This is a genomic window from Actinomadura physcomitrii, assembly GCF_008923205.2.
GTDB lineage: Bacteria > Actinomycetota > Actinomycetes > Streptosporangiales > Streptosporangiaceae > Spirillospora > Spirillospora physcomitrii.
Window position 1 is genome coordinate 56,082 of record NZ_WBMS02000013.1, and the last position, 111,574, is coordinate 167,655.

The 111,574-nt window shown below is 71.4% G+C and carries 106 protein-coding genes, 1 tRNA gene, 3 pseudogenes and 1 riboswitch (1 of these 111 running past the window's edge); of the genes and pseudogenes, 50 read left to right on the forward strand and 60 right to left on the reverse strand.

Annotated features, from left to right (window positions below; genetic code table 11):
- The first annotated feature begins 257 nt into the window (after window positions 1-257).
- Complete coding sequence (locus F8568_RS18050) at window positions 258-983, forward strand: hypothetical protein (RefSeq protein WP_151594720.1); 726 nt, start codon at window positions 258-260, stop codon at window positions 981-983.
- 98 nt (window positions 984-1,081) lie between these two features.
- Here the strand turns inward: F8568_RS18050 and F8568_RS18055 are convergent, their stop codons facing one another.
- The 3 genes from F8568_RS18055 to F8568_RS18065 all read right to left on the reverse strand — a co-directional run bounded on the left by F8568_RS18055 (window position 1,082) and on the right by F8568_RS18065 (window position 4,474).
- Window positions 1,082-1,867: a hypothetical protein gene (locus tag F8568_RS18055; protein WP_151594721.1), complete on the reverse strand. Its 786-nt coding sequence runs from the start codon at window positions 1,865-1,867 to the stop codon at window positions 1,082-1,084.
- A 129-nt stretch (window positions 1,868-1,996) separates the two neighbouring features.
- Entirely contained in the window at window positions 1,997-2,998 is a 1,002-nt protein-coding gene (locus tag F8568_RS50445) for a cytochrome P450 (RefSeq protein ID WP_151594722.1), read from the reverse strand.
- Between the two features lie 192 nt (window positions 2,999-3,190).
- Window positions 3,191-4,474: a citrate synthase gene (locus tag F8568_RS18065; protein ID WP_151594723.1), complete on the reverse strand. Its 1,284-nt coding sequence runs from the start codon at window positions 4,472-4,474 to the stop codon at window positions 3,191-3,193.
- Between the two features lie 129 nt (window positions 4,475-4,603).
- Between F8568_RS18065 and F8568_RS18070 the strand changes: the two genes are divergently transcribed.
- Window positions 4,604-5,266: a thiaminase II/PqqC family protein gene (locus tag F8568_RS18070; RefSeq protein WP_151594724.1), complete on the forward strand. Its 663-nt coding sequence runs from the start codon at window positions 4,604-4,606 to the stop codon at window positions 5,264-5,266.
- Between the two features lie 40 nt (window positions 5,267-5,306).
- Here F8568_RS18070 and F8568_RS18075 read toward each other — a convergent pair whose 3' ends face one another.
- Window positions 5,307-6,215 carry a serine/threonine-protein kinase gene (locus tag F8568_RS18075; RefSeq protein WP_151594725.1) on the reverse strand — a complete coding sequence of 303 codons (909 nt, stop codon included), beginning with the start codon at window positions 6,213-6,215 and terminating at the stop codon, window positions 5,307-5,309.
- Window positions 6,216-6,282: 67 nt separating this feature from the next.
- Window positions 6,283-7,221, reverse strand: coding sequence for an aldo/keto reductase (locus F8568_RS18080; protein WP_151594726.1), 939 nt, complete (start codon window positions 7,219-7,221; stop codon window positions 6,283-6,285).
- A gap of 189 nt (window positions 7,222-7,410) precedes the next feature.
- Here F8568_RS18080 and F8568_RS18085 point away from each other — a divergent pair, with 189 nt between their 5' ends.
- Complete coding sequence (locus F8568_RS18085; protein ID WP_151594727.1) at window positions 7,411-8,313, forward strand: hypothetical protein; 903 nt, start codon at window positions 7,411-7,413, stop codon at window positions 8,311-8,313.
- Between the two features lie 343 nt (window positions 8,314-8,656).
- Here the strand turns inward: F8568_RS18085 and F8568_RS18090 are convergent, their stop codons facing one another.
- The gene (locus F8568_RS18090) at window positions 8,657-8,893 is read right to left on the reverse strand and encodes a hypothetical protein (RefSeq protein WP_151594728.1); all 237 of its coding nucleotides are present in this window, start codon (window positions 8,891-8,893) and stop codon (window positions 8,657-8,659) included.
- A 128-nt stretch (window positions 8,894-9,021) separates the two neighbouring features.
- Here F8568_RS18090 and F8568_RS18095 point away from each other — a divergent pair, with 128 nt between their 5' ends.
- Window positions 9,022-9,717, forward strand: a complete 696-nt coding sequence (locus tag F8568_RS18095; protein ID WP_151594729.1) for an alpha/beta fold hydrolase — start codon at window positions 9,022-9,024, stop codon at window positions 9,715-9,717.
- 164 nt (window positions 9,718-9,881) lie between these two features.
- On the opposite strand, the gene F8568_RS18100 is transcribed toward F8568_RS18095, so the two are convergent.
- Window positions 9,882-10,631 (reverse strand): TetR/AcrR family transcriptional regulator, encoded by a 750-nt coding sequence (locus F8568_RS18100; protein WP_328600938.1) that lies wholly within the window; start codon window positions 10,629-10,631, stop codon window positions 9,882-9,884.
- A gap of 93 nt (window positions 10,632-10,724) precedes the next feature.
- Between F8568_RS18100 and F8568_RS18105 the strand changes: the two genes are divergently transcribed.
- Complete coding sequence (locus tag F8568_RS18105) at window positions 10,725-11,633, forward strand: TIGR03620 family F420-dependent LLM class oxidoreductase (RefSeq protein WP_151594730.1); 909 nt, start codon at window positions 10,725-10,727, stop codon at window positions 11,631-11,633.
- A 35-nt stretch (window positions 11,634-11,668) separates the two neighbouring features.
- On the opposite strand, the gene F8568_RS18110 is transcribed toward F8568_RS18105, so the two are convergent.
- Entirely contained in the window at window positions 11,669-12,325 is a 657-nt protein-coding gene (locus tag F8568_RS18110; RefSeq protein WP_202125109.1) for a response regulator transcription factor, read from the reverse strand.
- Window positions 12,326-12,404: 79 nt separating this feature from the next.
- Window positions 12,405-13,361: pseudogene (locus F8568_RS51475) on the reverse strand (sensor histidine kinase); the annotation flags it as partial.
- A 262-nt stretch (window positions 13,362-13,623) separates the two neighbouring features.
- Here F8568_RS51475 and F8568_RS18120 point away from each other — a divergent pair.
- Window positions 13,624-13,854: pseudogene (locus F8568_RS18120) on the forward strand (ATP-binding cassette domain-containing protein); the annotation flags it as partial.
- A gap of 256 nt (window positions 13,855-14,110) precedes the next feature.
- On the opposite strand, the gene F8568_RS18125 reads toward F8568_RS18120, so the two are convergent.
- Entirely contained in the window at window positions 14,111-14,416 is a 306-nt protein-coding gene (locus F8568_RS18125; protein WP_151594860.1) for a hypothetical protein, read from the reverse strand.
- A 193-nt stretch (window positions 14,417-14,609) separates the two neighbouring features.
- Window positions 14,610-14,813: a pyridoxamine 5'-phosphate oxidase family protein gene (locus tag F8568_RS18130; RefSeq protein WP_236008880.1), complete on the reverse strand. Its 204-nt coding sequence runs from the start codon at window positions 14,811-14,813 to the stop codon at window positions 14,610-14,612.
- 600 nt (window positions 14,814-15,413) lie between these two features.
- Here F8568_RS18130 and F8568_RS18135 point away from each other — a divergent pair.
- The gene (locus F8568_RS18135; RefSeq protein ID WP_151594861.1) at window positions 15,414-16,280 is read left to right on the forward strand and encodes a helix-turn-helix domain-containing protein; all 867 of its coding nucleotides are present in this window, start codon (window positions 15,414-15,416) and stop codon (window positions 16,278-16,280) included.
- Between the two features lie 11 nt (window positions 16,281-16,291).
- On the opposite strand, the gene paaI is transcribed toward F8568_RS18135, so the two are convergent.
- On the reverse strand, window positions 16,292-16,708 hold the full coding sequence (paaI, locus tag F8568_RS18140) for a hydroxyphenylacetyl-CoA thioesterase PaaI (protein WP_151594862.1): 417 nt from the start codon (window positions 16,706-16,708) through the stop codon (window positions 16,292-16,294).
- 159 nt (window positions 16,709-16,867) lie between these two features.
- Between paaI and F8568_RS18145 the strand changes: the two genes are divergently transcribed.
- From F8568_RS18145 to F8568_RS18185, 9 genes are all read left to right on the forward strand, one after another.
- Window positions 16,868-17,269 carry a nitroreductase family deazaflavin-dependent oxidoreductase gene (locus F8568_RS18145; RefSeq protein ID WP_151594863.1) on the forward strand — a complete coding sequence of 134 codons (402 nt, stop codon included), beginning with the start codon at window positions 16,868-16,870 and terminating at the stop codon, window positions 17,267-17,269.
- A 133-nt stretch (window positions 17,270-17,402) separates the two neighbouring features.
- Window positions 17,403-18,551, forward strand: a complete 1,149-nt coding sequence (locus tag F8568_RS18150) for a phosphotransferase enzyme family protein (protein ID WP_328600939.1) — start codon at window positions 17,403-17,405, stop codon at window positions 18,549-18,551.
- A 149-nt stretch (window positions 18,552-18,700) separates the two neighbouring features.
- The gene (locus F8568_RS18155) at window positions 18,701-19,564 is read left to right on the forward strand and encodes an NAD(P)-dependent oxidoreductase (protein WP_151594731.1); all 864 of its coding nucleotides are present in this window, start codon (window positions 18,701-18,703) and stop codon (window positions 19,562-19,564) included.
- A gap of 63 nt (window positions 19,565-19,627) precedes the next feature.
- Window positions 19,628-20,017 carry a VOC family protein gene (locus F8568_RS18160; RefSeq protein ID WP_151594732.1) on the forward strand — a complete coding sequence of 130 codons (390 nt, stop codon included), beginning with the start codon at window positions 19,628-19,630 and terminating at the stop codon, window positions 20,015-20,017.
- A gap of 11 nt (window positions 20,018-20,028) precedes the next feature.
- Window positions 20,029-20,643 (forward strand): class I SAM-dependent methyltransferase, encoded by a 615-nt coding sequence (locus tag F8568_RS18165; RefSeq protein ID WP_151594733.1) that lies wholly within the window; start codon window positions 20,029-20,031, stop codon window positions 20,641-20,643.
- A 68-nt stretch (window positions 20,644-20,711) separates the two neighbouring features.
- A complete protein-coding gene (locus F8568_RS18170; RefSeq protein WP_151594734.1) occupies window positions 20,712-21,581 on the forward strand; it encodes a hypothetical protein in 870 nt (289 codons plus the stop codon).
- A complete protein-coding gene (locus F8568_RS18175; protein WP_151594735.1) occupies window positions 21,578-22,684 on the forward strand; it encodes a hypothetical protein in 1,107 nt (368 codons plus the stop codon). The genes F8568_RS18170 and F8568_RS18175 overlap by 4 nt, the downstream gene beginning before the upstream one ends.
- Before the next feature lie 7 nt (window positions 22,685-22,691).
- Window positions 22,692-24,164 (forward strand): hypothetical protein, encoded by a 1,473-nt coding sequence (locus F8568_RS18180; RefSeq protein WP_151594736.1) that lies wholly within the window; start codon window positions 22,692-22,694, stop codon window positions 24,162-24,164.
- Window positions 24,161-25,513 (forward strand): AAA family ATPase, encoded by a 1,353-nt coding sequence (locus tag F8568_RS18185; protein WP_151594737.1) that lies wholly within the window; start codon window positions 24,161-24,163, stop codon window positions 25,511-25,513. Before F8568_RS18180 ends, F8568_RS18185 begins: the two co-directional genes overlap by 4 nt.
- A gap of 7 nt (window positions 25,514-25,520) precedes the next feature.
- Here F8568_RS18185 and F8568_RS18190 read toward each other — a convergent pair whose 3' ends face one another.
- Complete coding sequence (locus F8568_RS18190; protein ID WP_151594738.1) at window positions 25,521-26,324, reverse strand: ABC transporter ATP-binding protein; 804 nt, start codon at window positions 26,322-26,324, stop codon at window positions 25,521-25,523.
- A 214-nt stretch (window positions 26,325-26,538) separates the two neighbouring features.
- Here F8568_RS18190 and F8568_RS18195 point away from each other — a divergent pair, with 214 nt between their 5' ends.
- From F8568_RS18195 to F8568_RS18205, 3 genes are all read left to right on the forward strand, one after another.
- Window positions 26,539-27,054 (forward strand): hypothetical protein, encoded by a 516-nt coding sequence (locus F8568_RS18195; protein WP_151594739.1) that lies wholly within the window; start codon window positions 26,539-26,541, stop codon window positions 27,052-27,054.
- 85 nt (window positions 27,055-27,139) lie between these two features.
- Entirely contained in the window at window positions 27,140-27,829 is a 690-nt protein-coding gene (locus F8568_RS18200; RefSeq protein WP_151594740.1) for a hypothetical protein, read from the forward strand.
- 144 nt (window positions 27,830-27,973) lie between these two features.
- Window positions 27,974-28,189 (forward strand): hypothetical protein, encoded by a 216-nt coding sequence (locus F8568_RS18205; protein WP_151594741.1) that lies wholly within the window; start codon window positions 27,974-27,976, stop codon window positions 28,187-28,189.
- 18 nt (window positions 28,190-28,207) lie between these two features.
- Here the strand turns inward: F8568_RS18205 and F8568_RS18210 are convergent, their stop codons facing one another.
- The 7 genes and pseudogenes from F8568_RS18210 to F8568_RS18240 all read right to left on the reverse strand — a co-directional run bounded on the left by F8568_RS18210 (window position 28,208) and on the right by F8568_RS18240 (window position 38,620).
- Window positions 28,208-29,860 carry a coiled-coil domain-containing protein gene (locus F8568_RS18210; protein ID WP_236008881.1) on the reverse strand — a complete coding sequence of 551 codons (1,653 nt, stop codon included), beginning with the start codon at window positions 29,858-29,860 and terminating at the stop codon, window positions 28,208-28,210.
- A gap of 159 nt (window positions 29,861-30,019) precedes the next feature.
- Window positions 30,020-30,310, reverse strand: a pseudogene (locus F8568_RS18215) (prolyl aminopeptidase); the annotation flags it as partial.
- Between the two features lie 85 nt (window positions 30,311-30,395).
- Window positions 30,396-34,334, reverse strand: a complete 3,939-nt coding sequence (hrpA, locus tag F8568_RS18220) for an ATP-dependent RNA helicase HrpA (RefSeq protein WP_151594742.1) — start codon at window positions 34,332-34,334, stop codon at window positions 30,396-30,398.
- Between the two features lie 151 nt (window positions 34,335-34,485).
- Entirely contained in the window at window positions 34,486-35,970 is a 1,485-nt protein-coding gene (locus F8568_RS18225; RefSeq protein ID WP_328600940.1) for an NADH-ubiquinone oxidoreductase-F iron-sulfur binding region domain-containing protein, read from the reverse strand.
- Window positions 35,967-36,749, reverse strand: coding sequence for a hypothetical protein (locus tag F8568_RS18230; protein ID WP_151594744.1), 783 nt, complete (start codon window positions 36,747-36,749; stop codon window positions 35,967-35,969). Before F8568_RS18230 ends, F8568_RS18225 begins: the two co-directional genes overlap by 4 nt.
- A 198-nt stretch (window positions 36,750-36,947) precedes the next feature.
- Window positions 36,948-37,856 carry an SDR family oxidoreductase gene (locus tag F8568_RS18235; RefSeq protein WP_151594745.1) on the reverse strand — a complete coding sequence of 303 codons (909 nt, stop codon included), beginning with the start codon at window positions 37,854-37,856 and terminating at the stop codon, window positions 36,948-36,950.
- Window positions 37,853-38,620, reverse strand: coding sequence for an SDR family oxidoreductase (locus F8568_RS18240; protein ID WP_151594746.1), 768 nt, complete (start codon window positions 38,618-38,620; stop codon window positions 37,853-37,855). The genes F8568_RS18235 and F8568_RS18240 overlap by 4 nt, the downstream gene beginning before the upstream one ends.
- Window positions 38,621-38,684: 64 nt before the next feature.
- Here F8568_RS18240 and F8568_RS18245 point away from each other — a divergent pair, with 64 nt between their 5' ends.
- Genes F8568_RS18245 through F8568_RS18260 form a run of 4 tightly spaced genes read left to right on the forward strand, consistent with a single transcriptional unit; the run spans window position 38,685 to window position 42,077 of the window.
- The gene (locus F8568_RS18245) at window positions 38,685-39,431 is read left to right on the forward strand and encodes an enoyl-CoA hydratase family protein (RefSeq protein WP_151594747.1); all 747 of its coding nucleotides are present in this window, start codon (window positions 38,685-38,687) and stop codon (window positions 39,429-39,431) included.
- Window positions 39,428-40,288, forward strand: coding sequence for a CoA transferase subunit A (locus F8568_RS18250; protein WP_151594748.1), 861 nt, complete (start codon window positions 39,428-39,430; stop codon window positions 40,286-40,288). The genes F8568_RS18245 and F8568_RS18250 overlap by 4 nt, the downstream gene beginning before the upstream one ends.
- Window positions 40,285-41,016 carry a CoA-transferase subunit beta gene (locus tag F8568_RS18255; protein ID WP_151594749.1) on the forward strand — a complete coding sequence of 244 codons (732 nt, stop codon included), beginning with the start codon at window positions 40,285-40,287 and terminating at the stop codon, window positions 41,014-41,016. The genes F8568_RS18250 and F8568_RS18255 overlap by 4 nt, the downstream gene beginning before the upstream one ends.
- Window positions 41,016-42,077, forward strand: coding sequence for an NAD(P)H-dependent flavin oxidoreductase (locus F8568_RS18260; protein ID WP_151594750.1), 1,062 nt, complete (start codon window positions 41,016-41,018; stop codon window positions 42,075-42,077). Before F8568_RS18255 ends, F8568_RS18260 begins: the two co-directional genes overlap by 1 nt.
- Here F8568_RS18260 and F8568_RS18265 read toward each other — a convergent pair.
- Entirely contained in the window at window positions 42,074-42,688 is a 615-nt protein-coding gene (locus F8568_RS18265) for a TetR/AcrR family transcriptional regulator (protein ID WP_151594751.1), read from the reverse strand. The two genes, F8568_RS18260 and F8568_RS18265, sit on opposite strands and share 4 nt — an antisense overlap.
- A 67-nt stretch (window positions 42,689-42,755) precedes the next feature.
- Between F8568_RS18265 and F8568_RS18270 the strand changes: the two genes are divergently transcribed.
- Window positions 42,756-43,331, forward strand: a complete 576-nt coding sequence (locus F8568_RS18270) for a peroxiredoxin-like family protein (protein ID WP_151594752.1) — start codon at window positions 42,756-42,758, stop codon at window positions 43,329-43,331.
- Between the two features lie 46 nt (window positions 43,332-43,377).
- Here F8568_RS18270 and F8568_RS18275 read toward each other — a convergent pair whose 3' ends face one another.
- The 6 genes from F8568_RS18275 to F8568_RS18300 all read right to left on the reverse strand — a co-directional run bounded on the left by F8568_RS18275 (window position 43,378) and on the right by F8568_RS18300 (window position 49,586).
- A complete protein-coding gene (locus F8568_RS18275) occupies window positions 43,378-44,358 on the reverse strand; it encodes a quinone oxidoreductase family protein (protein ID WP_151594753.1) in 981 nt (326 codons plus the stop codon).
- A complete protein-coding gene (locus F8568_RS18280; protein ID WP_151594754.1) occupies window positions 44,358-45,368 on the reverse strand; it encodes an aldo/keto reductase in 1,011 nt (336 codons plus the stop codon). Before F8568_RS18280 ends, F8568_RS18275 begins: the two co-directional genes overlap by 1 nt.
- A gap of 109 nt (window positions 45,369-45,477) precedes the next feature.
- A complete protein-coding gene (locus F8568_RS18285; protein WP_151594755.1) occupies window positions 45,478-46,338 on the reverse strand; it encodes a helix-turn-helix transcriptional regulator in 861 nt (286 codons plus the stop codon).
- 48 nt (window positions 46,339-46,386) lie between these two features.
- Window positions 46,387-47,571 (reverse strand): CaiB/BaiF CoA transferase family protein, encoded by a 1,185-nt coding sequence (locus F8568_RS18290; RefSeq protein ID WP_151594756.1) that lies wholly within the window; start codon window positions 47,569-47,571, stop codon window positions 46,387-46,389.
- Window positions 47,572-47,575: 4 nt separating this feature from the next.
- Window positions 47,576-48,751: an acyl-CoA dehydrogenase family protein gene (locus F8568_RS18295; RefSeq protein ID WP_151594757.1), complete on the reverse strand. Its 1,176-nt coding sequence runs from the start codon at window positions 48,749-48,751 to the stop codon at window positions 47,576-47,578.
- A 139-nt stretch (window positions 48,752-48,890) separates the two neighbouring features.
- Complete coding sequence (locus F8568_RS18300) at window positions 48,891-49,586, reverse strand: GntR family transcriptional regulator (RefSeq protein ID WP_151594758.1); 696 nt, start codon at window positions 49,584-49,586, stop codon at window positions 48,891-48,893.
- 164 nt (window positions 49,587-49,750) lie between these two features.
- Here F8568_RS18300 and F8568_RS18305 point away from each other — a divergent pair, with 164 nt between their 5' ends.
- Window positions 49,751-50,902, forward strand: coding sequence for an acyl-CoA dehydrogenase family protein (locus F8568_RS18305; RefSeq protein WP_328600941.1), 1,152 nt, complete (start codon window positions 49,751-49,753; stop codon window positions 50,900-50,902).
- Window positions 50,903-50,924: 22 nt separating this feature from the next.
- Here the strand turns inward: F8568_RS18305 and glpK (F8568_RS18310) are convergent, their stop codons facing one another.
- Together glpK (F8568_RS18310) and F8568_RS18315 are read right to left on the reverse strand one after the other, a co-directional pair.
- A complete protein-coding gene (gene glpK, locus F8568_RS18310; RefSeq protein WP_151594759.1) occupies window positions 50,925-52,451 on the reverse strand; it encodes a glycerol kinase GlpK in 1,527 nt (508 codons plus the stop codon).
- 54 nt (window positions 52,452-52,505) lie between these two features.
- Window positions 52,506-53,273 (reverse strand): IclR family transcriptional regulator, encoded by a 768-nt coding sequence (locus F8568_RS18315; RefSeq protein ID WP_151594760.1) that lies wholly within the window; start codon window positions 53,271-53,273, stop codon window positions 52,506-52,508.
- A 249-nt stretch (window positions 53,274-53,522) separates the two neighbouring features.
- Here F8568_RS18315 and F8568_RS18320 point away from each other — a divergent pair, with 249 nt between their 5' ends.
- The 3 genes from F8568_RS18320 (at window position 53,523) to F8568_RS18330 (ending at window position 57,724) form a co-directional block, all read left to right on the forward strand.
- Window positions 53,523-54,347 (forward strand): MIP/aquaporin family protein, encoded by an 825-nt coding sequence (locus F8568_RS18320; RefSeq protein ID WP_151594761.1) that lies wholly within the window; start codon window positions 53,523-53,525, stop codon window positions 54,345-54,347.
- Window positions 54,348-54,449: 102 nt separating this feature from the next.
- Complete coding sequence (glpK, locus tag F8568_RS18325; RefSeq protein WP_151594762.1) at window positions 54,450-55,967, forward strand: glycerol kinase GlpK; 1,518 nt, start codon at window positions 54,450-54,452, stop codon at window positions 55,965-55,967.
- Window positions 55,968-56,059: 92 nt separating this feature from the next.
- Window positions 56,060-57,724: a glycerol-3-phosphate dehydrogenase/oxidase gene (locus F8568_RS18330; protein WP_151594763.1), complete on the forward strand. Its 1,665-nt coding sequence runs from the start codon at window positions 56,060-56,062 to the stop codon at window positions 57,722-57,724.
- Window positions 57,725-57,734: 10 nt separating this feature from the next.
- On the opposite strand, the gene F8568_RS18335 is transcribed toward F8568_RS18330, so the two are convergent.
- The 12 genes from F8568_RS18335 to F8568_RS18390 form a co-directional block, all read right to left on the reverse strand.
- Window positions 57,735-58,547, reverse strand: coding sequence for an FAS1-like dehydratase domain-containing protein (locus F8568_RS18335; protein WP_151594764.1), 813 nt, complete (start codon window positions 58,545-58,547; stop codon window positions 57,735-57,737).
- 91 nt (window positions 58,548-58,638) lie between these two features.
- Window positions 58,639-59,625 (reverse strand): SDR family NAD(P)-dependent oxidoreductase, encoded by a 987-nt coding sequence (locus tag F8568_RS18340; protein WP_151594765.1) that lies wholly within the window; start codon window positions 59,623-59,625, stop codon window positions 58,639-58,641.
- A gap of 34 nt (window positions 59,626-59,659) precedes the next feature.
- The gene (locus tag F8568_RS18345) at window positions 59,660-60,883 is read right to left on the reverse strand and encodes an NADH:flavin oxidoreductase (RefSeq protein WP_328600942.1); all 1,224 of its coding nucleotides are present in this window, start codon (window positions 60,881-60,883) and stop codon (window positions 59,660-59,662) included.
- Between the two features lie 83 nt (window positions 60,884-60,966).
- Complete coding sequence (locus F8568_RS18350) at window positions 60,967-62,121, reverse strand: acetyl-CoA C-acetyltransferase (RefSeq protein ID WP_151594766.1); 1,155 nt, start codon at window positions 62,119-62,121, stop codon at window positions 60,967-60,969.
- Between the two features lie 20 nt (window positions 62,122-62,141).
- Entirely contained in the window at window positions 62,142-62,759 is a 618-nt protein-coding gene (locus tag F8568_RS18355; protein ID WP_151594767.1) for a TetR/AcrR family transcriptional regulator, read from the reverse strand.
- A gap of 9 nt (window positions 62,760-62,768) precedes the next feature.
- Window positions 62,769-63,548, reverse strand: coding sequence for an SDR family oxidoreductase (locus F8568_RS18360; RefSeq protein WP_151594768.1), 780 nt, complete (start codon window positions 63,546-63,548; stop codon window positions 62,769-62,771).
- Window positions 63,545-64,726, reverse strand: a complete 1,182-nt coding sequence (locus F8568_RS18365) for an acyl-CoA dehydrogenase family protein (RefSeq protein WP_151594769.1) — start codon at window positions 64,724-64,726, stop codon at window positions 63,545-63,547. Before F8568_RS18365 ends, F8568_RS18360 begins: the two co-directional genes overlap by 4 nt.
- A gap of 24 nt (window positions 64,727-64,750) precedes the next feature.
- On the reverse strand, window positions 64,751-66,055 hold the full coding sequence (locus tag F8568_RS18370) for a glycosyltransferase (RefSeq protein WP_151594770.1): 1,305 nt from the start codon (window positions 66,053-66,055) through the stop codon (window positions 64,751-64,753).
- Window positions 66,033-68,930 (reverse strand): bifunctional glycosyltransferase/CDP-glycerol:glycerophosphate glycerophosphotransferase, encoded by a 2,898-nt coding sequence (locus F8568_RS18375; RefSeq protein ID WP_151594771.1) that lies wholly within the window; start codon window positions 68,928-68,930, stop codon window positions 66,033-66,035. The genes F8568_RS18370 and F8568_RS18375 overlap by 23 nt, the downstream gene beginning before the upstream one ends.
- A 204-nt stretch (window positions 68,931-69,134) precedes the next feature.
- Window positions 69,135-69,920: a CHAP domain-containing protein gene (locus F8568_RS18380; protein WP_236008882.1), complete on the reverse strand. Its 786-nt coding sequence runs from the start codon at window positions 69,918-69,920 to the stop codon at window positions 69,135-69,137.
- Between the two features lie 12 nt (window positions 69,921-69,932).
- A riboswitch (cyclic di-AMP (ydaO/yuaA leader) is annotated at window positions 69,933-70,082 on the reverse strand.
- 481 nt (window positions 70,083-70,563) lie between these two features.
- Entirely contained in the window at window positions 70,564-72,420 is a 1,857-nt protein-coding gene (locus tag F8568_RS18385) for a PP2C family protein-serine/threonine phosphatase (RefSeq protein ID WP_328600943.1), read from the reverse strand.
- A 115-nt stretch (window positions 72,421-72,535) separates the two neighbouring features.
- Window positions 72,536-73,204, reverse strand: coding sequence for a hypothetical protein (locus F8568_RS18390; protein WP_202125112.1), 669 nt, complete (start codon window positions 73,202-73,204; stop codon window positions 72,536-72,538).
- 161 nt (window positions 73,205-73,365) lie between these two features.
- Here F8568_RS18390 and F8568_RS18395 point away from each other — a divergent pair.
- Window positions 73,366-73,439: transfer RNA gene (locus F8568_RS18395), tRNA-Pro, on the forward strand.
- 102 nt (window positions 73,440-73,541) lie between these two features.
- Here F8568_RS18395 and F8568_RS18400 read toward each other — a convergent pair.
- From F8568_RS18400 to F8568_RS18415, 4 genes are all read right to left on the reverse strand, one after another.
- Entirely contained in the window at window positions 73,542-74,720 is a 1,179-nt protein-coding gene (locus F8568_RS18400; protein WP_151594772.1) for a site-specific integrase, read from the reverse strand.
- Window positions 74,698-74,874, reverse strand: a complete 177-nt coding sequence (locus F8568_RS18405; RefSeq protein ID WP_151594773.1) for a CopG family ribbon-helix-helix protein — start codon at window positions 74,872-74,874, stop codon at window positions 74,698-74,700. The genes F8568_RS18400 and F8568_RS18405 overlap by 23 nt, the downstream gene beginning before the upstream one ends.
- 150 nt (window positions 74,875-75,024) lie before the next feature.
- A complete protein-coding gene (locus tag F8568_RS18410; RefSeq protein ID WP_151594774.1) occupies window positions 75,025-75,360 on the reverse strand; it encodes a helix-turn-helix domain-containing protein in 336 nt (111 codons plus the stop codon).
- Window positions 75,357-75,557, reverse strand: a complete 201-nt coding sequence (locus F8568_RS18415) for a hypothetical protein (protein WP_151594775.1) — start codon at window positions 75,555-75,557, stop codon at window positions 75,357-75,359. Before F8568_RS18415 ends, F8568_RS18410 begins: the two co-directional genes overlap by 4 nt.
- A 168-nt stretch (window positions 75,558-75,725) precedes the next feature.
- On the opposite strand from F8568_RS18415, the gene F8568_RS18420 reads away from it, so the two are divergent.
- Complete coding sequence (locus F8568_RS18420) at window positions 75,726-76,085, forward strand: hypothetical protein (protein WP_151594776.1); 360 nt, start codon at window positions 75,726-75,728, stop codon at window positions 76,083-76,085.
- A gap of 31 nt (window positions 76,086-76,116) precedes the next feature.
- Here F8568_RS18420 and F8568_RS48275 read toward each other — a convergent pair whose 3' ends face one another.
- A complete protein-coding gene (locus tag F8568_RS48275) occupies window positions 76,117-77,097 on the reverse strand; it encodes a C40 family peptidase (protein WP_328600944.1) in 981 nt (326 codons plus the stop codon).
- A 27-nt stretch (window positions 77,098-77,124) separates the two neighbouring features.
- Complete coding sequence (locus F8568_RS18430) at window positions 77,125-77,439, reverse strand: helix-turn-helix domain-containing protein (protein WP_151594777.1); 315 nt, start codon at window positions 77,437-77,439, stop codon at window positions 77,125-77,127.
- 186 nt (window positions 77,440-77,625) lie between these two features.
- Between F8568_RS18430 and F8568_RS18435 the strand changes: the two genes are divergently transcribed.
- The 14 genes from F8568_RS18435 (at window position 77,626) to F8568_RS18500 (ending at window position 90,943) form a co-directional block, all read left to right on the forward strand.
- Window positions 77,626-78,189: a hypothetical protein gene (locus tag F8568_RS18435; RefSeq protein ID WP_151594778.1), complete on the forward strand. Its 564-nt coding sequence runs from the start codon at window positions 77,626-77,628 to the stop codon at window positions 78,187-78,189.
- Window positions 78,180-78,524, forward strand: a complete 345-nt coding sequence (locus F8568_RS18440) for a hypothetical protein (protein ID WP_202125113.1) — start codon at window positions 78,180-78,182, stop codon at window positions 78,522-78,524. The genes F8568_RS18435 and F8568_RS18440 overlap by 10 nt, the downstream gene beginning before the upstream one ends.
- Before the next feature lie 230 nt (window positions 78,525-78,754).
- Entirely contained in the window at window positions 78,755-79,291 is a 537-nt protein-coding gene (locus tag F8568_RS18445; RefSeq protein ID WP_151594779.1) for a hypothetical protein, read from the forward strand.
- Window positions 79,288-80,703, forward strand: a complete 1,416-nt coding sequence (locus F8568_RS18450; protein WP_151594780.1) for a hypothetical protein — start codon at window positions 79,288-79,290, stop codon at window positions 80,701-80,703. Before F8568_RS18445 ends, F8568_RS18450 begins: the two co-directional genes overlap by 4 nt.
- A complete protein-coding gene (locus tag F8568_RS18455; RefSeq protein ID WP_328600945.1) occupies window positions 80,693-82,168 on the forward strand; it encodes an SCO6880 family protein in 1,476 nt (491 codons plus the stop codon). The genes F8568_RS18450 and F8568_RS18455 overlap by 11 nt, the downstream gene beginning before the upstream one ends.
- Window positions 82,169-82,209: 41 nt before the next feature.
- Entirely contained in the window at window positions 82,210-83,631 is a 1,422-nt protein-coding gene (locus tag F8568_RS18460; protein ID WP_151594781.1) for a hypothetical protein, read from the forward strand.
- Window positions 83,628-85,442 (forward strand): type IV secretory system conjugative DNA transfer family protein, encoded by a 1,815-nt coding sequence (locus F8568_RS18465; protein ID WP_151594782.1) that lies wholly within the window; start codon window positions 83,628-83,630, stop codon window positions 85,440-85,442. Before F8568_RS18460 ends, F8568_RS18465 begins: the two co-directional genes overlap by 4 nt.
- A gap of 82 nt (window positions 85,443-85,524) precedes the next feature.
- Window positions 85,525-85,929: a DUF4913 domain-containing protein gene (locus F8568_RS18470; RefSeq protein ID WP_151594783.1), complete on the forward strand. Its 405-nt coding sequence runs from the start codon at window positions 85,525-85,527 to the stop codon at window positions 85,927-85,929.
- 34 nt (window positions 85,930-85,963) lie between these two features.
- Complete coding sequence (locus F8568_RS18475; RefSeq protein WP_151594784.1) at window positions 85,964-86,527, forward strand: hypothetical protein; 564 nt, start codon at window positions 85,964-85,966, stop codon at window positions 86,525-86,527.
- A 299-nt stretch (window positions 86,528-86,826) separates the two neighbouring features.
- Window positions 86,827-87,687, forward strand: a complete 861-nt coding sequence (locus tag F8568_RS18480; RefSeq protein WP_151594785.1) for a hypothetical protein — start codon at window positions 86,827-86,829, stop codon at window positions 87,685-87,687.
- Window positions 87,688-87,713: 26 nt separating this feature from the next.
- Window positions 87,714-88,142 (forward strand): hypothetical protein, encoded by a 429-nt coding sequence (locus tag F8568_RS18485; protein ID WP_151594786.1) that lies wholly within the window; start codon window positions 87,714-87,716, stop codon window positions 88,140-88,142.
- A gap of 6 nt (window positions 88,143-88,148) precedes the next feature.
- Window positions 88,149-88,931: a hypothetical protein gene (locus F8568_RS18490; protein WP_151594787.1), complete on the forward strand. Its 783-nt coding sequence runs from the start codon at window positions 88,149-88,151 to the stop codon at window positions 88,929-88,931.
- Between the two features lie 122 nt (window positions 88,932-89,053).
- Window positions 89,054-89,437, forward strand: coding sequence for a hypothetical protein (locus F8568_RS18495; protein WP_151594788.1), 384 nt, complete (start codon window positions 89,054-89,056; stop codon window positions 89,435-89,437).
- Window positions 89,438-89,461: 24 nt separating this feature from the next.
- Complete coding sequence (locus F8568_RS18500; protein ID WP_151594789.1) at window positions 89,462-90,943, forward strand: hypothetical protein; 1,482 nt, start codon at window positions 89,462-89,464, stop codon at window positions 90,941-90,943.
- A 43-nt stretch (window positions 90,944-90,986) separates the two neighbouring features.
- Here F8568_RS18500 and F8568_RS18505 read toward each other — a convergent pair whose 3' ends face one another.
- The 5 genes from F8568_RS18505 to F8568_RS18525 form a co-directional block, all read right to left on the reverse strand.
- Complete coding sequence (locus F8568_RS18505) at window positions 90,987-91,790, reverse strand: phosphotransferase family protein (protein WP_151594790.1); 804 nt, start codon at window positions 91,788-91,790, stop codon at window positions 90,987-90,989.
- Window positions 91,791-91,811: 21 nt separating this feature from the next.
- On the reverse strand, window positions 91,812-92,288 hold the full coding sequence (locus tag F8568_RS18510) for a glycine-rich domain-containing protein (RefSeq protein ID WP_151594791.1): 477 nt from the start codon (window positions 92,286-92,288) through the stop codon (window positions 91,812-91,814).
- 347 nt (window positions 92,289-92,635) lie between these two features.
- The gene (locus tag F8568_RS18515) at window positions 92,636-92,851 is read right to left on the reverse strand and encodes a hypothetical protein (RefSeq protein ID WP_151594792.1); all 216 of its coding nucleotides are present in this window, start codon (window positions 92,849-92,851) and stop codon (window positions 92,636-92,638) included.
- The gene (locus F8568_RS18520) at window positions 92,848-93,069 is read right to left on the reverse strand and encodes a hypothetical protein (protein ID WP_151594793.1); all 222 of its coding nucleotides are present in this window, start codon (window positions 93,067-93,069) and stop codon (window positions 92,848-92,850) included. Before F8568_RS18520 ends, F8568_RS18515 begins: the two co-directional genes overlap by 4 nt.
- Window positions 93,066-93,329 (reverse strand): hypothetical protein, encoded by a 264-nt coding sequence (locus F8568_RS18525; RefSeq protein WP_151594794.1) that lies wholly within the window; start codon window positions 93,327-93,329, stop codon window positions 93,066-93,068. Before F8568_RS18525 ends, F8568_RS18520 begins: the two co-directional genes overlap by 4 nt.
- A 190-nt stretch (window positions 93,330-93,519) precedes the next feature.
- Here F8568_RS18525 and F8568_RS18530 point away from each other — a divergent pair, with 190 nt between their 5' ends.
- From F8568_RS18530 to F8568_RS18540, 3 genes are all read left to right on the forward strand, one after another.
- Window positions 93,520-94,728 carry a helix-turn-helix domain-containing protein gene (locus F8568_RS18530; RefSeq protein WP_151594795.1) on the forward strand — a complete coding sequence of 403 codons (1,209 nt, stop codon included), beginning with the start codon at window positions 93,520-93,522 and terminating at the stop codon, window positions 94,726-94,728.
- Complete coding sequence (locus tag F8568_RS18535) at window positions 94,725-95,351, forward strand: 2'-5' RNA ligase family protein (RefSeq protein ID WP_151594796.1); 627 nt, start codon at window positions 94,725-94,727, stop codon at window positions 95,349-95,351. The genes F8568_RS18530 and F8568_RS18535 overlap by 4 nt, the downstream gene beginning before the upstream one ends.
- Before the next feature lie 123 nt (window positions 95,352-95,474).
- A protein-coding gene (locus tag F8568_RS18540) for an IS5 family transposase (RefSeq protein WP_160573663.1) occupies window positions 95,475-96,262 on the forward strand; the annotation gives its coding sequence in 2 pieces (ribosomal slippage) (window positions 95,475-95,808 and window positions 95,808-96,262; 789 coding nt in all).
- Window positions 96,263-96,324: 62 nt separating this feature from the next.
- Here the strand turns inward: F8568_RS18540 and F8568_RS18545 are convergent.
- Complete coding sequence (locus tag F8568_RS18545) at window positions 96,325-96,912, reverse strand: hypothetical protein (RefSeq protein ID WP_151594798.1); 588 nt, start codon at window positions 96,910-96,912, stop codon at window positions 96,325-96,327.
- A 108-nt stretch (window positions 96,913-97,020) separates the two neighbouring features.
- Window positions 97,021-97,737 (reverse strand): ATP-binding protein, encoded by a 717-nt coding sequence (locus tag F8568_RS18550; protein WP_151594799.1) that lies wholly within the window; start codon window positions 97,735-97,737, stop codon window positions 97,021-97,023.
- Window positions 97,738-98,537: 800 nt separating this feature from the next.
- Here F8568_RS18550 and F8568_RS18555 point away from each other — a divergent pair.
- A complete protein-coding gene (locus F8568_RS18555) occupies window positions 98,538-99,398 on the forward strand; it encodes a helix-turn-helix domain-containing protein (protein WP_160573659.1) in 861 nt (286 codons plus the stop codon).
- Window positions 99,399-99,400: 2 nt separating this feature from the next.
- Window positions 99,401-99,607, forward strand: a complete 207-nt coding sequence (locus F8568_RS18560; RefSeq protein WP_151594801.1) for a DUF397 domain-containing protein — start codon at window positions 99,401-99,403, stop codon at window positions 99,605-99,607.
- 256 nt (window positions 99,608-99,863) lie between these two features.
- On the opposite strand, the gene F8568_RS18565 is transcribed toward F8568_RS18560, so the two are convergent.
- Entirely contained in the window at window positions 99,864-104,585 is a 4,722-nt protein-coding gene (locus F8568_RS18565; protein WP_151594802.1) for an ATP-binding protein, read from the reverse strand.
- A gap of 525 nt (window positions 104,586-105,110) precedes the next feature.
- Window positions 105,111-106,130, reverse strand: a complete 1,020-nt coding sequence (locus F8568_RS18570) for a PIN domain-containing protein (RefSeq protein WP_202125114.1) — start codon at window positions 106,128-106,130, stop codon at window positions 105,111-105,113.
- A gap of 245 nt (window positions 106,131-106,375) precedes the next feature.
- On the opposite strand from F8568_RS18570, the gene F8568_RS18575 reads away from it, so the two are divergent.
- Window positions 106,376-107,035, forward strand: coding sequence for a hypothetical protein (locus F8568_RS18575; protein WP_151594803.1), 660 nt, complete (start codon window positions 106,376-106,378; stop codon window positions 107,033-107,035).
- A gap of 80 nt (window positions 107,036-107,115) precedes the next feature.
- Here the strand turns inward: F8568_RS18575 and F8568_RS18580 are convergent, their stop codons facing one another.
- From F8568_RS18580 to F8568_RS18595, 4 genes are all read right to left on the reverse strand, one after another.
- Window positions 107,116-108,078, reverse strand: a complete 963-nt coding sequence (locus F8568_RS18580; protein ID WP_151594804.1) for a hypothetical protein — start codon at window positions 108,076-108,078, stop codon at window positions 107,116-107,118.
- Between the two features lie 813 nt (window positions 108,079-108,891).
- Window positions 108,892-109,182, reverse strand: coding sequence for a superinfection immunity protein (locus tag F8568_RS18585; protein ID WP_151594805.1), 291 nt, complete (start codon window positions 109,180-109,182; stop codon window positions 108,892-108,894).
- Window positions 109,183-109,196: 14 nt separating this feature from the next.
- Window positions 109,197-110,084, reverse strand: coding sequence for a hypothetical protein (locus tag F8568_RS18590; RefSeq protein ID WP_151594806.1), 888 nt, complete (start codon window positions 110,082-110,084; stop codon window positions 109,197-109,199).
- Window positions 110,081-111,574, reverse strand: partial view of a toprim domain-containing protein gene (locus F8568_RS18595; RefSeq protein WP_151594807.1) — the 3' portion only. 480 nt of this gene lie beyond the right edge of the window; only the last 1,494 of its 1,974 coding nucleotides appear in the window; its start codon lies off the right edge, out of view; the stop codon is at window positions 110,081-110,083. The genes F8568_RS18590 and F8568_RS18595 overlap by 4 nt, the downstream gene beginning before the upstream one ends.

Consider the following 111,574-nt stretch of genomic DNA (forward strand, 5'->3'; position numbering starts at 1 on the left):
CGGGCCCCGGGGACGCCGCCCGTAGGCGGGGACCGTTCGAGAAGGGCCCGAAGGCCGGACGCCGGCGGCCCGCACCGCCGAAACCGCTCGACCGGCCGAGCCCCCGCCCCGCGCTCCGGGCCCCGGACGGCGTTCCCCAGGCGCCGGTTCCGACACCGGTTCCGACGGCGGCCTTCGGGAGCGGAGGCGCCGGCCAGAGCCCGGTGCGCCCGCACGAGCAGGCCGACGATGAGCCGCGGATACATCCGGTCCAACCGGTGCTTCTGCTCGGCCTCCTCCTCCCGGCGGCCGCCGCGATCTGCTATCCGTTCCGGCACCGGATCCTCGCGGCGGCGACCGCGGGGATGCCGGTGCTCGCCTCGCCCACCGGCGGCCCCGACCCGCGGCCCGTTCCGTTCACCTACCGTCCCTCCCTCGACCCGTTCGCGGTGCCCGCGCTGGCGCTCGCGGGAAGCGGCGCGGCCGACAGCGCGCGGGTGCTCGCCCTGTCCGCGCTCGACGAGCACGGCGACAGCTCCCTGGTGGTGATCCCGCGGCCCGACGCGGGCCGGCTCTTCGGGCTCGACGAGGACGAGTTGCTCGACGCGGACGCCGCGGGGCTGTTCATCCCCGGCAACCTCGACGCCGCCCTGGCCTACCTCGAGACCGAACTCGCGATCCGGCGGGACACCGGGGCGCCCGCCGCCCGGCGCCTCCTGCTGGTCGCCGACTGCGCGGAGGAGGCCGGCCGCATCACCGCGCTCCTCGACCGCCACCCGGGCGGGCTGTCCGCGGTGCTCCTCGGTGCCTGGCCGGGGGCTCAGGCCGTCGTGGACGGCGACGGCCTGGTCGACGCTCCCGCCGCGCTGGCGGCCCATCTCCCCCAGCGGCTTCCGGCGATGTCGCGGACCGAGGCCCGTGACCGGCTCCATGCCGCCATTGCCCGCCAGGCCGAGGACAGGCGGCGCCCGCCCGGGCGGCGTCACGGCTCCCGGCGGGCGTGAGCAGGCCCGCCGCCGTGCGGGGGACGCATCGGTCTCTCGCCGCCCGTGCGGGCCGTGGGCGGAGGCGCCCGGCCCCGGTGCCGTGCCGCCGGCGTCTTTCACACGGTCTCCCGTTCGTATCTGGCGCTCTCGGCCCTGGTTCCCACCAGATTGCGGATCGCACGGCCGAGGAGGGCCGGGTCCGGAGGCTGGTCCGCGTCGCGGTCGAGATAGGCGGTGCAGCGCAGCATCCAGCCGCGCACGACGTCCTCGATGTCGGTCTCGGCCCGTCTCGCCTTGGCCAGGGCCCTGCGGAGCCTTTCCTCGCGGACCTCCTGTGCGAGCTCCTCGTCGGCGGCCAGCGCATGGATGTCGGCGAGCGCGTAGCGCCCGAACCGGTCGGTCGCCAGGGCCCGCTCACCGGCGATGCGGTCGAAGGTCTTGCGCGGCCAGCCGAGGATCGTCACCGCCCCGCCGGCGTCGACGCTGTCGAACAGGGGCCCCTTGCGGGCGGAGACGACGTCGCGGACCGCGGCGGCATCGAGGGCGTCGAGGTCGCGCAGGAGGTAGAGCGGGTGCCCGCGGAAGGTGCCGACGACCTCGAGGTCATCCTGGGCCACCAGCACCTCGACGTCGCGGCGCTCGACGTCCAGGCCCGTGCGGACGGCGAGCCGGGCGGCCGCCCGGACCGCTCCGACCGGGGGCTCCTCTCCGAACCGTGCGACCACCTGGTCGCGCCGGCTCGCGCATTCGCCGGCGAGCCGGGCCGACCAGCGCTCGCCGTCGAGGTCGGGGTCGGGGAGCAGTCCGTGCTCCCGGCCGAGGCGCAACTGCCACCGGGTCAATCCGAGCCGGCCCGCGAGCTGGTTCGGTCCGAGATCTGCGGCTGTGGTCTGTGCGGGCATGATCGCGCCTTTCCGTGTACCGGGATGTGACGCGCAACAGCCTCGCTCGTGGTGCGCCGCCGCGATAGTGGAACGCCATTCTGTGGAAAAGGCCCGAAAAGTTGCGGCTAATGTCCTGTTCTGCGGCCTTCAAAAGGCGCAGGGAAGGGACTTGATCCCGTTGATGAAGCTCGTGCGCTGCCGTACCGGAGCGGCTGTGGCGTGCAGTTCGGGAAGGCGCGTGTAGAGCTCCCGCAGCAGGACGGTGACCTCGCGGCGGCCGAGATGGGCGCCGAGGCAGAAGTGCGGTCCGGGCGCGCCGAAGCCGACGTGGGGGTTCGGCGAGCGCGTGATGTCGAACGCGTACGGGTCCTCGAACACGGCCTCGTCGCGGTTGGCCGAGGTGTAGTAGAGGACCACTCTGTCGCCGGCCCGGTACACGTACCCGCAGAGCTCGTAGTCCTGCGAGAGCGTGCGCCGCATCCACGTCACCGGAGTCGCGTATCGGACGGCCTCCTCCACCGCACCGGGAAGGCGGTTCTCCACGTCGGCCATGAGGAGCGCGCGCTGATCGGGGTACGCGGTGAGAAGGGCGATCGCATGCGACAGCGCGTTGCGGGTCGTCTCGTTCTCCGCGACGACCAGCAGCGTGAAGAAGCGTGCGAGCTCGACGGCCGTGAGCGATTCGCCGTCCACGTTCGCGTGCGTGAGCGCCGTGACGAGGTCGTCCGCCGGCTCCTTGCCGCGCAGCCGCCCCAGATCGCCCATGAGCGCGTGCAGGTGGGCGAACTTCTCGCGCAGCATCGTGATGCGGTCCTCGCCGGCCGGGCCGACGTAATCGGGGTCGCCGATGCCAAGGATCATGTTCGTGGCGTCGATGACCCCGTCGTACTCCGAGTCCGGGACGCCCATCATCGAGCAGATGATCCGCAGGGGCATCGGCATCGCGACGTGCTCGACGAAGTCGCACGGGACCCGCTCGGCGAGCTCGTCGACGATCCGGCGGGCGAGGACGGTGACGTCCCCGGCGAACCGCTCGACCATGCGCGGGGTGAACGAGCGGGAGACGATCCGCCGGAGCCGCGCGTGCCGGGGGTCGTCCATGCTGATCATCGAGCCGGAGTACTCGGCGATCTCCGGCGCCGGGTCCACGAGGCTGACCGCCGTGGGCTGCCCCGGAATGCGATCAGTCGAACGTCCTGCGCCTCAGGGGGCAAGTGATGTTTATCGCAAGCGCGCGCGGGCGGGCACTGAGCCCGCCCGCCGCGCACTCGGTCGTCGCTTGGGGCGATGCCGGCCGCCGGGAGAGAAGCCCCCTGGACCGGCGGCCCGGCCGGGGCCCGATCAGCGCGCGGAAGGCTCCACGTAGTGGCGCTCGCCCGGTCCCACGTACACCTGCCGCGGGCGGCCGATCTTGGTGGTGGAGTCGTTCATCATCTCGCGCCACTGCGCGATCCAGCCGGGAAGCCGGCCGAGCGCGAACAGCACCGTGAAGGCGTTCGTGGGGAAGCCCATCGCCTTGTAGATGACGCCGGTGTAGAAGTCCACATTCGGGTAGAGCTTCCGCTCGACGAAGTAGTCGTCGCTGAGCGCGACCTCCTCAAGCCGCATGGCCAGGTCGAGGAGCGGGTCGGACTTGCCGAGCGCCTCCAGCACCTTGCCGGTGGCCTTCTTCACGACCGCGGCGCGCGGGTCGTAGTTGCGGTACACGCGGTGCCCGAAGCCCATCAGCTTGACGCCGGGCTCCTTCTTCTTGACCCGCTCCACGAACGACTCGATGTTGTCGCCGTTCTGGTGGATGCGCTCCAGCATTTCCAGGACGGCCTGGTTCGCGCCGCCGTGGAGCGGCCCGAACAGGGCGTCGACGCCCGCGGATACGGACGAGAACAGGTTGGCCTGGCTGGAGCCCACCAGCCGCACCGTGGAGGTCGAGCAGTTCTGCTCGTGGTCGGCGTGCAGGACGAAGAGCATGTCCAGGACCCGCACGATCTCGGGGTCGATCTCGTACGGCTGCGTGGGCAGCCCGAACGTCATACGCAGGAAGTTCTCCACGTACCCGAGCGAGTTGTCGGGGTACAGCAGCGGCTGCCCGTTGGACGTCTTGTAGGCGTAGGCCGCGATGGTGGGCAGCTTGGCGATGAGCCGGATGCTGGACTGGTCGACCTGCTCGGGGTCGAACGGGTCCAGGCTGTCCTGGTAGAAGGTCGACAGCGCGCTGACCGCCGACGACAGGACCGCCATCGGGTGGGCGCGGCGCGGGAAGGCGGAGAAGAAGGCCCGGAACTTCTCGTCGAGCAGCGTGTGGTTGCGGACGCTGTCGGTGAACTTCTCCAGCTGGGCGGGCGTCGGCAGCTCCCCGTAGATCAGCAGGTACGCCACCTCGAGGAAGGACGATTTCTCCGCCAGCTCCTCGATGGGATAGCCCCGGTAGCGCAGGATGCCCGCCTCACCGTCGATATACGTGATCGCCGATGTGGTGGACGCGGTGTTGGTGAAACCGGGGTCGAGTGTGACGTGCCCCGTCTCCTTCAGGAGGCTCCCCACCCGCAGTCCCGAAGGGCCCTCGGTCGACTCCGTGACCTCGAGGGGCATCCGGCCGCCCGCGTGGTTGAGTTCGAAATCCGACATATGCGCTCGCTCCCAACTCCGTCCACACCTGCGTAGACGTTCCGCTCTTCATCGTATCTAGGTGATCACATGGCCTGATCGGCGGCCGTCTCGTTGACGCCGGGGCCGTGCGGATGTTGCGCTGAGTACATGACCGACAACAGTGCTGCGGAGCTGGTCGCCCAAGCGCGCGCGGACATCGCGGCGAAGGCGGGCGGCAACCGCTACCTGGACCTGCTCGAGGCGGGCGAGGTCCCCCGGGAACGCCTGGTCCGGCTGGCCGCGGAGGAGTACCGGATCGTCAGCAGCGATCAGCGCAGTTTCGCTCTGCTCGCGGCGCGTTTCCCCGTGCCGCCGGCGGGCGGGATGTTCCTGGGGCTGGCCCAGGGCGAGGCGGAGGCTCTGACATTGCTCCTCCGCTTCGCGGCGAGCCTCGGCGAAAGTGAGAAGAGTCTCAAAGCGTACGAGCCGCATCCGCTCGCGCAGGCTTATCCGGCCTACCTGGCGCAGCGTGCCGCCTTCGGCACTTCGACCGAGGTGGCATCGGCCATGCTGGCCAATCTGGAGGAGTGGGGCGCCTACTGCGCCCGTACCGCCACGGCGCTTCGCGAACGCTACGGCTTCGATGAGGAGGCCGTCGGGTTCTTCTCCTTCTTCGCCGAGTCGCCGCCGGGCTTCGAGGAGCAGGCTCTCGCCGTCATCGCCGCGGGGCTGGCCTCCGGTGACGACCCGGCGGAGGCGTCCCGGGCGGCCCGTCTCCTGCACGCCTACGAGACCGCCTTCTGGGACGCACTGGCCGACGGCCTCCCCTGACCGGCCTTCCGGATGGACGGCGTGCCGCCCTCGAAGGGCCTCATGCCCGTCCTGGAGGCTCGAGCAAGGTGGGCTGCTCCCCCATCACATCGATCAGGGTCGGTTCCTGGACGTCGATGAGGTCGCCTATCTCGTCCGTGAACCCGTCCTCTCCGTAGACCGCGTCGAGAAGCGTGGACAGCGCGGTGAGGACCTGCTCGGGCGAGGGCCGTTCCTCCGGGTCCTTGACGAGGCAGCGCGTCACCAGGCCGCGCATGGGGTCCGGCAGGCGTTCGAGGTCGGGACGTCCGTACACGATGCGTCCGCGCACCTTGTGCCCCGTGCCGAACGGCGCGGATCCGGTCGCCGCGTAGACGAGCGTGGCGCCGAGCGAGAACACGTCGCTCTTGGAGGTGACGGGCTCGCCGAGTGCCTGCTCGGGCGACATGTAGGCGGGCGTGCCCAGGATCTCCGAACGCGCGAGCGGCAGCGCGTCCAGCGGCCGGGCGATGCCGAAGTCGATGACGCGCGGGCCGTCCGGCGCCAGCAGGACGTTCGAGGGCTTCAGGTCCCGGTGGACGATCCCCGCGCGGTGGATCGCGATGAGCGCCTCCCCCAGGCCCGCCCCCAGCCTGCACGCCGCCTGCTCGGGCAGCGGTCCCTTCTCCCGGACGACCTCGGCCAGGCTCACACCGCGGATGTACTGCGTCGCGAGCCACGGCCGTTCGGCGTCGGGGTCCGCGTCGACGACGGCCGCGGTGTAGAAGCCGCTGACGGCCTTGGCGGAGACGACCTCCCGGCGGAACCTCGCCCGCCAGCGGGGATCGCCCAGCAGTTCGTCCCTGATGACCTTCACGGCGACCAGCCGCCGGCTCGGTGAGGTGCCGAGGAAGACCTCGCCCATCCCGCCGGAGCCGAGCCGCGCGACCACGCGGTAGGGGCCGATCATCCGGGGGGCTTCAGGCTGCATGGGCACGGGATCCGATCATGGTGGGCGCGGCTTCATCGTGCCATGGGCGGCCCTTCGCTCCGGCCGGTCAGGCCCAGGGGAGCTCACTGCGCTCCCGCCAGTAGCGTTCCGGCGCGACGCTCAGGCCCGCCAGCACCTCGAACTCCCGCTCGTCCAGGGGCAAGTCTGTCGCCGCCAGGTTCGCCTGCAACTGGCCGGGGCTGACGGCTCCGATCAGGACCGTGTCCGCCCAGGGCCGGCTCAGCGCGGCGGCCAGGGACAGCGCGTCGGCGCCGGTGTTCTTCTCCGCCGCCATGGCGGCCAACGCGGGCGGGGGGCTCACGGCCAGCCGGCCGTTCGCGAGCACCTCCTTGAGCAGGACGTGCAGGCCGGCCGCATGTGCCTCCTCGAGGGCCGGCCCGGCGGAGGTGTCCAGGAGATTCCATGTCGATTGCACGGTGCTGAACAGCCGCCTGCCGGAGACCTCGAGGCGCATGGCACGGCGGATGGTGCCCGCCTGCCCGGGTCCGGACGTGGAGAACCCCACCCGAACGCCCTGGGCCGCCGCTTCGGCCAGGGCCTCCTGAAGCCCGACATCGTCGAAGAGCGGGCTGTCCTCGGTAAGCGAATGGACTTGATAGACCGAGAGACGGTCGCCGAGAAGCGCACGCGTCTCCGTGTACTGGGCGCGGTAACGGTCAGGGCTGTGCTCCTTGACCTCGTGCACTGGGGCATCGAGCCGCCAGCCTCCGACGTACGTGTAGCCCCACTTACTGGAGATGGTCAACCCGTCCGGCTTACGCGTGGTGAGCCATTCCCCCAGGAACTCTTCAGCGCGTCCGTACGACCGGGCGGTGTCAACCCATCGGATCCCCGTCGCGTAGGCGTCGTCAAGGAGGCTCCAGGTCGCGCGGCGCATCTGCTTGACGCCGCGGGCTTCGGGCAGCTCTTCTGCCCTGCCCACGTTGATGTAGGCGGGACGCCCCACCGCCGCAAGGCCGATCCCCAGCCGCCCTATCGCATTCATGCTGCCAGCCTCCCACGCCGGGCCCGTGGGCCACTGCCTCCACGAACCCACCTTCGGACATTTCTCCCGTTTTCACCATCAAATGGCGGCCCTTATCCACAGAATCGCGTTCAGGTCACCTTTTCGTCGCGCCTCCTCGAGGCTTGACGACGTCACGCGAAGTCGCCAGGCCCCCGAAGGAGGCTCCCTTTGTCGATCACCATCACCGTTCCCGAGGAGACCACCGCCCGGTTCGTCGTCGCCGCCGACCGGGCTCCCGACGACGTCGCCACCGCCCTCCGGCAGGGCCTGCCGGGGCGGCTGGGCGCCGCGATGTTCCACCGGCTCGGCACGCCGGCCCTGATGGTGGCCGCGCACAAGGCCGAGGTGTCGCCCTGGGACCTGCGGTCGGTGACCGGTACCGACCCGGACGACGTCGAGCGGGTCCGCCGCGGCGACTGGCACGTCGGGGTGACCTCGGTCCTGCCGGTCGCCGATCTGCCCGCCGGCCCGCACATCGCACGCGCCACGGCCGAGGTGCTGGCCGGATCGCTCGGCGGCGTGCCCGTCGACCTCGACATGAACCAGGTCGTGCACCCGCCGCCCGTGCCCCGCCCGGAGGACTTCGTCCTCGCGGACGGCTGGACGGGCGCCGTGCTGCCGCCCTACCGGAACGCCGGCCGGTGCACCGCCGACGAGGACGAGCTCGACGGCTGCTCCTGCGTCGGCATCACCACCCGGGGCCTGCGCCGCTTCGGCCTCCCCGAGCTGGAGATCACCGGCGTGGCATGCCCCCACGACCTCGCCGCCCTGAACCTCGTCCGGACCGCCGCCCAGCGGCTGCTGCCTCTCGGCAGGCATCGCGGCGAGCACGTCCTGCACTCGGAACTCGTCCTGACGAGCGCCGACTTCGCGGCGTTCTGGGGAAGCCGGGACCAGGTGTGGGATGACGGACCCGTCCCCGTGCGACTCGTCCAGACCGGACCCCGCCGCCTTTCGATCCAGGCACCGGAGGACTTCCCGGGCACTCTCAACGAGTGGCTCTGGGACGAGCTGCCGCCCGTCCTGCACCATTACCTGAGCTGCGAGCCCGACGACGCCGCGCCGGACTGAGCGGCCGGGCGCCGACACCGGCGCGCCGGTTAGCGTCAGTCGTCATGCGGAACGAACAGGAGCCGGGCTCCCTGGAGAAGGTCCTTGCGGACATCACTGCCGAACGCGCCGCTCAGGACCGGATGTGGGGCGTCCAGGAGTTTCCCGACGGCACCGGGCCGGCGTTCGCCGGAGAAGCCGACCGAGCCAAGGACGCGTGCGCCGGCGCCTGGTCGCGCGGCGAGCCGAGCCGCTCCGCGAAGCACACCGATCGAGTTGGTCTCTCCCGGCGCATCGTCTTGCGGCTCCAAGCTCAGGCGCCGAGAGCTTCCCCCGGCGGCGAGCACAACGGAACGCCCCCGCGTCAGGGCCAGAACCGGCGAAGCGTCCACGGACCGGCGGCCCCGGCGGCCGGTCCGACCACCTCCGCGATCGCGGGGCCGTCCGGCGTCGTGACCTGGAGCCGGTAGAAACGGGCCTCGCCGGGCTCCTGCCACTGCGCCAGGACCCGGCGGACCCGGAAGCAGCCGCGCGCGCCGGTGATCTGAGAAGGGTGGCCCACCGGGGTCGTCTCCGCGGAGACGGGTTCATCGATCAGCACGAGACCAGACCCTAGCCCGAACAGGTGTTCGAGCAAAGCCCGACGAGCCGTCCTACACGACGGCGCCCTGTCGGTGCCGGCCGGTAGCGTCGGCCCTCGGGTGCGGTGCCGGGGAGAGGAGCACGAGCATGGCAACGTACGTCCTTGTTCCCGGGGCGGGTGGGAGCGCCTGGTTCTGGCATCTTCTCGTCCCTGAACTCCAGGCCCGCGGGCATGAGGTCATCGCCGTCGAGTTGCCGGCGGCCGACGAGTCGGCGGGGCTCGCGGAGTACGCGGACACTGTCGTGGAAGCGATCGGCGACCGCGCCGGGGTCGTCCTGGTGGCGCAGTCGATGGGCGGGCTCACCGCGCCGCTCGTGTGCGCCCGTGTCCCGGTGGCGTTGCTCGTCCTGCTGAACGCGATGGTCCCGCTGCCCGGCGAGACCGGCGGCGCGTGGTGGGCCAACACCGGTCAAGCCGCGGCCATGGCCGAGCAGGCGGCGCGGGAGGGGCGGACTCCGCCCGCCGAGTTCGATCCGGAGGACTGCTTCTTCCATGACGTCGCGCCGGAGGTGACGGCCGAAGCGTTCGCGCGGGGCGAGCAGTCGCAGTCGGGCAAGCCGTTCGAGGACCCCTGGCCTCTGGAGAAGTGGCCGGACACGCCGACCGTGTTCCTGCAGGGCCGGGACGACCGGCTCTTCCCCCTGCCGTTCCAGCGCCGGGTCGTCCGGGAGCGCCTGGACATACCGGTCGACGACATGCCGGGCGGGCATCTCGTCGCGCTCAGCCGCCCCAAGGAGCTCGCCGACCGGCTGGAGGCGTACCGGATCCGGTACGTTTCGTGACAGTGGCGGTCAGCCGGCCCCGATGGCCCGGGCCAGAGCAGGAGGCAGCGGGTAGAGGCGCTCCCTGGGGAGGAGGGCCTGGGCCTGGGCGGTCCGGCCCGCCTGGAGCAGCCCATGGATCCGGCGGACGAGCGGTGTGCCATGCCGCAGGACGCGCGGTGGATTCAACCGGATTCCGGCGCGGCGGACCTGCGGCGGTGGGCCTTCTGGCGGCAGGCGGCGCCGCAGTACCGTGCGGGGCGGCCGGTGCGCGCGGCCGCCAGCGGGGTCCCGCAGACCTCGCACCGGATGTCGTTGCGTGACACCGGCAGACTTTCGTCACGGAGTTTCGTTACAGCAGGGGGGCGAAGCGCGTCGCAGGCGAGCGCGGTCATGCGCCCGGCGGGCCCGTCGGCGCGCCGCAGCCGCTCGGCGACCACGCATCCGGCCATCAGGCCCCGCACGTCCCGCAGGTCGATGTCCGCACGCACGTCCCCCGCCGCCTGGGCCCGGCGGAGCAGTGCGTCGAGGGCCTCGTTGAACTCCTCTTCGACGGCGCCGAAGGCCTCGACCCCGTCCTCCGGGGCCAGCGCGTCGCAGATGGCGTGGTTGAACATCGCGCGCTCGACGACCCACATCAGGAACCCGTAGAACCGCTCCCCCGGGTCGTCGGCGCCGGCCAGCGACCGCGCCTCCTCGATGATGCTCTCGAAGCGCTCGGTGACGACGGCCGTGAACAGGGCCTCCTTGGTCGGGAAGTTGCGGTAGACCGTCCCGGCGCCGACGCCGGCGCGGCGGGCGATGTCGTCGAGCGGGACGAGCCGCCCCTCGGCGGCGAACGCCTCGAGCGCGGCCTGGAGGATCCGGCTCCGGTTGCGCCGCGCGTCCGCGCGGCGCGGCTCGGTCTCGGTCCGGCGGGACGGAGCGTCGGGCACGAGCGCCTTGCCTCCTTTGACAAACGGGGCGAGCGTTCCGGTATTGTCCTAACCGGGTTGATCGTTCCGATTGTACGTCCGAAGGAGACGGCCATGGGCAAGGACCCGGTGCTCGAGGCGAGGCGGCGGCTGGGGCGGATCGGGGTGGGCCTGATGACGCCCCTCGCCCCGGCGGAGGAATGGCGGCGGGCCGCCCGCCGGGTGGAGGACGCCGGCTACGGCGCGATCTGGGTGAACGAGGCGATCGGCGGCCGGGAGGTGTTCACGCAGCTCGGCGTGATGCTCGCGGCGACCGACCGGATCGTGCTCGGGTCGGCGATCGCGAACCTCTGGGCGCGGCACCCGGCCGCGATGCAGGGCGCCGCGTCGGTGCTGGCGGACGCCTACCCGGGACGGCTCGCGCTCGGCATCGGCGTCAGCATGGGCGCGATCGTCGAGCAGAGCGGCCAGACGTGGACCAGCCCGCTCGCCCGCATGCGCGGGTACATCGAGGGAATGGACGTCGCGGTGGAGGCGGCGCCGAAGCCGGAGGTGCCGTTCCCCCGGCTGATCGCGGCGCTGGGGCCGAAGATGCAGCGCCTGGCCGGGGAGCGCGCGGACGGGATGCTTCCCGCGATGATGCCCGTCGAGCACACGCGCCGGGCGCGGGAGATGCTCGGCCCCGACAAGCTGCTGATCGCCGCGCAGCCGGTGATCCTCGAGACCGATCCGGCGAAGGCGCGGGGCATCGCCCGCCAGGCCGGGGCCTTCACCATCCCGGGGTCGCCCTACATCGGGGCGCTCAAGAACCTGGGCTTCTCGGACGCGGACCTCGCGGGCGGCGGCTCCGACGCGGTCATCGACGCCTGTTTCAGCTGGGGCGACGAGGCCGCGGTGGCCAAGGGCGTCAAGGCGTACCTGGACGCGGGGGCCGACCATGTCTGCGTGACGGTGTTCCAGCCGGACCTCGCCTCGTCCGCCGACCAGTTCGAGCGGCTGGCCCCGCACCTGCTGGACGGCTGACCCGCACCTGCCGCAAGGCGACCCGCACGCGGGCGTCAGCGGGGGCGGACCAGGCCGGTCTCGTAGGCGGCGATCACCAGCTGGGCCCGGTCGCGGGCCTGGAGCTTCGCCGGCAGGCGGCCGATGTGGGTCTTCACGGTCGCGGGGCTGAGATGCAGGTGCTCGGCGAGTTCCGTGTTGGACAGGCCGCGGGCGATGAGGGCGAGGACCTCGCGCTCGCGGTCGGTCAGGGCGCCGAGGCCGGCGGGCGGCGGCCCCGCGGGGGCGGGCCGGCGGACGAACTCGGCGATCAGCCGGCGGGTCACGGTCGGGGCGAGCAGCGACTCGCCGGAGGCGACCACGCGGATGGCCGACAGCAGGTCGGCGGGCGGGGTGTCCTTCAGCAGGAACCCGCTGGCACCGGCCCGCAGCGCCGCGTAGACGTAGGAGTCCAGGTCGAACGTCGTGAGGATGAGGACCCGGACGTCCGGCAGGTCGCGGCAGATGCGCCGGGTCGCCTCGATGCCGTCCATCTCCGGCATCCGGACGTCCATGAGGACGACGTCGGGCCGTTCGCGCGCGGCGATCCCGACGGCCTCCGCGCCGGTGCCGGCTTCGCCTACGGCGCGCAGCCCCGGCGCGGTGTCGATCAGGACGCGGAAGCTGCCGCGCACCAGGGTCTGGTCGTCGGCGACGAGGACGCGCAGTTCCAACGTGCTCCCAGGCTTCGTAGGGGAAGGCGGCGGCGACGCCGAAGCCGCCTTCCCGGCGGGGGCCGGCGGTGAAGTCGCCGCCGTACATCATGACGCGTTCGCGCATCCCGATGAGCCCGTGGCCGGGGGCGCCGGGCAGGACGCGGACGCCGGGGCCGTCGTCGTCCACCTCGATGCGGACGCGCCCGCCGGCGGCCTCGACCAGGACGCGGCAGCGGGCGGGCGCGGCGTGCTTGACGACGTTGGTGACGGCCTCCTGGACGATCCGGTAGGCGGCGAGCGCGACGCCGTCCGGCAGGTCGCCCGCGCGGACGTCGAGGTCGACGCGGACGCCGGCCATGGCGGCGCGTTCGACGAGGCCGGGCAGTGATCCGAGGCCGGGCGCGGGGGCGAGGCCGGGCTCGTCGGCGCGCAGGACGCCGAGCAGGTGGCGCATCTCCCCGAGCGTCCCGCGGCTGGTGGACCCGATGACGCGCAGCGCGTCGAGGGCCTCCTGCGGGCGGGCCTCGGCGACGTGGACGGCGACGCCCGCCTTGACGGCGATGAGGCTCATGCTGTGCGCGACGATGTCGTGGAGCTCGCGGGCGATACGGAGCCGTTCCTCGCCGACGGCGGTCTCGGCGAGGCGGCGGGCGGCCCGGGCGGTGTAGGCGCGGCGGTCGCGGACGGCGCGGCCGAGCGCCCAGGACGCGCCGAGGACGGCGATGCCGAGGACCGCGCGGCCGCCCTGTTCGGCCTGCCAGTTCTTCGGCCCGACCAGCGCGCCGCCGAGGATGGGGATCGCGCTCAGCACGCCGATCGCCCGGGTGGGGACGAAGCGCGCGCGGGGCAGTTCCAGCGCGAGCGGGTAGAGCGCGTAGCCGGCGGCGGCGTAGAAGTCCCAGGGCAGTCCGAGGATCAGAGCCAGGGTGGACGCGGCGAGGACGGCGCCGAAGACCGGGACGGGCCGGATCCGCCGGACGGCGAGCGGCAGTCCCATGGCGGCGGCGACGGGCACGGCGAGGAGCGCCGGGGTGTCGCGGCCGCCGGAGAACACCAGCAGGAACAGCGTGTAGAGGACCGCGACCGCGGTGTCCAGGCGATCGGCCGCCTGCCGCGGGCGGGCTGGGCGTGCGGGGAGGCCGGCTCGGATTCGTGCACGTCACGACGGTAGCCGGACGGCGTGCCGGGGCGCGTCGTGCCGGCGGGCGTCAGACCTGGGTCCGATGCGGCGGCGCGGTCTCGGAGCAGGGGCGGACCGACGGGTCCCGACCGGGTTCCGATGCGCCGGGGCGGCGTCCGGCGGGAGCGTTGACGTCATGATCGAAGTAAGGGAGCTGACCAAGCGCTACGGCGGGACCGTCGCCGTGGACGGCCTGTCGTTCCAGGTGCGCCCGGGGACGGTCACCGGGTTCCTCGGCCCGAACGGCGCGGGGAGGTCGACGACGATGCGCGTCCTGCTGGGGCTGGACGCGCCGTCGTCGGGGTGGGACGGCCTCGACCCCGCCCGGCGCGCGCGGTTCCTGCTGCGCCCGCTGCAGGAGCTGGGCGGCTGGGTCGCCCAGCTGTGCCTCGGAGTGCTCGGCGTGCTCGCGGCGACGTCGGAGTACCGCACCGGGATTCTACGGGGACTCGCTGTCACCGCCTGCGGCGGCCGCCGTCCTCCTGGCCTATGCGCTCGTCCCGCTCGCGTTCGCCGGCTTCGTGCTCGCCCGGCGGGACGCATAGGCGGCCGGTGGTGCGCAAACGGGTGGGCGGCGGCGCCCGGTGGGGCGCCGCCGCCCGTTCCGTGCGGACCAGTGCGGGTCAGCCCGCCCGGCGGTAGGACGCGCGGACCGCGAGCCGGTGCCGGAGCAGGCCGATGGCCTCCTCCAGGGTCGGCGCGGCGGCCTGCGCGCGCAGCCGCTGCCCGCCGAGCTCGGCGACGGCCCTGGCGAGGGCCGGCCTGGGCAGCGCCGGGTCGGCCACGATGCTCAGCGTGACCTGCACGGACGCGGCCCCAGTACCGTCCAGCGCCGCGCGGACGGCACGCTCGGCCTCCGTGCGCTGGGCGTCCGTGACCTCGCCCGAGGTGAGAAACCGGACCTCCGGTCGCTCGAGGGTCGCGTTCATGGTTCCCCCAGGATGGATCTCGGTGATGTTCCGGGAAGGGCCGGGCGCCGCGGGCGTCGCCGCGGTGCGCGGCGCCCTCTTGACAAGTGAACGCCGTCCCGGAACCGGAGATCGCCCGCAGCGGACGAGAGCTTGGTCACCCGCCCGCGCTGTAAGGACCTGATCAGGCGTTATGCGGACGGTGAGGCGCACCTCACCCTCCTGGACGGGGTAGGTGGTCGCGTTCGAGGTGCCGCTCCTTGGCGCGCCCGGCGGCGGTGCTGATGAGGACGTCGTCGCCGTCGAGCCCGATCCACACCACCGTGTTGTGCAGCGAGCCGTCCGGACGGACGGTCGTCGCCCATCCCGGCAGCGGGCGGTTCAGCAGGTCCTTGGCCGCGTCGGGCAGCCTGCTCATGACGTCCTCCTCGGGGGATGGCTTCCTGGCTCGCCGGTCGCCGACCCGCGGGCGCGCCGCCTGTTCCCGCCCCCTCGATATTCACCGAACGATGTGACCGCCGTCATTTACGCGTCATACGATAGGCGCCGGAAAGCCGATGCCGATTGGCGGGCGCATGAGCGCGGAACGCCAGGCAATTCATGGGCCAACGGTGACTTCGCCGCCATGGAAATGACCTCCCGGTCAACGAGATCGTCACCCCGTCGCCACGTTCCGCACCCGGACGGCCACCGACGGCACTGGTCACGGGCCGTGGTCACGCTCCAAAACGGTGATCCGCGCCGTGCGGGCGCCGCCCGGTTCGATCCACGGGCCCGGCGGGAGTATCCTCACCCGCGCCGATCGGCGCACGGACCGTCCAGCCCGGGGCGTTTCTCACGCGGATGGGTCGTTTTGCGGAAGACGCGCTTTTTCATACTTCCCAAAAACGTGCTTCGATCCTCTAACATAGGGCGGTGCCGTTCCGCCCGAGAACTGACCCGTCGACTGGCTGGTGACCCCTTGCCCCAGGATTCAGCCGCTTCCCTGCCTCCGGCCGAGGACGATCAGCCCGGCAGGCTGATCGACTACCCGCGGCGCGGCGGGCCCACGGTCCTGCGCATCCTGCTCGGCGCCCAGCTGCGCCGGCTGCGGGAGGAGCGCGGTATCTCCACCGAGCAGGCGGGCTACGAGATCCGCGGCTCGCACTCCAAGATCAGCCGGATGGAGCTGGGGCGCGTCGGGTTCAAGGAGCGCGACGTCTCCGACCTGCTGACGCTGTACGGCGTGAACGACCCGGCGGAGCGCGCGCCGCTGCTGGAGCTGGCCAAGGAGGCCAACACCCCGGGCTGGTGGCACCGCTACGGCGACGTCCTGCCGAGCTGGTTCGAGGTCTACCTCGGGCTGGAGGAGGCCGCGTCGCTGCTGCGCACCTACGAGCTGCAGTTCGTGCCGGGCCTGCTGCAGACCGAGGACTACGCGAAGGCCGTGGTGCGCCTCGGCTACTCCGACGCCTCCGACGAGGAGGTCGAGCGGCGCGTCCAGCTCCGCACGACCCGCCAGCGGCGGTTCACCTCGCCCGGCGCCCCGACGCTGTGGGCCGTGCTGGACGAGGCGGTCGTGCGCCGCCCGCTCGGCGGCCGCGACGTCATGCGCCGGCAGCTCGAGCACCTCATCGCGATGTCGGAGCTGCCGAACGTCACGCTGCAGATCGTGCCGTTCGGGGCGGGCGGGCACGCGGCGGCCGGCGGCCCGTTCACCATCCTGCGGTTCGCCGAGCCCGGCCTGTCCGACGTCGTCTACCTCGAGCAGCTGACCAGCGCCCTGTACCTGGACAAGCCGACCGACGTCGACACCTACATGCGCGCGATGAACAACCTGTGCATCACCGCCGCGCGTCCCGACGACACGGGCCGGCTGCTCACCGGCATCCTGAAGGAGCTGTGAGCGCGCGCTAGCTAGCGCGGCGGCCCGCCCGCGTCCGCCGCCTCGTCCAGGACGCGCTCATCGCGGCTGCGGCTCCCGCCGCGGAACTCCGCGATGACGTCCCCTTCCGGCACGCGCCGGACCGTCACGTCGTAGACGCCGCTGCGCCCGTACCGGGTGCGTTCGACGGCGGTCGCCTCCAGCACGTCGCCGGCCCGGGCCGGGGCGACGAACACGACGTCGGCGGACGCGGCGACCGTCACGGCGCCGTGGGTGTTGCACGCGTAGGCGAACGCCGAGTCGGCCAGCAGGAACAGGTAGCCGCCGTGGGCGATGCCGTGCCCGTTCACCATCGCCGGGGTGAGCGCCATGCGCAGGACGGCCCGTCCCGGCGCGATGCCGGTGACCTCCATCCCGAGGTCCTGGGCGACCTTGTCGCCCGCGTACATCGTCTCGGCGCATCGCCGCGCCAACTCAGCCGGATCGCTCACCGTCCCCAGCGTAATGAGCGACAGGGCTTTGGGCCCCCGTCACGGGGAAGGTCATCCGGGGTTCGGGAGTTCACACAGGTGGCCGTTGCACGGCCGAACCGGATGGAGGAGGACTCGATGCTGTACGGCAAGGAGCACGTCGCCCGCTACCAGGAGACCGACGGTGCGGAGGGGCACGACTGGCAGGGCACGGTCACGCTGCTGCTCACCACGACCGGACGGCGCAGCGGCAAGGAGTACACGACGCCGCTCATCTACCAGCCCGAAGGGGACGCCTACCTCGTCGTGGCGTCCAAGGGCGGCGCGGACGAGCCGCCGGAGTGGTACCTGAACCTGGAGGCGAACCCCGAGGTGAAGGTGCAGGTGAAGGGCGACCGGTTCACCGCGCGGGCGCGCACCGCGACGGCGGCGGAGAAGCCCGCGTTCTGGAAGAAGATGGCGGCGACGTGGCCCGCCTACGACGAGTACCAGCAGAAGACGGACCGCGAGATCCCCGTCGTCGTCCTCGAGCGGGTCTGACGCGGGCGGCGCCGGGCGCGGGCGCGAACCGCCCGGCCCGGCCGGTTCCCTTTCGCCGGGGCGCCGGGGCGTGTAGCGTCTGGTGGGAACATCCGTTCGACCGCCGTCCGTCCGAGGCCGCCGAGGTGCGAAGGTGCCGACGTCCCGCAGCGCCGATGAGCACGGCGCTGAGAAGCCCAGCGTCGCGAAGCGCGGTGTTGCCGAGCACGGCGCCGCCGCGCCCGGCACCGGCGACGGCGCCGCGGGCGAGGGCCCGCCGCCCCGGTTGCTGAAGCGCTGGGAACTCGGCACGGCGCGGACGCCCGAGGCCGTCGGCGCCGCGTCCGGCCGCCGGTGCTGGCGGGTCGGCACGTCCGCCGGCCCGTTCCTCCTGAAGGAGTACGCCCCGGCCGAGCGCGGGCGCGTCCTCTTCCAGCACGAGGTGACGGGCGCGCTCGACGCCGCGGGGCTCCCCGTGCTCGCGCCGCTGCCCGCCCGGTCCGGACGGACGCTCGTCACCGCGTCCGGGCACGCCTACGCGCTGTACCCGTGGGTCGCCGGGCGACGGCGCGGCGGGCTCGAGCTGACCTTCCCGCAGTGCGAGGAGCTCGGCGGGCTGCTCGGCCGGCTGCACGCCGAGATGGACCGGATCACGCCGCCGATGCAGCAGAGCCTGCTCGTGCCGACGCCGCGCGCGGCGGACGCGGCGGCGGCCGTCGAGGCGATGCTGGAGGCCGTGCCCGCCGACGGCGGCGGCACCGACTTCGACGCGCTGACCGCGCGCAGGCTGCGGGAGCGGCGCGCGCTGCTCGCCGAGTTCGCCGGGCATCAGCCGCCGGAGATCGAGGTCAGCACGGTCGGCCACCTGCACGGCGCGTTCCATGCGGAGCATCTGCGGTACGCGGGGGCGGGCAACGTCACGGCGGTGCTCGGCTGGGACGCGCTGACGACCGGGCCCGTCGCGGGCGAGGTCGTGCGGGCGGCGGCGCGGCTGTTCGCCTGCGAGGACGAGCGCGGGCTCGACCTGGACCGGGTGCAGGCGTTCGTGCGCGGGCACCGCGCGGCGTTCCCGCTGGACGCCGGGCAGATCCAGGCGGCGGTGCACCGCGAGTGGTGGGAGCGGCTGTGCGACGTCGCGCCGCTGCGGCACCGCTATCTCGGCGAGGAGGGCGCGGGCGGGCGCGGCGCGGCCGGGCTCGTGTCCTGGTGGTCGGCGCAGCTGGAGCACACGCTCGAGGTGTTCGCGGCGCCGTACACCGACGCCTTCGCCGAGGTGCCGGACGGCAGCCCCGCCTACGGCTGAGACCCACCGCCACCGCCGCGCGAAAGGGCGCGCGGCGCCGCGATGAGCGGCCGCCGGCGGGTAAGGGCATCCCGGGATGCGCGACGCGCGGCCGTGTGCCAGGCTTGTCCCGCACGATTATGTATCGAGCAGTCCAAAAGGAGCCGGAGATGACGCAGATCGCAATGCTCGGCACCGGGATCATGGGCGCCGCGATGGCCCGGAACCTGCTGAAGAACGGCCACGGGGTCGCCGCCTGGAACCGCACCCGGGAACGCGCCGAGCCGCTCGCCGCCGACGGCGCCGCCGTCGCGGGCTCGCCCGCCGAGGCCGTCGCGGGCGCCGACGTCGTCATGACCATGCTGAACGACGGCGACACGGCGCTGGCCGTGATGGCCGAGGCCGCGCCCGCGCTGCGGGACGGGCAGGTCTGGGCGCAGATGGGCACGGTCGGCGTGGACGACGTCCCGCGGCTCGCCGCGTTCGCCGCCGAGCATGGCGCGACGTTCGTGGACTCCCCCGTACAGGGCACCAAGCAGCCCGCCGAGCAGGGCACGCTGATGGTCCTCGCGGCCGGGCCGCAGGACGCCCGCACGGTCCTCGGCCCGGTCTTCGACGCGATCGGCAGCAGGACCGTCTGGCTCGACGAGGACGGCGCGGGCGGCGCCGGAACCCGGCTGAAGCTGGCCGCGGTGAGCTACGCCATCTCGCTCACCTCCGTGATCGCCGAGTCCATCGCGCTGACCAAGGGGCTCGGGCTCGACCCGGCCCTGCTCGGCGAGGTCCTCACCGGCGGCCCGCTCGACAACGCCTACCTGCAGATCAAGATGAAGGCGATGCTCGCCGACGACTTCACGACGAGCTTCGCCGTCCGCAACGCCGAGAAGAACACCCGGCTGATCCACGACGCCGCCGCGTCGGCGGGCGTGCGCGTCGACGTCAACGACGCGGCGGGCGACCGGTTCCGCCGCGTGATCGAGCAGGGGCACGGCGACGAGGACATGGCCGCGACCTACCGGGCGAGCTTCGGCTGATCCGTCCGGGCCCGTGGGCGTGGCGGTGCGCGGCGGCGGCGGGAGCGGGGCGAGGATGGTGGCATGGAGGTACTGAGCAGCCGCATCCTGCTGCGCCCCGCCGACCTCGAGCGCAGTCAGAGGTTCTACCGCGACGTGCTCGGACTGGCGGTGTACCGCGAGTTCGGGCCGCCCGACTCGCCCGGCGTCGTGTTCTTCCTCGGGCCCGGGTTCCTGGAGGTGTCGGGGCACGGGCCGGGCGGCGCCGGCCCGTCCCCGATGGTCTGGCTGCAGGTCCGCGACGTCCGGGCCGAGCACGAGCGGCTCGCGGCGGCGGGGGCGCGGGTCGTCCGCGAACCGCGCGAGGAGCCGTGGGGCCTGGTGGAGATGTGGCTCGAGGACCCGGACGGTGTGAAGATCGTCATCGTGGAGGTGCCGGAGGGGCATCCGCTGCGACGCGACCCGCGATCCTGAGCGAAGGTGCGATGACCGAGACGCCTGCGGAGTACTGGAACCACAACACCCACTACCATCGCGTCGTGCTGCGCAACGTGCCGCGCGGCTGCGGCGAGGCGCTCGACGTCGGCTGCGGCGACGGCCTGCTCGCGCGCCGGCTCGCGCCGCGCGCCGGGCACGTCACCGGGCTCGACCGGTCGGCGGAGATGGTCGTCAGGGCGAAGACGCTGAGCGAGGGCGTCGGCAACGTCGACTTCGTCGAGGCGGGGCTGCTGGAGTACGACCTGCCGGAGCGGCACTACGACTTCGTGTGCTGCGTCGCCGCGATCCACCATATGGACTTCGCGGCCGGGCTGGCGGCGATGCGCGACGCGGTCCGGCCGGGCGGCGCGCTCGTCGTGATCGGCCTGGCGAACAACGCGGGCCTGAAGGACCTCATCTACAGCGCTGCGGGCGTGCCCGGGCACGTCCTGCACCGCCGGGTCCTGAAGCGCGGGTCCGCGGGCGAGCCGGGCGCGCCGCTCGCCGACCCCGACATGACCTGGGGCGAAGTGCGGGACGGGGCGCTGCGGCTGCTGCCGGGAGCGGTGTTCCGCCGGCATCTGCTCTGGCGGTACTCCATCGTCTGGCACCGGGCGCGCTGACCGGGGACCACCGCCGCGAAAACTGGAAAACGCTGGAACTGTCTGGAAGCTCCTGTACCGTCTGCCGCATGCCCCCGTCCCCCGGCGTCCCGGCCCCCGACGCGCTGGAGGCGCGCATCGCCGAACTGCGCGCCGGCGTGCGCCGCGCCATGGCGGCCGGCGACCGGCGGGCGGCCCGCGCGCTGCGCGCCGACCTGCGCCGCGCCGAGCAGGAGTGGGACGCCGCCGTCCTCGGCGACGCCGATGAGCCCGGCGAACCCGACGCGCACGCGCCCGCCGAGGCGCCCGCGCCCGCCGGGAACCAGGGGCTCCGCGGGCTGCTGCCCGTCCGCGACCAGGTCCACCAGGCGCTGACGCTGCTCGGCGTGCCCGCCGCGCCAAAGCTCATCGGCTCGGTGTACGCGGCGTTCTTCCCCGGCGAGATCCCCGGGACACGGCTGACGAGCCTGCGCCGCGACGAGGAGCGCTCGTTCCGCACCGCGCCCTACGCACGGCCCTACTACCTGTGCGCCGCGCTGACCGCCGACCTGCTCGCGCCCGCCCGCGGCCTGCTCACGGTGAGCACCTGGCCGCTGGAGCAGCGGATCGTCGGGCCGCTCAGCCCGCGCACCGACTTCCTCTCCTCCGCGATCCGCCTCGCCGAGCACGCCGGCCGCACGGCGCCCTCGCCGGACGCGCAGCGGCTGCTGTGGCGGTTCGCCTCCAACATTCCCGGTGCGGTCACCGGTACGGTCGGTACAGTCGATCCGGCCGTGCTCGCCGAGGCCGCCCGGGCCGAGCTGGACGTGCACCGGGAGCCCGACCGGCGGCGCCGCGCGTCGGCCGCCGGGCGAGCCCGGGCCCAGCTCGACGACGCGGAACGGCTGTTCGGCAGCCGGCTGCGGGCCCTGCAGGATTCCGCACGGCGACGTGCCAGCTCTGGAGAAACGGACCGATGACCGAGACCGCGCCGGACTTGGACCGGCTGCGCGGAAGCGCTCCGCCGCGCAACCACGACGCCCGCACGATCGCGGCGCTGACCGCCAATCCCGGCTGCGCCCGCCGCGGGCTGATGGACGCGGCGGGCGTCGACAAGGACGCGGTGGCGCGCGCGCTCGGGTTCCCCGCCCCGTTCGGGCAGTCGCAGTTCGCCATCACGCGCGGCAACGCGTTCGAGGCGCAGGTGAAGGCCGACGGGTGCGCGGAGCTGCTGACGCTGCTGCGCGACCGGATGGGCCTGGCGGTGTCCGAGGCCGCCTACGACGACCTGGAGGTCGTCGCCGGGAACGAGGGCCGGGAGCTGCGGCACGCCCGCACCCGGCGGCTGCTCGCCCGGGCGCTCGGCACGGGCGAGGGCACCCTGTTCGACCATCCGCTGCTGCGGCTGGAGATCGGCGGGCAGCTCGCTTACCTGGAGCCGGACGTCATCGCGTTCCAGATCGAGGGCCGGCTGCACGTCATCGAGATCAAGTCGTTCGCGGTGGTGGACGGGCAGGCCGAGCCCGAGCAGGTCGCGGCGGCCGCGCGGCAGTCGGCGGTGTACGTGCTGGCGCTGCGCCGGCTGGTCGCCGAGCTGGGCCACGATCCGCGGCGGGTGTCGCACGAGGTGTTCCTCGTCTGCCCGGAGAACTTCTCCAACCGGCCGACCGCGACGCCGCTGGACGTCCGCCCGCAGCTGGCCGTGCTGGAACGGCAGCTCGCGCGCCTCACCCGCATCGACCGGATCCTCGACGCGCTGCCCGGCGACCTGACGTTCGAGCCCGGCGAGCACCTCGCCGACTCCGTCCGCACGGTCGAGGCGCGCTACGCGCCCGAGTGCATGGCGGGCTGCGAGATGGCGTACTTCTGCCGGGACGAGGCGCGCGCCTGCGGCGCGACGGGCGCGCTCGGCCGGTCGGTGCGCGACGACCTCGGCGGCGTCGACACCATCGGCACGGCGCTGGGCCTCGCGGACGGGTCGCTCAGCCCGTCCGACGACCTCGCAGAGACGGCCGAGCAGCTGCGAGCCGCGGCGCGGCTGCGCGCCGAAGCCCTCGGCACCGGACGCGAGGGCATCGCGTGACGGCCCGATGAGCGCGCTGAGCTCGCTGGCGCGCCTGGAGGCGGTGCGGGCCGGGGTCGCGCAGCCGCTGGCGACGGTCCGGCACGTGCACGTGTCCGACGCGCCGCTGGTGCTGGTGCCGCTGAAGCTCGCGGGCGAGGCGGCGGCACCGCTGGCCGTCATGGTCGGGTCGGTGCCGGACGATCCGTCGCTGCTGGTGGTGCCGCAGCCGCGCAACCGCGACCTGCGGTTCGCGTTCGCGGCGGAGCTGGCCAAGCTCGTGCTCAACCACATCGAGACGAGCCGCGGCGAGGTGGAGGAGCTGCCGCCGGGCAAGGAGGGCGACGAGCGGATCCGGTACGGGAACGCGCCGCAGCTGCTCGTGCCGAACCGGGGCGGCGTCTCGTTCCTGCGGCTGATGGGCCGGTCGACGCGGTTCCGCAGCACCGAGGGCCCGTACGCGGTCGACCCGGCGGTGCCGGTGCTCGGCCGGTGGCTGACGTGGTTCGCCGACCGGCACGACCATCCGGGGTCGTCGCTGCTGCGGGCGATGACGGAGGTGCTGCGGCTGCACTGGGCGACGGGGCAGAGCTCGGTGGAGGACGGCAACCTCGCCGCGCTGATGGGCTGGATCGACCCGCCGGACGGCCTGGACGGCCCCGCCGCCGCGGCCCGCGCCGAGGACCCGGTGACCTGCCCGCCGGCCGGCCCCGCGACGGACCCGACGTTCGACAACGAGGTGCTCGCCCCGGCGATCGCCGCCTACGACCGGTCGGGCGGCGACCCGCGCACCGGGGACCGGCTCCGCGCGCTCATCGCCGGGCAGCTGACCCCGACCTGGGACCTGATGTGGCGGGCGGTCGAGCTGCTGCGCGCGATGCCGGAGGGCGCGAGCGTCGCGCGCCGCTGGGAGCGGGACCGGGACGCCTTCACCTATTACCACCAGACGTTCGGCGAGGCGTATCCTCAGGCGCGCCGCGACCCGCCCGTCCGGGCGGCGCGGCGGCTGCACGATCTCGAACGCGCCCAGGACGCCTACGAGGCGCAGCGCGCGTTCGACGACCCCCTGGTCATGGCCGAGCACCGGCTGGCCGGGCAGGCGTTCGGCGGGCCGGTCACCGAGTGCGACCCGGCCCGGCTGGACGAGACGGGGAAGCGGCCGAAGCTGCGCCCGCTGCTGCGCGTCCGCACCGAGGACCCCGTGCGGCTCGACATCGGGACGACCGTGTACAACGCGGCGCGCCCGGCGCTGAAGGGGAGGATCGTGGAGATCGGCGGCGGCGGGGTGCTGCTGGAGCTGACCGGCGGGATGGGCCGCAAGCTCACCCCCGAACCGGGCGCCGTGCCGCGGGTGGGCGAGCACGTGTGCTTCACCTCCTTGACGGAGGGCTCGTTCGGCGCGGCGAAGTTCCCCGACCGGGAGGACACGCCGTGGACGCACGGCGGGCCGCCCGAGGAGTACGCGCCGACCGACGAGGACGCCGAAGAGGACTGGTCATGACCGAACGCCGCCCGGTCGCGCCGGCCGGACCGGAGCCGTCCGCCGTCCTCGGCCCCGGGGAGGCCGCGTCGCGGGCCGTGGACGGCGTGCTCGCCGACCTCGGCGGCGGCCACCGCGGCGTGGTGGTCGACTCCCCGCCGGGCGCGGGCAAGTCGACGCTGGTGGTCCGTGCGGCCGCGCACCTCGCCGAGGCGGGCGAGCGGCTGATGATCGTGGCGCAGACCAACGAGCAGGTCGACGACCTCATCGAGCGGATCGCGACGAAGCATCCGGGGCTGACGCTGGGCCGGCTGTCCGCGTCGGGCTACCTGCCGTCCGAGCGGGTGCTGGCGCATCCGTCGGTGCGGGTCGCGCAGAAGGCCGACGACCTCGCCGAGCACACGATCGTCATCGCGACCGCCGCGAAGTGGGCGACGCTGCCGGACGGGTCGTGGCCGTGGGCGATCGTCGACGAGGCGTACCAGATGCGCTCCGACATGCTGCTGCGCATCGCCGGGCGGTTCGAGCGGGCGCTGTTCGTGGGCGACCCCGGGCAGCTCGACCCGTTCTCCACCGTCGAGGTCGAACGCTGGGCCGGGCTGGCGTGGGACCCGATGCGCAGCGCCGTGTCGGTCCTGCTCGCGCACAACCCGGACCTGCCCGTCCACCGGCTGCCGGTGTCGTGGCGGCTGCCCGCCTCGGCGGCGCCCGTCGTGTCGGACGCGTTCTACCCGTTCACCGGCTTCCGCGCCGGGACGGACGAGGGCGACCGGCGGCTGGAGTACGGCGCGCGCGGCATGGGCACCAGCTACGACCACGCGCTGGAGGAGGCCGCGGCGACCGGATGGGCGCTGTACGAGCTGCCCGCGCGGCACACGCTGCGCACCGACGCCGAAGCCGTACGCGCGACGGCGGCGCTGGCCGTGCGGCTAATGCAGCGCGGCCCGGTCGCGCACTCCGAGCTCGGCTCGAAGCCGGTCGACGCGACCCGCGTCGCGATCGGCGCCGCGCACCGCGACCAGGTCACCGCGATCCGCGCGGCGCTCGGCGAGCACGGCGAGGGCATCACCGTCGACACCGCGAACCGGCTGCAGGGGCGCGAGTACGACGTCACGGTCATGCTGCACCCGCTGTCGGGCCGCCGCGACGCCACCGCGTTCCACCTGGAGTCGGGGCGGCTGTGCGTCCTGGCGTCCCGGCATCGGCACGCGTGCGTCGTGGTGGCGCGGGCGGGCATCCCCGAACTGCTGGACGCGCACCCGTCCACCGAACCCGTCCACCTCGGCGTGCCGGTCAAGTTCCCGGACGGCTGGGAGGCCAACCAGTCGGTCCTCGCCCACCTCGCGCGCCACCGCGTGGCGGCGCACTAGCGTGCCGTTACGCGGGTCCGGCCGTGGCCGCCCAGCGGCCGCTGTGCCGGGTGATCGTGATCGGGTGGTCGAAGCACGCGCTGACCAGCTCGGTCGTCAGCACCTCGTCCGCCGGACCCGACGCCAGCACCTGCCCCTCGCGCAGCAGCAGCGCGTGGCTCGTGCTGGTCGGCAGCTCCTCCAAGTGGTGCGTGACCAGCACCGTCGTCAGGTCGGGGCGCTCGCTCCGCAGCTGGTCGATGCTCGCCAGCAGCCGCTCCCGCGCGGCGACGTCCAGGCCGGTGGCGGGCTCGTCGAGCAGCAGCAGCGGCGGGTCCGGCATCAGCGCCCGCGCGATCAGTACCCGGCCCCGCTCCCCCTGCGACAGGTTCGGCCACCGGGCGTCGGTGCGCGCCGTCAGCCCCAGCAGCGCGATCAGCTCGTCGGCGCGGCGCAGCTCGTCCTCGCTCGGCGTCCAGCGCGGCACCAGCTCGATGGTGCCGGTCACGCCGGTCAGCACGATCTCCCGGACGGTCCGCGCCGACTGCAGCGGATGCCGCGGGTTGACCTGGCCGATCAGCTTCCGCAGCTCCTGCACGTCCACCCGGCCGAGCCGGCGGCCGAGGATCTCCGCGGTGCCGCGCGTCGGGTGCGTGTAGGCGCCGAGGATGCCGAGCAGCGTGCTCTTCCCGGCCCCGTTCGGGCCGATCAGCGCCCAGTGCTCGCCGCGGAGCACCGTCATGGTGACCCGGTCGAGCAGCGTCCGCCGGTCCCGGACGAGGTCTATCTTGTCGGCGTTGAGCACGATGTCGGTCTGGGCGGGCAGGGACAAGGGAACCTCCCTTTCGAAGGCTCGGCCGGACGGGCTCGCGGAAGGAGCACCGGGACATGCGGGGAGGCGCGCGGGGTATGCGACCGGGACACCGGGCCGGGATCGCCGGAGCGGCGGGAGATCCTCAACGTACCCGAACGATCGCGCCGCCCGGTACGAGGGAGCCCCCCGGCCGGATACTGTGAGACCGGTGCCTCAGCGATCAGGGAGGGACATGGAGGAGATCGGCTTCATGTGCGCCCGCTGCGGCGGCGAGGTGCACGACGTCACCCACAACCGCGAGGGTTCGCTGGACGGGGTGGGATACCGGCACAACCGCCGGGTGGAGCCGTGGGACCACGAGCTGGAACTCGCCGTCGGCGAACCGTCCCCGGGCGAGCCCGCGTGCGACTTCTGCGGCGCCGACGGGCCGAGGTGGCTCTACTACCCCACGCTCGACCCCGAGGACACCGACATGTTCGAGGTCGAGCTGGACACCACGCACCTGTCCGACGACGACACCGCCGTCGCCGTGCTGAACATGCTCTACCCCTGGTACGCCTGCGACACCTGCTCGGTCCTGGTCGCCGACCGCCGAGTCGACGTGCTCATCTCCCGCGCGCTGGAGCGCACCCCCGTCCCCGCGGACGTCGACGTCGACGAGGACACCGTCCGGGCCCGCCTGCGCGGCTCCCTCTCGGTGTTCTTCACCACCCGCCCCGGCCGCCCCCAGCCGTCGAGGGCGGTCTAGAGCAGGGGCGACGGACCGCATTGTCGGTGCCGCTCATTATGATCGGTGCCGTTTTCGTGCGGCGGATGTGATTGCGGGGGACCCAGTGATCATCGACAGGCGGTTCCACGGCCCGGACGGGTCGGGCAACGGGGGGTACACGGCGGGGCTGCTCGCGGGTCGGGTGCCGATCGACACGGTGACCGTGTCGCTGCGGCGGCCGCCGCCGCTCGACACCGAGCTGACGGTCACCGCGGAGGATGAGCGCGGGCACAGCGCGCGGATGTGGGACGGGGAGACGCTGGTCGCGGAGGCGCTCGCGGGGGCGATCGTGGTGCCGCCGGTGCCGCCGGTCCCGTTCGCGCGGGCGCGGGAGGCGGCCGAGAAGTTCCGGGCGATCGAGAACCACCCGTTCCCGCGCTGCTTCGTGTGCGGGCCGGAGCGCGAGCCCGGCGACGGGCTCCGGCTGGAGCCCGGGCAGGTCGCCGACGGCACCGTCGCGGCGCCGTGGGTGCCCGACCGGGTGCCGGAGCGGACGCTGGTGTGGGCGGCGCTGGACTGCCCCGGCGGCTGGTCGTTCGACGTGGCGGGCCGCCCGGCCGTCCTCGGCACGATGACCGCGCAGGTCACCGATGTGCCCGAGGCCGGCGAGGAGTGCGTGGTGATGGGGCTGGCGCGCAGCCGGGAGGGCCGCAAGATGCACGCGGCGACCGCGCTGTACGGCGCCGACGGGCGGCTGCTGGGCCGCGCCGAGCAGATCTGGATCGAGATCGACCCGGAGCTGTTCGGACGGTGACCGGCGGCGGGCGGCGGGCCGGTGATCCGGAACCGCCGCCCGCCAGACCGTTTCCGCTCTGGTGCCGGAAATATGTCAGGCGACATGGTCGGGCACCGCGGTCACGCTGTTCAATCTGACTCTGCGCGACTGGAGGCGGGTCAGATGGGCGGTACGGTCCTACTTCTCCTGGGGGTGGCCGCGCTCGCGGTGTACACCGGCATGCACTGGGAGCGCGCCCGCCGCGCGGCGTCGGACATGAGGCTCAGCCGCCGGCGGGTCGCCGGACTCCGGCGGACGGCGGTGCGCGAGCGCGGCCAGGCCACCATGATCGTCGCGGGGGCGCTGGTCGTCCTCGTGCTCGTCGTCAAGTACGGCTGAGCCGCCGGCGGCGGCACGTCAGGGGCCGGTGAACAGCGGGTCCTCCCGGTCGGCTCCGTTCAGCGGCCGGGTCGGCAGCGGCGGCTCGCCCGCCGGGGGGCCGGTCACGGGGGACGGGGGGCCGCCGGCCGCGGGCGGCGGCAGCATGTGCCCGCCCGACTGCGACGAGCCGGGCGGCGGGCCGCCATGGATTCCGCTCGTCCCCTGCCCGCCGGGCGGAACGGGCGCGCTGAGCGGGGCGCCCGCGCCGGCGACCGGGGTCATCGGCGGCCGCGCGCCGCCCGGGCCGTTCGCGAAACCCGGCGGCGGCACGGGGCTCCCGCCCGACAGCCGCCCTCCCGGCGGGATGCTGGACGACAGGGTGTTGTGGGTGAGCTGGTCTATCTGGCGGCGCGCCCTGTCGGCCTCGGCGCGGGCGGCGTCGCGCTCCTCGGCGAGGGCGGACAGCGCCGCCTGCTGCTCGGCGACCGACTGGGACAGCTGGCGCAGCTGCACCGCCTGGTCGTTGATCTTGGCGGTCAGCTCGTCGCGCTCGCCGGTGGCGGCCTCGGCGCGCGCCTGCGCGGCGTCGCGCTCCTTGGCGGCGTCCTCGGCGCGGGCGTTGGCGCGCACCACCTCCGCCTCGGCCTCCGACTGCGCGCGCAGCGCGGCGGCGCGCTCCGCCTCGGCCTTGCTGGCGGCCTGCATGGCGTGCTGGCGCTGCGCCTCGGTGTCGCGCATGGCGTTGCGCAGATCCTCGGCGCCCTGCTTGGCGACCGCGGCCTCGACCCGCTGCGACTCGGCGGCGCCCTCGGCCTCGGCGAGCTTGGCGTGCAGGCCGACCAGCTCGGCGCGGGCGGCCTCCAGCGCGGCGAGCAGCTCGGTCTCGCGGGCGGCGATGCGGTCGCGCTCGCTCTCGGCGGCGAGCTTCGCCGTCATCGACTGCTGTGCGATCTGGTGCGCCTCCTCCCACGCCTGCTGCGCCGCGTCGCGCTTGGCGGTCGCGAGCCGGGCCTCCTCGCGGGCGTCGGAGGCCGCCTTCTCGGCCGCGTCGGCGCGGCCCCGCGCGGACGACGCCTCCTGCCACGCCTCCTCCGCCTTGCGCTGCGAGGCGTCCCGCTCGCTCTGCGCGATGGCGAGCTCGCGGGCGGCCTCGGCCCGCACCTCGGCGACCCGGCGCTCGACGCCGGCGACGCTCAGCTCGGAGGTCAGCGAGTCGGCGAGCAGGTCCGCGGCCTTCTCCAGCCGCTCGACCATCTCCCATGTGGAGGCGACCTGCCCGGTGAGCCCCGGCGCGTCCCGGCCGCGCTCGCGGCGGTCGCGGGCCTCGCGGGCGCACGCGCCGTCGTTGTCCTGGCAGTACCGGACGGCGCGGACGGCCCCGACCGGCTGCGGGACCGGCCGCCCGCAGTTCGCGCACGGCCACACCGTCACGGGGTCGCCCATCCGCGCGACCGCCGTCTCGGTCCCGCCGGTGCCGGTGACCTCACCGCGCGCCTCCGCCGGGCCCTGCTGCCCGCCCTGCTGCGGCGTGCCCTGCCGCGGGGCCCCCTGCTGCCCTGGCGAGCCCTGCCCGCCGCCCCCGTCGCGCTTCGCGGACGCGGCGTCCTGCGGACCCTCGGAGACGGCGCGCTGGGGAGCCGCGGCCGTCCCCTCGGGGCCGCTATTGTCGCGCTCTTCGCTGTTAGGCATGGAATGAACCATACGCACTAGTCCACGGCACTGCAGTGACTTGCGAGGTAGATGTGGGACCAGCCACGTCGTAGAGAAGTGAGTAGAACGGTCCCGCCGGCGCCGTCCCGGGCCCCGGAACGGCCGTCCCGCCGGGGTTTCCGCGGATCCGCCGGGGCGTCAGCGCGCGGCGAACCGGTCGGTCGCCTCGATGAGCCGGTCCAGGGTGCCCGGTTCGGCGCCGCCGTGCCCCGCGTCCTCGACGATGTGGAACTCCGCCTCGGGCCAGGCGAGGTGCAGGTCCCACGCCTGGCCCGGCGGCGTCTTCATGTCGTAGCGGCCGTTGACGATGACGGCGGGGACGTGCCGGATCCGGTCGACGCCCGCGAGCAGGCCGCCGGCGGGCAGGAAACCGCTTGCGGCGATGTAGTGGCGCGTGATGCGGGCGAACGCGAGGACGGTGGGGTCGTCGAGGTCGGGCGGCGCGGCGGACCAGTCATACCCGACGATTGATCATGCTGTGCCGCTCGGCGCGTGCGAACCGGCGCGCGCGGCCTCAGAGCTGGGCCATGGCCTTGCGGATGCGCTTGTCGGACACCGGGAACCGGGTGCCGAGCTGCTGGGCGAACAGGCTCACCCGCAGTTCCTCGAGCATCCAGCGGATCTGCCGGGCCGGCTCCTCGTCGCGGCGGGACGGGTGCAGCCGGCGGAGCGCCTGCTCGTACTCCTGCCCCAGCACGTCGACCTGGTGGGCGAGCATCCGGTCGCGTCCCGGGTTCTCGGGCAGCTTGTCCAGCCGGATCTGCAGCGCCCGCAGGTAGCGGGGCAGGTCGGCGAGCCGCGCCCAGCCCGTCTCGGTGACGAACCCGGGGTGGACCAGCCTCGCCAGGTGCGCGCGGATGTCGGTCAGCGCCGGGACGAGCGTGAGGCTGGTGGTGCCGCGCAGCCGCCGGTCCAGCTCGTGGGACTCGGCGAGGATCCGCTCGACCAGCCCGACGATCTGCGCGGTGGCGTCGTGCAGGTCGGCGCGGACGCGGTCGTACAGCACGCGGAACCCGTCCTCGTCCCACGCGGGCCCGCCCGCCTCGGCGATGAGCCGGTCCGCGGCGGCGGTGACGCAGTCGTCGAACAGCGCCGCGACGGACCCGTGCGGGTTGTGGCTGAGCGCGAGCTTGCCCTTGTTGGTCAGGCGGCCCTGGATGAGCTTCACCGGCGACGGCGCGTTCAGCAGGATGAGGCGACGCGTGCCGAGCCACATGGCGCGGCGCTGCTCGGCCTCCGTCTCGTACATGCGGACGGCGACGCTCTCGCCCTCGTCGGTCAGGGCGGGGTACGCCTTGACGTCGTACCCCGCCTGCTTCTGCTCGTAGGTGCGGGGCAGCTCGCCGATCGTCCACTCGGTGAGGCCGGAGCGCTCCACGCTCGACGCGGCCTTCGACAATGTCCCGCGCACCTTGCCGGCGAGCCGGCGTTTCAGCTCGTCGAGGTCGGTGCCCTCGCCGAGCACGCGCTTGCGGTCGTCGACGACGCGGAAGGTGATGCGCAGGTGCGCGGGCAGCCGCGAGGCGTCCCAGGCCTCCCGCGCGACGGGCACGCCGGTCATCGCGGTCAGCTCGCGCTCCAGCGCGTCCAGCAGCGGCTCGGTGCGCGGCGCGACGCGGTCGAGCACCTTGCGGGCGTAGTCGGGCGCGGGGACGAAATTGACGCGCAACTGCTTCGGCAGCGACCGGATCAGCTCGGTGACCAGTTCGGTGCGCAGCCCGGGCACCTGCCACTCGAACCCGTCCGGGCGGACCTGGTTGAGGACCTGGACGGGGACGTGGACGGTGACGCCGTCGGCGTCGGTGCCCGGCTCGAACTGGTAGGTCAGCCGCAGCCGCAGCGGCCCCTGCTTCCACACGTCCGGGTAGTCGGCCTCGCTGACGCCGCCGGCGGTCTCGTTGATGAGCATCGACTTCTCGAACCCGAGCAGGTCGGGGTCCGAGCGCCGGGCCTTCTTCCACCAGGCGTCGAAGTGCCGCCCGGAGACGACGTCGTCGGGGATCCGCTCGTCGTAGAAGTCGAAGAGCGTCTCGTCGTCCACGAGAATGTCGCGGCGGCGGGCGCGGTGCTCCAGCTCCTCGACCTCGTCGAGCAGGGCCCGGTTGTCGTGGAAGAACTCGTGGTGGGTCTCCCAGTCGCCCTCGACGAGGGCGTGCCGGATGAACAGCTCGCGGGACAGCGCCGGGTCGATGGAGCCGTAGTTGACGCGCCGGTCGGCGACGATCGGCACCCCGTACAGGGTGACCTTCTCGTGCGCCATCACGGCGGCCTGCTTCTTGGACCAGTGCGGCTCGCTGTAGTTGCGCTTGACGAGGTGCTCCGCCAGCGGCTCGATCCAGTCCGGCTCGATCTTGGCGTTGATGCGGCCCCAGAGCCGGGACGTCTCCACCAGCTCCGCCGACATCACCCACCGCGGCGGCTTCCTGAACAGCGCCGACCCCGGGAACACGGCGAACTTCGCGCCGCGCGCGCCGAGGTACTCCTGCCCGCGCCGCGGCTTGTCCTTCTCCTTCTTGTCGGTATCCACGAGGCCGATATGGGAGAGGAGCCCGGCGAGCAGCGAGACGTGGATGCGGTCGGGCGGCGCGTCGGCCGTGTTGAGGGTGACGCCGAGCGACTTCGCGACCTGCTTGAGCTGGCCGTGCAGGTCCTGCCACTCGCGGACGCGCAGGAAGTGCAGGAACTCGCTCTTGCACATGCGGCGGAACGCGCTGCCCGACAGTTCCTTCTGCTGCTCGCGCAGGTAGTTCCACAGGTTCAGGTACGCCAGGAAGTCCGACGTCGGGTCGGCGAACCGGCGGTGCTTGTCGTCGGCGGCCTGCTGGTGCTCGGCGGGCCGCTCGCGCGGGTCCTGGATCGACAGCGCGGCGGCGATGATCAGCACCTCGCGGACGCAGCCGTTGCGGTCGGCTTCCAGCACCATCCGGCCGAGCCGCGGGTCGACGGGCAGCTGGGCGAGCCGGCGGCCGAGCGGGGTGAGCCGCTTGCGCGGGTCCTTCTCCGCCGGGTCGATGGCGCCGAGCTCGTGCAGCAGGTCGACGCCCGCCTTGACGTTGCGGCGGTCCGGCGGCTCCACGAACGGGAACGCGGCGATGTCGCCGAGGCCGAGCGCGGTCATCTGCAGGATGACCGAGGCGAGGTTGGTGCGCAGGATCTCCGGGTCGGTGAACTCGGGGCGGGACTCGAAGTCCTCCTCGGAGTACAGCCGGATGCACACGCCCTCGGACACGCGCCCGCAGCGGCCCTTGCGCTGGTTCGCCGACGCCTGCGAGATCGGCTCGATCGGGAGCCGCTGCACCTTCAGCCGGTGGCTGTAGCGGGAGATGCGGGCGGTGCCCGGGTCGACGACGTACTTGATGCCGGGGACGGTCAGCGACGTCTCCGCGACGTTCGTCGCGAGGACGACGCGGCGCCCGCGATGCGCCTGGAACACCCGGTGCTGCTCGGCGGCCGACAGCCGCGCGTACAGCGGCAGCACCTCGGTCGCGGCCCTGGTGCGGGTGAAGTGCTTGGTCAGCGCGTCGGCGGTGTCGCGGATCTCCCGCTCGCCGCTGAGGAAGACCAGCACGTCGCCGGGCGCCTCGCGGCCCAGCTCGTCGACCGCGTCGATGATCGCCTGGATCTGGTCGCGGTCGGGGTCGGCGGACGCGTCGTCCACATCTGAGACGGGCCGGTACCGCACCTCGACCGGGTACGTCCGGCCGGACACCTCGACGATCGGGGCGTCGCCGAAGTGCCGGGAGAACCGCTCGGGGTCGATCGTCGCCGAGGTGATGATCACCTTGAGGTCGGGCCGGCGCGGCAGGATCTCCTTGACGTAGCCGAGCAGGAAGTCGATGTTCAGGCTGCGCTCGTGCGCCTCGTCGATGATCAGCGTGTCGTACTGGCGCAGCAGCCGGTCGGTCTGGATCTCGGCGAGCAGGATGCCGTCGGTCATCAGCTTCACCAGCGTGTCGTCGCTCGATCTGTCGGTGAAGCGGACCTTGTACCCCACGGTGTCGCCGAGGTCCGTGCCGAGCTCTTCGGCGATCCGGTCGGCGACGGTGCGGGCCGCGAGCCGGCGCGGCTGGGTGTGGCCGATCGAGCCGAGCACGCCGCGGCCGAGCTCCAGGCAGATCTTCGGGATCTGGGTCGTCTTGCCGGACCCGGTCTCACCGGCGACGATCACGACCTGGTGGTCGCGGACGGCGGCGAGGATGTCGTCCTTCTTCTGCGCGACCGGCAGCTCCGCCGGATAGGTGATCGCGGGCACGGCGAGGCGCCGCCGCTCGACCCGCCGCTCGGCGGCCTCGACCTCGGCGGCGATCTCCTCGGCGACCTTCGCGCGCCGCGCCGCGTCCCGCATCTTCTGGGTGCCGTCGATGCGGCGGCGGAGCCGGTGCCGGTCGCGCAGCATCAGCTCGGGCAGGCGCGCGCGCAGGTCGGCGAGCGGCGATCTCACAGGCGTCCTCATAACCGTCGACAAGGATAGGGTTCCAGGCCGGCAGGCCCCGCTCACCCCTCAAACCTTCGCACCGTAGCCGGATCCGCCCGTGCCGGGCGATCCATTTTCCGGCCGGCGCCCCAGTACAACGCCCGCCGCCCCGCCCGGCATTCCTGCGCCGCTAGGAGGCCCGGCCGGCCTTCTCGTGCGGCGTGCGCGGGACGAGCCGCAGGGCGAGGCCCGGGCAGATCGCGACGGCGCGCCGCGCGTCGGCCTCCAGCCGCGCGGGGATCGGCTCGGTGGGGATCACCGGGTAGTCGTACTCGTCCATCCGGACGGTGCCGCGCAGCACGTCGGCGCACAGGCCGTGGCCGTCGCAGCGGCTCCAGTCGACCTCAAGCCGCAGCTCGGCCGCCTCCGCCTCGGCGGGCAGCACGCCGAGGACGGGCCGCCCGCAGCCGCCGTCGGAGGCGTGCCGGGCGATGTCGCCGGCGAAGACCTCCAGCGCGGACAGCACGAACCGGGCGGTGCCGTCGGGGTGGGCGCACGCGCCGCGGCCGACGACCATCTCCACGGCGCGGCGGACGGCCTCGCACGCGGCGGCGACGCCCCGCCCGGCGGCGATGTCGGCGAGCGCGCCGGCCACGTCGGGCAGCCCGAGCCGGCACGGCCCGCACTGCCCGGCCGACTCCGCGGCCAGGTATCCGGCGACGCGCGCGCATTCGCCGAGCGGGCAGGTGCCGCGCCCGATCGGCATGACGATCCCGGCGCCGAGCGCGCCGCCCGCCTCCGCGAGCCCGGCGCGCGACACCACGGTGCGGGTCGCGACCTCGCCCGTCAGCCAGGCGCCGTGGTAGCCGCCGACCAGCACCCCCTCCCCCGCCCGCGCGCCGCACAGGTCGAGCAGGTGGCCGAGCGGCGCCCCGGCGGGCGTCTCCACCACGGCCGGGAAGCGGGCCGAGCCGGTCACCGTCAGCAGCACCGTGCCGGGCTCGTCGCGCGTCCCGACCTTCCGGTATCCGGCGGGGCCGAGCCCGGCGAGGACGGCGAGCTGGGCGTAGGTCTCGGCGTTGGACAGCAGCGTCGGCAGGCCGTCCACGCCGCGGGTCGAGGCGCGACCCTTGCGTCCCGGCGGAATGGGGCGCCTGCCGTTGATGCCGCGCACCAGCGCGCCGCTCTCGCCGGTGACGAACCGCTCGGGCAGCAGCACGACGCGGGCCCGGCCGCCGAGGTCGCGCTCGGCGATCGCGTCCCGCACCGACCCGGCCGCCGCCCCGTCGGTCACCGCGACGATGATCTCCAGCGAGCCGAGCGCGGTGGCGGCCAGCGCGGCGCCGTCCAGGATCAGGTGCGGCGCGCCGCGCAGCAGCGCCTTGTCCTTGGCGCTGCCGGGCTCGCCCTCGGTTCCGTTGACGACCACGATCGTCCGCTTGCCGCGCCGGACGGCGCTGTCGGCGGTCGCCCGCACCTTGCGCGCGAACGGGAACGCGGCGCCGCCGCGCCCGTGCAGCCGTCCCGCCTCGCACAGCGCGACGAGCCGGTCGGTGGTGAGGGGGCGCGGATCGGGGTGCAGGGCGCGGTGGGCGTCCCAGTCGAGGCGTCCGCCGTCCGCGAGCCCCTTGGTGAGGCGCGGCGGGCCGACGTGCCGGACGGCGAGCGCGGTCACGGCGTCCTCCTCTCCCGGGGCCGCAGGACGGGACGGGCGGCGAGCGCGAGCGCGACCCCGGCCACGCACAGCAGGTAGCCGGCCGTCACCCATACGGCGGGGGCGCGGCCGGAGGTGAGGCCGTGCCAGATCCCGAGCGGCCATGCCGCGTACGCGGTGAGATGCGTGGCCCGCCAGGCCCACGGGTGCTTGCTGCCGGCGAAGCGGCCCCGCGCGACTCCGCCGGCGACGGCGAGGAGCAGCAGGTAGAGGGCGATCACGCCGATGTCGTAGTCGGCGGCGTGCGGGCCGGGCAGCGGCAGGAGCGCCTGGGCGATCCCGACCCGGTGCTCGGCGAGCTGCGAGGTGATGTGGACGGCCAGCATCGCCACGGCGAGGAACGCGGTGGCCCGGTGCACCGCCTGGGCCCGCAGCCGGTGCCGGGAGGCGAGGATCGCGCGGTCGGTGGCCAGGAGCCCGATCATGACCGTCAGCGACAGCGCGACCAGCGCGAAGACCCCGCAGTAGAAGTCGAGGAACCGGCCGACCGGGCGGAGCACGGGCGACGCCGCTCCGGTCCCGGCGGCGAGGGCGAGGAGGGCGCCCGCCACGACGGCCGCGGCCGCCGCCGCGGCGATGCGGCCGCGGTGCGCGCCGATCCGGCGCGTCCGCGACGGTGCGGCCGAGGGCCGCGGCACGGGCCGCGGCCGGCCGCCCGGCCCGGCGATGAACGCGCCCGTCATCTCGTGCGCGGGGCCGCGGCGCGGCGCGTCCCCTGGCGGCGGACCCTCAGGAGCCATGGCGGCACCCCCTGCCTTACGCGTCGTCCGGGGGAATCCCCCGGCCACTACGACGCGTGTCCGCCTCATACCGGTTCGGTGACACGACCGTCCCCCGTCCCCCGCCGATATACGGAATGGTGGCAGGTCAGGACGGTTTCACCGAGGTGCGCGACCGGAACCGGCCGCGCCCGGCGGCGCGCCGGGCGCGGGAGGCGGTCAGCCGGCGCCGTATACGGGCTCGGGGACCGGAGCCTCGGCGAGCAGGCCGGTGACGACCTCGCCGACCTCGGCCGGATCCCAGCGGGCGCCCTTGTCGGCGGCGGGGCCGTGCCGGAAGGCGTCCATCACGCAGATCCTGCCGCCCTCGGCCTCGAAGACCCGGCCGGTGACGTCCTTGGACTGCGCGGAGCCGAGCCAGACGACCAGCGGCGACACGTTCTCCGGTGCCATCGCGTCGAACTCGCCCTCGGCGGGCGCGGCCATCGTCTGCGCGAAGACCTCCTCGGTCATCCGGGTGCGGGCGGCGGGCGCGATCGCGTTGACGGTCACCCCGTACCGGCCGAGCTCGGCGGACGCGACGAGGGTGAGCCCGACGATGCCGGCCTTCGCGGCCGAGTAGTTGCCCTGGCCGACGCTGCCGAGCAGGCCCGCGCCGGACGAGGTGTTGATCACGCGGGCGTCGACCGGGCGGCCGGCCTTGCTCTCGGCGCGCCAGTACCGCCCGGCGTGCGCGAGCGGCAGGAAGTGGCCCTTGAGGTGGACGCGCATGACGGCGTCCCACTCGTCCTCGGACAGGTTGATCAGCATCCGGTCGCGCAGGAACCCGGCGTTGTTGACGAGGGTGTCGAGGCGGCCGAAGGCGTCCACGGCGGTGGCGACGAGCGCGGCGGCGCCCGCGTCGGTGGCGATGTCGTCGGTGCTGGCGACGGCGCGTCCGCCGAGCGCCTCGATCTCCTTGACGACGTCCTGGGCGGGGCCACCGGAGGCGTCGCCGGTGCCGTCGCGGGCGACGCCCAGGTCGTTGACCACGACCAGGGCGCCCTGCCGGGCGAACTCCAGCGCGTGCGCGCGGCCGAGCCCGCGCCCGGCCCCGGTGACGGCGACCACGCGGTCCTTGCAGATCATCGCGACTCCTCCTTGTTCACGGTGGCGGCGTCCAGGAACGCGGGGCGCTCTCCGCCGCCGTGCATCAGCAGCTGCGCCCCGGTGATGTAGGACGCGAGGTCGGAGGCGAGGTAGACGCAGGCGGCGCCGACCTCGAACGGGTCGCCGAGGCGGCCCATCGGCACGGTCCGCGCGACGGCCCGCACACCCGCCTCGTCGCCGTAGTGCAGGTGCGCGAGCTCGGTGCGGACCATGCCGAGGATCAGCGTGTTGACCCGCACCCGCGGCGCCCACTCGACGGCGAGCGACTGGGTGAGGCTGTGCAGCCCGGCCTTGGCGGCGCCGTAGGGCGCGGTGCCCGGCGACGGCCGGACCCCGCTGACGCTGCCGATGTTGATCACCGAGCCGCCGTCCGGCATCAGCGGGCGCAGCGCCCGCGCCATGATCAGCGGCGCGGTCAGGTTCAGTTCCAGGACCTTCAGGTGGGTGCGCAGCGGGCCCTCGGTGAGCGGCAGGAACGGCCCGCCGCCCGCGTTGTTGACCAGCACGTCCACCCTGTCGAGCCCGGCGGCGAACGCCTCGGCGGCGTCCTCGTCGCGCACGTCCAGGCAGGCGAAGGATGCCGTGCGGCCGCCGGCCTCGGGCAGCGCGTCCGGCTCGTGCCGGGCCACCGCGATCACGTCGGCGCCCGCCTCCAGGAAAGCGCGGCTGATCCCGGCGCCGACACCGCGCACGCCCCCGGTGACCACGACGGTCCTTCCCGCCAGGTCCAGCGTCAGTGACATCCCGCCTCCTGCGAGCCGCTCTGCTACCGTCTGTTCTAACAAATGTTTGGTGGAAAGGTAGCGCATGGGAGTCTCCACCACGACCCTGGACGGGGTCGCCGAGATCGTCGTGGACGCGCCGCCGGTCAACGCCCTGACCGTCGCGGGCTGGTTCGAGCTGGCCGACGCGGTGCTCGCGGCCGGCCGCGACCCGCGGGTCGGCGCCGTCGTGCTCCGGGCCGAGGGCCGGGGCTTCAACGCGGGCGTCGACATCAAGGAGATGCAGCGGACCGAGGGGCACACCGCGCTGGTGGGGGCCAACCGGGGCTGCTTCGCGGCATTCGCCGCCGTCTACGACTGCGAGGTGCCGGTGGTCGCCGCGGTGCACGGCTTCTGCCTGGGCGGCGGGATCGGACTGGCGGGCAACGCCGACATCGTCGTGGCGTCCGACGACGCCTTCTTCGGGCTGCCCGAGGTCGACCGGGGCGCGCTCGGCGCCGCGACGCACCTGGCCCGGCTCGTCCCGCAGCACCTGATGCGCGCGATGGTCTACACCTGCCGCAACGTCACGGCCGCCGAGCTGCACCACCACGGCTCGGTGCTGGAGGTCGTCCCGAGGGACGAGCTGCGCGCCAAGGCGCTGGAGGTCGCCGGGAACATCGCCGCCAAGGACAAGTACGTGATCAGGCGCGCCAAGGAGTCGCTGAACGGCATCGACCCGGTGGACGTCCGTCGCAGCTACCGCTACGAGCAGGGGTTCACCTTCGAGCTGAACCTCGTGGGCGCGGGCGACGAGCACCGCGACGCCTTCGTGGCCAAGGGGGCGAAGTGAGCAAGGTCCTCTCCATCGAGGAGGTCGTCGGGTCGCTGGAGAGCGGCATGACGGTCGGGATCGGCGGCTGGGGCTCGCGGCGCAAGCCGATGGCCCTGGTCCGGGCGCTGTGCCGCTCCGACGTCACCGACCTGACCGTGGTGGCCTACGGCGGGCCGGACGTCGGGCTGCTGTGCGCGGCGGGCAAGGTCCGCCGGCTCGTGGCGGCCTTCGTCACCATGGACTCGATCCCGCTCGAGCCGCACTTCCGGCAGGCGCGCCAGTCGGGATCGATCGAGCTGACCGAGTACGACGAGGGCATGTTCATGTTCGGGCTGTACGCGGCGGCGCACCGGCTGCCGTTCCTGCCCACCCCCGTCGGGCTCGGCTCGGACGTGATGCGCGTCAACCCGGAGCTGAGGACGATCCGGTCGCCGTACGGGGACGGGCGGGAGCTCGTCGCCGTCCCGGCGCTCACCATGGACGTGTCGCTGATCCACATGAACCGGGCGGACGCGCGCGGCAACGCCCAGTACCTCGGCGCCGACCCGTACATGGACGACCTGTTCGCCAAGGCCGCCGACCGCACCTACGTCTCCTGCGAGCGGCTGGTCGACACCGCCGACTTCGCCAAGGAGGGCCCGCCGCAGTCGTTGCTGATCAGCCGGACGCAGGTGACGGGCGTGGTGGAGACGCCGAACGGCGCGCACTTCACCGACTGCGAGCCCGACCACCGCCGCGACGAGGCGTTCCAGAAGCTGTACGCGACGTCGGCGGGCGACCCGGAGGCGTGGGCGGCGTTCCGCGACCGGTTCCTGTCCGGCGACGAGGCCGCCTATCAGGACGCGGTCCGGACGTGGCAGGAGGAGTCCCGATGAGCGATGTGACGAGGGCCGAGGTCTGCGCGGTCGCCTGCGCGGAGCTGTTCCGCGGGGACGGCGAGATCGTCGCGGCGGCGGTCGCCGGATTCGTGCCCATGCTGGGGTCGCGGCTGGCGCGGGCCACCTTCGAGCCGGACCTGCTGACGACCGACGGCGGGCCCACGCTGAGCGCCGAGCCCGTCCCGCTGGGCCGGACGGCGGAGGTGGCGGAGGGCTGGCTGCCGTTCCGCGACCACCTGTGGCTGGTGCTGAACGCGCGGCGGCACGTGGTGATGGGGCCGTCGCAGATCGACCGGTACGGCAACACCAACATCTCGTGCATCGGCGACTGGGAGCGGCCGTCGCGGCAGCTCCTCGGGTCGCGCGGCGGCCCGGGGAACACTCTGCTGAACCCGACGAGCTACTGGGTGCCGAAGCACTCGACGCGGGTCTTCACCCCCAGGGTCGACTTCGTCAGCGGCGTCGGCTGGGACCGGGGCGCGCACGAGATCCGCGCGGTGGTGAGCAACCTCGCGGTGCTCGACTTCGACACCCCCGACCACCGGATGCGGCTGCGCTCGGTGCACCCCGGCGTGACCGTCGAGGACGTCGTGGCCGCCACCGGGTTCGAGCTGGTGATCCCCGATGAGGTGCCGCGGACGCGCCTGCCGGACGGCGAGGAGCTGCGGGTCATGCGCGAGGTCCTGGACCCGAAGGGCCTGCGCGAGCGGGAGGTGCCGGCCTGATGGAGCAGCGGCTCGACACCCCGCTGACCCGGCTGGCGGGCGTGCGGCACCCGGTCGTCCAGACCGGCATGGGCTGGGTGGCCGGGCCGCGCCTGGTCACCGCCGTGGCGAACGCGGGCGGCCTCGGCATCCTGGCGTCGGCGACGATGACGCTCGACCAGCTCGCGGACGCGATCCACGAGGTCAGGGACCGCACGGACGCGCCGTTCGGGGTCAATCTGCGCGCCGACGCCGGCGACGCGGGCGACCGCATCGACCTGCTCATCAAGGAGGGCGTGAAGGTCGCGTCGTTCGCGCTCGCGCCCAAGCGGGAGCTGATCGCCAAGCTCAAGGACGCGGGCCTGGTGGTGATCCCGTCGGTGGGCGCGCGGCGGCACGCGGAGAAGGTCGCCGGCTGGGGCGCGGACGCCGTGCTGGTGCAGGGCGGCGAGGGCGGCGGGCACACCGGCCCCGTCGCGACCACGCTGCTGCTCCCCCAGGTCGTCGACGCGGTGGACATCCCGGTCATCGCGGCCGGCGGCTTCTTCGACGGGCGCGGCCTGGCCGCCGCGCTGTCCTACGGGGCGGCGGGCGTGGCGATGGGCACCCGGTTCCTGCTGACCTCCGACAGCTCGGTGCCGGACGCGGTCAAGCAGGTGTACCTGAAGACCGGCGAGACGGTCGTGACCCGCCAGGTCGACGGCATGCCGCACCGGGTGCTGCGCAGCGAGCTGGTCGACGGGCTGGAGTCGGCCGGACGGATCAGCGGCCTGGTCCGGGCGCTGCGCAACGTCGCCCGGTTCAAGAAGCTGTCCGGGATGTCGTGGCGCGCGATGATCGCCGACGGGAGGGCGATGAAGCACGGCAAGGACCTGTCGTGGTCGCAGGTCCTCATGGCCGCCAACACCCCGATGCTGCTGAAGGCGGCGATGGTGGACGGCCGTCCCGATCTCGGCGTGATGGCCTCGGGCCAGGTCGTCGGGGTCATCGACGACCTGCCGAGCTGCGCGCGGCTGATCGACGGGATCGTGGCACAGGCCGTCGAGGCCATCTCCGCCCAGCAGTCGCTGCTGGTCCGCTAGGCGGTGCCGAGGCCGCGCAGCACGGCCTCCAGTCCCCCGCGGAACTCCTCGCCGGGGCCGATGCGGCGGGCGTGCCGCGCGGTCTCGGCCATGTGCGGGAACTCGCCGGCGGGCAGCGCGGCGATGACGAGGGTCCCCTCCCCCTCCAGCGGGCCCAGGTGCTCCAGCTGGATCGCACCGATGATGTAGGCGATCACCGCCCGCAGCGCGATGGCGGCCCGGGGGCCGGTGATGCCGGCCTCGTGCAGGATGCCCGCGACGGTCTCCCCCCAGCACAGCGACCCCCGCGAGTCGTGCCGGTGCGTGAGCGTCAGCGGCATGATCGCCGCGTGCGCGCCGAAGGCGTCCCGCAGCCGCAGCGCCATCGTCTCGATCCTCTCCTCCCACGGGCCGGCGGGCGGCGGCGCGGGATCGACCTCGGCGTACACCAGGTCGATGACGAGGCCTTCCAGTTCTTCGCGGTCGCGGACGTACCGGTACAGCGCCATGGTGCTCAGCTTGAGCTCCTTGGCGACCGCGCGCATCGACAGCCCGGCGAGGCCGTCCCGGTCGATGACGGCGAGCGCCGCGGCGGCGACCTGGTCCTGGGTGAGCGAGCGGGGTCGGGGCATGACGCTTGACAGCGTACGGCATACACTTACGATCGTAGGTGTACGCCATACGCTTAAGGAGCGACGCATGCGCCTGACCCCCGGAGCGGACGTCCCGGCCCGCGAACTGACCCCCGTCGGCGGCCCACCGGTCCCCGTCCCCGACCCCGGCCACCTCGTCCACCTGCAGTTCCGCCGGTTCGCGGGCTGCCCGATCTGCAACCTGCACCTGCGCTCGTTCGTCGTCCGGCACGGCGAGATCGAGGCCGCGGGGATCCGCGAGGTCGTGGTGTTCCACTCCCCCGACGAGGAGCTGCGCGAGCACGTCGCCGGCCTGCCGTTCCCCGTCGTCGGCGACCCCTCGAAGAGGCTGTACGCCGAGTTCGGCGTCGAGTCCGGGCGCCGGGCGCTGCTCGACCCCCGCGTGTGGGGCCCGCTGCTGCGGGCCGTGATCACCGGGACGTGGCAGGTCGTCCGGGGCCGCGAGCACCTGCCGTCGTCCAGCCCGGCCGGGGGCCGGCTGGGCCTGCCCGGCGACTTCCTGATCGGCGCGGACGGGCGCCTGGTCGCGGCGAAGTACGGCGAGCACGCCTACGACCAGTGGTCGGTCGACGAGCTGCTCGCCCTCGCCGCCGAGGCACCGGCCGCCACGGGGCGGCCGTGACCGCGGATCGGCGGCCCGGTGCCGCCGGCCCGCGGCCTAGTGGTGCTCAGCCGCGCAGCGCGAGGACGAGCTTGCCGGTCGTCGCGCCGGACTCGATGCGCCGGTGCGCCTCCGCGGCCTGGTCCAGAGGCAGTTCCTCCACCTGCAGCCGCAGGTCGCCGGAGGCCGCGGCGGCCACCGCGCGGCGCAGCGCCCGGCCCGCGTCGGCCGGGAACGCGCCCGAGAACGCGGCGAGGTTGAAGCCCGCCACCGACTTGTTGGCGAACCACAGCTCGTTCGCCGACACGCCCACGTCGTCCGCGCCGGACGCGTTGCCCATGACGATCATCCGGCCCATCGGCGCGAGCGCGTCCAGGCTGGTCCGGCGGGCCGGGCCACCGACCATGTCCACCACGATGTCGAACCCGCGCCCGCCGGTGAGGGCCGCGACCCGGTCCGGCAGCTCGTCGCGGAGCACGACGTCGTCGTAGCCGAAGCCGCGGGCGGTCCCGATCTTCGCCGGGCCGCCGACGGTGCCGGCCACCCGGCCCGCGCCGAGCAGCCGCGCCGCCTGGCCGAGCTGGCTGCCCACGCCCCCGGCGGCGGCGTGCACGAGCACGGTCTCGCCCGGTTCGATGCGCGCCGCGCGGTCCAGGACGAGGAACGCGGTCGTGCTGTTGGACGGGATCGCGGCGGCGATGTCCAGGCCCAGGTCGAGGCCGTCCAGCGGTGCGACCAGGTCCGCGGACGTCACGACGACCTCGGCGTAGCCGCCGCCGTCCACGATCGTCAGCGCCGCGACCGGCTGCCCGGGCCGAAGGCCCTCGACCTCCGGGCCGACCGCGCGGACGTGCCCGGACACCTCGATCCCGGGAACGAACGGCAGCGGCACGTCCACCACGCCCCGCCGGTACAGCACCTCGGCGAAGTTGGCGCCCGCGTAGGCGACGTCGATGGACACCTGCCCCGGCCCTGGCTCGGGTACCTCGAACTCGTCCACGCGCAGCACCTCGGCCCCGCCGAACGCGGGGATGGCGACGGCCTTCATCAGTAACGCCCTCCGACGGCCGCGGGGACGGCGTCGAGCTCGGCCAGGTCGGCCTCGGTGAGGTCCAGGTCGGCGGCTCCGGCGTTGTCGCGCAGGTACCGCTGCTTCTTGGTGCCGGGGATCGGGATGACGTGCTCGCCCTGCGCGAGCGTCCAGGCGATGGCGACCTGCGCCGGGGTGGCGCCGTGCCGCTCGGCGACCGCCTTCACGACGTCGACGATCCGCAGGTTGGCCTTCAGCGCCTCCTCCTGGAAGCGCGGGTTGGCGCCGCGGAAGTCGGTGTCCTCGAAGTCGGCGGCGGTGACGGTCCCGGTGAGGAACCCGCGGCCGAGCGGCGAGAACGGGACGAACGCCGCGCCGTTGGCGGCGCACCAGCCGACCACGTCGCCCGCGTCACCGGCGCCCGTGACCGCGCCGGCGCCGGCGCCGGCGGCCTGCGTCCCCGGCTGCCCGAGCGCGTCGCGCGTCCACAGCGACAGCTCCGACTGGACCGCCGCGACCGGGTGGATCGCGTGCGCCTCGGCGGCCTGCGCCACGCTGACCTCCGACAGGCCGAGCCGCCGCACCTTGCCCTCGGCGACCAGCTCCGCCATCGCGCCCCAGGTGTCGGCGAGGGGCACGTCCGGGTCGACGCGGTGCAGGTAGTAGAGGTCGATCACGTCGGTGCCCAGCCGGCGCAGGCTGTCCTCGGCGGACGCCTTGACGTGCTCGGGCCGCCCGTTCCGGACGATCTTCCGGGTGGCGAGCGACTCGACGACCAGGCCCGTCTTGGTGGCGAGCACCGCCTCGTCGCGGCGGCCGGCGAGGGCCCGCCCGACCAGCGCCTCGTTGTGGCCGTCGCCGTAGGGCTGCGCCGTGTCCAGGAACGTGACGCCCATGTCGAGCGCCTCCCGGATCAGCGCCACCGACACGTCGTCGTCGCGCTCGGACTCGGCGTAGGCCCAGCTCATGCCCATGCAGCCCAGCCCGACCGCGCCGACCGGCCGACCCGCGAAATCGCGATTCCTCATGGCGTAACCCTTCCTCCGGTTCGTTCGGGAACGATCGTGCCGGATCGCCGGAGGGGCGGACAGACTCCGCTCATCCTGGGTCTGCCACCACCACCCACGCGGGCGCGGGTCAGCTCGCCGCGGCCAGCCCGCGCCGCGCCATCAGCCGCTCCAGGCGCTCCATGGTGCCGGTGCCGGGGCGCGGGTTCTGCAGCACGAGGTGGGTGCCGGGACGGTCGGCGAGCGGCAGCAGCGTGCCCTCGAAGACCATCTCGCCGGCCTCGGGATGGCGGACGCCCTTCACCGCCTGGGTGGCCGAGCTGACTTCGTGCCGGGGCCACAGCTCGGCGAACTCCGGACTGGCGGCGATCATGTCCGCGGCGATCCGGCCGAACTCGGGGTCGTCGGGGTAGCGGGCGGCGTCCGCGCGGAACCGGGCGACGACGTTCGGCGCGGCCGCCGCCCATTCGATGTGCATGTCGCGGTAGCGGGCGTTGGTGAAGAACGACACCAGGCAGTTGTGGTCGGTGTCGCCGAACCCGAACACCGCGCGCGCCGCGTCGTTGATCGCGACGAAATTCCAGTGCCGGTCGCGGACGTAGGCGGGCCGCGGCGACCAGGCGTCCAGCGGCCGCTGCAGCTCCGGCGTGATCGGGACGGCCGGGCCGGCCTCGGCGCGCGGCGGGTTCAGCCCGGCCAGCAGGTACAGGTGCTCGCGCTCGGCGGCGTCGAGCCGGAGCGCGCGGGCGATGGCGTCCAGCACCTCGCCGGACACCTTGATGTCGCGCCCCTGCTCCAGCCACGTGTACCAGGACACGCCGACGCCTGCGAGCACGGCGACCTCCTCGCGCCGCAGGCCGGGCGTCCGGCGCCGGCCCGCGTCGGGCATGCCGACATCGGCGGGCGTGAGCCGGGCGCGGCGGGTGCGCAGGAAGTCGCGCATCTCCTCGCGGCGGCGGTCAGGAGCGGAGGACGGGGTCGTACTGGCCATAGCGCCACGATATCCACCGCCAGGTCCCGTCCCGGGTCGCGCGGGCCGTCAGGCGACCGTTCCGGCAGCTCGGAGCCGGGCGATGTCCGCGTCGTCGTGCCCGAGCCCGCGCAGCACGGCCTCGGTGTGCTCGCCGAGCGCCGGGACCGGGTCCATCCGCGCCTCGACGTCGGCGAAGGTGATCGGCGGGCGGATCGCGCGGATCACCCCGACCGGGGAGCCGACCTCGCGCCAGCGGTCGCGCTCGGCGAGCTGCGGATGCGCGATCAGCCCGTGCCCGTCGTTCAGCGACGCGTTCGCGACGCCCGCCTCGTCCAGCCGCCGCAGCAGTTCCTCGCGGGCCATCGCCGACGTGACGCCGGACACGATCGCGTCCACCTTCTCCCGGTTGCGGACCCGCGCCTGGTTCGTCGCGTACTCGGGGTCGGTGACGAGGTCGGGGCGGTCCAGGACGCCGTTCGCCAGCGCCGCCCAGCCGCGGTCGTTCTGCACGCCGATGACGACGTCGACCCCGTCGGCGGTCGGGTAGGCGTCGTACGGGGAGATCACCGGATGGCTCAGCCGGGTCCGCGGCGGCACCGAACCGGTGTAGAGGGTCGTGTACATCGCCTGGCCCATCCACTCGGCGACCGCGTCGAACATCGTGACCTCGATCGCCGCGCCCTCGCCGGTCGTGCCGCGCCGGACGAGCGCCGCGAGCGTCCCGGAGAAGGCGTACATCCCGGCGGCGATGTCGGCCAGCGGGGAGCCCGCCTTCACCGGCGTCTCCGGGGTGCCGGTGACCGAGATCAGCCCGGCCTCGGCCTGGACGAGCATGTCGTAGGCGCGCTTGTCGCGGTACGGGCCGCGCGTCCCGTATCCGGACATGTCGACGACGATCAGCCGGGGGGCGCGGGCGCGCAGCCCGTCCGCGCCGAACCCGAGGCGGGCGGCGGCGCCGGGCGCGAGGTTCTGCAGGAACACGTCGGCGCCCGCGACCAACTCGGCGAGGATCGCGCGGCCCTCGTCCTGCTTGAGGTCGAGGGCGACCGACTCCTTCGACCGGTTCAGCCAGGCGAAGTGGGTGCCGAGCGCGCCGCGCACGCCGGCGTCGTAGGCGCGGGCGAAGTCGCCGCCGTCCACCCGCTCGACCTTGATGACGCGGGCGCCGAGGTCAGCGAGCTGCCGGGTGGCGAACGGCGCCGCGACCGCCTGCTCCAGCGCGACGACGGTGATGCCTTCGAGGGGGAGCAAGGGATCAGCCCTCCAGCAGCCGGCGGCCGATGATCATCTTCTGGATGTCGGCGGTGCCCTCGCCGATCAGCAGCATCGGCGCCTCCCGGTAGAGGCGCTCGATCTCGTACTCCCTGGAGTAGGCGTAGCCGCCGTGGATACGGAAGGCGTCCTCCACGACCTCCTTGCAGTACTCGCTGGCCAGGTACTTGGCCATGCCCGCCTCGAGGTCGTTGCGCTCGCCGGAGTCCTTGCGGCGCGCCGCCATCACCATCATCTGGTGCGCGGCCTCGACCTTCGTCGCCATCTCGGCGAGCCGGAACATGACGGCCTGGTGCTCGGCGATCGGCCTGCCGAACGTCTCGCGCCGCCGCGCGTAGTCCAGAGCCAGCTCGTAGGCGCGGCGGGCGACGCCGCAGCCGCGCGCCGCGACGTTGACGCGGCCGACCTCGACACCGTCCATCATCTGGTAGAAGCCGCGGCCCGGGGACCCGCCGAGGATCTGCGCGGCGGGAATGCGGTAGGAGTCGAAGACCAGCTCGGTGGTGTCGACGCCCTTGTACCCCATCTTCTCGATCTTGCCGGGGACCGTCAGGCCCGGCGCGACCTCCCCGAACCCCGGCGTCTTGTCGACCAGGAACGTCGTCATGCCGCGGTGGCCCGCGTCCTGGTCGGTCTTGACGAGCGTGGCGACGAGGTTCGCCGAGCCGCCGTTGGTCAGCCACATCTTCTGGCCGTCGATCACGTACGCGTCGCCGTCGGGCACGGCGCGGGTCCTGATCGCCGACACGTCCGAGCCGCAGCCCGGCTCCGACATCGAGAACGCGCCGCGGACCTCCCCGGTCGCCATCCTCGGCAGGTAGTGCGCCTTCTGCTCCGGCGTGCCGTGGTGGGCGATCATCCACGCGACGATGAAGTGGGTGTTGACGATGCCGGACACGCTCATCCAGCCGCGCGACAGCTCCTCCACGGCCAGCGCGTAGGTCAGCAGCGACTCGCCCAGCCCGCCGTGCTCCTCGCCGATCATCAGCCCGAACAGGCCGAGGCCCTTCATCCCGTCCACGATGGCCTGCGGGTACTCGTCGGCGTGCTCCAGCTCCGTGGCGACCGGGAGGATCTCCTTGTCGACGAACGCCCGCACCGTCGCGAGGATCTCCCGCTGCTCGTCCGTCAGCCCGTAGGTCTGCTGCAGCCTGCTCACGTTCCGTTCCCCGCCGATCCCCGTACGGGAGCGCGCACCGCTCCGGAGTCCCGGTCGTCCATCGATCCCTCCTTCGCAATTTTTTATACGATATGGGGAGACGGCCATCCCGGGGAAGGACGCTCCCGGGAACGCCCAGTCAGCCCGACTGGCCGGCCCAGAACCCCCGCGCCTCCAGGTGCACGACCAGCAGGGTCCCGGCGTGCCTGATGTGCGCGCGCATCGCACCGCGCGCGGCCTCGGCGTCCTCGGCGCGCAGCGCCGCCAGGATCAGCCGGTGGTCGTCGACGGAGGCCTGGCTCCACCCCTGGATGCTGGAGTAGAAGCGGCGCGGTGCGTACCGCACCACAAGCTGGAGCAGCCAGGCCGTCTTCGGCGACCCGGCGCACAGGTTGATCACCCGGTGGAACTGGTGGTTGGCCCGCTCGATGCCCTCGGCGTCCGCGGCCTTGGACGCCTGCTCCAGCAGCCCCTGGGTGCGGTCCAGCGACTCCAGCTCGTCCGCCGTGACCTTCTCGGCGGCGCGGGAGGCCAGCTCGCCGGCGAAGTAGGCCTGCGCCTCGAACAGGTCCTGGACGTCCTGGCGCGACAGGGGCGCCGGCATGAAACCGCGGCGCGGCTCCAGCGTGACGAAGCCCTCGCCGCGCAGCGACAGCAGCGCCTCGCGGACCGGGGTGACGCTGATCCCGAGGTCGTCGGCGATGCGCTCCAGCCGGAGGAACTCCCCATGCCTGACCTGGCCGGACATGATGAGCTCGCGGACGTAGGCGGCCACCTCGTCGCTGAGCTGGCGGCGCCTGCCGAGGGCCTGGCCGCCGGATATCGGCACTGTCATCGTCCCCCCGTGCGCCTGGGTGATCCCAACATTATGTAGGCGATGGCCGCTTCTCCCCGACACGGCCGCCGATCCCGCCCCGCGCCAGGTTGACAACGCTTATTTTCAAATCAAATATATGAAAAGGCGCCCGCTGGCGCCAGGGCTCGAGGAGGGCGGCAGCCGTGTTCACGCTGAGCGACGAGGAGCGCGCCATCGTCGAGGTCGTCGCGGACTTCGTCGACAAGGAGGTCCGGCCGGCGGCCCGCGACCTCGAGCACGCGGACGCCTACCCCGAGCACCTGATCGCCCGCATGAAGGAGCTGGGCGTCTACGGGCTCGCCGTCCCCGAGCCGTACGGCGAGACCTCGGTCTCCAAGGCGTGCTACGCGCTCGTCACCGAGGAGCTGGCGCGCGGCTGGATGTCGCTCGCGGGTGCGTTCGGCGGGCACACGGTCGTCTCGCACCTGCTCGCGGTCTTCGGCACCGGGGAGCAGAAGGCCCGCTACCTGCCCCGGATGGCGACCGGCGAGCTGCGCGCCACGATGGCGCTGACCGAGCCGTCCGGCGGCTCCGACCTGCAGTCGATGAGCACCACGGCGCGCCGCGCGGGCGACCGGTACGTGATCGACGGCGCGAAGATGTGGATCACCAACGCGCGGACGTCCGGCCTGATCGCGCTGCTGTGCAAGACCGACCCGGACGCCGAGCCCCGGCACCGCGGCATCAGCATCCTGCTCGTCGAGCAGGGCCCGGGCCTGGCGGTCTCCCGCGACCTGCCGAAGCTCGGCTACAAGGGCGTGGAGAGCTGCGAGCTGTCGTTCGACGGGTACGAGGCGCCGCTGGACGCGGTGCTCGGCGGCGAGGAGGGCTGCGGGTTCGCGCAGATGATGCGCGGCCTGGAGGTCGGCCGGATCCAGGTGGCGGCGCGCGCGCTCGGCGTGGCCCGGGCCGCGCTGGAGGACTCGGTCCGCTACGCGCAGGAGCGCGAGGCGTTCGGCAAGCCGATCTGGAAGCACCAGTCGGTCGGCAACTACCTCGCCGACATGGCCACCGAGCTGCGGGCCGCGCGGCTGCTCACCCTCGACGCCGCCGAACGGCTGGACGCCGGCGAGCGCTGCGACATGGAGGCGGGCATGGCCAAGCTCTACGCCTCCGAGGCGGCGATGCGGATCGCGCTGAACGCCGTGCGGATCCACGGCGCGGCCGGCTACTCCACCGAGTTCGACATCGAGCGCTACTTCCGGGACGCCCCGCTGATGATCGTCGGCGAGGGCACCAACGAGATCCAGCGCAACGTGATCGTCAAGCAGCTGATCGGGCGGAACCGCCTCTGACACCGCGGCGCGGCGGGCCCGGTCAGGGCCCCTCGCCGGGCTCCTCGCCCGCCCTGATCCAGTCGAAGGTGCGTTCCACGGCGCGCTTCCAGTTGCCGTACTCGTGGTCGCGGCGGCCCGCGTCCATCGCCGGGACCCACCGGGCCGCGCGGTGCCAGTTGCGCCGCAGCCCCTCGAGCCCCGCCCAGTAGCCGACGGCGAGGCCGGCGGCGTACGCGGCGCCGAGCGAGACCGTCTCGACCACCATCGGCCGCGCCACCGGCACGTTCAGCATGTCGGCGACCATCTGCATCAGCAGGTTGTCCGACGTCATGCCGCCGTCGGCCTTCAGCTCCCGCAGGCTGAGCCCGGAGTCGCGGTTCATCGCGTCCACGACCTCGCGGGTCTGCCAGCCGGTCGCCTCCAGCACCGCCCGCGCCAGATGGCCCTTGGTGATGTAGGAGGTCAGGCCGACGATGATGCCGCGGGCCTCGCTGCGCCAGTGCGGCGCGAACAGCCCGGAGAACGCCGGGACGATGTAGCAGCCGCCGTTGTCGTCGACGGTCCGGGCGAGCGTCTCGATCTCCGGCGCGGTGGTGATCAGCCCGAGCCCGTCGCGGAACCACTGGACGAGCGCGCCGGTGATCGCGATCGAGCCCTCCAGCGCGTACACGGCCGGCTCGTCGCCGATCTTGTAGCCGACGGTGGTGAGCAGCCCGTGCTCCGACCGCACCGGCTTGGTCCCGGTGTTCATCAGCAGGAACGCGCCGGTGCCGTAGGTGCACTTGGTCTCGCCGGGCGCGAAGCACGTCTGGCCGAACAGCGCGGCCTGCTGGTCGCCGAGCGCGGCGCCGACGCGCACCCCGGGGAACACCTTGCGGGCCGTCCCGTAGGTCTCGGTCGACGACCTGATCTCCGGCAGCATCGCCCGCGGCACCCCGAAGAACGCGAGCAGGTCGTCGTCCCAGGACAGCGTGTGCAGGTCCATCAGCAGGGTGCGGCTGGCGTTGGTGACGTCGGTGACGTGCACGCCGCCGTCGACGCCGCCGCTGAGGTTCCAGATCAGCCAGCTCTCCATGGTGCCGAACAGCACCTCGCCGCGCTCGGCGCGCTCGCGCAGGCCGGGCGTGTGGTCGAGCAGCCAGCGGATGCGCGGCGCGGAGAAGTAGGTGGCGAGCGGCAGGCCGCTGCGCTCGGTGACGATCGCGGCGCCGGGAGCGCGGCCCAGCTCGTCGACCAGCGCGCCGGTCCGCATGTCCTGCCAGACGATCGCGCGGCCGATGGGGGCGCCGGTGAGCCGGTCCCACAGCACGGTGGTCTCGCGCTGGTTGGCGATGCCGACGGCCGCGACCTGGTTCGCCGTGACGCCCGCCTGCGCGAGCGCCTCCGGCGCGATCCGCTCCAGGTTCCGCCAGATCTCCATCGGGTCGTGCTCGACCCAGCCCGGCCGCGGGAAGTGCTGCCGGTGCTCGCGCTGCGCCACCGACACCAGCCGGCCGCCGTGGTCGAACAGGATGCACCGGGTCGAGGTGGTGCCCTGGTCGATCGACATCACGTAGCGTTCGGTCACGTTGCGCCCTCTCCCCCGGTGTGCCCCTTCCCCGTCACCAGCGGCCCTCGCGCGTCACCACCGCGAGCCGCCGAGGTCGCGGGAGACGGCGCGGGCCGCGTCCCGCACGAACGCCACCAGCCGGGGCTCGGGGACGCGGCCGGTGTCGCAGATCCGCTCGACCGCGCCGGAGATCCCGATGGCCCCGACAACGAGTCCCCCGTACCCGCGGATCGGGGCGGCGATGCCGGCCTCGCCGATGGACAGCTCCTCGACCTCGGCCGCCCAGCCGTTCTCCCGGACCCGGGTGGCGGCCCGTGCGAGCAGGCGCGGATCGGTGATCGTCCGGCGGCAGTAGGACTCCAGCTCGGTGTCGCGGATGGACGCCGCCGCGTTGGCGTCGTGCGCCAGCAGCGCCTTGCCGAGCGCGGTGGCGTGCAGCGGCAGCAGAGACCCGACGTCCAGCGCCTGCAGGGTGTCGTCGGGCCGGAAGACGTGGTGGACGACCAGGACCTTCCCGTCGAGCAGGGTGCCGATCCGGACGGCCTCGCCGCTGCGCGAGGCGAGCGCGTCGGCCCAGTTGATCGCCCGGGAGCGCAGCTCGTTGACGTCCAGGTAGCTGGTGCCGAGGTGGAGCAGGGCGGCGCCGAGCTGGTACTTTCCGGTGCCGCCGTCCTGCTCGACGAAGCCGACCCGCTCCAGGGTGCGCAGGATCCCGTGCGCGGTGCCGCGGGCGAGCCCGAGCGAGCTGGCGATCTCGCCGACGCCGAGCCGGCCGGAGCTGGCGGCGAGCAGCCGCAGGATCGCGGCGGCCCGCTCGATCGACTGCACAGGTCCGGGCATGAATCCGATGCTAGTTCTCCGGCCAGGGTGCCGACAATGTCGGCAGCCGTCGTCATCAACGCCGTTTCCGTCCCGAACTGCCCGGATTCTGTGATCTGGTGCACAGGGGGGAGGGTAACCGGCGCCGGGCGGTGGGGAAAGTGTTCGACATTGTCGGCAGCCCTCCGTTGTTTCCGGGTCGTCCGCGTCTTACGTTCTGGCCAGCCTCATGAGGCTTCGCGTCCACCCCCGCAGCCGAGGAGCACAGACATGGCGGAACGCCGGAAATTCCCACCCCTGGCCGGTGAGCTCGCCGCCGAGTTCGCCGGGACGATGATCCTGATCCTGTTCGGGGTCGGCGTCGTCGCGCAGGTCGCCGGGGCCGACATCGGCGACCACGACAGCATCGCCTGGGCCTGGGGGCTCGGCGTCACGCTCGGCGTCTACGTCGCCGCGCGGATCAGCGGCGCCCACCTCAACCCCGCGGTGACGGTCGCGCTGGCCGCGTTCAAGGAGTTCTCCTGGCGGAAGGTGGCGCCCTACGTCGCCGCGCAGACCGCGGGGGCGTTCATCGCGGCGCTGATCGTCCGCTGGAACTACAGCGAGATCCTGGCCAAGGTCGACCCGGGCCACACCATCAAGACCCAGGGCGTCTTCTCGACGCTGCCGGGCAACGGGACGCTGCCCGTCGGCACCTGGGGCGCGTTCCGCGACCAGGTCATCGGCACCGCGATCCTGCTGTTCGTCATCAAGGCGCTGACCGACGCGCGCAACGCGCCGCCGCTGGCCAACCTCGGCCCGTTCCTGATCGGGCTGCTGGTCGTGGCGATCGGCATGGCGTTCGGCTCGGACGCGGGGTACGCGATCAACCCGGCGCGCGACTTCGGGCCGCGGCTCGCGCAGTTCATCACCGGATACGGCGGCGCCTGGAAGGACCAGAACGGGGACCTGTACTTCTGGGTGCCGATCGTCGCCCCGCTCATCGGCGGCGTGCTCGGCGCCGGCCTGTACAAGCTGCTGATCGGCTGGTTCCTGCCGTCCGACGATGCCGAGCAGGACGTCGCCAAGCCCGAGCCGGAGTATGAAACGGCATGAGCGAAGCGAACCGGGGGGTGTGGGGGGGCGTCCCCCCACAAGCAACACGCATGATCGGCTCACGCACCCGTCCGCAGGCCCTTCCCACTGGAGATTCCGCACATGGCTGACTTCGTCGGAGCGCTCGACCAGGGCACCACGAGCACCCGCTTCATGATCTTCGATCACGGCGGCAACGAGATCGCCCGCCACCAGCTCGAGCACGAGCAGATCCTGCCCCAGGCCGGCTGGGTCGAGCACAACCCCACCGAGATCTGGGAGCGCACCCGCGCGGTCATCCAGACGACGCTGAACAAGGCGAACCTGACCCATGCCGACCTCGCCGCGTTCGGCATCACCAACCAGCGCGAGACGACGCTGGTGTGGGACCGCCGCACCGGACGGCCCTACTTCAACGCGATCGTCTGGCAGGACACCCGCACCGACCGCATCGCCTCGGCCCTCGAGCGCGAGGGCAAGGGCGACGTCATCCGGCGCAAGGCGGGGCTGCCGCCCGCCACCTACTTCTCCGGCGGCAAGATCCAGTGGATCCTGGAGAACGTCGACGGGGTCCGGGAGGCGGCCGAGCGCGGCGACGCGGTCTTCGGGACGACCGACAGCTGGGTGCTGTGGAACCTCACCGGCGGGACGGACGGCGGCGTGCACGTCACCGACGTCACCAACGCCAGCCGCACCATGCTGATGGACCTGGAGACCCTCGACTGGGACGACGAGCTGCTGTCGTTCTTCGGCATCCCGCGCGCCATGCTGCCGCAGATCAAACCGTCCTCGACGGCGGAGGCCTACGGCCTGACGCGCCCGGACGGCCCGCTCGGCGGCGAGGTCCCGCTGACGGCGGCGCTCGGCGACCAGCAGGCCGCGACGGTCGGGCAGGTGTGCTTCGCGCCCGGCGAGGCCAAGAACACCTACGGCACCGGCAACTTCCTGCTGCTCAACACGGGCAACGAGCCGGTGCGGTCGAAGAACGGGCTGCTGACCACGGTCTGCTACCAGCTCGGGTCCGAGAAGCCGGTGTACGCGCTGGAGGGCTCGATCGCGGTGACGGGGTCGGCGGTGCAGTGGCTGCGCGACCAGCTCGGCATCATCTCCGGCGCCGCGCAGAGCGAGGCGCTCGCCCGGCAGGTCGAGGACAACGGCGGCGTGTACTTCGTCCCCGCGTTCTCCGGCCTGTTCGCCCCCTACTGGCGGTCGGACGCGCGCGGCGCGATCGTCGGGCTGTCGCGGTTCAACACCAACGCCCATCTGGCCCGCGCCACCCTCGAGTCGATCTGCTACCAGTCGCGGGACGTCGTCGAGGCGATGCGCGAGGACTCCGGCGTCGCCCTCGACACGCTCAAGGTCGACGGCGGGATCACCGCCAACGAGCTGTGCATGCAGATGCAGGCCGACATCCTCGGCGTCCCGGTGTCGCGGCCGGTGGTCGCCGAGACCACCGCGCTCGGCGCCGCCTATGCCGCCGGCCTCGCCGTCGGGTTCTGGAACACCACCGACGAGCTGCGCCAGAACTGGAACGAGGACAAGCGCTGGCAGCCCACCTGGGACGACGAGCAGCGCGAGAAGGGCTACGCCGGCTGGAAGAAGGCCGTCAACCGAACCCTCGACTGGGTCGACGTCGACTAGACCCGGCCGGGACACGCGCGCGGCGGGGCCGGCGACCGGCGCCGGCCCCGCCCGCACCCACCTGACCGATCACCCCTCATCGGGAGCATGCAGTGACATCCGTAGCCCTCGGCCCTGCGTACCGCGAGGACACCCTGCGCGCCCTGGCCGAGAACGAGTTCGACGTCCTGGTCGTCGGCGGCGGCATCGTCGGCGCGGGCGCCGCGCTCGACGCGGTCTCCCGGGGCCTGTCCGTGGCCCTGGTGGAGGCGCGCGACTGGGCGGCCGGCACCTCCAGCCGCTCCAGCAAGCTGATCCACGGCGGGCTCCGCTATCTGGAGCAGCGCGACTTCGGGCTGGTCCGCGAGGCGCTGCGGGAGCGCGCCCTGCTGCTGCACCGGCTCGCGCCGCACCTGGTGCGGCCCGTCCAGTTCCTGTACCCGCTGCGCAACCGGGTGTGGGAGCGGGCGTACGTCAGCGCCGGCGTGACCCTGTACGACACGATGGGCGGTGCCCGGTCGCTGCCCCGGCACCGGCAGCTCACCCGGCGCGGCGCGCTGCGGGAGGCGCCGGCCCTGCGCTCGGACGCGCTCGTCGGCGCGATCCAGTACTACGACGCGCAGGTGGACGACGCCCGCTACACGATGATGGTCGCCCGCACCGCCGCCCGGTACGGCGCCAGGGTCGCCACCCGCGCCGAGGTGACCGGGTTCCTGCGCGAGGGCGAGCGGGTCACCGGCGCGCGCGTCGTGGACCTGGAGGGCGGGCGGGAGATCACCGTCCGGGCCCGCCGGGTCGTCTGCGCGACCGGCGTGTGGACGGACGGCGCGCAGGCGATGACCGGGGCGCGCGCGGCGTTCGCGGTGCGCGCGTCCAAGGGCGTCCACCTGGTGGTGCCGCGCGACCGGATCCCGATGGGCACCGGGCTGATCACCCGGACCGAGCGCAGCGTGCTGTTCATCATCCCGTGGGGCCGGCACTGGCTGGTCGGGACGACCGACACCCCGCACGACGACGGTCCGGACGAGCCGGTCGCCGACCACACCGACATCGGCTACCTGCTGGAGCGCGTGAACGCGGTGCTGCGCACGCCGCTCACCATGAACGACGTCGAAGGCGTGTACGCGGGGCTGCGGCCGCTGCTGTCCGGCGAGGTGGACGACACCGCGCGGCTGTCGCGCGAGCACGCCGTCGCCGAGCCGGTGCCGGGGCTGGTCGTCGTCACCGGCGGCAAGTTCACCACCTACCGGGTCATGGCGCGCGACGCGGTCGACGTGGTCGCCGAGGGCCTGGACGAGTCGGTGCCCGCGTCGGTCACCGGGCGGCTGCCGATCCTCGGCGCGGACGGCTTCGAGGTGCTGTGGAACGAGCGGCGCCGGCTCGCCGCCCGCTCCGGGCTGCACGTCGCGCGGATCGAGCACCTGCTGCGCCGGTACGGGTCGTGCGCGCAGGACGTGCTCGACCTGGTCGCCGCCGAGCCGGAGCTGGGCGCCCCGATCCCCGGCGCGGAGGACTACCTGTGCGCCGAGGCCGTCTACGCGGTGACGCACGAGGGCGCCCTGCACCTGGAGGACGTCCTCGCGCGGCGGCTGCGGGTGTCGATCGAGGAGTGGGACGGCGGCCTCGCCGCGGCGGCGCACGTCGCCGCCCTGCTCGCGCCGCGGCTGGGCTGGAGCCGCGAGGACGCCGCCGACGAGGTGAAGCGGTACGTCCTGCGGATCAGGGCGGAGCGCCGCGACGGGCCGGCCGTAGTCGACCCGCCGGTCACGGCCGCTTAGGCGGCGTCACTCAGGCGGTCGAAAACGTCGCGGTCATCGCGGTGACCCCCCCTGGCGCCTCGATCGACAGCTCGCCGTCCGGCGAGCCGGCCGCCGTGAAGGGCTGCCGCACGTAGACGGGCCTGCGGGCGCGGAACGACAGTTCCGTCACCTTCAGGCCCGCCCTGCGCGGCAGTTCGAGGCACAGGATCGCCAGCAGCGGGCCGTGGACGACGAGCCCGCCGTGTCCCTCGACCTCGGTGGCGTAGGCCTCGTCGTAGTGGATGCGGTGGGCGTTGTAGGTGAGCGCGCTGAACCGGAACAGCAGCACCGGGTCGGCCGTCACCGGCAGCGTCCACGGGGCCGTCACCTCGGGCGCCTCGAAGGACACCTCCGGCGGGCGGGACGCCGCGTCGCCGCTGCGGTAGACGAGGTCCTGCTCCTCGACGGCGATCTCGGCGCCGTCGCGCAGGAAGGCGTGGCGGACGGTCACGAAGAGCATCTCGCCGCTGCGTCCCCGCTTGAGTGCCGTGGAGGCCAGCTCGGTGCGCCGGGTGACGGTGTCGCCGATCCGCAGCGGCTCGCGGACGCGGAACCGGCCGCCGGCGAACATGCGCCGCCGGTCGGGGATCGGCGGCAGGAAGCGCCCGGCGAGCGGATGGCCGTCCGGGCCCAGGTCGCGCTGCGCGGGCCGGTCGAGGAAGTGCAGCCAGTGCCACAGCGGCGGCAGCTCGTCGCCCGGCGGGTCGACGTCCAGCACCCCGGCCAGCGCGGCCGCCGGCGCGGCGCCGATGACCTCTGCCGTCTCCACCGGTTCCGGCGACCAGCCGCTCACGTCGATCATCGTTCACCCCTCGGCCGTCGTCGTTCCCCAGGGATTATGCCGACGGCCGGGAACGGCGCCGGGCCCGGCCCCGCCCCGGCCGGCCGGCGCGCTACCCCGCGAACGCGTCGACGCCGGTCAGCTCGGCCGAGTACGCCCACAGCCGCGCGGCCTCGTCCGGGTCGGTCGCGTAGGGCCGGACGCCCGCGGGCGCGGGCGCGCCGGCCTTGCGGCCGCGCACCTCCGGCGTGCCGGCCGGGGTGGGTTCGGCGACGTCGCAGTCCATGCAGTAGACGCCGCCCATCCCCGCCAGCCGCGGCGACGTCGCCGCCCACACCGCCGTCGCGGCGCCCTGCTCCGGGGTCTTGAAGCCCTGCGCGATCTCGTTCCCGTCCTCGTCGATCCACCCGTAGGCGATCTTGTCCTCCTTCGGGATGTGCCGCTGCAGCGGCGTCAGGATGCTGCCCGGGTGGAGGGAGAACGCGCGCACGGCGTCCTTCGCGAGCGCGTCCAGGTGCACGGCGAACAGCACGTTGGCGGTCTTCGCCTGCCCGTACGCCTCCCACCGGTCGTAGCCGCGGGTGAAGTGCGGGTCGTCCCAGCGCATCCGGCCGAAGTGGTGCCCCTGCGAGGACACCGCGACGACGCGGGCGCCGGGCCGGACCGCCGGCCACAGCCGGTTCACCAGCGCGTAGTGGCCGAGGTGGTTGGTGGCGAACTGCGCCTCCCAGCCCGGCCCGACCCGCGTCTCCGGGCAGGCCATGACCCCCGCGTTGCCGATGATCATGTCGATGCCGCGGCCGGACGCCAGGAACCGGTCGGCGAAGCCCCGCACGCTCTCCAGGTCGCCGAGGTCCAGCTCGTCCACCTCGGCGCCGGCGATCCCGTCCAGCGCCTCCTTCGCGACCGCGGGACGCCGCGCCGGCACCACCACGCGGGCGCCGGCCTCGGCCAGCGCGCGGGTCGTCTCCAGTCCGAGCCCGGAGTAGCCGCCGGTCACGACGGCCAGCCGCCCGGACAGGTCGACGCCCGCCAGGACGTCGCGCGCCGTGCTCTCGAACCCGAAACCCGAATCGATCCTGCGTTGCGGAGTGATCATGTGCTCCACGCTACGAGTTGGAGCCCGCTCCAGGTCAAGCCGGGATCTCGGGGCAGTGCGTGCCGGTGTAGATCGTCGGCATGCAGCGGTTGCAGTGGATGCACAGCGACCGCGTCGCGGGGTCGGCCGCGATCCGGTTCACGAGGTCGGGCTCGCGCAGCAGCGCGCGTCCCATCGCGACGAACTGGAAGCCCTCCGCCATCGCCCTGTCCATCGTCTCGCGGCCGGTGACGCCGCCGAGCAGGATGAGCGGCAGGTCCAGCTCGGCGCGGAACCGGCGGGCATGTTCGAGGAGGAACACGTCCTTGTACGGGTAGGCGCGCAGGAACTTGTCGCCGGACATCCGGATGCCCGTCCGCAGCGGCTGCTTGAAGTTCGCGGCGAACTCCTTGACCGGCGCGCCGCCGCGGAACAGGTACATCGGGTTGAGCAGCGAGCTGCCCGCCGTCAGCTCCAGGGCGTCGACGGTGCCCTCCTCCTGCAGCCACCGGGCGACCTGCAGGCTGTCGTCGATCTCCAGCCCGCCCGGCACGCCGTCCCGCATGTTGATCTTCGCGGTGACGGCGATCCGGTCGCCGACCTCCGCGCGCACCGCGCGGGCGATGCCGAGCGCCACCTTCGCGCGGTTCTCGATCGGCCCGCCGTAGGCGTCGTCGCGCTTGTTCAGCCGCGGGCTGAGGAACGAGCTGGCCAGGTAGTTGTGCCCGAAGTGGATCTCGACGGCGTCGAAGCCCGCCTCGATCGCCAGCCGCGCCGCGCCGGCGTGGGCGCGGGTGACCCGCTCGATGTCCTCCGCCGTCGCGGGCTTGGTGAAGCGCATCCCGAGCGGGTTGAAGAACCGCCCCGCCGAGAGCGCGCGCATCTTGGTGGAGCTCGCGTCGGCGACCGGGCCGGCGTGCCCGATCTGCGCGGACACCGCCGCGCCCTCGGCGTGGACCGCGTCGGTGAGCCGCCGCAGCCCCGGGACGGCCTCCGGCCGCATGTGGATCTGCCGCCGCTCGGTGCGCCCCTCGGGCGCGACCGCGCAGTAGGCGACGGTCGTCATCGCCACTCCCCCGGCGGCCGGCCGCCGGTGGTACTCGATCAGGTCGTCGGTGACGAGGGCGTCCGGCGTCATGCCCTCGAACGTGGCGGCCTTGACGACCCGGTTCCGCAGGGTGAGGGGCCCGAGCCTCGCGCTCTCGAAAACGTCCACGACGACCTCCGATCGGGGGTTCTGCACGCTCAGTTCCGGCAGGTTGACGCCCAGCCACCTCACGGGCAGGCACGCGGAGCGAGTGCAGCGAGCGCAGCGGGCGTTCCAGGGGGTCGCCCCCCTGGGAAAACACAGCCCCCTGGGAATCACACCCTTTCGATGATGGTGACGTTGGCCTGGCCGCCGCCCTCGCACATCGTCTGGAGGCCGTAGCGGCCGCCGGTGCGCTCCAGCTCGTGCAGCAGCGTGGTCATCAGGCGGGCGCCGGTGGCGCCGAGCGGGTGGCCGAGGGCGATGGCGCCGCCGTTCGGGTTGACCTTGGCCGGGTCGGCGCCGGTCTCCTTCAGCCAGGCGAGCACGACCGGCGCGAACGCCTCGTTGATCTCGACGGCGTCGACGTCGCCGATCGTCATGCCGGTCTTCTTCAGCGCGTGCGCGGTGGCGGGGATCGGCGCGGACAGCATCCGGATCGGGTCCTCGCCGCGCGCGGAGATGTGGTGGATGCGGGCGCGCGGGGTGAGCCCGTGGTCCTTGACGGCCTGCTCGGACGCGATGAGCAGCGCGGCGGAGCCGTCGGAGATCTGCGAGGCGAGCGCGGCGGTGAGCCGGCCGCCCTCCACCAGGGTCTTCAGCCCGGCCATCTTCTCCCGGGTGGTGTCGCGGCGGGGGCCCTCGTCGGCGGTGACGCCCTCCAGCGGGACGATCTCCCGCTCGAACCGGCCCTCGTCGATCGCGCGGATGGCCCGCTGGTGCGACTCGTAGGCGAACTCCTCCATCTCCTCGCGGGAGATGTCCCAGTCGCGGGCGATCATCTCGGCGCCGTTGAACTGCGACACCTCGGCGTCGCCGTACCGTGCGGTCCAGCCCTTGGAGCCGGCGAACGGGCCCTCGGTGAAACCGAGCGGCTCGGCGGCGGTCATCGCGTACGAGATCGGGATCTGCGACATGTTCTGCACGCCGCCCGCGACGACCAGATCGGACGTCCCGGCGAGGACGGCCTGCGCGGCGAAGTGCACGGCCTGCTGGGAGGAGCCGCACTGCCGGTCGACGGTGACGCCGGGGACCTCCTCGGGCAGCCCGGCGGCGAGCCAGCAGGTGCGGGCGATGTCGCCGGCCTGCGGGCCGACGCTGTCGACGTTGCCGAACACCACGTCCTCGACGGCGGCGGGGTCGACCTTCGCGCGGTCCATCAGCGCCTTCAGCACGTGCGCGCCGAGGTCGGCGGGGTGGACGCCGGCGAGCCCGCCCTTCTTGCGGCCGACGGGGGCGCGGACCGCTTCGACGATGTAGGCCTCGGCCATGGGGGGTGTCTCCTTCGGGGCTAGCTCGCCTGGATGCCTTCGAGGACCATGGCGAGGTACTGCTTGGCGATGTCGTCGGCGGACAGCCGCCCGCCGCGCTGGTACCAGTTGGCCGCGACCCAGACGGTGTCGCGGATGAAGCGGTAGATCAGCGTCCGGTCGAGGTCGGCGCGGAAGGCGCCCTCCTCGACGCCCCGGTCCAGCAGGGACATCCACATGGTCTCGAAGCGGCGCTGCGACTCGAGCAGGTAGCGGAAGCGCTCGCTGGTGGCGAGGTGCTTGGACTCGTTCTGGTAGAGCACGACGGCGGGCCGGTGCCGGTCGATCGAGCGGAACGACTCGACGACGATGGCCTCGATCGTGTCGCGGGCGCTGAGGTCCGCCGCCAGGACGCGCTCGTAGGCCGCCCACATCTCGTCCAGGAAGGTCGACAGGATCTCGTCGGCCATCGCCTCCTTGGAGTCGAAGTGGTAGTAGAGGCTGCCGCCGAGGATGCCGGCGGCGTCGGCCACCTTCCGGACGGTGGTGGCGGAGTACCCCTGCGAGGCGAACACCTCGGCGGCGGTGGCGAGCAGTTCGGCCCGCCGTTCCGCGCGTGCGGCGGCGGTGCCCTCGGCGTCGCGCCGTCGTGGACTCATGGTCGGTTCCTAAGCGTGCTGTGAAGAGACGGAGACGACCTCCCCGGTCATGTACGAGGAGTAGTCGCTGGCCAGGAAGACGATAACGTTGGCCACCTCCCACGGCTCCGCGTAGCGGCCGAACGCCTCGCGCCGGGTCAGCTCGTCGAGCAGCTCCTCGGAGGTCACCTTGACCAGGTGGGGGTGCATGGCGAGGGACGGCGAGACGGCGTTGATCCGGACGCCGAACTCGGCGGCCTCCAGCGCGGAGCAGCGGGTGAGGGCCATCACGCCGGCCTTGGCGGCGGCGTAGTGGCACTGGCCCTTCTGCGCGCGCCAGCCGATCACCGAGGCGTTGTTGACGATGACGCCGGCGCCCTGGCCGCGCATGATGCGCAGGGCGGCGCGGGTGCAGCGCATCGTGCCGTTCAGCGTGATGTCGAGGACGCGTCCCCACTGGTCGTCGGTCATGTCGACGAGGTCGGCGGTGCCGCCGAGGCCGGCGTTGTTGACGGCGACGTCGATCCGGCCGAACCGCTCGACGCCCAGCGCGTACAGCTCCCGGACCTGCTCCTCCTCGGTGACGTCGCAGGCGAGGGAGGCGACCCGGTCGGCGCCGAACTCCTTCTCCAGCTCCTCCGCGGACGCGGCGAGGCGCCGCTCGTGCGCGTCGGAGACCAGGACGCGGGCGCCCTCCTCCAGGCAGCGGCGGGCGGTGGCGCCGCCGATCCCGGCGCCGGCCGCGGCGGTGATCACGACGGCGCGGTCCTTGAGCAGGCCGTGCCCGGGGACGTAGGGGGGCGGCGTCATCCGCGAGCCTCTCTGGGGAGGCCGAGCACGCGCTCGGCGATGATGTTGCGCTGGATCTCGTTGGATCCGGCGTAGATCGTGTCGGAGCGGGAGAACAGGAACAGCCGCTGCCAGTCGTTGAGGTCATAGGGTTCGCCATCTGCGACCATCCCGGCGGCGCCGAGGACGTCCATGGCGAGTTCGCCGAGTTCGCGGTGCCAGGTGCCCCAGACGAGCTTGGAGATCGAGGATTCGGGGCCGGGCGCGCCGGACGCGACGCCGGCCATGGTGCGCACCGCGTTCAGCCGCATGATCTCCAGCCCCGTGTAGGCGCGGGTGAGCCGGTCGCGCAGCAGCGGGTCGTCGACGGCGCCGGTGCGGCGGGCGAGGTCGAGCACGCCCTCGAACTCGCGGCGGAACCCGACCTGCTGGCCGAGGGTGGCGACGCCGCGCTCGAAGCCGAGCGTGGCCATCGCGATCTTCCAGCCCTCGCCGGGCGCGCCGACGATGTCGCGGGCGCCGGTGCGGGCCCCGTCGAAGAAGACCTCGTTGAACTCGGAGGTGCCGGTGAGCTGGACGATCGGCCGGATGTCGACGCCGTCCTGCTTCATCGGGACGAGCAGGTAGGACAGGCCGTGGTGGCGGGACGAGCCGGGCTCGGTGCGGCAGACGACGAAGCACCAGTCCGCTTCGAGGGCGTTGGACGTCCAGACCTTCTGGCCGTCGATCGTCCAGTGGTCGCCGTCGAGCGCGGCGCGGGTCTGCACGTTGGCGAGGTCGGAGCCGGCGTTGGGCTCGGAGTAGCCCTGGCACCACAGCTCCTCGACCGCGACGATCGGCGGCAGGAAGCGCGCCTTCTGCTCCTCGGTGCCGAACGCGATGAGGGTGGGTCCGAGCAGGTTCTCGCCGATGTGGCCGACGCGGGCCGGGGCGCCCGCGAGCGCGTACTCCTCGTTGAAGATCACCTGCTGCCGGACGGTGGCGCCGCGTCCGCCGTGCTCCTCGGGCCAGCCCACGCACGTCCAGCCCGCCGCGGCCATGTGCCGCTCCCAGGCCAGCCGCTCCTCGAACGCCTCGTGCTCGCGGCCGGGCCCGCCGAGCCCGCGCGCGTGCGCGAACGCGCCCGACAGGTTGGCCTCCAGCCAGCCGCGGACCTCGGCGCGGAACGCCCGGTCCGCCGGGGACTCGTTGTCGTTCACGCCCGGCACTCTACCAAACAGTTGTTAGAAAGAATCGGCCTCCAGAGCCGGTCCCACCTCGCCCGCCTGCACGGCCGGCGACACGCGCTCCGGCGCCGGCACCGCGGACCGCTCCTCGGCGGCGCGCTCGCGCACCGCCGGGAGATCGCGGTGCAGCAGGTCGAACAGCCGGTCCCAGCGGGCCAGCACCGTCTCCGGCCGGAAGCGCTGCACCGACGCGCGGGCCTCCGCGCCGAGCCGGCAGCACAGCTCCGGATCCTCGATCAGCCGTTCCAGCGCCTCGGCGAACGCGGCGGTGTCCCCCGGCCGCACGAGCAGCCCGCCCGTCTCCTCGCCCCGCTCGCCGAGCAGCATCCGCACGCCCGGCGCGCAGTCGAACGCCACCGTCGGCAGCCCGTACGCCATCGCCTCCAGCACCGACATCGGCACCCCCTCCGCGCGGGACGGCAGCACGAACACCGACGCCTCGACCATCGCCTCCTCGACGTCGGCGACGACGCCCCGGAACTCGACCGATCCGGCCGGCCCGGCGGCGGCCGCCCGCTCGCGCAGCGCGTCCTCGTCCGGCCCGGTGCCGTAGATGTGCAGCCGCCAGTCCGGATGCCGCTCGTGCACCCGCTCCCACGCCTCCAGCAGCAGGTCCACGCCCTTCTCGTAGGACAGGCGCCCCACGCAGGCGACCGCGGGCAGGTTGAGCGTCGGGTAGACGGCCGGGGTGACGTGCAGCGCGTTCGGGATGTGGTCGGCGTTCGTCATGCCGTCCCTCGCCCACGCGTCCGCGTCCTCCGGGGTCAGCGCGAGGAACCGGTCGGCGTGCGCGAAATGCCGCTTCACCCGCTGGTACCGGGACGACCTGCGGCTCGCCTCGTACGACTCGTGGCTCATGCCGATCACCCGCAGCCCCGCGGTGCCGGCCCGGCGGACCCACTCCATCGCCCACACCTGCGGCACGATCACCACGGCGCCCGGACGGGCCGCGGCGAACAACCGGGTCAGCCGCGCGGCGCCGCGCCGCTGCACGGCCGACCGCCACGCGTCGCGCCCGCGCGCCGCCGCGTTCATCCGGTCCCGCAGCCGCTCGGGGCGCCACTCCAGCACCGGCGGGCGCCACGTGTCGTGCAGGACCTCCACCCGGTAGGAGCCGTCGTGGCCGTGGTGGTGCGGGGCCGGTCCGCGGACGATCCCGACGAGGGTGACGCGGTCGCCGCGCTCGGCCAGCATCCGCGCCATGTGGTGCGCCCAGCGCTGCAGGCCCCCCATCTCGTCGACGTTGTTGCAGACGATGAAGACATCGCGCGGTGCGTGCTCAGCGGTTCCGTTGGGAACCATGGGCGCTCCTCTCTCCGAAGTAACGGTCCACGACGGTGCGCGCGGCGGTACCGCGGTCGTGCTCGCCGAACCGCTCGGCGAACGCGCGGCGCCGCGCCGCGTGCGCGGACCCGGCGGCGTCCAGGTCCGCGAGGGCGGCGATCAGCTCGTCCTCGGTCCGGGTGACCGGGCCGGGCGCGTGCTCTTCCAGGTCGAAGTAGCCGGTCTCGTGCTCGCGGTCCGCCGGCAGGTGCAGCACGATCGGCCGGTCCAGCAGCGCGAAGTCGAACATGATCGACGAGTGGTCGGTGACGAGCGCGTCGGCGAGCAGGAGCAGCAGGGTCACGTCCGCGACGTCGCCGACGTCCTGCATCGTCCGCGCCGCCGACGGCGGGAGGTTCGCCCGGCACAGGTAGTGCGGGCGGACGAGCAGGACGATCTCGTCCCCGAGCTCGCGGGCGAACCGCGCCGGGTCCACCGGCGGCTCCATCACCTTGGCCGGCCTTCCCGTCGGCCCGGTTCTGAAGGTCGGCGCGTAGAGGACGGTGCGGCGTTCGCCGTCCAGCCGGAGCGAGCGGCGCAGCGCGGCGAGCTCGGCGGCCAGTTCGGGGTCGCCGCCCACGCCGTTGACCAGCGGGTCGTTGCGCGGGTACCCGGCCGGCAGCAGCTCCGCCCGGACGCCGAGCCCCTTGGCGAGGGTCTCCGCGTCGTGCCCGGAGCGGACGAGGAAGCAGTCGAAGCGGTCCACCATCCGCGCGAGCCGGGCCCGGTCGGACGCGGGCCCGCTCTTCATCCGCGGCTGGTCCAGCCCCATCGGCTTGTACGCCGAACCGTGCCAGGTCTGGACGTAAATGGTCTCGGGGCGCTTGCGCAGGCCCTCCGGATAGCCCTGGTTGTCGATCCAGAACTCGGCCCGCGCGAGCGCGAGGTGGTAGCGCCACGAGCCCCGCCTCACCAGCCTGGCGTCGGACGGGAAGCCCTTCGCCGACGACGCGTACGACCACACCGCCTCGACCGGGCGGCCCGAGCGGCGCAGCTCCCGGTAGATGTACTTCGGGTTGTCGGAGTAGTGCAGCCCGAGATGGCTCTCGAACACCGCCAGGCCCCGGCGGACGGGCAGCCTTGTCAGGATCCGGTTGAACACCGCCGCCTTCGTCCTGCTCGACGCCAGCGTGCGGCGCATGGATCGCTCCAATCGCCGCGCACGCCGCCAGCCCGCCCGCGCCGGCGGGCTGCCCGCGACCCGCACGACCGCGGCGGCGGCGCGCCGCGTCCGCGGGTCCCCGGTCGCGAGGGCGAACGCAAGGTGCCCACCCTCCGTCACGTACGAGCGGAGGACGTCGCCCGCGAGGCGCGTCAGGCGAGGCCGGACGGGCAGCTCGACGCCGCGCAGGTCCGGGCCGCCCGGGGCGCCAGCTCCGGCCGGCTCGCCGGGCCGGGTGACCACCTCCTCGCCGTCCGCCGTCACCCGGAGCCGGACGTCCCACACCGGGTCGACGAACCCGATCGGCCGGACGCGGGCCCGCGGGTCGAACTCGGCGCGCCAGGCCAGCCGGCCGCCCTCGTGGACGATCTCGGCGGGCACCCGGGCCCGGCGGGCGCCGCGCCGCCGGTCGCCGAACTCCAGCGACGCCGCCAGCGCCGCGCCGCGCGGGATCCGGTCCAGCGGGTTCAGCACGTGCCCGGCCATGCGCGCCCGGCCGCCGCGCACCTCCAGCCGGGTCACGACGGCGGCGGGCCGCAGCTCCTCGAGCGGGCGCACGTGGAAGCCGAAGTCGGTGACGTCCAGGACGCGGCGGCCGAGGTCCCCGCGCGGCGGTCCCCCGCCCCAGTAGATCCGGCCGTCCCGCTCCGTCAGGCGGGCCCGCAGGTCCGACCGCCCGCCCGGCAGGTAGTCGGCCGCGGCCAGCGCCCCGTCCCGGTCGCCCTCCCTGACCAGGAAGGCGGCGATCGCGGCCAGCGGGTTCGCCGTCTCGAACACGACGGGGTCCAGCCCGGCCAGGTAGCCGGCCGCCAGGTCCAGGACGCGGGCCCGGTGCACCGGGTCGCGGTCCCGCAGCTCGCGCAGGTACAGCAGCAGGTCGTGGTTGACGAACTTGGCGTCCTTCGCGCGCTTCAGCACGTCCGCGCCGCGCAGCTCGAACAGCATGTCGATGCGCCGGTGGATCTCCAGCCGGTCGGCGAAGTTGGCGAGCTCGTCCCGGCGGTTGGAGATCGACGGCCTCGGCTGCCCCTCCCGCACGAGCCAGTGGTAGACCCGGTGCGGGATCAGGGCCGTGCGCGCGGCGGCCGTGTACGCCTCCGCGCTGAACAGCAGGTCCTCGTAGTGCAGCCGTTCGACGAAGCGCAGCGCGCCGTCCTCGAGGAACCCCCGGCGGTAGAGCTTGTTCGTCGACAGGGTGTCGTAGAGCAGGTCCGGGTTCTCCTCCAGCGACCCGTACACGGCACTGCGCCGGTAAAGCCACGGGTACCAGGGCCGTACCCGGCCCTTCGATCCCTTCGGCAGGTCCAGGAAGACCCGGTCGCAGAGCCCGGAGACCAGGTCGGCTCCGGTCTCCTGCGCGGCGGAGAGCAGGTTGAGGCATGCGTGCCGGTCCAGCAGGTCGTCGCTGTCGAGGAACATCACGTACCGGCCGTCCGACCGCTCGACGCCGACGTTGCGCGGCCGGCCGCAGCCTCCGGAGTTGACCGGCAGGTGCACCGCGCGGACCCGGCCGGGATGCGCCGCGGCGAGCCGGTCGGCGGCCTCGCCGGTGCCGTCGGTGCTCGCGTCGTCGACGATCAGGGTCTCGACACCGCCCAGCGACTGCGCCAGCGACGAGGCGACCGCCCGCGGCAGCCGGGCGGCGTCGTTGTAGGCGATCACCACCACGCTCACATCCGGGCGCACCCGCATGGGCATCCCCTTCCGCTACTCCGGCGTGCCAGGGATTCCTTTCCATCAAGGAGGCGGCAAGGGCCAACCCAGATCAAAAGCTGTCAATGCTTAGCATTACCCGAAAGGTCGCGGCAGACCACCCTGGAACGCCGAAGGCGCCCGATCTGTGACCGGGCGCCTCCCATCCGCAGCAATTGATCATTGTCGAGCGGGACCGGATGATCAGGACTTGGCGTAGTCCGGGTATCCGTATCCCACGACTTCGGACTTGTCGCGGATCTTCTCCTTGACGGCATTGTCGGTGTTGCCCTCGATCGTGGTGATCGTTCCGTTGCCGTTGTCCTTGACGACGAGGCCGACGTGGTCGATGTCGTCGATCCCGCCGCGGGACCCGTTCTGCCAGTCGAAGAACACGACGGCGCCGGGCTTGGCGGTGTCGCCCCAGCGGTGGCCCTTCTCGAACCACTGGGCGTGCTGGACGGTGTAGGCGTCCCAGCCCATGTTCTTCACGCCCGTCTGCGCGCTGAGCCACGACACGAACATGTCGCACCACTCGGCGCCCCGGTAGTCGCCGACGGTCCCGCCGTCGCGCCGGGCGGTCACCGCGGCGTGCCGGGTGGAGGCGTACCAGTCCGCGTACTTGGTCGAGCCGTCGCGGTTCTCGCCCTCGCCGAGCTGCGACTTCGCCAGCTTGATCACGGTGGACGCGGCGACCGTGCGGGACGCGGACCGGGCCGCCTTGCGGGAGGTGTGCTCGGACGCCGCGCCCTCGTGGCGCTGAACGGCGGCGGCCTGCGCGGGGGTCTCGGCGGACGCGGTGTCCCCGGTGAGCGGGGTGAAGATCGCGAGTCCGACCGCCCCGGCCATCACACCCGCCACGGCGACGCCCACGGCCCGGTCCTCGGGGCTCATGCGGGCGAGCGCGGCGCGGGGGGCGGCGCCGGTGAGGCGCAGCGCGCTCAGTCGGGGGGCAATGCTCTTGGTAAGACGATCGAAACGACCGGTCATGCAGGGAATCTCCTTGTCTCCCATGACGCCTACCGGGTTAGCTGACGGATTCGGGCATGGAAGAGCCCTACGGCGCGCGGACGCGCCGATTCACCCCTGGAACCTTGGGTCCCCGGCTCCGTCCGGTCGGGTGGACCTGGACGGACTCGGCCTCGCACCGCGGGACGCGGTGCCGGATATTCGGATGTATCTCAGCGACTGATCTCGAGGGGGCGCGCATCGTGTGGCGCGCGTCGCGTGCGGATTCCGCTCAGCGACCCACGGCCGCGCATGGAAGCGGCCGGCGTGCAACGCATGGAACGCGCTGCGTGATTCGTGCAAGAAGGTACCAACACCCGACGGAAAAGCAAAACAGCCACAAAAGGATCTTTTGCCTGCTCGACGCCCTTCCGACCCGCCTGCAACGGCGGCCCGCGGCCACGCCTTCCCGATCTTTCTCCGAACGCCCGGAAACCCTTGCGGCACAGGAGTTTCCCGACCCGCTCCCCGAACCCGAAAAGGTAAAATGATCAAAAGGCGGCCGGTCCCGCGAGCCCTTACCGGCAGCCGCCGCAACGGCGGCGCACATCACACCGACCGCACCGTACGGCGGTCCGTGTGTCCTAGATCACTCGAGTTCGAGACAGGCCTGACCTGGCGATCATCACTCCACGTGCAGGGCGAACATCGTGGTGTCGTCGGCCGCCCGGTCGTGCTCCATCCGCGCCAGCACCTCGTCCAGCGCCAGTTCCGGCCCCGCCGAGGACTCCCGCAGAATGCCGGTGAGCCGCTCGATCCGCTCGTCGAGATCGGTGTCCCTGCGCTCCACCAGCCCATCGGTGTAAAGGAACAGCAGATCCCCCGGATGCAGTTCCGTGGAGATCGTCGTGTACTCCCAGTCCGGCAGCGCGCCGAGCAACGGATCGCGGTAGACCTCCAGCGGCTCGGCATGCCCGTCCCGCACCAGGATCGGCGGCAGATGCCCGGCGCACGTCCATTCCATGACGCGCCGGTCCGGCCGGTAATGGCCCACGATGGCGGTGCCCGTCGCCGGCGGGTCCATGCTGCCGACCAGCTCGTTCAGCCAGCCCACCAGCTGCCCCGCCGACTCCCCCGTGCACGACAGGCCGAGCAGCCCGTTCCGGCTGCGCGCCATCGACGCCGCCGCCGGAAGGCCGTGCCCCGCCGCGTCCCCGATCGCGAACAGCGCCCGCCCGTCCGGCATCGCGCGGGTGGCGAACCAGTCTCCGCCGATCCGCGCCGTGCTCTCCGCCGCCAGCGCCCGGATCGCCACCCGCAGCCCCGGCAGCTCCCCTTCCTCCTCCTCGTCCGGCAGGATCGCCCGGCGCAGCGTCACCGCCACCTTGCGCTCCTGTGCCGTCCGCGCCTGCTGCTTGAGCATCTGCCGGCGCGTCTCCGCCAGCGCCCGCTCCACCCCGCGGCGCCGCGTGATGTCCTGCGAGACGATGTTGATCGACACCGGCAGCCCGGAGTCGTCCAGCACCGGCTCGGCGAACACCCACAGATGCCGCGGCGCGCCGTCCTTGCCGATCACCCGGTGCTCGGCCTCCACCGGCTCCCGCCGCGAGAACATCGTCTGCACGGCCTCCTCCACCAGCGGCAGGTCGTCGTCGGCGACCACCTTCGGCAGGTCGTGCGGCGCCGGCGGCACCTCGTCCGGGCCGAGGCCGTAGTTCGCCAGCATCTGCGGCGTCCAGTCCGCCTGCCCGGTGACCAGGTCCCACTCCCCGAACCCGATCAGCGCCAGCCGCTCCACCCGCTCCAGCCGCCGCACCGTGCGGTCCTCACCGGAGTGGTACCGCCAGGTGAGGCACACGCCCGTCGGCACCTGGACGCACCGCACGCTCATCCGCGACGACCGCGACAGCCCGCCCTGAACGGTCGAGTACATGATCGAGTCGCGGTCCAGGGCCGTCCCGCCCTCCAGCACCGCGACGTAGTCCTCGAACAGGCCGCTGAGCGCCGCGCCCGGATCCGTCCGCAGCAGCCGCTGCCCCGTCAGCTCCTCGGCGCCCCGCCCGAACAGGTCCCGGGCGCCCTCGTTCAGCTCGGCGTACAGGAAGTCCTGGACCTCGCCGTCCGGGCCGCGCACCGGCACCAGGTGCGCCGCGGAGTCCAGCGCCCCGTCCAGCAGGCCCCGCGCCACCGGGTCCGCGGGCAGCCCCTCGACGAGCGCGGCGTCGCCCCCGGTGTCCTCGGCGGCCAGGCGGTGCAGCAGGTCCTCGGCCTCGGACACCACGCCCCGCCGGTCGGTGCCCTCCGCGCGCGGCGGCCGCCGCCCGGCCACCACCGCGCCCTCGGCTCCGACGCCGCCGCCCTGGACGACCATCGCCGCCGCCTCCGGCAGCTCCATCTCCAGGTCACGGGCGAGCCAGATGAGGTGCTGCAGCGCCTCGCCGGGCGGCACCTTCAGCCGCCGGGCCAGCATCACCCGCGCCTCGGCCAGCACCGCGCGGTCGTGCGCCGCCCCCCGCAGGTTCTCGAGGTCCGCCGCGTGCACACCAGACGGTCCCCTCGTGCCGTCCGCTTCCGACACTCCAGTCCCCCGTTCGGCGTTTCATGCCTGGGAGAAAAAGCTACATACGTCGACGAAGGTCCGTTCGCCACCATCTTCGTTACCAGTCCGGATCTTTAACCGGCTTTTTCTTTTCGCCCCAAAAGGACCGCTTCCACTGACCTTCCGGAGACGAACCCCTACCCACCGCTGTGACCTGCATCACAGCCCTCGCGAGCGCCGTCACGCACTCCGCCGCCGCCTCGGCGGACGTCCCCTCCGGATGCAGCGTCAGCACCGCGACGACCCTGCCGCCCACCACCCCGGTCGTGTGCAGCGCGGGCCGTCCGAGCCCCAGCTCCTCCGGCGCCCGCCGCCGGTCCGGCACGTCCTCGAACCCCGACCACCCCTGCTTGACCGCCCCCGCCCCCGCGATCCCGAAGACCTGATCGAACCCGTCCGCACCCTTGTCCGCCATCCGCCCCAACTGCTCCAGCACGAACCGCCCCTCCGGCACACCCAGCGCATACCGATAGACCCGCACCACGTCGCCGGCACTGATCCCCGTGTACCCCCACCACCCTTGCATCTCCGCCGGCGGCGGCACCGTCTCCCGCAACCCGATCAGGCGCACCATCCGCTCGACGATCCCCGCACGACCCCCGCGCTCCCACAACTCGTCCGCCGCCGCGTCATCACTCGCCCTCAACAGCGCCTCGACGAGCCCCCGGTCCCGTCCCCGAACGTCCCGTCCCCGCAGGAAGTCGAGCGCCAGCAGCACCTTCACCACCGAGGCCGCCCGGAACACCTCCGCCGGCCGCCGCTCCGCGACCGCACGCCCCGCCGCGAGATCGAAGACGACCCACGAGGCCCGCACCCCCGGCGGCAACAACCCGGTACGCACGACCCTCCGGACTGCGCTAGAGTAATCACGCCCGCTCAGGCGGGCACCGGGACGTAGCGCAGTTTGGCAGCGCACTTGACTGGGGGTCAAGGGGTCGTGGGTTCAAATCCCGCCGTCCCGACAGAGAAAGACCAGGTCAGAAGGGCTTCGGAGATCATTCCGGAGCCCTTTTTCGATCTTGAAGGTCGATGGGGAGCCAAAAGGGGAGCCACCGTCACCCGACCTACGCCGACTTGCTCGGACCGAACACCGCGTCGACGGCCTCCGCGCCCTTGGTGATCACCGGCCGGAGCTGATGCCGGTAGACCTCCCCGGTGACCGCCGGCGAGGAGTGCCCGCACAGATCAGCGATCGCCTCGATAGGCAGGCCGCCGTCACTCATGATCGAGACGAACGAGTGACGCAGTTCGCGCGGCGACCAAGTCTCCCCGATCCCCGCCTTCTTGGTGATAAGCCGCAACGCCCGCCGCACGTTGGCGGCGTCCAGCGGCCTTCCGCTCGTCGAGCAGAACACCAGGCCGTTGTCCTGCCACACCTCCCCCGCTTTGAGCCGCTGCGCGGCCTGCCGCGTGTGGTGTCTGCGCAGAGCCTCCGCCGCCCGTCCAGGCAGTTCCAGCGTTCGACGCGACTTCTCGGTCTTGGTATCACCGCCGGCCCGCACGGACCGCCACACGTAGATGGCGAACCTTTCGTGGTCGAAGCCGGCCTTGACCACGGGCCGCCATTCTTCTTCGTCGACCCACGCCACGACGTGGTCCCAGCGCAGAGCCCGCGCCTCTTCGGTTCGGACGCCCGTCAGGAGGCTGAGCTCGACGTAGGCGTGCAGTCGCGATGACTTGGCCGCCGCGAGAACGGCTTGGGCCTGCTCGAGCGTTAGCGCCCGGCTCGGACGTCCGGCCAGGCCCTTGGGGGTCTTGACCAGCTCGGCCACGTTGCGCGTGACCATGTCTCGCGCCTGCGCCTGACGGATCGCGCGCTTGAGGATCGCGTGCACGAGCCGCAAGGTCCGGGTGGACAGCGAGTCGGTGAGGCCGTCGAGCCAGGTGTCCACGTCGTCCGCCTTCAGGTCGCCGAGTCGGGGCTTGCCGATCAGCGGGATGACGTGCTTGCGGGCGAGACTCCGGTAGTTGATGACCGTGTCGTCGTCGAGGCCTCTGAGTCCCTTGGCGAGCCAGTCCTCGACGGCGTCCCCGACCGTGTAGTTCACGGGAGTCTTGACCCCCGCTTCCAGGTCGGCGACTGCCTCCTTGAGCCTGTCTAGAACCTGGCTCTTGGTCCTGCCCTTCCGCTTGAGCCGCTTGCGTTTGCCGTCCGGCCCGAAGCCGAGGGCCACGGCTCCGGTATAGCCTCCTTTCTCCTGGTAGATGGTTCCTGCGTACTTACCGATCAAGATCTTGCTCAATCGATCGCTCCTCGCGTCGGTCGAGATACTCCTTGATCGCTTTCCTGATGACCCAAGACACGTCGCGTTCCTGCGACTCCGCGTACGCGGCAAGGCGCTGCTTGAACGCCATGTCCACCCGCACCGCGGGCAGGGTCGTCCTGTCTTCCGTCATGTGTGCATCTCCTCTCGTCAGTTGCGTGTGCCGAGGTGAGATCGCGCTCGTGTCGATGGAGTTATCAAGAAGCGACCCTCGGGCCCCTCGTCGGAGAGGCCCGAGACGATGCGTAGCACACCGTAGCGCAACCACTACGGAGCGCGCATGTCACTCTTCGAGTGAGGCGATGAAGTCGGCGAGTTGGCGAGCGGTGATCCGGCGGAGCCGTCCGATCTTGATGCTGCGCAGGCGGCCGGTCCGGATCAGCATGAACACCTTGTCTCGGCCGACCTGAAGAGTCTCCGCGACCTGTTTGACCGTGTAGACCTGGATCCTCTCGTCTCCTGGGATCTCTTCAGCCGCCGGTGGTTCCTCCTGAGCGATCCGGCCTCGACCCGCGTGGCCAGCACGGTCGGTTGTTTCTCGGTTTCCAGTGCCTCCGGTGTGCTCCTGAGCTTTCCGAGGTCGGCGTGGCGCGTCTTCTTGCTTGGTGTTTGCGTTCATGTGAGGCACCAGCCGGTGTCGCAGGTGCCGTCCCCGTCGTCGAAGGCGAGGGTGTCCGCGTTGGGGGTGACGTCGGCGAGGCGAGCGTTGTAGCGGGTGAGGTAGCCGAGGTCCTTACCGAGGGTGCGACGGCGCCCGTTGATGGCGGTTCCGAGGTGGCATGCCTTGGTGAACAGGTGGGGTTGGTCGCGTCGCATGTCCTGCCAGGCGGACAGGCGGTAGAAGGGGCAGGTTATTGCGAATATGTAGTGACGATCTCCGTCAGCTGGGAGGTGCTCTCCGGTGGCTCTTGACGCTCTCTTGTAGGTCGGTGACGATGATCCTTCGTGTCTCCATCTGCTTTGGGCGCGACTCACTCGGTCGAGATGACGACTCGGCAGTGGCAGGTCATCGATGCCTGCATCGATAGCGAGGTGAGCGTCGAGTCGGAGAAGGGCGACCCTCGTGGTGTCATCGACACCGGACGGGCCATCCGCCGGGCTGGCTGGGACCAGGTGGCGCATTGGACTCCGGGCGTTCCTGGGTCTGGCACCTGGCCTCCGGTTGAGCAGACCGTCATTGTGGAGCTGGCTGGTGACCTGTGGGCCCTGGTTGTCTCTGCCCTTGAACGGTGGGCGGATGTAAGCGATCGGATCGGTGAACCTGAACATGCTGGTGTCAAGCGAGCGGTCCGCTCGCTGGTGTTGACGCAGGTTGGTGAACTGCTCTCCGATGTGCCGGAGTGAGGGACGTGAGTAGGTCATGCGGTACCTCCGGTCAGGCTGTGCTGTGGGAAGTGCTCGGGCGGGTGGCGCCGATGTACTGGCGTTCGCGGTAGGGGTTGCCGGTGAATTGGGAGATGCGGACGACGTCGCCGGTTTGTGGGGCGTGGATCATTTGTCCGCGGCCGTAGTAGAGGCCGACGTGGTGGATCGTGGCCGGGTTGCGGGTGTCGGTGGCGAAGAACAGCAGGTCACCGGGCTTTAGTTGGGTGCGTGGGATGTGCGGGCCGGCGGTGTACTGGGCGGCGGCGACGCGTGGGAGTTGGATGCCGGCTTTGGCCCAGGCGTATTGGGTGAGGCCGGAGCAGTCGAACCCTTTGGTTCCGGCGCCTTGGGCGATGCCGTAGCTGGGGCCTGCCGGTCCGCCGCCGCCCCAGGAGTAGGGGGTGCCGAGCCAGTGCAGCGAAGCGCGGACCGCGATGGCACCGCGTCCGCTCGCGGCGGGTGTGGGGGTGGCGTAGGCGGCGGCTTGGGTGAGGACTTTGTGGACGTACCAGTCGGCGTGGTTGTACTGCCAGATCGCTTGGTACAGGTGTTTGCCGCCTTGGCCGGCGTGGTTGGCGCACAGGTAGTGGGCGGCGCCGTAAATGGCGTCGGCGGGGTTGTAGCGGTCGGTGTGTCCGTCGTGATCGCCGTCGACGCCGTAAGTGGCCCAGGTGCCGGCGAGGAACTGCATGGGTCCGGCGGCGCCGGCGCTGTTCTCCCCGGTCTTCACACCGGGTGCGGTGGAGCGGCCGTGGTCGGATTCGATCTTGCCGATCGCGGCGAGGACGTTCCAGCCCAGGCCCGGGCAGGTTAGGGCGGCGTCGAGGTACCAGCGCAGGTAGGCGGGCGGGATGTCGGCACGGGCGAGCCGGGTAGGCGCACCCGCAACCGGACCGGCGCCGATGGCCGGGTCTTGCTTTCCGGCCAGGAGCAGGACGAGGGCGAGCGGGAGCGCCAGGACGGCGGCGCAGATGGTGGCGGCGGCCTTCACCGCGCGGGCCGCCGCCGAGACCGGGCGTTAGTCGACGTCGGTGATGGGGTTATGGGCGCCGGTGCGGGCGCGGTTTTGGGCGCGGTACCCGGCTCCCTTACGTGCTGCGTGGGCGGGTCGGTCGTCCTGTGTGTCATCGGCGGGGCCCCCGGGTTGGTGGTGGGGCTGCCGCAGCACCTCGCGGACCGCTTCCCAGGAGTAGCGGAAGTCCTTGCCGGTCTTGAGCGCGGGGATCTGCCCGGCGTTGGCCATCCGGCGAACGGTCTGGGGCGACAGGCCGAGTTTGGTCGCGAGTTCGGCGGTGGTGAGCACGTCGGGGTCGCGGCCGGGCGTGTCGGTCATCGCTGGGGCTCCTGGGGTTGCGGACATCGTGCGGGTGGTCCTTCCAGTGTGGCGGATCGGGTACTGCGGTAGCGCGTTGTCAGTGATGTTGGCTTGTGAAGAAGTTGTTTGGTGATGCTTGCGCTCCACAAGTCTGCCACTTACTGTAATCACTCATCAACCCAGAGCAATGATTCGGGGGTATGGGTGAGTCTTCGCCAAAGCAGAACGATCCACCCGGCAACGGGACTGCCCGCGGCGCCGCACATCGAGCGCGAGGCGCTGGATGTGGTGGTGGCCGGTGCGCACGGCGGCGCCGGCACCAGCACTCTCGCTGCGCTGCTGCCCACGGCGTGGGACATGGGCTCGATCGAGTCGCTGCTGGAGCTGGACTGCGCACCACTGGACGCCAAGGGCCGACCGATCGTACTCGCGGCGCGCAACACCGCGGCAGCGGCCACGCGGGCAACTGCGGCGATCGGCGTCCTGCGCGAGTGGGACGAGCGGGTGGCGGCGCTGGCGATCGTCAGCGACGGCGGCCCGGAATCGCGGGACGCCACCGCCCGGTTCGCGCTACTGGAGGCGCGCGTCGGCGGCATCGTCCGGGTCCCGCACGTCCGCCAGCTACGCCTGGTCGAAGACCCGACCGAGGTCGTCCTGCCCGGCAAGGCGCGACACGCCATCGACCAGCTCCGCCGCCTGGTCGGCGAAGACGGTGACCGCGCCGCAGCGCGTCGCGGGGAGCGTCGCGGGGAGGTGGGATGTCGCTGACTCTCTTCGTTCTCCGCGCGGCGCAGGTCGGTCGGCTGCTGGAGGAGCCGTGGCGGCTGCGGCCACAGGACGGTCTAAGGGTGCCGGTGCCCGATCCGCCGCCGGCGCCGCCGCCGGGGCTGGACGCCAAAATGAACACGCTGCTGTCGTGGGGCAAGTGGGGCGTGCTGATCTGCGGCGTCGCCGGGCTGTTCATCTGCGCAGGCCAAATGGCCATCGGCCGCAAGAACCGCTCCACCTTCGCCGCCGACGGCGCCACCGGCATCCCCTGGGTCCTGGGCGGCCTCAGCCTGGCCGCCACCGCCGCCCCCATCGTCGGGGTGTTCTTCAAATGACCCGACTCCCTCGCATCACACGGCCGCGCAAGGCGCACACAGCCGGCTCATCGGCCCGGCGCACCGGCGGGCTGCTCCTCACCGCGATCGTTGGCGGCGGCCTCGTGGGCCTCGCCACGCATCTGACACTCCCCGCTTCCGATCCGACCCCGCACATCACGCGGGCTTCTACCCCTCCGCCTCTCCAGGACCAGCTGGTGGTGGCCGCTCCACCCGTATCGTTCGCCGGGATGACCTGGCGCGACTACCACGGCGTCACCCTCCCCTACTCCACTGCGGACGGCCCGCACAGCACCGGCGGCGATCTGGCGTCCGGGTTCGCGCGGACACCGTCCGGGGCGCTGCTGGCCGCCGTACACGTCGCGGTACGCGCCAACGCGCAGTGGGGACCGAAGGTGTTCGAGCCGACCATCACCAAGCAGGTCATCGGCCCGGACGCCCCCACGCTGCTGGCCGCAACGCGGCAGCTGTACGACAAGCGCCGCGGAAAGCTGCATGATGGCGCGGCGCTGGGGCGCGCGTACGTGGTGCTGGAAGGGTTCCGCTGGCAGGGCTACTCCCCCGACACCGCCAGCCTCGACCTGGTATCCGCCGGCCCCGGCGACAGCGACATGACGGTGCGGGCCGTCACCCGAATACAGCTGCAATGGCAGAACGACGACTGGCGCGTCATCGCCCCGCCCGGCGGGACCTGGGGCGGGGCGGCAGCCTCGATCGCCTCTGCCGACGGCTACATCCGCTTCCCGAACGGAGGCGGCCGCTCATGATGACGCTGCTCTTGCTGCCGCGGGATCCGTGCTCATCGGTGCTGGACCCGAGCTGCGTGCAGACGGTCGACAACGACGACCACCCCTGGGGCCCGCCGATGCCCGACATCCCCGGCGAGATCGGCAGCAACGCTCTAGAGGATGCGGCCAAGGCGTTCCAGTCCGCGGTCGGATGGCTGATCTCCCACACCGCGTCCTGGTGGGTGAAGACGCCCTCGCCGAACCTGGAGACCGAGTCGGCGATCGGATACCTGCAGTTGCTGGTACAGCCGCTGACCATCGCAGTCGCGGTGCTGGCGCTTCTGGTGGTCGCCGGGAAGATGGCGCTGACCCGCAAAGCCGCCCCCGCGATCGACGTCGGCCGTGGCCTGCTGGTGCTGGCCACCGTGACCGCGATCGGGACGGTGCTGCCGAACCTGCTGCTGCAGTGGGGCGATCAGTGGTGCGGCTGGGTGTTGAACGCCTCCTCGCAAGGCGGCTTCGCCAAGCGCATGGCCGAGATCGTCATCATCCCGACCGGGACGCCGGCGGCGCTGGTTCTGGTGCTGTGCCTGGTAGCGCTGTTCATCGGGATGATTCAGGCGCTGTTGCTGTTGTTCCGCGGTGCCGCCTTGGTGATCCTGGCCGGGCTCCTGCCGCTGGCCGCGGCCGGAGGGCTCACCGCCGCGACACGGTCGTGGCTGACCCGTGTCGGGGGCTGGATGCTCGCGCTGATCTTCTACAAGCCCGCTGCAGCGGCCGTTTATGCGACCGCGTTCACCCTCATCGGGACCGGCAAGAACCTGCATTCGGTGCTCATGGGATTCGCGATGATGCTCATTAGCCTGATCGCGTTCCCGGTGCTGCTGAAGTTCTTCACTTGGACCACCGGCGGCGCGGAATCCGGGAGCGGCGGCGGCATCCTCGGCGCCCTGATGGGCGGCGCCACCGCCCTCGGTGCTCTGCGCGGATACGGCGCGGCCAGCGGCTCCAGCGGCGACGGCCGCGCGGCCAGCGAGCACGCCGACTACCTCAACCAGCAGCTCGGCGACCAGGACAACACACCCTCTGGTGCCGCGCCGCCCCCACCGCAACCCGACTCCGGGCAAAGGGTCCAGGGCGGCTCCGCCGACATCGGCGCCGCGGATTCTCCGAGCCCTGATCCCGGTGTGCCCGCAGGCAGCACGCCACGGGGCTCCGACCAGGTCGCGGCCACCGGAAATACGGCAGGTAGCGCAAGCGGATGGGCGCCACCCGACGGTGGTCACGGTGAGCCGGTCGGCCCCGCGACCATGCAGACGGCTGAACGCGAGCGGCATCGCGGCGCGGACACCCTGCGCTGGATGGGCAACCCCGCCGGCTCCACGGACACAGGTGGCTCTGGCGGCCCGTCGGGCGCGGCCGGTGAAGGAGGTGGCGCAGGTGGGGCATGACATCCGCACCTACGGTGGCTGGCGGCGCCGGCATGGCATCGGGCTGCTCGGGCTGGACACCACCGCCACGTTCATCGCGCTCGGCGTGGCGATGCTGCTGGTCCTGGTCGCCGCCATCGCACCCGGTGCGCTCATCTACCTTCTCCCGCCGATTGCGGTGGTGGGCGGGCTGGGGCTGATCCGGGTCGGTGGGGTGCCGGTCGGGCGGCTGGTGGTGGCGCGGTGCCGGTGGCGATGGGGCGTGCTACGCGGCCACAACCGCTACCACGCCGGCGTCGTCATCGACCACCCGCGCGCCTTCCAACTCCCCGGCGTGCTCGCGCCGCTGACGCTGCTGAGTGCCGAGGACGGCTACGGCGGCCGGTACGGGATCGTGTGGGACCGGCGCACCGGACTGCTCACCGCAACCTTGCGGGTGGTGCCGACCTCGACCTGGCTGGCCGACCGGACCGACGCCGACACCTGGGTCGCGGCCTGGGGCGGCTGGCTCGCCGCCCTCGGTCACATGCCCGCCGTCCGGTGGGTCACCGTAACGGTCGATACGGCGCCCGAGCCCGGGTCCACGCTCGCCGATGCCGTCCAGCAGGCCGTCATGCGCAGCGCGCCTGAGCGGGCGCGGGCCGTCATGGACGAGTTGGTGCAGGCGGCGCCGGCTGCGGCGGCCGATGTCGATACTCGCGTCTCGGTCACCTTCGACCCTAAATCCTCGGCCGCTGCGCCCAAGGACCTGTTCGAGGCGGTCGCCGACCTCGGCCGCGTCCTCGATGGGCTGGCGTCCCGGCTCAGCGGCTGCGGAGTGTCGGTTCAGGGCAGGGCGACCGCAGCGGAGATCGCCGGGACGGTCCGGACCGCGTTCGATCCGCACGCCCGCGGCGAGGTCAATCGCCTCCTCACTGGGCCGCGAGCCGATGAGGTGTTGGGCTGGTGTGACGCAGGGCCGGTCGCTGCGACCGAGCACACCGACCGCTATGAGCACGACGGTGGTGTCTCGGTGAGCTGGGCCTGGCACGAGCCGCCCCGTCAGAACGTTCGCTCCGACATCCTCGCCCGCCTCGTCGCGCCCGGCCCGTTCCCCAAACGCGTCACTCTGCAGTACCGGGCGCTGCCCGCGGCGGCTGCGAGTCGTGTGCTGCAGCAGGAGGTGAACGCGGCGGCGTTCCGCGCCCAGTTCCGGCGCCGCACCGGACGGGACGAAACCGCTCGCGACAGCTGGGACTCGGCGCGCGCCCGCCAAGCCGCGGCCGAGGAGGCGATGGGCGCCGGGGTGTGCCTGGTGTCGATGTACGCCACCGTCACCGTCACCGGCCCCGAGCAGCTCCGCCGCGCCGTCGCGCACGTCGAGGCGTCCGCTGATGCGGCCAAGATCCGGCTGCGGCGGCTTTGGGGCAGCCAGGCCGCCGGGTTCGCCACCACCCTGCCGTGCGGCATCTGCCCGCCCGAGCTCTCCCGCCGCCTCAACCACTGAACCGGAGAACACAGCACATGACCTCGGTTGAAGCACAAGCCATGGCTGATCCGCTCGCGCCTGCCTGGGGCTGGCGCGCCCCTGATACCGGACGCGCCGCCCACATCGAGCCCGCGTCCGAATACCAGGCCACAACCAGCCAGGTCTGCGGGCTCTATCCCTTCACCGCCGGCTCGGGCACACCAACGATCGGCACCCCGGTCGGACGGCACCAACTGTGGGGCGAGGTCGTCTGCCTCGACCCCCTGGCCTGGCTGCGGGCGGGCCTGGTCACCAACCCCGGCATGTTCGTCCTCGGACAACCCGGCACCGGCAAATCCACGCTGGTCAAACGCCTGGTCACCGGCGCCGTCGCCACCGGAACCACCCCGATCATCCTCGGCGACACCAAACCCGACTACACCCGCCTGGTCGACTACCTCGGCGGACAAGTCATCCGCGTCGGACGCGGCGTCGACCGCATCAACCCCCTCGACGCCGGACCGCTCGGGGACGCGCGGCAACGTCTCACCGGCGCCGATGCCGAAACGCTGCGCTGGGAAGTCCGCTCCCGTCGCCTGTCCCTGCTGCTCGCGCTGGCCACCCTGGTCCGCGAAGCCCGCATCACCAACGCCGAAGAGGTCGTCCTCGGCCGCGCCATCGACCTCCTCGACGACCGCCTCGACCACGAGCCCACCATTCCCGACGTTCTGCACGTCCTGGAGCAAGGCCCCGACGAGCTGCGTTCAGCAACGCGCACCGACACCGGCGACTCCTACCGCGCCCAGACCCGCGACCTGGTCTTCACCCTCGACCTGCTCATCTCCGGCTCCCTGGCCGGGGTGTTCGACGCCGCCACCACCCGTCCGCTCAATCTGGACGCCCCCGCGATCAGCGTCGACATCTCCCGGGTCCGCGCTGCCGGCGACAAACTCCTCACCGCCGCGATGCTGTGCACCTGGGCCTACGCCTTCGGCATGGTCGACGCCGCGACCGCTCTGGCCGACCTGCACGCCGCACCGCGCCGCTCCTATTTGGGCGTGATGGACGAACTGTGGCGCGCGCTGCGCGGCGCGCCTGGGCTGGTCGAGCATGCCGACGCCCTCACGCGCCTCAACCGCGCCAAGGGCATGGCATCGATCATGATCACGCATTCGCTCGCCGACCTGGACGCGCTGGCCACCGAGGAAGACCGCGCCAAGGCCAAGGGCTTCGCCGACCGCTCCGCCATCACCGTCCTGGCCGGCCTCCCGCCCCGCGAACTGGCTCGGGTGCATGAGATCACCCCGCTCACCGGCCCCGAGCAGCAGCTGGTCACTTCCTGGTCGGCGCCGGACTCCTGGCAGCCCGGGGCCCGCCACCCCGGCCGCGGCAAGTACCTCATCAAGACCGGCGAACGCCTCGGCATCCCCGTCGAACTCTCCCTCGTCGGTCCCGAGATCGATCTCTACGACACCGACCAGGCCATCCGGGCGACCGCATGACCCGAGCCCTCGGCCCCCGCGCCTCGATCCTCGACACCAACGCCGGCGCAGCCTGGCTCGTCCTGGCCGCCTGCTGGACACCCATCACCGCCCTCTGGCTCGTATGGGTCGCAGCCAAGCTCGCAGCAACCCTCACCGGCGGAACCGTCGCCCACTTCGGCGCGGACTTCGCCCTCGCGATCGCCCGCCGCCACTTCCAAACCGCCTGGCCCGCAACGCCAACGCCGCTGGTCCTGGTCATCTTGGTGCTGCTGCTCGCCGCACTGGCTGGTGTCGGCTGGGCGATCTGGCGGCGCATCGCAGAACGCCTTCCACGCCCCGGGGACGCGGTGACTGCGCTGGCCGACAACCCCGGCCTCGCCGAACTCCAACCGGCCGCGACCGCGAAGAAGGCCGTCGCGCTGCGCCGCTCCCTCACTTCACCGCCCGAGCAACTCGACCGCGACGACATCGGTCTGGTCCTCGGCGACGTGCTTCTGCCCGGTGACCGGAGTGGGCCGACGCTGTTCGCCTCGTTCGAGGACACCGTGATCGCGTTCATGGCGCCCCGCTCCGGTAAGACGACCACGCAGTCCATCCCGCACGTGCTGTCGGCGCCGGGGCCGGTCATCGCCACCAGCAACAAAGCCGATCTGTGGGCTGCGATCTCCACCGTCCGCGCCGAACGCACCCACGGGCGCACCTGGCTGTTCGACCCGCAGCACATCACCTACCAACCGCAGACCTGGTGGTGGAACCCCCTCGCCGGGCTGACCACCGTCGAGGACGCCCACCGCCTCGCTGGGCACTTCGTCCTCACCGTCGACGACGGCCAGAAGAAGGACCTGTGGGGACCGGCCGCCCAGGACCTGCTGTGCGCGCTGTTCCTGGCCGCCGCCACCTCCGGCCGCTCCCTGCACCACGTCGCCCAATGGCTCGACGAACCCGCCGTCCCCACCCCCATCGAACTATTGCAAGACGCCGGATTCGCGCTGATGGCGTCCTCGCTGAAGGGCACCCAGAACGGTGCGGTCGAGACCCGCGACGGGATCTACCAGACCGCCCGCACCGCCGCCAAAGCTCTGCGCGACCAGGAAATCCTCGCCTGGGTCACCCCCGCCCGCGACCTGCCGGTCTTCGACCCACACACCTTCGCCGACACCCGCGACACCCTCTACCTGCTGTCCAAATCCCTGTCGGCGGCGGCGCCGCTGATCGCCGCGCTCACCGACACCACCATGCGCGCCGCCGAACGCCGCGCCGAACAAGCCGGCGGACGCCTCGACCCACCCCTCATCGTCGCCCTCGACGAAGCCGCCAACATCTGCCGCATCGCCGACCTCCCCCAGCTGTACTCCCACCTCGGGTCGCGCGGGATCACCCCCGTCACCATCCTGCAAAGCTACGAACAAGGCGTCACCGTCTGGGGCGAACCCGGCATGGCCGCCCTGTGGGGCGCCGCCACCCGCAAAATCATCGGCGCCGGCATCGACTCCCCCCGCCTCGTCCGCGACCTGGCCACCCTCATCGGCCAACACGACGTCCCCGTCCGCTCCATCACCTACAACGACGGACGCACCAGCGAACAAATCTCCCTGCGCCGCCAGGACATCCTCGAAGCCGCCGACATCCGCGCCCTGCCCACCGGCACCGCGCTGCTGCTGGCCACCGGCACCAAACCCGCCCTGCTCCGCCTCCGCCCCTGGTACCGCGGCCCCCACGCCACAGCCATCAACAAGGCGATCAGCACCGCCGACACCGCCATCGCCGAAGCCGCCCGCCGCCACCACGCCCAACCCGAACGCACTCAGCCACCGGAGCTGGACGCCTAACTCCGCGCCTCGCCACCCCACGAATCCCCGCCGAGACAGACGGTGACCTCGCCATGCCCAACACCGAAGTCCAGGAGGCTCAATGCCCGTCGAAAACGTCGCAGCCAGTCCCGGGGGCGACAAGCTCAAGCCCCTGTATCCGAGCCTGACCAGCTGGGTGACGACCCACTTCGTCCCCATGTACCGCCGCACACTCGGCGGCGAGTTCCGCTGGTGCGCCCAGTGGTGGCACCACGGCGAGGCGATCTCCCGCCTCACCGCGCTCTGGTACGCGTGGGAGGCCATGCGCCTGCAAGGCGCCACCGGCATGGCCCTGTGGTACCGCGACCACCTCGACCACCAGCTCCCCGTCCTCCTCGGCCCCCGCGGCCCCTTCTACCAATGCACCGAGAACGAACACCTCTCCCCGCACGAAGCCCGCGTCACCCCAGTCCCCGACGGCTGGCTCGGCCCCGACCACGACGCCCCCGCTCTGGCCAAGGCCTGACCCAACCCCGCTCACAGCACCTGGAGAGATCCGCATGCCCGACCGCATGGAAGCCACCGCGCTCGCACTCGACGCCTACCAACAGCAACTCCTCCCTGAGGAGGTCTTCAACCACCGCACCGACACATCCCTGGCCGAGTTACTCGTCCAGTCGTTGCTCGAGCATCTTGCTCGCTACGCCGCCCAACATGGCCTGGACGTCCACGACACTCTCGAGGAGTTGCACCAGCGCAGCGTCGATCGCGGTGGGGCCGAAGCCGATCCCGTCCACAACTTCCGGCTCGGCGCCCAGGTGCAGATCCGGCAGCAGGAGACCGCCACCGGAGCCAGGCCCCGGTACCCGCGCTGGCGCGGCTTCATCACCTCCCTCACCGAAACATCGGGCAGCGACGCTCGCTGCATCGTCCGGGCAAAGCCGTACACGTCACCGCGTCCGAACTGGAACCGGCGGACCCGCTCCTGCCCATCGCCACGCGCACAGCCGGAGTCGTGCACCATGCGCGCGATGCCGAAGAGACGATCATCGCCCTCACCGCCTGGCTCGAGCGCAACGCCGACCACCCCCCGATCACGTACCAGGACAAGCTCGACGACCTGACCCGGCTATCCCGGACCCTGGCGGACTGGTCCGGCGGCAACCCCGAACAGATTGCGCACCATCTTCCCGCACTCGCCCCCGCCACCGCTCAACGGGCAAACCCAGCAACCCCCACAGGCGGGGGCCCGGCCCCCGCCGCCCGGCTGGCCGCAATGGGATTCCCACAAGGCCTCGACCCTCTGCAGCCTGCTGCACCGCCCGCCGCCAGCAGGCTCCCGGAGCGTTCCCAGCGGCGCCCGCGCCGCCCCTAGATCGCCTCAGCACTCAAGCCGCCAGCACACCGACCCGATGGAGGTTGCATGACCGAAGCCGGCGCCGAGGAGTTCGCCGAGTTCGGAGCCGCAGCTCTCGATTCCTTCCAAGCCCTCTTCGAGCAGACCGAGCACCTCGACCACCGCACCAACGACGAGGACGCACGCGAGCTGATCAGCGACCTGCTGGTCGACCTGATGCACTACGCCGAACGCCGCGGAATCGAGTTCAACGACATCGCCGCCGAAGCGCAGGCCTACTACGACACCGAACGCGACAACCCCAACGCCTTCGCCATCGGCTCGACCGTCCAGCTCGAAGGTCCCGCCGCCGACGAGGCCATCCTGCTGGGGCAGCCGACGCGGGGCACTGTCACCGGCGTGCTGGTCTCCGAGCAGGGCCAGACCGAGTACTACGTGCACTTCCTCGGACAGACCCAGAACCAGCCCGTCCTGGCCGCCGACCTGGAGCCTGCGCGACCCTTCCCCACCACGCCCACGAACCAAGGTGACGTCCACGACCCGCTCAAGGCTGAACAGCTCCTGGTCGACGCGGCAACCCGTATCGCCGCCGCAGACGTCCACAGCCGAGCACCAAGCCAGGACGACCTACGGGACCACCAAACCCTGCTGGCCGCGCTCACCACCTGGAACGACATGCACGAACGCAACGTCACCGACCTGCTCTTGAACAGAGTCGCCGAACACCTGAACGCAGCAGAACTGGATGACACCACCAAGCCGGCGCCTCGGGCAGCAACCGCAGAATCGACCGCTCGGCTCACGCCCGCCCAACTCGCCGCCCAAGCCTTCCCGGTCCCGCTGGCCGACAGCATCGCCGGCGACCAGAAGCCGGCCACGACCCGCGCGTCACGCACCCGGCAACCGCCGCCCAACCCCAGCCGCTGACCCGCCTCGCGGCGGCCGCCCAATCAATGAAGAGCAGCACCACGGAGGATCTCCTGAAGCACCAGTTCCAGTACCTCACGCGACAGATCAAAGCCGCCGACTCCATCCCCGCGCTACTCACCGCCGCCTTCCTCGGCGTGGACCTGATCGAGCGCACCACGACCCTGTTGCCCGACATCGGCAACGATCAGGCCCGTCTCGACTCCGAGACCGCGACCATCGCCGCCATCGACGCATGGTGGGTGCTGTCGCAGGCCCCCACCCTCGCCTGGCCCAGCGCCGCGCCCATGACCACAGGCGAGACCCAGGAACTCGTCGAGGCGATCGCCGGCTTCGTCCTGGTCGTCACCGAAGCGATCCTCAACGTTGCATCCAAGTCCGCCGATCCCGGTGACCGTGTCGCCTGCCTGCAGGCCGCACACCACGCCGGACGCCTGCACGCGGCTCTGAAGTAGGCGCCCATGACCGCCCACGACTTCAACGCCACGCAGCTGGCCCGCGCCACCCAGATCATCCGCACCTACGAGCAGCGCGCCTTCCCCGGCGGCGGTTCCCTGCTCGACCGCGACCCGCTCTACACCCGAGCCCTGCTCAGCGCTCTGATCAACGACCTGGAGCACTACGCCATCGATCACGACCTCGACTTCGCCGAAGTCATCGCCAGCGGCCGGGCAATCACCTCACAGAATCCCGGCCAGGACACCGCACCGTACAAGGTCGGCGAGCAGGTCCGCCTCCCCCTGCACGGCGGCCGCTGCGGCACCATCGTCGGCTGGACCACCAGCAGATCCGACGCCGGGACGATCTACCTCGTCGAAGTCCCCGGCATCCCCAATGTCCTCGCCACGCCCGCCGATCACCTGGCCCCAGCACCACCCTTCCCACCGACCAAAACGTCCCTGGGCACCGTCTCCCGTGCCGACCAGGCCGAACGCGTCTACATCAGCCTCGCGGCCCGCCTCAGCACCGCCACGGCACCTGACCGCGCCGCCGTCAAACGCTCCTGCGACAACCTGATCGAGGCGCTCAGCTCCTGGTCGGGCGTCCCCGCACACCAACTGCGCAACGAACTCGACCCCAAACCACCACCGCCCGCGCCCGCCAACCGTCCACGTGACGCCGCAGCCGCCGCCAACGACTTCCCGCACGACATCACCAAAGGCATCCCACCCGTTTCAGGACCCAACCCCGGTCATTCCACCAAACAGTCCAGGCCCAGGCAGGGCCCGACTCAAGCAGCCTGACTACAGCCAGGAGCTCAGATGCCCACGACCTCTTTCCATCAACACGGCCAAGCCCGGATCCGTCCAAGCCCAGCACGCCCGGCACGGCGCCAGCCCCATCCGCTCGGACCAAGGACCCGCACATGACCCACGACCACGAGCACGCCCAAGTCCGCCAGACCTGGTTCACCGAACTCCTCAACACCGCCCTCAACGACCTGGCCCACGCCGAACGCGTCATCACCGCCTTCGCCGCCCAGGAACCCGACGGATTCATCGCCTGGGGCATGGCCGAAGGCGAAGCCACCCAAGCCCACCGCGCCCTACGCCAAGCCCCCTCCCTGCAGGCCGCCGCCCCGGCCGACCACGACACCGCCAACGCGACCGCCAACGCCCTGTTCGAACTCGCCAGCAAGGTCTCCCAGAGCCTGGTCCGCGCCGCCGAACTGGCCAGCGACCCCGACGACAAGATGGCCTGCCTACAAGCGGCCCTGCACGCCAGCCGGCTCCGCAAAGCCCTCCGGTAGGCGCCCATGGTCACCTTCGGGGAGATGACCGCACTCGCCGGCGAACACCTGACCGACCTCAAACACGCCGTCCACGCACCCGACATCGCCCACCAAGCCGCCCAACCCGCCGTCCGAGCCGAACTCTCACAACTCGCCCACGTCCTCGTCCGCTACCACGACCAGATCGCCACCGGATTCGGCGTCCCGCACACACCCGACCACGGCGTGCGGGACGCCGCCCGCCGCGCCTCCACCCTCATCAACCACGCCGAACAACTCCTCGGCCCCCGCTCCACCACCGAAGCACCCGAATCCGTCCTCGCCGAGAAGATCCGCTGCGTCTCCATCGCTCTCGGCTGCGGCCTCGACCTGCTCGTCTCTCACGCCCCGACGGGGCTCACCGAACCCGTCTCGGCCGACGCACCCACCATCGCCGCCACCGACACCGCTCGCGCCCTGTTGCATCAACTCAGCACCCACACCGCAACCGTCGGCCACCTGGCCAAACACACCGGCGCGCCCTCCAACACCGCCACCCGGCCGCTCCTGACCGCCGCCGTCCTGTCCAGAGTCTTCGGCACGAACGAGCGGCCACCGATCAATTCCGTCCCGCTCCACCACATCCCCGAACGGATTCCGCCCGCAGTCGGCGAAACCTTGGAGCACGCCTTCGCCGGACTCAACGCCAGCATCCAACGCCTGAACAATCCCAACGCACCTGGCTCGCTCACCACTTGGCGCTACCTCGCCCGCGCAGCCGCCATCACCTGCGACCTCAACAGCAAGACCATCCTCCACCTCACTCGTCGAATGGAGGAACTGAACGAGACCGACCAGGTGTCGCACCTCAAGCAGGTCACCCCATCCATTAGGAGGACCGCGGGACGCTGGAAAGCGATCACCCGACGCTGGGACGCCTACGACAGCTTCGGCCACCCCGTAACCAGCATTGCCACTGACGCCAGCGACCTCATCATCCGCCTCGGCCGCATCATCCACGCCGACCCCGCCTGGACACCAAGCCCACGCGCCTCCTACCGGGTGAAACTACCTGAGGAACTCGCCGCCAACACGACCGACGCCGTCCACATCGCGACCGCAGCCCTCAAAGCCCTGGAGGCCTGCAATGTCATCGCCGCCAACCACCACACCGCCCTCAACGATGTGGCGGTCATGAGCGTCCTCCAACAGCAACAACAACGCCCGAGCTTCAGCCCCCGCGTCCCGGCATCAACCCGCCGACTACTTGGGCTCTACGAAGCCACCGAAGCACAAGGCATCCAAACCGCCACCACACTCGGACGCGCCATCCAAGCCCTCGCAGCCGACAACCCAGACCACACCGACGAAGCACGCCTCATCATGCGCCGGGCAGCCAGCAAAGCTGCACCCACGCAAAGCACCCTCGCCGCCACTGGCTTCCCAACCCCCATCGGAGAGTGCCTAGCCGACTCGCAAGCAGAACTTCGAAGCCCGTCACCGAACGGCGGTTGGGGGAAGAACCAAAAGCGGCCAACTCCCTGAAGCACCGCGAAGGCCGCCCGAGTCGCTCGTGGCTACTAGCCGGTCAGTGCAGCCGATAGTCGGCCCATTGGCGCGCGGCTGCGGCGTGTTCGAGCGCCCACGCCTCGGTGTTCGTGGCGAGGTTGGCCTGCCATTTGTCGGCGAAGACGCGAGCGAACAGGTCGACGGCGGCCGGGTCAGCGGACGTCCAGGCTGGGAACCGCGCGGCCCAACTCTCCGCTTCGGTCGGGATGTGGCCAGCTTTGAGTAGCCAGGGGATGAGGAGCGCCAGCTCGAGGAAGGCGGCGCCGCGTCCGGCGAACGTCCAGTCCACGACGTAGGCGGTGTCGTTGCCGCCGAGTAGGACGTTGGCGGGGTTGAGGTCGGCGTGCAGCAGGGTGTTGCCCGCCAGTGGGGTCATGTCCCCCATCGATTCCCAGCGGCGCTCGACGCGCTTGCGTTCCAGCACATCGGGGAGCGGGTGTGCCTGCAGGCTATCGATGATCTTGGTGAGGATGTCCAGGTCGGGTGAGCCAGGGGTGTAGTCGGCGTGCCGGGCTTGGACGTGTTCGAAGGCCAGGAGGAGCCACCCGCCCGCCTCCACGGTGAAGTGGAGGCGGGGGGCGTACTGGGTGACGTGGGGGTTGATCGCGGCTTCCCAGCGCAGCGACCGGACTTCCGGGCCGTCGGTGCCCGGCGCGGTCTTGCGTGCGGCCTTGACGAACAGCCGGCCGTCCGCGGTGTGGATGGTCCCGGCGATGTCGGCGTGGTTGCCGGCGGGCGCGGTCTCGACCCGTCGGATGGGGCCGGTGTGCGCCGTGACCGCGTTGAGCACCTCGGGCGGCAGGTCGGACCAGTGGCTGCGCATGGATCAATCCCCGTGGTGGTGTCAGGCGTTCATCGGTGGCTGCGCGCAGTTCTCCGGGCAGCACGACTCGCCGTCCATCCACCATTCCAGATCGACGCGGTACCCCGTGGCGCGCATCGCCGCCAGGCCGCGCTCGGACGCCTGCCCGGACCGGATGTCCTCATCCATGATCGGCAGGTGATGCATGAACCGGCCCGCGACCATGTCGCACACGGCCGCGAAGGTACGCGTGCGCATCATGGAGCGGTGCCAGATCTTGTCCACGGCGGGCGAGGGCGCGAACTTCACCCAGGCGCGGGCGTCGCCGCCGACTTCGGTCATGGTGTCGCCCCACGCCTTCATGAAGACCAGGAACTGCTCCACGCCGCGCTCGGCATAGGGGCGAGTGACCTTGTCGAAGATCACCACGTCGTCCACCATCTGCTGGAACAGCTCAGGCGTGACCAGGTCGCGGGGGTCGCGGGCGGTCGCTTCCGCCCGATCAAGAGTGACGGTCATGTGCACCTCCGGCGCGGCTGTGGTTTGGTACCGCGGCCCCGGCGCGCGCCTGCTGACCGGAGCCACGGAGATTGAGGGAAGCGCTCTGGGCTCTGCATTCGCTAAGGCTGCCCGAGCACCGCAGCGAGCCCCGAGGTCGCCGCCCATCGGATGACCCGGTCGGCGCCCTACGTCGCCAGCTCGGCCACGGCATTCGGAACGTCGAGCGTGACCGCGCCGCCGGACAGAGTGCGGGCGCGCCAGGTGCCGCCGCTCATATCGACGAAGGTCGAGGCGATGCGGCGGTCCTGCGTCAGGAACGAGAGTTCGCCCGTGGGGACGATGTTGTAGGTCGGGGACCTTGTTGATCACGAGCGTGTCCGATCGAGCGCGAGGTAGAGCTCGGCGGCACTGGGCGCCTGGACGCTGTCGGCTGCGGTAACCGTCTCGCTCAGCAGGGGCGTACGCGAGGCCCACCAACTGCCCCCGGCACGCGCGATGCGCCAGCCGGGGAACTCGGCGCGGAGCCGCTCCTCCAGATCCGCGGAGTCCTCGACGTCCGCCGTCCAGGCCGGGGCGGTCATAGCTGCACCTCCGGCCGCTCCCGCTCGCGCCGCTCGTCGGCCAGCCTCCAGGTCCGTGCGATCCATGCGGCCATGCACTCGAGGTCGAGGGCCTCCCAGGCCTCCGCCTCGACGACGAGCGCGGGGTCGGCGTCGTGGACGGCGCGCAGTCCGCCACCGGGAAGCTCCTCGACCGTGAACTCGTAGATGCGCCGTCTCTCGGCGGTGGGGGCCGTCATGAGCTCGCGCCCGTCGTGAACCTGGCGTCGAGGATCTGCACCTCCAGGAGCTGCGCCCGGAGCGATTCGGCGGACTCGGCCTCGACTGCCCAGACGCCGCCGGTCCAGAACGCCCCGCGCTTGCGCTTGGCGTCCCAGCCGATCCGCTTCTCCGATCGCCCGATCCACCAGCCCGGGAAGTCTTTGCGCAGCGCGTCCAATGCCTTCATGTCTTCCGCGCTCGCCGCCTCCGGCGGCGCGGGGCGCAGTACCTTGCTCATAGCCGGACCTGCTTTCCGGTCAGGCCCCGGAGTCCCGGCGTTCGCCCGCCGGCCGGGGCCGCTTCTGTGTCTGCGAGACCCTTCGCCCTACAGCGCAACGCATTGACGGTTACGGTGGAAGGCGCTGCCTGCTGCCCTCAGCGGTGGCAGCGCGAGGCAGCAGGGCACCCCGGGGCGAAACGGGTGGGCGATGACGACCTTCGGTCAGAAGCTGCGCCAGCTCATGGACGAGCGGCGACTCAGCCAGCGGAAGCTGGCCGCCCTCGTCCCCTGCAATGACGGGTACCTGTCGCGGGTCGCACGAGACCTGCGGACACCCGCCCGTGAGATCGCCGAACGGCTCGACGAGCTACTCGACGCCGACGGCGCCCTCACGGAGCTGGTGCCGGAGAAGCGGACCCCCGCAGCCGATGACGTCCTGGAGCTGGCCGCCTGGCTGGAGGAGACCAACGTCGGCGACGGCGCGGTCGACTATCTGGGGACGGCCATCCGCCGCCTGGCCCACGACTATCCTCGTCAACCTCCGCTCGCCGTCCTGCAGGAAGCGCAGACCCTGCAGAGCCGTGTCGCCGAGATCCTGCGAAGCGGCCGTCAGCGTCTCGCGCAGACCCGCGATCTGCTGAGCATCTCCGCCGAGTTGTTCGCGCTGATCAACCTGCTCGCCGGGGATGTGGGGCGGTACCGTCTCGCCGACGCTTACGGGTACGGCGCTTGGACGTGCGCGCAGGAGGCCGACTCCGACACCGCCCGCGCCCTGGTGCTGTGCGCGCAGTCCAAGACCGCCCGCTGGGAGGGACGCTACGCCGACGCCGCGGAGCTGGCCGGTCGGGGCTTCCATCTGGCGCCCGCCGGCGGTCGCGGACGGGTGCTGCTGGCAGTGTCGGAGGCGGCGGCCCTCCAGGCGCGCGGTGACATCGCCGCGGCGAATGAGGCGATGCGCCGGGCTGAGGACGCGCGCGACACGTGCTCGGCAGCCGACGAGAGAGCCGACGCCTGGAGCTGCACGCGCGCCCGGCAGGCCACCTACGCACTCCAGGTGGGGCTCGGTGCCCGCGACCCGGCAGACATGCTGCGCTCGGTCGCCCACGCAGATGACGCCTGGGCCGACGGCGACCAATGGGTGTACGGGACGTGGGCGCAGGTCCGGATCGGCGCAGCGCTCGCGCATGTGATGACAGGCGAGCCGGACGGCGCGGCCGAAGAGCTGAAGGAGGTCTTCGACCTCGGCGCCGACTACCGGGTCGTGACCATCATCGGCCGGATGGGCGAGATCGAGCGGCGGCTGGGCCACAGCCGATACAAAGGTGACCCGTGCGCCGCCGAACTGCGCGAGAAGATCCGCGCCTTCCGAGCCGGATCGCTCGAGCACAAAGCACTGACCGCTGTGGAGGCCCCGTGAGCCCGCTACCCGCTCGCATGAACGACCACTGGTGGTGGCGCCCCGGCGTGCGGCCCGGGCGCCGCCTGCTCGTCTGGCATATTCTCCCCGACGACCAGACCGAGGCACGCGACCTCGCCCGCCAGTGCCAGGACAAACTGGCCGGCTTGGAAGGCCTGGACCTCATCCCGTCCGAGTGGCTCCACGTGACCACCCAGATCGTCGGGTTCGACGACGAGATCACTCCGGCCGAGGCCGACGCGATGACCGCCGGGGTGGCCGAGCGCTTCGCGGCCCTGTCGCCCGTCGACGTCAGCCTGGCGCGGGTGTGGCTCCACAGCGAGGCCATCATGCTCGGCATCGAGCCACCGCGCGCTCTGGACCCGGTCCGCACCGCGATCCGCGACGCCGTCGCCGGCTCCGTGCGCGTACACCAACTGGCCGACGAACCGAACTGGACGCCGCACATGTCCGTCGCCTACAGCAACACCGAAGGACCCGCGACACCCGTGATCAAAGCCCTCGACCTTCATCCGGACCCGGCACCGCTACGCGTAAGCGAGGTGCACCTGGTCGCCCAAGAACGCGTCGGTCGCCTGTATCGCTGGGAGCGACGAGCAGCAGTCCCCCTAGGTGAGTCATAGTCAGTTCCTGGGCTGTCCCTGATGAGCCGCTAAGAGGTCATAACAAAATGTGCATGTAGCGCGACATGTAGTGATGGTCGGGTGTGGTGTGGGTGGGTGCGTAAGGGTGAGCAACCCCCGTGGATCGTGCCCGACAGCCTGTGGGAGCGGGTCGAGCCGCTGCTGCCGAAGGTGGAGCGCCGTAAGCGCCACGCCGGGCGTAAGCGGCTGGACGACCGCAGGGTGTTGTGCGGGATCTTGTTCGTCTTGCACACCGGGATCCGGTGGGAGTTCCTGCCCCAGGAGCTGGGGTTCGGTTCGGGGATGACGTGCTGGCGGCGGCTGGCCGAGTGGCACCACGCCGGGGTGTGGGAGCGGCTGCACCGGCTGCTGCTGGAGGAGCTGCATGCCGCCGGGCAGTTGGACTGGTCCAGGGCGGTGATCGACAGCTCCCATGTGCGGGCTTTGAAGGGCGGCCCAAAACCGGGCCGAGCCCGGTCGACCGTGGCCGGCCGGGCTCCAAGCACCACCTGCTGACCGACGGCAACGGCATCCCGCTCGTGGTGTCGTTGACCGGTGGGAATCGTAACGACGTCACTCAGTTGATGCCGCTGCTGGAGGCGGTGCCGCCCGTCCGGGGCCGGGTCGGCCGGCCTCGGCGAAGACCCGGGCGGCTGCTGGCCGACCGCGGCTACGACCACGACAAATACCGGCGCCTGGTGTGGGCCAAGGGCATCAAGCCGGTCATCGCTCGCCGCGGCGTCCCGCACGGGTCCGGGCTGGGCGTCCACCGCTACGTCGTCGAGCGCACCATCGGCCTGCTGCACTGGTTCCGCCGCTTACGCATCCGCTGGGAGATCCTCGACGACATCCACGAGGCCTTCATGACCCTCGCCGCAGCCATCATCTGCTGGCGACGCCTCGTCCGCTGATTCTGTTACGACCTCTAAGGCGACGCAGCAAGTGGGCCAGAAGCTCTCTTGTGAAGCAGGTTTCAGGCGCGCAAGGCGTCGAAGGTCATGGGTTCTCCTCGGCGATAGCGGCGGTATTGCTGAGCAAGGACGTCGAGGGATAGCTGGGGCCAGTAGGTGACTGCACCGGTCGTCTTGTCGACGACGAGAGTGGTGGGTGTTTCCAGGGTGGGGGTGGAAGGCGCTTCCGGGATCTCCACTAGGACCGGGATCGCTCGGTAACCCTCCGCGAACTCTTCGACGTGGAGAAGTATCGAGTTGCCGCCGTGGTCAAGCAGGCGCAGGTTGGCGCGGCGCCAGGCCTCGGCGCGGTCGATGGTGCCGTGGCCGACTGTGGTGGGTTCGTCCGACGGCTCGCGGGTGGTAGCCAGGTTCGGCGTCGGGCCGTCCGCGACCGCGGTTTCGAGGAGTGCGATGAGAGCTCGTCTGATCGCGAGAATCGAGTCGCGAGCGTGGCGAAGGGCCTCAATGGTCGGAGCATCGAACCGGGTGGTCGATACCGGTTGGGCGAGCAGGCGCTCGATGGCCTCGGTGTCGCCCTGCTGAGTGAGTTTCCCGACGGTCTCCACGGCTTGGAGGAGCCGGGCGTAGCGATCGGCAATGGTGTGCATCAAGGCGTCCTGGAGTGGAGGGCGACATGGGCCGGGGACGCGGCGGACGGAAGGTTCCACCGCGCCCCCGGGGCGCTGGATCCCGTGTTCGGGATGGCTCTGATCAGGTCAGGGGGTTGGGTGGGTGCGCGATTCGTGGGTGGAGACGATGCGTTCGGCCGTCTCCTGAAGGTCGACCAACGGCTGCCGGGTGCGGCCTTGGCCATCGAGCCAAGAGAATGACTTGGGCTCGACCTCAATGGTCAGGGCGCCGAGAGTGAGGATCGAGGTACCACCGTTGGTACTGCGGCGTGTGGTGAGGACGCCCCGTGCTCGCAAGACGGCCTGTAGGCGGTCCGCGGCGAACTCTGGAGCGATCACGCGGCCAGCGGCCGGCCATGGCGTCGGCAGGGGGAGAGTGAACCAGACACACTTGCCGGTCGTTGTGGTGAGACGAGATCTGGTGAGGTGCGAGCCGGTGTGAGCGGCAAGGGCCGCCACGATCGACAGGCCTTTGCCGTGCTCGTCGAGCAGGTCCGCGTCGCCGACCACCGGCCAGATGTCGCGGTGAGCGTCGAAGACGGAGACGACCAGTTCCGGGCCGGGGTGGGTTCGCGCCCAGATCCACAGTTCGGGACGCGCTGCCGAGGACGCATGGGTGTGCGCGTTCGTGGCCAGTTCGGACACCGCGAGCTTGGCGTCGTCGATCGGGTCGGCGGTGAAGCCGAGTTCGCGCATCGTCGCGGCGATGAGGGAGCGGGCTCGAGAAGCGGCGCTGGGGTCCCGGGGAAGCCTGAAGGCGCAGGCGCCACCTGCCGGGATGTCGGCAGGCCTGCCGGTCAGCATCGTCCGCTCCGGTCAGATGCCCCGGTCATGCAGTGGCGGCCACGGCTGTTGCTGCGCCACTGAAAAGGCCGGCGAACGGACGGGATCGGAGCGGCCGGCTGCGGGAGCGGCACGGACACAGACGGCTGGAACGACGTGCCGGATGAAGGCGGCCGGCGCCGCGCGGAACGGCCGACGGACTGAAGTTGACGTCTCAGGGCGCCAAGCGTCGTTCCTTCAAGGAGGCGGCAGGTGCCGTTCTGGGAGGTCAGAGCCCAGTAACTGCCGGTGTACTCGCCGAACCAGCACCTCGCGCGGGGGAACTGGAACCTGAGTTCATCGATGGCGTGGGCCGGGTCCGGCTCGACCAACGCCCAGGGCGCCGGCGACGTCACGGCCGGGTCCATTTGATCGCGCCCTCGGCTCCCGCCGTGGACGGACACGAGTCCGGGAGCGGACGGCCTCCCCAGTACGGGTGGCGGATTCATACGATCATGCATGGGTCGGACCTCCACGTCCGATCAAGACCCCGGCCGGTGTTGCAGCACCGTGTCCGGGGTCGCTTCGCCTAGTCCGCGGTCCGTCTCCGTGGGCTCGCGTCGAAGCCGATCGGTTCGTGCGAACTCACCACTCTTCACAGCGGCGGACATGAGCGCCAGCATGCACCTCGAATCTGTGCTGCACAAGTGTGCGCATCCGCTTCGCGGTCATTGCTCCGCATATCTTCCGACGAAAATCTTCAAGGTGCTTGCTAGTCCCCGTTCCCGCCCATGGCTGCACTTGCAGCAGATAACTTGTGCCATGCAAGCAAAGGAGGATCCATGCCCCAGCCTCACGTGACAACGGTCAGGATGCGCCGCCTCGGCTCCGAACTCCGCAAGCTGCGAGAGAATGCCGGCTACACCATCGAGCAGGTCGCCGAGCACCTCGAGTGCTCGCCCTCACGAATCAGCCGCATCGAGACGGGCAAGGCGCAGCCACCGAAGCAGAGGGAGATCCGAGACCTGCTGGAGCTGTTCGGCACGGCGGACGTCCAGACCAGGGACACCCTTCTCCAGCTAGCCAAGGAGGCGGCGCAGCCGGGGTGGTACAACGAGTTCCAGGACGTCTTCCCGCCGCGGTTCGGCTCCTACATCGGCCTGGAGAGCGAGGCCGCCGAGCTGCGCCACTTCGACAACCAGCTCGTCCACGGGCTGCTGCAGACTCCCGAGTACGCCCGCGAGGTCCTCCAGACGACCCTCTTCGGGGAGGCCTCGAAGACGATCGACCGTCTGCTGGAGCTCCGGCTCGCCAGGCAGCAGATCCTCGACCGAATGGAACCGCCCTTCGCCCTCTGGGTGATCATGGACGAGAACGTCTTCCGCAGGCCGGTCGGAGAGGCTCCGGTGGTGAGGGGGCAGGTGCGCCGCCTACTGGAGGCGGCCGAGGCTCCCAACATCACCTTGCAGGTTCTACCCTTCGGTAAGGGTGCACACGTCGGGCTCGACGGACCGTTCTCGCTACTCGGTTTCCCCGAGCCCACGGACCCGGACGTCGTCTACGTCGAAAGTCAGGCCGGCAACGCGTACCTGGAGCAACCGCACCAGGTCAACCGCATGACCACCAAGTTCAACCTGCTGGTGGCCTCCGCGCTCGACCCTCGCGAGACGACGTCCTTCCTGCGCGGCCTCGAGAAGGAGTAGCAATGACCGACCCGGCCCCCTCCGCCCCGAACTGGCGCAAAGCGACAGCCAGCCAGGGCAGCCAGGGCTGCGTGGAACTGGCCGAGGTCCTCGGGGCGATCGGCATCCGCGATTCCAAGAACCCCGAAGGCCCCAAGCTCTTCGTAGACGCTGAAGCGTGGCGCGACCTGGCCGGCCGAGCGCGCCGGGGCGAACTCGACCTTCCGTGAGGCCCGGTGCATTCAGGTGCACCGCTCAGCGCATAAAGCGGTTATCAAAATCGGTGAGACGCGGTTCCACTCATAAATTTCCCGATCGTTCTGCGGCCCGATGGCCACCCCGGGCCGGCACACTGCGCAGCATCGATCACGCAAGCTGCACCTACACACTGACATGCCGATGACCGGTGTTTCGAGGTGTGATGTCACCTGACACATCGAATCACGCCCGCCGGCGCCACGGTTGCATGATGGGACGGCTACCGCTTCAACGAAACATGTCCTCTAGGCGTTCGGCGAACTGGATAGCCTCATCCCAGCCCTGGCGGACGAACGTTTCAAGCAGCGTTCTTACCGCGGTCATGCACCTTGGACTACCGACGATCAACTCGCGGTGATCAGCGAGGTAGCGTTGTATAAGTTGAAGCACTGCGCCAAGGCCCAATGGCTCTCGCGCATAGTGGGCGTCACCTTTAGCCGCCCTGACGGCGACAAGAAGCGCCCGCTCGGGCGCATAGATGCTGATGTGATCTAGCGTCTGAATAATATGATGAGTAACGCTGGGATGCCGCACAACACTGTAGCCATCCAGCAATGGGAAAGCGCGTTCGGCAAAGGCTTTCTGTATTGGGCTGACCCCTTGCCCTTGAGGCTGTTCGCTCTTATTTGCCCCGCTCGCGTAATAGATGTTCTGAACGACGCTATTGGCCACCTTTGCCGCATTCACCCGTTCCACGTCCAGGGTAACTGCCGCATTCTCCTCAGCCCACGCTTCTTCAACTGCTGCGAGGGGGAGTTCGAGCAAAGCGAAAGTCCGCTGTTGCGATACCGAGGAGTTAGTGTCCTCTGGTTTCAGAAAGCGCCGCAACCAGGCCGGAAGCCGCTCCGCCCTACAAGGATTTTCCAATGGGCTGGATAGCCATGACTGTACAGTGTCGTGGGCGTAGGAGGTCCCGTACTCGGCGGCCATAAAGGTGAGCAATTCTACGATCATTTCAGCGGAGTCGTCGTCGCTGATCTTTTTGTCACCGTTCGAGGCCGCCGCGATGATCGCCCATTGGGGCTTGGTGGCTATGCGCCGAAGAATATCATCGACCTCGTGGGGGTAGGCGTCGCGATACCTGCCGAGCAGCGACCCCAGCACCGCCTGCACTTGCGAGTCCCTTTCAGAGTTCAGCCGTACTTCGAGGCCCTCAAGGGCGGCCTCTTCTCCGAAAAGAAATGGGATTGATTCCGCGCTTAGCATTCGGTAGAGCGCATTGGGCGAGCTGAGGAAAGGGATGACGGCTGCCGATAGTTCGTCGTGAAGTTCAGCTAACCATTCGGGCCTGCTCGCGAAAGTGGTGACGCCCGACACAGCCTCTGAGGTGATCGTGGCGCCCCAGGCGCGCCACCCAGGTTCGACCTCGTCCTCCTGGGGAGGGTTCGTCGCCGAGGGCAGCGCCGCCTGGAGAACAGCCAGGACGTCACGCCCAAGAGGCTGTCCAGGTTGGGCGAGCGCACTATGCGTAAGTTGCCGCGCTCCTCGAACCAGCAGAAAACGATCTTTTTCCGCGTTTGCCTCAGGTGCGTGAGCCAAGAGCTGCTGCAGCAGGGCCGGCCAACTTTCGGCAAGCTTCTCATATCCCGCCCGGCAGGTAGCCGGGTCCTGAGCAACTGTTTTCCGGAGTGCCTCAGCAACATCGGCGGAAGGGCCCCCCGCGCCATCCTCGCCATTCCGTGGACCCCCTGGTGGCGAAGGCATTGAGTCGTCTACAAGGTCCTGGCCAGCGTGGTTACAAGAAAGCCTCCGGTCATCTCGATCGCTGCTGGCTAGTTCCTCTAGATGCCGGAGCGCTTCAGGTTCGGTGACCTTTCTAGGATCGAGTGCGCCTAGGAGCACATCGCGTTGGTTGCGCTGCCACTCCTGCTTGCGGGTGTCGTCAATTTCGTCGGCTTCTAGACTCGTGGCACTGAGAATTGCTGCCTCGATCCGACGGTGAATCGCAATGTCGAGTTCTGCCGATAGGCGAGCGGTTACGAGCCCCGCTGCCCCTCGGGTCTGGCCTCGCTCGAAGATGCCGGTCTCCAGTGTTGGAACCAACAGGTGCGCGAGAGCTGGCGACTCGGCGTTAGCCGCCTGCATCAGGAGACGCTGCCAGACCTCGCCATGCGACAACGTGGAGATCAAGAGTTCGACGACCTGGCGGAGCTCCTGCTGATCGGCACTGCTGTTTTTATCAGCGTTAGTCAGCCCTGAGCTCACGTGCTCAGCCCTCGTCTGCAGCAGAGCGATGACGGCATCGACAGCTGTGCCCAACTCGGAGTGCCCTCCTGCGTAGCGCAAGGTATCACCGTGGCGAATACGCGGCCTTTGGCCCGTATCAGTACTGCGGTCGTACTGGAACATCCGTGGTACTTCCACAATCCGTATAAGCATCCGAACGGCAGCCTCAAGGTCGACAGATGCAACTTCGGGAAGTTGCTGGCAAACACTCCATCGAAGATGATTCAGGTCTTGCCGCAGATTGCTGGTTAGCCCGAGAATCTGACTTTCCGTAATTCTGGTAACCTGGTCCCGCTCTTCCTCGTACTCCCAGGTGGCCGCAGCAATCTCAACAGCGAGTGCCGCATTCCTCTTGGCGATACTTGGCAGGCACTCGATGAGCACTCTGGCAATTTCGAAACCCCATGCTCGCAGCACTTCATGCGAGATTGCCATGTGTGCGATGCGTTCGCAAGCAGTTCCGTCGAGGGAAAGCGCGCGAGCGAGAGGCCAGGCAAGCATCCTCCCAATCTGCGCTCGGTCAGGATCATCGACATCCTCCAAGGCTACAGTCATGCAGTCAACGACGACCTGAATCCAATGGTCTCTCACTTCCGTGCCGGGCCAGGATATTTTTGAGCCAGACGCTCGTCTGAGTAGCTGGGCGGCATCCAACGCAAGGGAGGTGTCGTTGGTAGCGCGAGCCGCGCGGGCAAGGTCTTCAACGAATGGCGAGAATGCCTCAAAAAGGCTGGCTTGTGAATCCGAGTTGGCTATTGCAGCCGCGACCAAGAACGCCATGCGGCGAGCGTTATTCTCTGGGTTCTCGCGGGCTCCGGCAGCAGGATTGTCGCCCAAGCATGCTTCCGCAAGATGAGCCAGTTCGTCAGGTGAACGCAGTTCGCGGCTACATGCGGTGGCTGCTGCAGCGGCGGCTAGGTGATGCCCTGATGTCTCAGCATTGAGCCTGAGGGCAAGTTGCCAAAACTCCTGCCTTGTCGGGGCATTTCGCCAGGCGATGGCTAGCCGGTAGTCCAAACTGGGCCGCAGGAGCAGGGCCAGGTTAGGGTCGGCGTCTAATTTCTCCGCAAGGCTCTCTGCGTGGGAGGTGTCGCCGAGCGCCAAAATCCCGGCCGCGAAGTCAAAAAGTACTGGATGGCTGAATGCGATCGGCGGCTGCGGCAGACCGACCCCCTGTGGCAAGTCACGAAGAACGCCGTCGCTCACCAATCCCTGCAGAGCATCGGCATCGGCATGAGGCAGGTAGGTTACCTGCTGTCGGCGATCAGCGATCATCTGTGCAACCACCTGAGTGAGTGTCGAGGCTCGTTCCCACGGATTCCTGCCACCTTCGACTACCCGCACTCGCCAGTATTGGTCGAGCAAGTCAAGTCGGCTGCGAATGTTGCCGGGCTCAAGGAGGCCGCCGTCAGCCAGCAATTGCGAGGCGATCTCCAGATTGAGCGGGTTGCTCAAGAGTTGCTGCATTTTGCTTCCGGCGGCTCGGAGGAGGTCGGCAAGCGCAGGGCTTTCTTGTAGAAGGCTCTCCATCTCCCCTGGCAGCAGGTCCTCGATCAGAAGGTGGCGGACGTTCTGAAGCGAGGAATCAGAATGAGCGGGGTCGACAGGCGCGCCGCGGAACATCGCACGCCATTTGTGGCCGTTGCGCAGGTCGAAACGTCGGACAGTGGCAACGATCTCCCAGCGGCTTCCTGCAAGCTGCTTGGCGAGCGTTGGCAGCCACTTCGAGGCATTCTCCCCACGGGTCTGGTCCAGGCCATCCAGCAGTAGCTTGCCGGGATGAGTGCCAGGCCAGCCGAGCAAGATGTCCTTGAGGTCGTGCTCGAGGTTCAACTCCGTGCGGGTTTCGCCGACGGAAGCTCTCAGTTGCTCAGCGCTCAGAAGTACGACGTCGTTTCCCTGATCGATCAGGTCGGCGGCCAGTTGGCAGAGGAGCGCGGTCTTGCCTGTACCAGGCTCACCGGTCAGCGCGAAGCTACCATCCGCATCGTGTAGGGTCGGCCCCACTTCTCGCTCAAGCGTCAGGCCCCCTTCGGGAGTCGTGAGGGTGAGGGCACTCCCGAGCACCGCGATGTTGGTTCTTGTGGACTGCCGTAGGCGAGCGATATCCCCTCGCAACCGGGTCACCGGCCTGAGGCGGAAGGGGCGTTTTTCAAGCTCGGCAACTAGCGCTTCGCGGTCAAGCCATCTTTGGCTCTCACTGAGTTCGTGGCCGATTGAGACCAGCGCCTCCCAGAGGTCGCGCGCCTGGTCCTGGTCGACCAGCATGTCGCTGAGCATCACCTGAACCCGTTGATATTCCGGCCCATCGTCGCGCAGGTTCAGGGCATGGACAACGAGGGGGCTGAGGAGTCGCCGCAGGGCAGCGTCATCGGCTGGGTTGCCCTCGCGTTCCTCCCACAGCCGGCGAAGATGGGTGAGAAGCACCCTGAGGGCCTCACGCTCAGGTCCGTTGGTGGCAGCTTCCTCTAGAGGAACCGCCTCAAGATGGGTACGTAGACGATCCGTCACTCTAGCCAGGTGATCCCTGACGGTTGCCGGCGTGCGCTCATCACCCAGCAAGAGCACCCTGTCGAGATCCCGGTCGAGGGACCGCGGAATGTGCTGGTTCGGCGGTGAGCTAGGAACCTCGCCGATCACGGCGTCCACGAGTTGCCGAAGCGCCTCCGCTAGCGCGCCATCTTCAGCCCCGGTGAGCTGCAGCCTCTTCTTCGCTTGGACCATCAGCCAACCGCCCGTATCTGTGACGGCGCCGACATCGTCAACGGGCCGCGCGGTTTGACTGCCAACGCCGACTATGCGGTGGCCGGAAGCCCAGCCAGGCAGTGGATCCTCAGTCAATAGGTGCGCCGCGAACCAGGCCAGGCAGCGATCCTCATGCCCGACACCTCCTGAGGCTCCGGCCCCACCTGTCGATGACCGTGTCATTGCTTCACGCCTCCCGTTTCCTCCGCCTATCTTTGCGAAATCAGTCAGGCGATGGAGGCGATACGCGCGGGTAGGACCGAAATTGGTCAAGGACTGTGGCCGCAACCGCCATGGTTAGGCTGCCTCTTGAAACCCTTAGGACTTGCCTCACGAGAGAGATCGAGCTTGCATCCTGCGTGCCGCGATGGTAGCCGCCATGGCCACCATCGGAGCTGGAGGGCCAGGCATCCAGCATGCGCAACCGCGCGCAACGGAAGTTCCAGGACTGCCTGTGGCATCACTTGCGCTCCCCGGCTTGAAAGGGAGCGGCCTCCTAATGGGTCAGAGCACCCCTTGCCATGGTGCCGCCTGCCGTCCGAATGACCAGCGATTGCGCTCAGACTGCACGAACTCCGGCCCGTTAGCGAGCGCTGCTCGCACTTCGCTGAGGCTGAGGGCAAGGGGATCTTGAAAGTGTTGTTGGGCTAGTTCGTGGATCTCTCGAGCTAACAGCGGTTGGCGCTCTCGGGCCAGCACGATTGCTATTTGCTGCTTCAGCGAAGGTTCGGCTGGTGGGGACAGCATCACTAGCCGAATTGCGCGAAGGCTCCGCTGCTCCAACTGTGTCGCCTGCTCGTACTCAGCGGCCAGTGCTTCAAAGAAGGTTGTCGCGTACTGTCCCACGCGTTTCCTGCGGGGAGGTTTCCGTAGAAAAAGCGTAGTTGCGGCAAGGAGCGAGCCGCCGAGTAGCCAGGGCGAGACCTCGATCCGCCGGGCTGCCACCTTGACGAGCCCCATCATTCCGATGAGAGGTAGGGCAACGACGCGACTTGTGGCGTCTCTTTTGGACTCGGCTTCTTGGAGATCGACGCCGGCACGGGCTACCTCGCGCCAGCGGCTAGGAGCTAATCCGGGTTTGCGCAGGTGCCGGTCCTCGGAGAACACAACGCAAGGTGCGATGAGCTTGGCGAGCTCTCCGGTCGGCACATCGTCGGGGTCCGTGATGGCCAATACTTGCGGATCATCCGAGGCCCCACCCTCGACGGTGACGAAGTGCAGTACCGGTAGGTACGCCCGTTCGAAGTGCTGGCGGAGGGCTTCGACCGAAGCCGAACTGGTCTGCGCAATCTTGGGAAGTCGCCGGTATACCTCGGCGTACACGTGGTCGGAGGCGTAGAGCAAGGCTGTTCCGGCGTCGGTCATGCGAAGCAAACGCGACCGCCATTGTGGACCATGCTCCACGTCGTTGCGGATGCTGCTGAGCAGGGCGCAGGTATCTACAATGCCGAGGAACCTTGGGTTCATGCTGCCATAGGGGTCGAGGTGGGCCGGGCTCGGCAACCCTGTGGACAGACTCTCCATACGGTCACGGTAGCGGCCACCAGCGACAGTCTCCACGGGGTTTGGCACCACGACCACTCCGGACAGCGAGAGACGTCCGCTCATGCCGCTGCTCGCACGCGCCGAGGTTCACCGACGATGGTCAACGATCGATGAGTTCGACGGTCACGGTTGCGACGGACCGGCGCCGAGGCCTTTGGTGGTATGGGTGGCGCGCAGTCGATCTTGAAAGGGTGGTTCGATCGCTGGCTATGGGACCTCGTGTGGTGGCGGTGGACATCGGATCGGTGAAGTCGCCGTCGAAGTTCGCATGGGCGGCGTTCGACGTTCCGATTCAGGACACGATCGCCGAAGGCAGGGACCCCAACAGCGCGATGGAACGCATGGCAGCCGGATTCGCAGACAACCGGCGTGCGGTGCTGCTCCTTGAGTCGCCGAGGTCGGTCCCGGTTCCGGACGCCGACGACACCCGTTGGCGTTGGTTGGGCAAGGCCCGGGAGGGTGAAGGTAACCGACCATGGTCGGCAGGCACAGGCGCCGGCGTGCTCGCCACCGGCCTGGCCCAGGCGGGGTGGATACTGAGTCGCTTGGCAGCGGTGACACCCGATCTGATGGTGACGACGCAACCCGACCAGCGGCAGGCGGGCAGGGCTCGGCTTCTGCTCGCTGAGGCGCTCGTCTCGGGCGCCGGAAGGCCTGTTCCGGTCGCGGCCGGACAGCATGCCGCGGATGCGAGCGCGGCCGGGCGTGCCATGGTCGAGCGTCTGCGATGGCGGCCCGCTGGCTTCGGCGTGCGTTGCGCTCCGCATAAACCCATGAATCTCCTTGCAGCCACGGCACTATGGGCAGAGCTCGCCCTCAACCCGGACAAACTCCACAACGACGTGCTGGTCGTACGCGTCAAACCGGTACCCGTACAGCCGTGAGCCGTGCACGCTCATGCCGCGCACAGCGTCGGCTGGCCCCTCAAGCGGACTCGTGCGCTTGTGATACCCGGCGGTTTCGGTCAGTCGGCTGTGGCGAGGCATCCGTGTTCTGTGGGCAGTCCTCCGCATCGCTGGGCCCAGTCGCGGAGGTCGGCGGCGAAGCGGGTCGACAACCGGTCGAGGTAGCCGTCCGGGTTTTCGTTCCTGCTTCGAGCGGCCTCTCGCAACTCGTTGAGCATGACTTGTTGGGTGCCCTGCATGAAGTCCTTGTAGCCGAGATCGTTGAGCCTGCTGATCAGTGAGTCGATGAGCTTGCCGATGCAGCCCCGTACACGGTCGTCGGGATCGTCGCGCCAGATGCCGTAGAGGCGGACGGCGACCGCGCGCAGGGCGCTCTCATTGGTCGGTCCGGCGAGTGTCATGTTTACCAGTGCCTCGACCAGCAGCAGCTTGGCCCGTGGGCTGAGTTTAGGCACCCAGCAGCCCTCTACTGCGCTCGGCCAGTGCAGGGACTGACAGGGATTGAGGCGGGTCGAGTGGCGGCACAGCAGCTCGGCGGCGATGAGCTGCGCGTTGGACGATGGCGAGCGGAGTGCCGCATCGATGACGAGCACGGCGGTCTCATGGGACACACGCGGATTCTCGGATGACCACAGGTCGACCAGCAGAGTCACGGCGAGATCGGCGTTGTCGAGCTTGGTGAGCGCCAGGAGCCCGGAGGCCAGCGCGGCCGGGTCGGAGGAGCTCCCGTCGGCGGGGGCGATCAGCTGCCCCGCGCGCATCGCAGAGTCCAATCTGAGCTGACGGCTCTGTTCGGCCTTTTCCGTCTGCAGCCGGTGCTCGGTCTGGCGGTTCACCATGAACCCGATCAGCGTCACCGACGCGGTCACCAGAACGCCGACAAACGTGAGCACGGCTGCAAGCCGCGCCGCCTCCCCATCCCCCAGGTGGAGCGGCCCAAGCAGCAGACCTGCGGGTAGGACGCACATCACCAACAGCACGGCGGCCGCGAACAAGACGAGTTTCCTGTCGTCCTGGCTCATGCTGTCTCCTCGCGATCCGGGGGACCATCGTGGCGTGTCGCTCATGGAGACGGCCACGTTCAGACCTCAACCGGACACATCGCGTCTCCTGCCGAGATGGAGGTCGGCGGCGGTCCTTGTGGCCTCTCCTGTGTACATCCGAAGAAGATTGCAGAAGGGGAAGGGGGCGTTGAAGGGACCGGTGCTGTTCAGGCGGAAGATCCTTGAGAGGATCGCGGGCGGGCGGATCGACTGGGTGTTCCGGGGTGGGCCGAGCCCCGGAGCCGCGCGGGGAGCACCCAGCGCACCTGGGCGGGGATCGTCATCATCGACTCGGTCATGGCTGTCACGCCCAAGGAGATCACCGAGGAGGACGCCCTCCGTTCGAGCTTCCAAGACCGCGCGGCACTTCTCACTGCGCTGTCCAAGAGTCGGAAGGAGGGCGGTTACCACCGTGTCATGCTCCATCTGGGCGGTCTCAACACCCCATCAGAGCAGGCCGGAAACGCCGACCTGACCGAATCTGGAATTGGCCGACCTCAAAGCCGCCCTGGACGCCATCGGCGCCCGAGCCCGGTGACCGCGCTGGTCTTCATCGCGTACCTACTGGCGATCGGCCGATCGGCCCGCAGATCGTCGGTGCCGAGTAGCGACCGGCCCAGTGTCCCTGGTCAGCCTGAGCCCGGGAGGGCACCGGCGCCAGCGAACAGTGCGGCGTTTGTGGGGGTTGGCAGCCACAAAGGGCGGCGTTCCTTGATGACGTGCCCTGTCAGTCTCCCCGGCGCGCTGGTGATGCTGCGTCTGCGCAAGAGCCGTCCGTCATCGCTGACGTCTTCACGCATAGGGCGCTCGTCGCTGTGTGTGCCTGTGCCGGCCTGCAGCCGGAGGCGGGTACCGGTGCGTCGCCGCTGGAGGACGCGGGTAACGGCGGGGCCACCTGATCGCGGTGATCAGTGCGATCGGCCAACCGAAGACGGTGGCGCAGCAGATCACGTTGAGCAGGATGAGGTAGCTGATGTCGTCCGCGCCGCGGGCGATCGCGATCAGGGTGGGCAGCGCTGAGACGAACACGAGGATGCCGATCAGCGCGAGCCAGAAGAACGGGCTGTTCTCGATGGCGGTCATGTCTCGTCCTTCGGTCAGAGGTTGCGTCGGCGGTTCCGGTCGGGAGCCTGCGTGGTAGGCCGGTGGGCGGCTGCTGTTTCGAAGGGGCGGCTCGCGCTCATCTCCAGTGCCTCGTCGATCGAGAGCGGGAAGTCTTCGGCCGCTCGTTCCACGTCCGCTCCCCTGCCGGGGTGGGTCTGCCGGGTCATCGGGACGGCTTTGGCGATGATGTCTTCGGGCAGATTGGTGGTGATTTCCAGGACCGTGCGCAGCTCCTCAGGGTTGGGTGTGCGCCCGTCGCTCTGGAACCTGGCTCTGAGCTGGTCTGCTAGTTGGGTCGCGCGCTGCTCCTGGCGGGCCCGTTCCCATTCACCGCGGTCAGGGCCGTGGAGCCGCGTCGTCCACTCTGCGCCGGTGCCTTCCGAGAGTTCTTCGCGGCGGGGCGCTGGGTCCCCAGTGCGGACGTTGGGGTCGCGGCTGAAGAAGGGGGCGGCCAGCGTCATGGCTTCGAGCGGTTGCCTGCCTTCACCGCGGTGCCGATCGTAGTGGCTCACCGCGTGCGGGTGCAGGTCGCGGAGGCGCTCCTCGCACTTGCCGAGGGCACGGGCCGCGGACTCGTTGGTCGGGGCGTAGGGCACTGCGGCGCCCCATACTTCCGCGACATCCAGTAGCTTCGCATCGCGAAGCCACTTGCGGTCGTGGGCGCGCGACCAGCGTGCTCGGGCCTCGGCCGATGCCGTCCGCTCAGCGTGCTCTTCGGCTCGACGGACGGCTTCGTCCTGGACCCGCCGGACGAGTTCTAACCGATGCCTTCGATGTGCGAGGGCCTGTTGTGCCCCGACCACGACGGAGACGATCTGGACGAGTCGTTGCCCGCCGTGCTGGAGTCCTTCTGCGATCGGGTCAGGGTGCTGCTGGTTCATGCTGTTCTCCGGTGAGTGCGTTGGTGAGCTGCCGCGCGTGAGGCGGCTCGGCTGGGAGGCTCTTGCTGTTCCGGGCTGGCCAGCGGGGGTAGCGAGACGTCCCGGCTCGGGCCCGGGCTGATCGCCGCGGTGACGAGAGCTGTGACTTCGGCCGGCTCCACGCCGGTGCGGTCTGCGACTCGGGTGACCTGTCGTGCGATGTGGCGGGGCGGGAGTCCGGCGATGAGGGCGGCAGCGGCTTGCGCTGCGGCCAGTCGGGTCTCGGCGAACTCCAGGGCTCCGAACCTCTGGATTCTCTCATCTATCAGCAGGTCAGAGAGCGGTATTGCAGAAAGTAACGCTTCGGAGACAGTCGATTGTCCTGGCTGCGAGAGGATCTCGGCTGGGTCTTGGCCCTGCGGAAGCACGGCCACCTCGACCGGTCCGGTGATGCGACGCACGGCCTTCCACGCTCGGAGCGCTCCTGCCCGCCCTGCTGGGTCGCCATCGAGCGCGATGACCAGGCCGGCGGATTCGAGGTCGGCGTGGACGGCGATCGCCTCGACTTGTTCGGCCGTGACCGCCGTGCCGCAGGTGGCGACCGCGACGTACGCATCCGGCATGGCCACGCCGACCGCAATTGCGTCAAGCGGCCCTTCGACCAGGAGGGGGCGTGCACGACCTGCGAGCCGACCACGCCCCTCGTGCAGGCCGAAGAGAACTGCGCTCTTGTGGAAGAGGGCTGTCTCGGGCGTGTTGAGGTACTTCGGGCCGCCGGCACCGTCAGGCCGCCGACCGATGAAGCCGACGATCGCGCCGTCCAGCTCCCGGAGAGGGAACAGGACTCGCTCGCGAAACAGATCGGAGAGATCCCCGCCTTCTCTCTGTTTCGCGAGGCCCGCCTCGATCAGTGTCCGATCGAGATGTCCCAGCTCACGGAGATGCCGAACTAGCGCATCGCGGGATCGAGGTGAGAGACCGATCTCCCACTGCTCCTGGACGTCCGTGCTGAAGCCACGATCTGCCAGGTAGCGGGCGCCCCAGCTTCCCGGCAGATTCCGACGGTAGAAGCGGTGTGCCTCGGCGAGTGCAGCCCGGAGCGACGCGGAGTCGTCTTGTGCCCGCGGAGCGGTCTTGGCTTGCGGCGCAGTTGGACGGTGAGTTTGCTGGTTGGCGGGCTCCGTCGACAACGCTGTTGTCTCGGCGGAGTTGCGCAGCCTGCGCAGGAGTTGCCCACTCGTGTGGGTGATCTGTCCTCCGATTGCGCGGACGGCGCCGGCTGAATCCGTCCGGACGTCCGTTCCCGCCCATCGCCGCGGAGGCGGGAACGACAGGTGGGAGGCATCCAACCCGAGGCTGGCCAGGACGATGTACGCGACCGAATCCGCCACCACCCGCCGGACGCCATGGCAGGAGGCGGTATCCATGGTGATGGTGTCATTCGATCCGCCCGCCCCGACAGCATGGGCAAGTTGGTGCGCAAGCAATGTCGCTGCCGTCGTGTCATCAAG

What these genes read in the sequence shown, in the direction of transcription:
- F8568_RS18460 (WP_151594781.1), top strand. Translation starts at nt 82,210, where the DNA reads ATGGCTGATCCGCTCGCGCCTGCCTGGGGCTGGCGCGCCCCTGATACC.
- F8568_RS18265 (WP_151594751.1), bottom strand. Translation starts at nt 42,688, where the DNA reads ATGCCCCGACCCCGCTCGCTCACCCAGGACCAGGTCGCCGCCGCGGCG.
- F8568_RS18355 (WP_151594767.1), bottom strand. Translation starts at nt 62,759, where the DNA reads ATGAGTCCACGACGGCGCGACGCCGAGGGCACCGCCGCCGCACGCGCG.
- F8568_RS18410 (WP_151594774.1), bottom strand. Translation starts at nt 75,360, where the DNA reads ATGAACGCAAACACCAAGCAAGAAGACGCGCCACGCCGACCTCGGAAA.
- F8568_RS18165 (WP_151594733.1), top strand. Translation starts at nt 20,029, where the DNA reads ATGACCGAGACGCCTGCGGAGTACTGGAACCACAACACCCACTACCAT.
- F8568_RS18080 (WP_151594726.1), bottom strand. Translation starts at nt 7,221, where the DNA reads ATGAATGCGATAGGGCGGCTGGGGATCGGCCTTGCGGCGGTGGGGCGT.
- F8568_RS18130 (WP_236008880.1), bottom strand. Translation starts at nt 14,813, where the DNA reads ATGAGCAGGCTGCCCGACGCGGCCAAGGACCTGCTGAACCGCCCGCTG.
- F8568_RS18095 (WP_151594729.1), top strand. Translation starts at nt 9,022, where the DNA reads ATGGCAACGTACGTCCTTGTTCCCGGGGCGGGTGGGAGCGCCTGGTTC.
- F8568_RS18235 (WP_151594745.1), bottom strand. Translation starts at nt 37,856, where the DNA reads ATGATCTGCAAGGACCGCGTGGTCGCCGTCACCGGGGCCGGGCGCGGG.
- paaI (WP_151594862.1), bottom strand. Translation starts at nt 16,708, where the DNA reads ATGTACGCGGGCGACAAGGTCGCCCAGGACCTCGGGATGGAGGTCACC.
- hrpA (WP_151594742.1), bottom strand. Translation starts at nt 34,334, where the DNA reads ATGAGGACGCCTGTGAGATCGCCGCTCGCCGACCTGCGCGCGCGCCTG.
- F8568_RS18510 (WP_151594791.1), bottom strand. Translation starts at nt 92,288, where the DNA reads ATGACCGTCACTCTTGATCGGGCGGAAGCGACCGCCCGCGACCCCCGC.
- F8568_RS18240 (WP_151594746.1), bottom strand. Translation starts at nt 38,620, where the DNA reads ATGTCACTGACGCTGGACCTGGCGGGAAGGACCGTCGTGGTCACCGGG.
- F8568_RS18155 (WP_151594731.1), top strand. Translation starts at nt 18,701, where the DNA reads ATGACGCAGATCGCAATGCTCGGCACCGGGATCATGGGCGCCGCGATG.
- F8568_RS18315 (WP_151594760.1), bottom strand. Translation starts at nt 53,273, where the DNA reads ATGCCCGGACCTGTGCAGTCGATCGAGCGGGCCGCCGCGATCCTGCGG.
- F8568_RS18565 (WP_151594802.1), bottom strand. Translation starts at nt 104,585, where the DNA reads ATGGTCCAAGCGAAGAAGAGGCTGCAGCTCACCGGGGCTGAAGATGGC.
- F8568_RS18300 (WP_151594758.1), bottom strand. Translation starts at nt 49,586, where the DNA reads ATGACAGTGCCGATATCCGGCGGCCAGGCCCTCGGCAGGCGCCGCCAG.
- F8568_RS18280 (WP_151594754.1), bottom strand. Translation starts at nt 45,368, where the DNA reads ATGAGGAATCGCGATTTCGCGGGTCGGCCGGTCGGCGCGGTCGGGCTG.
- F8568_RS18055 (WP_151594721.1), bottom strand. Translation starts at nt 1,867, where the DNA reads ATGCCCGCACAGACCACAGCCGCAGATCTCGGACCGAACCAGCTCGCG.
- F8568_RS18170 (WP_151594734.1), top strand. Translation starts at nt 20,712, where the DNA reads ATGCCCCCGTCCCCCGGCGTCCCGGCCCCCGACGCGCTGGAGGCGCGC.
- F8568_RS18075 (WP_151594725.1), bottom strand. Translation starts at nt 6,215, where the DNA reads ATGCAGCCTGAAGCCCCCCGGATGATCGGCCCCTACCGCGTGGTCGCG.
- F8568_RS18070 (WP_151594724.1), top strand. Translation starts at nt 4,604, where the DNA reads ATGACCGACAACAGTGCTGCGGAGCTGGTCGCCCAAGCGCGCGCGGAC.
- F8568_RS18505 (WP_151594790.1), bottom strand. Translation starts at nt 91,790, where the DNA reads ATGCGCAGCCACTGGTCCGACCTGCCGCCCGAGGTGCTCAACGCGGTC.
- F8568_RS18430 (WP_151594777.1), bottom strand. Translation starts at nt 77,439, where the DNA reads ATGACCGACACGCCCGGCCGCGACCCCGACGTGCTCACCACCGCCGAA.
- F8568_RS18440 (WP_202125113.1), top strand. Translation starts at nt 78,180, where the DNA reads ATGTCGCTGACTCTCTTCGTTCTCCGCGCGGCGCAGGTCGGTCGGCTG.
- F8568_RS18420 (WP_151594776.1), top strand. Translation starts at nt 75,726, where the DNA reads ATGACGACTCGGCAGTGGCAGGTCATCGATGCCTGCATCGATAGCGAG.
- F8568_RS18500 (WP_151594789.1), top strand. Translation starts at nt 89,462, where the DNA reads ATGACCGCACTCGCCGGCGAACACCTGACCGACCTCAAACACGCCGTC.
- F8568_RS18145 (WP_151594863.1), top strand. Translation starts at nt 16,868, where the DNA reads ATGCTGTACGGCAAGGAGCACGTCGCCCGCTACCAGGAGACCGACGGT.
- F8568_RS18285 (WP_151594755.1), bottom strand. Translation starts at nt 46,338, where the DNA reads ATGGCCAGTACGACCCCGTCCTCCGCTCCTGACCGCCGCCGCGAGGAG.
- F8568_RS18490 (WP_151594787.1), top strand. Translation starts at nt 88,149, where the DNA reads ATGACCGCCCACGACTTCAACGCCACGCAGCTGGCCCGCGCCACCCAG.
- F8568_RS18415 (WP_151594775.1), bottom strand. Translation starts at nt 75,557, where the DNA reads ATGCGACGCGACCAACCCCACCTGTTCACCAAGGCATGCCACCTCGGA.
- glpK (WP_151594762.1), top strand. Translation starts at nt 54,450, where the DNA reads ATGGCTGACTTCGTCGGAGCGCTCGACCAGGGCACCACGAGCACCCGC.
- F8568_RS18480 (WP_151594785.1), top strand. Translation starts at nt 86,827, where the DNA reads ATGACCGAAGCCGGCGCCGAGGAGTTCGCCGAGTTCGGAGCCGCAGCT.
- F8568_RS18340 (WP_151594765.1), bottom strand. Translation starts at nt 59,625, where the DNA reads ATGATCACTCCGCAACGCAGGATCGATTCGGGTTTCGGGTTCGAGAGC.
- F8568_RS18530 (WP_151594795.1), top strand. Translation starts at nt 93,520, where the DNA reads ATGACGACCTTCGGTCAGAAGCTGCGCCAGCTCATGGACGAGCGGCGA.
- F8568_RS18350 (WP_151594766.1), bottom strand. Translation starts at nt 62,121, where the DNA reads ATGGCCGAGGCCTACATCGTCGAAGCGGTCCGCGCCCCCGTCGGCCGC.
- F8568_RS18485 (WP_151594786.1), top strand. Translation starts at nt 87,714, where the DNA reads ATGAAGAGCAGCACCACGGAGGATCTCCTGAAGCACCAGTTCCAGTAC.
- F8568_RS18230 (WP_151594744.1), bottom strand. Translation starts at nt 36,749, where the DNA reads ATGGCTCCTGAGGGTCCGCCGCCAGGGGACGCGCCGCGCCGCGGCCCC.
- F8568_RS18560 (WP_151594801.1), top strand. Translation starts at nt 99,401, where the DNA reads ATGACCGACCCGGCCCCCTCCGCCCCGAACTGGCGCAAAGCGACAGCC.
- F8568_RS18270 (WP_151594752.1), top strand. Translation starts at nt 42,756, where the DNA reads ATGCGCCTGACCCCCGGAGCGGACGTCCCGGCCCGCGAACTGACCCCC.
- F8568_RS18545 (WP_151594798.1), bottom strand. Translation starts at nt 96,912, where the DNA reads ATGCACACCATTGCCGATCGCTACGCCCGGCTCCTCCAAGCCGTGGAG.
- F8568_RS18175 (WP_151594735.1), top strand. Translation starts at nt 21,578, where the DNA reads ATGACCGAGACCGCGCCGGACTTGGACCGGCTGCGCGGAAGCGCTCCG.
- F8568_RS18520 (WP_151594793.1), bottom strand. Translation starts at nt 93,069, where the DNA reads ATGACGGCCCCCACCGCCGAGAGACGGCGCATCTACGAGTTCACGGTC.
- F8568_RS18255 (WP_151594749.1), top strand. Translation starts at nt 40,285, where the DNA reads ATGAGCGATGTGACGAGGGCCGAGGTCTGCGCGGTCGCCTGCGCGGAG.
- F8568_RS18550 (WP_151594799.1), bottom strand. Translation starts at nt 97,737, where the DNA reads ATGCTGACCGGCAGGCCTGCCGACATCCCGGCAGGTGGCGCCTGCGCC.
- F8568_RS18065 (WP_151594723.1), bottom strand. Translation starts at nt 4,474, where the DNA reads ATGTCGGATTTCGAACTCAACCACGCGGGCGGCCGGATGCCCCTCGAG.
- F8568_RS18320 (WP_151594761.1), top strand. Translation starts at nt 53,523, where the DNA reads ATGGCGGAACGCCGGAAATTCCCACCCCTGGCCGGTGAGCTCGCCGCC.
- F8568_RS18405 (WP_151594773.1), bottom strand. Translation starts at nt 74,874, where the DNA reads ATGACGGAAGACAGGACGACCCTGCCCGCGGTGCGGGTGGACATGGCG.
- F8568_RS18465 (WP_151594782.1), top strand. Translation starts at nt 83,628, where the DNA reads ATGACCCGAGCCCTCGGCCCCCGCGCCTCGATCCTCGACACCAACGCC.
- F8568_RS18470 (WP_151594783.1), top strand. Translation starts at nt 85,525, where the DNA reads ATGCCCGTCGAAAACGTCGCAGCCAGTCCCGGGGGCGACAAGCTCAAG.
- F8568_RS18590 (WP_151594806.1), bottom strand. Translation starts at nt 110,084, where the DNA reads ATGAACCAGCAGCACCCTGACCCGATCGCAGAAGGACTCCAGCACGGC.
- F8568_RS18195 (WP_151594739.1), top strand. Translation starts at nt 26,539, where the DNA reads ATGGAGGAGATCGGCTTCATGTGCGCCCGCTGCGGCGGCGAGGTGCAC.
- F8568_RS18475 (WP_151594784.1), top strand. Translation starts at nt 85,964, where the DNA reads ATGCCCGACCGCATGGAAGCCACCGCGCTCGCACTCGACGCCTACCAA.
- F8568_RS18160 (WP_151594732.1), top strand. Translation starts at nt 19,628, where the DNA reads ATGGAGGTACTGAGCAGCCGCATCCTGCTGCGCCCCGCCGACCTCGAG.
- F8568_RS18585 (WP_151594805.1), bottom strand. Translation starts at nt 109,182, where the DNA reads ATGACCGCCATCGAGAACAGCCCGTTCTTCTGGCTCGCGCTGATCGGC.
- F8568_RS18450 (WP_151594780.1), top strand. Translation starts at nt 79,288, where the DNA reads ATGATGACGCTGCTCTTGCTGCCGCGGGATCCGTGCTCATCGGTGCTG.
- F8568_RS18180 (WP_151594736.1), top strand. Translation starts at nt 22,692, where the DNA reads ATGAGCGCGCTGAGCTCGCTGGCGCGCCTGGAGGCGGTGCGGGCCGGG.
- F8568_RS18375 (WP_151594771.1), bottom strand. Translation starts at nt 68,930, where the DNA reads ATGCGGGTGCGCCCGGATGTGAGCGTGGTGGTGATCGCCTACAACGAC.
- F8568_RS18495 (WP_151594788.1), top strand. Translation starts at nt 89,054, where the DNA reads ATGACCCACGACCACGAGCACGCCCAAGTCCGCCAGACCTGGTTCACC.
- F8568_RS18185 (WP_151594737.1), top strand. Translation starts at nt 24,161, where the DNA reads ATGACCGAACGCCGCCCGGTCGCGCCGGCCGGACCGGAGCCGTCCGCC.
- F8568_RS18105 (WP_151594730.1), top strand. Translation starts at nt 10,725, where the DNA reads ATGGGCAAGGACCCGGTGCTCGAGGCGAGGCGGCGGCTGGGGCGGATC.
- F8568_RS18210 (WP_236008881.1), bottom strand. Translation starts at nt 29,860, where the DNA reads ATGCCTAACAGCGAAGAGCGCGACAATAGCGGCCCCGAGGGGACGGCC.
- F8568_RS18580 (WP_151594804.1), bottom strand. Translation starts at nt 108,078, where the DNA reads ATGAGCCAGGACGACAGGAAACTCGTCTTGTTCGCGGCCGCCGTGCTG.
- F8568_RS18245 (WP_151594747.1), top strand. Translation starts at nt 38,685, where the DNA reads ATGGGAGTCTCCACCACGACCCTGGACGGGGTCGCCGAGATCGTCGTG.
- F8568_RS18275 (WP_151594753.1), bottom strand. Translation starts at nt 44,358, where the DNA reads ATGAAGGCCGTCGCCATCCCCGCGTTCGGCGGGGCCGAGGTGCTGCGC.
- F8568_RS18445 (WP_151594779.1), top strand. Translation starts at nt 78,755, where the DNA reads ATGACCTGGCGCGACTACCACGGCGTCACCCTCCCCTACTCCACTGCG.
- F8568_RS18515 (WP_151594792.1), bottom strand. Translation starts at nt 92,851, where the DNA reads ATGACCGCCCCGGCCTGGACGGCGGACGTCGAGGACTCCGCGGATCTG.
- F8568_RS18570 (WP_202125114.1), bottom strand. Translation starts at nt 106,130, where the DNA reads ATGGAGAGTCTGTCCACAGGGTTGCCGAGCCCGGCCCACCTCGACCCC.
- F8568_RS18525 (WP_151594794.1), bottom strand. Translation starts at nt 93,329, where the DNA reads ATGAGCAAGGTACTGCGCCCCGCGCCGCCGGAGGCGGCGAGCGCGGAA.
- F8568_RS18335 (WP_151594764.1), bottom strand. Translation starts at nt 58,547, where the DNA reads ATGATCGACGTGAGCGGCTGGTCGCCGGAACCGGTGGAGACGGCAGAG.
- F8568_RS18555 (WP_160573659.1), top strand. Translation starts at nt 98,538, where the DNA reads ATGCCCCAGCCTCACGTGACAACGGTCAGGATGCGCCGCCTCGGCTCC.
- F8568_RS18370 (WP_151594770.1), bottom strand. Translation starts at nt 66,055, where the DNA reads ATGGTTCCCAACGGAACCGCTGAGCACGCACCGCGCGATGTCTTCATC.
- F8568_RS18125 (WP_151594860.1), bottom strand. Translation starts at nt 14,416, where the DNA reads ATGAACGCGACCCTCGAGCGACCGGAGGTCCGGTTTCTCACCTCGGGC.
- F8568_RS18260 (WP_151594750.1), top strand. Translation starts at nt 41,016, where the DNA reads ATGGAGCAGCGGCTCGACACCCCGCTGACCCGGCTGGCGGGCGTGCGG.
- F8568_RS18380 (WP_236008882.1), bottom strand. Translation starts at nt 69,920, where the DNA reads ATGACCGGTCGTTTCGATCGTCTTACCAAGAGCATTGCCCCCCGACTG.
- F8568_RS18360 (WP_151594768.1), bottom strand. Translation starts at nt 63,548, where the DNA reads ATGACGCCGCCCCCCTACGTCCCCGGGCACGGCCTGCTCAAGGACCGC.
- F8568_RS18205 (WP_151594741.1), top strand. Translation starts at nt 27,974, where the DNA reads ATGGGCGGTACGGTCCTACTTCTCCTGGGGGTGGCCGCGCTCGCGGTG.